This window comes from Streptomyces melanogenes (genome assembly GCF_014649795.1).
Classification (GTDB): Bacteria; Actinomycetota; Actinomycetes; order Streptomycetales; family Streptomycetaceae; genus Streptomyces; species Streptomyces noboritoensis.
Genome location: NZ_BMTS01000003.1, coordinates 57,672 through 170,525 on the forward strand (window position 1 = coordinate 57,672; position 112,854 = coordinate 170,525).

At 72.5% G+C, this 112,854-nt stretch carries 105 protein-coding genes, 1 tRNA gene, 1 pseudogene and 1 riboswitch (2 of these 108 running past the window's edge); of the genes and pseudogenes, 48 read left to right on the forward strand and 59 right to left on the reverse strand.

Going from position 1 to position 112,854, the window contains the following annotated elements; all coding sequences use genetic code 11:
- On the forward strand, positions 1–1,012 hold the 3' portion of the coding sequence (locus tag IE252_RS07290) for an MFS transporter (protein ID WP_229848084.1). 248 nt of this gene lie to the left of the window's left edge; only the last 1,012 of its 1,260 coding nucleotides appear in the window; the start codon falls outside the window, past its left edge; the stop codon is at positions 1,010–1,012.
- Between the two features lie 117 nt (positions 1,013–1,129).
- Positions 1,130–4,801, forward strand: coding sequence for a S8 family serine peptidase (locus IE252_RS07295; protein ID WP_190088493.1), 3,672 nt, complete (start codon positions 1,130–1,132; stop codon positions 4,799–4,801).
- A gap of 277 nt (positions 4,802–5,078) precedes the next feature.
- Here the strand turns inward: IE252_RS07295 and IE252_RS07300 are convergent, their stop codons facing one another.
- From IE252_RS07300 to IE252_RS07325, 6 genes are all read right to left on the reverse strand, one after another.
- Positions 5,079–6,431 carry a carboxyl transferase domain-containing protein gene (locus IE252_RS07300; RefSeq protein WP_190088494.1) on the reverse strand — a complete coding sequence of 451 codons (1,353 nt, stop codon included), beginning with the start codon at positions 6,429–6,431 and terminating at the stop codon, positions 5,079–5,081.
- Positions 6,424–7,848: an acyl-CoA synthetase gene (locus IE252_RS07305; protein WP_190088495.1), complete on the reverse strand. Its 1,425-nt coding sequence runs from the start codon at positions 7,846–7,848 to the stop codon at positions 6,424–6,426. Before IE252_RS07305 ends, IE252_RS07300 begins: the two co-directional genes overlap by 8 nt.
- Positions 7,849–7,917: 69 nt before the next feature.
- A complete protein-coding gene (locus IE252_RS07310; protein WP_190088496.1) occupies positions 7,918–8,541 on the reverse strand; it encodes a lysine transporter LysE in 624 nt (207 codons plus the stop codon).
- Positions 8,542–8,783: 242 nt separating this feature from the next.
- On the reverse strand, positions 8,784–10,340 hold the full coding sequence (locus IE252_RS07315) for a GAF domain-containing protein (protein WP_190088497.1): 1,557 nt from the start codon (positions 10,338–10,340) through the stop codon (positions 8,784–8,786).
- Between the two features lie 41 nt (positions 10,341–10,381).
- The gene (locus IE252_RS07320; protein ID WP_101388184.1) at positions 10,382–11,419 is read right to left on the reverse strand and encodes a rod shape-determining protein; all 1,038 of its coding nucleotides are present in this window, start codon (positions 11,417–11,419) and stop codon (positions 10,382–10,384) included.
- A gap of 277 nt (positions 11,420–11,696) precedes the next feature.
- On the reverse strand, positions 11,697–12,263 hold the full coding sequence (locus IE252_RS07325) for a hypothetical protein (RefSeq protein WP_190088498.1): 567 nt from the start codon (positions 12,261–12,263) through the stop codon (positions 11,697–11,699).
- A gap of 145 nt (positions 12,264–12,408) precedes the next feature.
- Between IE252_RS07325 and IE252_RS07330 the strand changes: the two genes are divergently transcribed.
- Positions 12,409–13,125, forward strand: a complete 717-nt coding sequence (locus tag IE252_RS07330; protein ID WP_190088499.1) for an SCO2400 family protein — start codon at positions 12,409–12,411, stop codon at positions 13,123–13,125.
- A gap of 182 nt (positions 13,126–13,307) precedes the next feature.
- Here IE252_RS07330 and IE252_RS07335 read toward each other — a convergent pair whose 3' ends face one another.
- Entirely contained in the window at positions 13,308–13,730 is a 423-nt protein-coding gene (locus IE252_RS07335; RefSeq protein WP_190088500.1) for a MarR family winged helix-turn-helix transcriptional regulator, read from the reverse strand.
- 116 nt (positions 13,731–13,846) lie between these two features.
- Between IE252_RS07335 and IE252_RS07340 the strand changes: the two genes are divergently transcribed.
- The 3 genes from IE252_RS07340 (at position 13,847) to IE252_RS07350 (ending at position 16,357) form a co-directional block, all read left to right on the forward strand.
- On the forward strand, positions 13,847–14,875 hold the full coding sequence (locus IE252_RS07340) for an NADP-dependent oxidoreductase (RefSeq protein WP_190088501.1): 1,029 nt from the start codon (positions 13,847–13,849) through the stop codon (positions 14,873–14,875).
- 138 nt (positions 14,876–15,013) lie between these two features.
- Positions 15,014–15,439, forward strand: coding sequence for an organic hydroperoxide resistance protein (locus IE252_RS07345; protein WP_190088502.1), 426 nt, complete (start codon positions 15,014–15,016; stop codon positions 15,437–15,439).
- Positions 15,440–15,556: 117 nt separating this feature from the next.
- Complete coding sequence (locus IE252_RS07350; RefSeq protein ID WP_190088503.1) at positions 15,557–16,357, forward strand: EI24 domain-containing protein; 801 nt, start codon at positions 15,557–15,559, stop codon at positions 16,355–16,357.
- Here the strand turns inward: IE252_RS07350 and IE252_RS07355 are convergent.
- Positions 16,332–17,258: a LysR family transcriptional regulator gene (locus tag IE252_RS07355; RefSeq protein ID WP_190088504.1), complete on the reverse strand. Its 927-nt coding sequence runs from the start codon at positions 17,256–17,258 to the stop codon at positions 16,332–16,334. The genes IE252_RS07350 and IE252_RS07355 overlap by 26 nt on opposite strands.
- Before the next feature lie 58 nt (positions 17,259–17,316).
- Here IE252_RS07355 and IE252_RS07360 point away from each other — a divergent pair, with 58 nt between their 5' ends.
- The gene (locus tag IE252_RS07360) at positions 17,317–18,132 is read left to right on the forward strand and encodes an NAD(P)-dependent oxidoreductase (RefSeq protein ID WP_190088505.1); all 816 of its coding nucleotides are present in this window, start codon (positions 17,317–17,319) and stop codon (positions 18,130–18,132) included.
- A gap of 313 nt (positions 18,133–18,445) precedes the next feature.
- Here the strand turns inward: IE252_RS07360 and IE252_RS07365 are convergent, their stop codons facing one another.
- Both IE252_RS07365 and IE252_RS07370 read right to left on the reverse strand, forming a co-directional pair.
- Positions 18,446–19,669, reverse strand: coding sequence for a pyroglutamyl-peptidase I (locus tag IE252_RS07365; RefSeq protein WP_190088962.1), 1,224 nt, complete (start codon positions 19,667–19,669; stop codon positions 18,446–18,448).
- Between the two features lie 168 nt (positions 19,670–19,837).
- Positions 19,838–20,764, reverse strand: a complete 927-nt coding sequence (locus IE252_RS07370) for an SGNH/GDSL hydrolase family protein (protein ID WP_190088506.1) — start codon at positions 20,762–20,764, stop codon at positions 19,838–19,840.
- Between the two features lie 315 nt (positions 20,765–21,079).
- Between IE252_RS07370 and IE252_RS07375 the strand changes: the two genes are divergently transcribed.
- Complete coding sequence (locus tag IE252_RS07375; protein WP_101388175.1) at positions 21,080–21,574, forward strand: DUF3145 domain-containing protein; 495 nt, start codon at positions 21,080–21,082, stop codon at positions 21,572–21,574.
- Between the two features lie 67 nt (positions 21,575–21,641).
- On the opposite strand, the gene fabF is transcribed toward IE252_RS07375, so the two are convergent.
- The 5 genes from fabF to IE252_RS07400 all read right to left on the reverse strand — a co-directional run bounded on the left by fabF (position 21,642) and on the right by IE252_RS07400 (position 26,545).
- Positions 21,642–22,904, reverse strand: a complete 1,263-nt coding sequence (gene fabF / locus IE252_RS07380; protein WP_190088507.1) for a beta-ketoacyl-ACP synthase II — start codon at positions 22,902–22,904, stop codon at positions 21,642–21,644.
- 100 nt (positions 22,905–23,004) lie between these two features.
- Positions 23,005–23,253, reverse strand: a complete 249-nt coding sequence (locus IE252_RS07385; protein ID WP_190088508.1) for an acyl carrier protein — start codon at positions 23,251–23,253, stop codon at positions 23,005–23,007.
- A gap of 55 nt (positions 23,254–23,308) precedes the next feature.
- Entirely contained in the window at positions 23,309–24,304 is a 996-nt protein-coding gene (locus tag IE252_RS07390) for a ketoacyl-ACP synthase III (protein ID WP_190088509.1), read from the reverse strand.
- A 13-nt stretch (positions 24,305–24,317) separates the two neighbouring features.
- The gene (locus IE252_RS07395; protein ID WP_190088963.1) at positions 24,318–25,259 is read right to left on the reverse strand and encodes an ACP S-malonyltransferase; all 942 of its coding nucleotides are present in this window, start codon (positions 25,257–25,259) and stop codon (positions 24,318–24,320) included.
- A gap of 89 nt (positions 25,260–25,348) precedes the next feature.
- Positions 25,349–26,545 carry a PucR family transcriptional regulator gene (locus IE252_RS07400; RefSeq protein ID WP_190088510.1) on the reverse strand — a complete coding sequence of 399 codons (1,197 nt, stop codon included), beginning with the start codon at positions 26,543–26,545 and terminating at the stop codon, positions 25,349–25,351.
- Between the two features lie 80 nt (positions 26,546–26,625).
- Between IE252_RS07400 and IE252_RS07405 the strand changes: the two genes are divergently transcribed.
- Positions 26,626–27,285, forward strand: a complete 660-nt coding sequence (locus IE252_RS07405; RefSeq protein WP_190088511.1) for a pirin family protein — start codon at positions 26,626–26,628, stop codon at positions 27,283–27,285.
- A gap of 190 nt (positions 27,286–27,475) precedes the next feature.
- Here IE252_RS07405 and IE252_RS07410 read toward each other — a convergent pair whose 3' ends face one another.
- Positions 27,476–28,294 (reverse strand): serine hydrolase domain-containing protein, encoded by an 819-nt coding sequence (locus tag IE252_RS07410; protein WP_190088512.1) that lies wholly within the window; start codon positions 28,292–28,294, stop codon positions 27,476–27,478.
- Positions 28,295–28,362: 68 nt separating this feature from the next.
- Here IE252_RS07410 and IE252_RS07415 point away from each other — a divergent pair, with 68 nt between their 5' ends.
- A complete protein-coding gene (locus IE252_RS07415; protein ID WP_190088513.1) occupies positions 28,363–28,824 on the forward strand; it encodes a MerR family transcriptional regulator in 462 nt (153 codons plus the stop codon).
- Here the strand turns inward: IE252_RS07415 and IE252_RS07420 are convergent.
- The 6 genes from IE252_RS07420 to IE252_RS07445 form a co-directional block, all read right to left on the reverse strand.
- A complete protein-coding gene (locus tag IE252_RS07420; RefSeq protein ID WP_229848085.1) occupies positions 28,730–30,001 on the reverse strand; it encodes an acyltransferase family protein in 1,272 nt (423 codons plus the stop codon). The genes IE252_RS07415 and IE252_RS07420 overlap by 95 nt on opposite strands.
- Positions 30,001–31,041, reverse strand: coding sequence for an alpha/beta hydrolase (locus tag IE252_RS07425; RefSeq protein ID WP_190088514.1), 1,041 nt, complete (start codon positions 31,039–31,041; stop codon positions 30,001–30,003). Before IE252_RS07425 ends, IE252_RS07420 begins: the two co-directional genes overlap by 1 nt.
- 248 nt (positions 31,042–31,289) lie before the next feature.
- Positions 31,290–31,964, reverse strand: coding sequence for a response regulator (locus IE252_RS07430; RefSeq protein WP_190088515.1), 675 nt, complete (start codon positions 31,962–31,964; stop codon positions 31,290–31,292).
- On the reverse strand, positions 31,961–33,238 hold the full coding sequence (locus IE252_RS07435) for a sensor histidine kinase (protein WP_190088516.1): 1,278 nt from the start codon (positions 33,236–33,238) through the stop codon (positions 31,961–31,963). Before IE252_RS07435 ends, IE252_RS07430 begins: the two co-directional genes overlap by 4 nt.
- Before the next feature lie 52 nt (positions 33,239–33,290).
- Positions 33,291–34,151 carry a DUF4429 domain-containing protein gene (locus IE252_RS07440; protein ID WP_190088517.1) on the reverse strand — a complete coding sequence of 287 codons (861 nt, stop codon included), beginning with the start codon at positions 34,149–34,151 and terminating at the stop codon, positions 33,291–33,293.
- Between the two features lie 96 nt (positions 34,152–34,247).
- Positions 34,248–35,459: an alpha/beta hydrolase gene (locus IE252_RS07445; RefSeq protein WP_190088518.1), complete on the reverse strand. Its 1,212-nt coding sequence runs from the start codon at positions 35,457–35,459 to the stop codon at positions 34,248–34,250.
- A 243-nt stretch (positions 35,460–35,702) separates the two neighbouring features.
- Between IE252_RS07445 and IE252_RS07450 the strand changes: the two genes are divergently transcribed.
- Positions 35,703–36,071 carry a peptidase inhibitor family I36 protein gene (locus IE252_RS07450; RefSeq protein ID WP_190088519.1) on the forward strand — a complete coding sequence of 123 codons (369 nt, stop codon included), beginning with the start codon at positions 35,703–35,705 and terminating at the stop codon, positions 36,069–36,071.
- Between the two features lie 32 nt (positions 36,072–36,103).
- On the opposite strand, the gene IE252_RS07455 is transcribed toward IE252_RS07450, so the two are convergent.
- Positions 36,104–36,874, reverse strand: a complete 771-nt coding sequence (locus IE252_RS07455) for a potassium channel family protein (RefSeq protein ID WP_190088520.1) — start codon at positions 36,872–36,874, stop codon at positions 36,104–36,106.
- Positions 36,875–37,000: 126 nt separating this feature from the next.
- Positions 37,001–39,748, reverse strand: coding sequence for a pyruvate dehydrogenase (acetyl-transferring), homodimeric type (gene aceE / locus IE252_RS07460; RefSeq protein WP_190088521.1), 2,748 nt, complete (start codon positions 39,746–39,748; stop codon positions 37,001–37,003).
- A 391-nt stretch (positions 39,749–40,139) separates the two neighbouring features.
- Between aceE and IE252_RS07465 the strand changes: the two genes are divergently transcribed.
- From IE252_RS07465 to IE252_RS07490, 6 genes are all read left to right on the forward strand, one after another.
- Positions 40,140–40,562 carry a DUF3052 domain-containing protein gene (locus IE252_RS07465; protein ID WP_190088522.1) on the forward strand — a complete coding sequence of 141 codons (423 nt, stop codon included), beginning with the start codon at positions 40,140–40,142 and terminating at the stop codon, positions 40,560–40,562.
- A gap of 120 nt (positions 40,563–40,682) precedes the next feature.
- Positions 40,683–41,141, forward strand: a complete 459-nt coding sequence (locus IE252_RS07470; protein ID WP_067158615.1) for a peroxiredoxin — start codon at positions 40,683–40,685, stop codon at positions 41,139–41,141.
- Between the two features lie 122 nt (positions 41,142–41,263).
- On the forward strand, positions 41,264–41,839 hold the full coding sequence (locus tag IE252_RS07475) for a TerD family protein (RefSeq protein ID WP_067158613.1): 576 nt from the start codon (positions 41,264–41,266) through the stop codon (positions 41,837–41,839).
- Between the two features lie 92 nt (positions 41,840–41,931).
- A complete protein-coding gene (locus IE252_RS07480) occupies positions 41,932–42,507 on the forward strand; it encodes a TerD family protein (RefSeq protein ID WP_101388161.1) in 576 nt (191 codons plus the stop codon).
- A gap of 89 nt (positions 42,508–42,596) precedes the next feature.
- Positions 42,597–43,742, forward strand: coding sequence for a DUF475 domain-containing protein (locus tag IE252_RS07485; RefSeq protein ID WP_190088523.1), 1,146 nt, complete (start codon positions 42,597–42,599; stop codon positions 43,740–43,742).
- Between the two features lie 133 nt (positions 43,743–43,875).
- A complete protein-coding gene (locus IE252_RS07490; RefSeq protein WP_101388159.1) occupies positions 43,876–44,610 on the forward strand; it encodes a TerD family protein in 735 nt (244 codons plus the stop codon).
- Between the two features lie 52 nt (positions 44,611–44,662).
- Here the strand turns inward: IE252_RS07490 and IE252_RS07495 are convergent, their stop codons facing one another.
- On the reverse strand, positions 44,663–45,547 hold the full coding sequence (locus tag IE252_RS07495; protein WP_190088524.1) for a TerD family protein: 885 nt from the start codon (positions 45,545–45,547) through the stop codon (positions 44,663–44,665).
- A gap of 240 nt (positions 45,548–45,787) precedes the next feature.
- On the opposite strand from IE252_RS07495, the gene IE252_RS07500 reads away from it, so the two are divergent.
- The 4 genes from IE252_RS07500 to IE252_RS07515 are packed head-to-tail and all read left to right on the forward strand — an operon-like array spanning position 45,788 to position 51,085.
- Entirely contained in the window at positions 45,788–46,951 is a 1,164-nt protein-coding gene (locus IE252_RS07500; RefSeq protein WP_190088525.1) for an HpcH/HpaI aldolase/citrate lyase family protein, read from the forward strand.
- The gene (locus IE252_RS07505) at positions 46,948–49,569 is read left to right on the forward strand and encodes a phosphoribosyltransferase (RefSeq protein ID WP_190088526.1); all 2,622 of its coding nucleotides are present in this window, start codon (positions 46,948–46,950) and stop codon (positions 49,567–49,569) included. Before IE252_RS07500 ends, IE252_RS07505 begins: the two co-directional genes overlap by 4 nt.
- Positions 49,566–50,402: an HAD family hydrolase gene (locus tag IE252_RS07510; protein ID WP_190088527.1), complete on the forward strand. Its 837-nt coding sequence runs from the start codon at positions 49,566–49,568 to the stop codon at positions 50,400–50,402. The genes IE252_RS07505 and IE252_RS07510 overlap by 4 nt, the downstream gene beginning before the upstream one ends.
- 20 nt (positions 50,403–50,422) lie before the next feature.
- Positions 50,423–51,085, forward strand: coding sequence for an O-methyltransferase (locus tag IE252_RS07515; protein ID WP_190088528.1), 663 nt, complete (start codon positions 50,423–50,425; stop codon positions 51,083–51,085).
- A gap of 51 nt (positions 51,086–51,136) precedes the next feature.
- Here the strand turns inward: IE252_RS07515 and IE252_RS07520 are convergent, their stop codons facing one another.
- The 3 genes from IE252_RS07520 to IE252_RS07530 all read right to left on the reverse strand — a co-directional run bounded on the left by IE252_RS07520 (position 51,137) and on the right by IE252_RS07530 (position 53,440).
- Positions 51,137–51,349, reverse strand: a complete 213-nt coding sequence (locus tag IE252_RS07520) for an FmdB family zinc ribbon protein (protein WP_190088529.1) — start codon at positions 51,347–51,349, stop codon at positions 51,137–51,139.
- A gap of 50 nt (positions 51,350–51,399) precedes the next feature.
- A complete protein-coding gene (locus tag IE252_RS07525) occupies positions 51,400–51,957 on the reverse strand; it encodes a DUF4383 domain-containing protein (protein ID WP_190088530.1) in 558 nt (185 codons plus the stop codon).
- A 79-nt stretch (positions 51,958–52,036) separates the two neighbouring features.
- Complete coding sequence (locus IE252_RS07530) at positions 52,037–53,440, reverse strand: hypothetical protein (protein WP_190088531.1); 1,404 nt, start codon at positions 53,438–53,440, stop codon at positions 52,037–52,039.
- A 171-nt stretch (positions 53,441–53,611) separates the two neighbouring features.
- Between IE252_RS07530 and IE252_RS07535 the strand changes: the two genes are divergently transcribed.
- Positions 53,612–53,683: transfer RNA gene (locus tag IE252_RS07535), tRNA-Val, on the forward strand.
- A 46-nt stretch (positions 53,684–53,729) separates the two neighbouring features.
- Here the strand turns inward: IE252_RS07535 and IE252_RS07540 are convergent.
- Positions 53,730–54,299: a histidine phosphatase family protein gene (locus IE252_RS07540; RefSeq protein WP_190088532.1), complete on the reverse strand. Its 570-nt coding sequence runs from the start codon at positions 54,297–54,299 to the stop codon at positions 53,730–53,732.
- 259 nt (positions 54,300–54,558) lie between these two features.
- On the opposite strand from IE252_RS07540, the gene IE252_RS07545 reads away from it, so the two are divergent.
- Complete coding sequence (locus tag IE252_RS07545) at positions 54,559–54,783, forward strand: CbtB domain-containing protein (protein WP_190088533.1); 225 nt, start codon at positions 54,559–54,561, stop codon at positions 54,781–54,783.
- 18 nt (positions 54,784–54,801) lie between these two features.
- Positions 54,802–55,569 carry a CbtA family protein gene (locus IE252_RS07550; RefSeq protein WP_190088534.1) on the forward strand — a complete coding sequence of 256 codons (768 nt, stop codon included), beginning with the start codon at positions 54,802–54,804 and terminating at the stop codon, positions 55,567–55,569.
- A gap of 112 nt (positions 55,570–55,681) precedes the next feature.
- Here IE252_RS07550 and IE252_RS07555 read toward each other — a convergent pair whose 3' ends face one another.
- Both IE252_RS07555 and IE252_RS07560 read right to left on the reverse strand, forming a co-directional pair.
- Positions 55,682–55,966 (reverse strand): hypothetical protein, encoded by a 285-nt coding sequence (locus IE252_RS07555; protein ID WP_190088535.1) that lies wholly within the window; start codon positions 55,964–55,966, stop codon positions 55,682–55,684.
- Between the two features lie 116 nt (positions 55,967–56,082).
- A complete protein-coding gene (locus IE252_RS07560; protein WP_190088536.1) occupies positions 56,083–56,508 on the reverse strand; it encodes an RNA-binding S4 domain-containing protein in 426 nt (141 codons plus the stop codon).
- Between the two features lie 50 nt (positions 56,509–56,558).
- On the opposite strand from IE252_RS07560, the gene IE252_RS07565 reads away from it, so the two are divergent.
- Positions 56,559–56,789, forward strand: a complete 231-nt coding sequence (locus IE252_RS07565; RefSeq protein WP_190088537.1) for a DUF2277 domain-containing protein — start codon at positions 56,559–56,561, stop codon at positions 56,787–56,789.
- A gap of 32 nt (positions 56,790–56,821) precedes the next feature.
- Here IE252_RS07565 and IE252_RS07570 read toward each other — a convergent pair whose 3' ends face one another.
- From IE252_RS07570 to IE252_RS07585, 4 genes are all read right to left on the reverse strand, one after another.
- Positions 56,822–57,460, reverse strand: coding sequence for a DedA family protein (locus IE252_RS07570; RefSeq protein ID WP_190088538.1), 639 nt, complete (start codon positions 57,458–57,460; stop codon positions 56,822–56,824).
- A 153-nt stretch (positions 57,461–57,613) separates the two neighbouring features.
- Positions 57,614–58,105 carry a DoxX family protein gene (locus tag IE252_RS07575; protein WP_190088539.1) on the reverse strand — a complete coding sequence of 164 codons (492 nt, stop codon included), beginning with the start codon at positions 58,103–58,105 and terminating at the stop codon, positions 57,614–57,616.
- 196 nt (positions 58,106–58,301) lie between these two features.
- Entirely contained in the window at positions 58,302–59,957 is a 1,656-nt protein-coding gene (locus IE252_RS07580; RefSeq protein WP_190088540.1) for an alkaline phosphatase D family protein, read from the reverse strand.
- A 72-nt stretch (positions 59,958–60,029) separates the two neighbouring features.
- On the reverse strand, positions 60,030–60,683 hold the full coding sequence (locus IE252_RS07585; RefSeq protein ID WP_190088541.1) for an HNH endonuclease family protein: 654 nt from the start codon (positions 60,681–60,683) through the stop codon (positions 60,030–60,032).
- Positions 60,684–60,915: 232 nt separating this feature from the next.
- Here IE252_RS07585 and IE252_RS07590 point away from each other — a divergent pair, with 232 nt between their 5' ends.
- Both IE252_RS07590 and IE252_RS07595 read left to right on the forward strand, forming a co-directional pair.
- Complete coding sequence (locus tag IE252_RS07590) at positions 60,916–61,659, forward strand: ABC transporter permease (RefSeq protein WP_190088542.1); 744 nt, start codon at positions 60,916–60,918, stop codon at positions 61,657–61,659.
- A gap of 316 nt (positions 61,660–61,975) precedes the next feature.
- Positions 61,976–62,557: a TMEM165/GDT1 family protein gene (locus tag IE252_RS07595; protein ID WP_101388141.1), complete on the forward strand. Its 582-nt coding sequence runs from the start codon at positions 61,976–61,978 to the stop codon at positions 62,555–62,557.
- Positions 62,558–62,638: 81 nt separating this feature from the next.
- Here IE252_RS07595 and IE252_RS07600 read toward each other — a convergent pair whose 3' ends face one another.
- Both IE252_RS07600 and IE252_RS43095 read right to left on the reverse strand, forming a co-directional pair.
- The gene (locus tag IE252_RS07600) at positions 62,639–63,304 is read right to left on the reverse strand and encodes an HAD-IA family hydrolase (RefSeq protein ID WP_190088543.1); all 666 of its coding nucleotides are present in this window, start codon (positions 63,302–63,304) and stop codon (positions 62,639–62,641) included.
- A gap of 142 nt (positions 63,305–63,446) precedes the next feature.
- A complete protein-coding gene (locus IE252_RS43095; RefSeq protein WP_229848087.1) occupies positions 63,447–63,968 on the reverse strand; it encodes a peptidoglycan-binding domain-containing protein in 522 nt (173 codons plus the stop codon).
- 604 nt (positions 63,969–64,572) lie between these two features.
- On the opposite strand from IE252_RS43095, the gene IE252_RS07610 reads away from it, so the two are divergent.
- On the forward strand, positions 64,573–66,627 hold the full coding sequence (locus IE252_RS07610) for an MDR family MFS transporter (RefSeq protein ID WP_190088545.1): 2,055 nt from the start codon (positions 64,573–64,575) through the stop codon (positions 66,625–66,627).
- A 66-nt stretch (positions 66,628–66,693) separates the two neighbouring features.
- Here IE252_RS07610 and IE252_RS07615 read toward each other — a convergent pair whose 3' ends face one another.
- Positions 66,694–67,197: a GNAT family N-acetyltransferase gene (locus tag IE252_RS07615; RefSeq protein WP_190088546.1), complete on the reverse strand. Its 504-nt coding sequence runs from the start codon at positions 67,195–67,197 to the stop codon at positions 66,694–66,696.
- 89 nt (positions 67,198–67,286) lie between these two features.
- Here IE252_RS07615 and IE252_RS07620 point away from each other — a divergent pair, with 89 nt between their 5' ends.
- The gene (locus tag IE252_RS07620) at positions 67,287–67,889 is read left to right on the forward strand and encodes a hypothetical protein (RefSeq protein WP_190088547.1); all 603 of its coding nucleotides are present in this window, start codon (positions 67,287–67,289) and stop codon (positions 67,887–67,889) included.
- Complete coding sequence (locus IE252_RS07625; protein WP_190088548.1) at positions 67,889–68,317, forward strand: hypothetical protein; 429 nt, start codon at positions 67,889–67,891, stop codon at positions 68,315–68,317. Before IE252_RS07620 ends, IE252_RS07625 begins: the two co-directional genes overlap by 1 nt.
- Positions 68,318–68,396: 79 nt before the next feature.
- Here IE252_RS07625 and IE252_RS07630 read toward each other — a convergent pair whose 3' ends face one another.
- From IE252_RS07630 to IE252_RS07640, 3 genes are all read right to left on the reverse strand, one after another.
- Complete coding sequence (locus IE252_RS07630) at positions 68,397–68,723, reverse strand: antibiotic biosynthesis monooxygenase family protein (RefSeq protein ID WP_190088549.1); 327 nt, start codon at positions 68,721–68,723, stop codon at positions 68,397–68,399.
- A gap of 21 nt (positions 68,724–68,744) precedes the next feature.
- A complete protein-coding gene (locus IE252_RS07635; protein WP_190088550.1) occupies positions 68,745–68,891 on the reverse strand; it encodes a hypothetical protein in 147 nt (48 codons plus the stop codon).
- Between the two features lie 318 nt (positions 68,892–69,209).
- Positions 69,210–69,584, reverse strand: a complete 375-nt coding sequence (locus IE252_RS07640; RefSeq protein WP_308434519.1) for a DUF2330 domain-containing protein — start codon at positions 69,582–69,584, stop codon at positions 69,210–69,212.
- Between the two features lie 370 nt (positions 69,585–69,954).
- On the opposite strand from IE252_RS07640, the gene IE252_RS07645 reads away from it, so the two are divergent.
- Positions 69,955–72,006, forward strand: coding sequence for a bifunctional glycosyltransferase 87/phosphatase PAP2 family protein (locus IE252_RS07645; RefSeq protein ID WP_229848089.1), 2,052 nt, complete (start codon positions 69,955–69,957; stop codon positions 72,004–72,006).
- Here IE252_RS07645 and IE252_RS07650 read toward each other — a convergent pair.
- Positions 71,910–72,611: a pyridoxamine 5'-phosphate oxidase family protein gene (locus tag IE252_RS07650; RefSeq protein ID WP_190088551.1), complete on the reverse strand. Its 702-nt coding sequence runs from the start codon at positions 72,609–72,611 to the stop codon at positions 71,910–71,912. The two genes, IE252_RS07645 and IE252_RS07650, sit on opposite strands and share 97 nt — an antisense overlap.
- A 158-nt stretch (positions 72,612–72,769) precedes the next feature.
- Here IE252_RS07650 and IE252_RS07655 point away from each other — a divergent pair, with 158 nt between their 5' ends.
- A complete protein-coding gene (locus tag IE252_RS07655; RefSeq protein ID WP_229848092.1) occupies positions 72,770–74,047 on the forward strand; it encodes a M48 family metalloprotease in 1,278 nt (425 codons plus the stop codon).
- Here the strand turns inward: IE252_RS07655 and IE252_RS07660 are convergent.
- Complete coding sequence (locus IE252_RS07660; protein WP_190088552.1) at positions 74,006–74,455, reverse strand: ATP-binding protein; 450 nt, start codon at positions 74,453–74,455, stop codon at positions 74,006–74,008. The genes IE252_RS07655 and IE252_RS07660 overlap by 42 nt on opposite strands.
- A 94-nt stretch (positions 74,456–74,549) precedes the next feature.
- Between IE252_RS07660 and IE252_RS07665 the strand changes: the two genes are divergently transcribed.
- Positions 74,550–75,398 (forward strand): helix-turn-helix domain-containing protein, encoded by an 849-nt coding sequence (locus IE252_RS07665; RefSeq protein ID WP_190088553.1) that lies wholly within the window; start codon positions 74,550–74,552, stop codon positions 75,396–75,398.
- The gene (locus IE252_RS07670; protein ID WP_190088554.1) at positions 75,358–75,546 is read left to right on the forward strand and encodes a DUF397 domain-containing protein; all 189 of its coding nucleotides are present in this window, start codon (positions 75,358–75,360) and stop codon (positions 75,544–75,546) included. Before IE252_RS07665 ends, IE252_RS07670 begins: the two co-directional genes overlap by 41 nt.
- Positions 75,547–75,558: 12 nt before the next feature.
- Here the strand turns inward: IE252_RS07670 and IE252_RS07675 are convergent, their stop codons facing one another.
- Positions 75,559–76,800 carry a cytochrome P450 gene (locus IE252_RS07675; RefSeq protein ID WP_190088555.1) on the reverse strand — a complete coding sequence of 414 codons (1,242 nt, stop codon included), beginning with the start codon at positions 76,798–76,800 and terminating at the stop codon, positions 75,559–75,561.
- A gap of 273 nt (positions 76,801–77,073) precedes the next feature.
- On the opposite strand from IE252_RS07675, the gene IE252_RS07680 reads away from it, so the two are divergent.
- Positions 77,074–78,243 carry a steroid 3-ketoacyl-CoA thiolase gene (locus IE252_RS07680; RefSeq protein ID WP_190088556.1) on the forward strand — a complete coding sequence of 390 codons (1,170 nt, stop codon included), beginning with the start codon at positions 77,074–77,076 and terminating at the stop codon, positions 78,241–78,243.
- 66 nt (positions 78,244–78,309) lie between these two features.
- Here the strand turns inward: IE252_RS07680 and IE252_RS07685 are convergent, their stop codons facing one another.
- The 8 genes from IE252_RS07685 to IE252_RS07720 form a co-directional block, all read right to left on the reverse strand.
- Positions 78,310–80,502, reverse strand: coding sequence for an FG-GAP-like repeat-containing protein (locus tag IE252_RS07685; protein WP_190088557.1), 2,193 nt, complete (start codon positions 80,500–80,502; stop codon positions 78,310–78,312).
- Positions 80,503–80,691: 189 nt separating this feature from the next.
- The gene (locus IE252_RS07690; RefSeq protein ID WP_190088558.1) at positions 80,692–81,117 is read right to left on the reverse strand and encodes an aggregation-promoting factor C-terminal-like domain-containing protein; all 426 of its coding nucleotides are present in this window, start codon (positions 81,115–81,117) and stop codon (positions 80,692–80,694) included.
- Positions 81,118–81,427: 310 nt separating this feature from the next.
- A complete protein-coding gene (locus tag IE252_RS07695; protein WP_190088559.1) occupies positions 81,428–82,282 on the reverse strand; it encodes an ECF transporter S component in 855 nt (284 codons plus the stop codon).
- Positions 82,279–84,087 carry an ABC transporter ATP-binding protein gene (locus IE252_RS07700; protein ID WP_190088560.1) on the reverse strand — a complete coding sequence of 603 codons (1,809 nt, stop codon included), beginning with the start codon at positions 84,085–84,087 and terminating at the stop codon, positions 82,279–82,281. The genes IE252_RS07695 and IE252_RS07700 overlap by 4 nt, the downstream gene beginning before the upstream one ends.
- Positions 84,084–85,442, reverse strand: a complete 1,359-nt coding sequence (locus tag IE252_RS07705; RefSeq protein WP_229848094.1) for an energy-coupling factor transporter transmembrane component T — start codon at positions 85,440–85,442, stop codon at positions 84,084–84,086. The genes IE252_RS07700 and IE252_RS07705 overlap by 4 nt, the downstream gene beginning before the upstream one ends.
- A 17-nt stretch (positions 85,443–85,459) precedes the next feature.
- Entirely contained in the window at positions 85,460–86,110 is a 651-nt protein-coding gene (locus tag IE252_RS07710; RefSeq protein WP_229848096.1) for an SCO2322 family protein, read from the reverse strand.
- Entirely contained in the window at positions 86,110–87,369 is a 1,260-nt protein-coding gene (locus IE252_RS07715) for an SCO2321 family membrane protein (RefSeq protein WP_190088561.1), read from the reverse strand. The genes IE252_RS07710 and IE252_RS07715 overlap by 1 nt, the downstream gene beginning before the upstream one ends.
- A 134-nt stretch (positions 87,370–87,503) precedes the next feature.
- Positions 87,504–87,574, reverse strand: a riboswitch (cobalamin riboswitch).
- Between the two features lie 146 nt (positions 87,575–87,720).
- Positions 87,721–88,800: a Strvi_7410 family MBL fold metallo-hydrolase gene (locus tag IE252_RS07720; protein WP_190088562.1), complete on the reverse strand. Its 1,080-nt coding sequence runs from the start codon at positions 88,798–88,800 to the stop codon at positions 87,721–87,723.
- Between the two features lie 182 nt (positions 88,801–88,982).
- Between IE252_RS07720 and IE252_RS07725 the strand changes: the two genes are divergently transcribed.
- The 6 genes from IE252_RS07725 to IE252_RS44125 all read left to right on the forward strand — a co-directional run bounded on the left by IE252_RS07725 (position 88,983) and on the right by IE252_RS44125 (position 97,285).
- A complete protein-coding gene (locus tag IE252_RS07725; RefSeq protein WP_190088563.1) occupies positions 88,983–90,470 on the forward strand; it encodes an aldehyde dehydrogenase in 1,488 nt (495 codons plus the stop codon).
- Positions 90,470–90,703, forward strand: a complete 234-nt coding sequence (locus IE252_RS07730; protein ID WP_190088967.1) for a ferredoxin — start codon at positions 90,470–90,472, stop codon at positions 90,701–90,703. The genes IE252_RS07725 and IE252_RS07730 overlap by 1 nt, the downstream gene beginning before the upstream one ends.
- Before the next feature lie 207 nt (positions 90,704–90,910).
- Positions 90,911–93,529: a class III lanthionine synthetase LanKC gene (gene lanKC / locus IE252_RS07735; RefSeq protein WP_190088564.1), complete on the forward strand. Its 2,619-nt coding sequence runs from the start codon at positions 90,911–90,913 to the stop codon at positions 93,527–93,529.
- 43 nt (positions 93,530–93,572) lie between these two features.
- Positions 93,573–93,710 carry a SapB/AmfS family lanthipeptide gene (locus IE252_RS07740; RefSeq protein ID WP_190088565.1) on the forward strand — a complete coding sequence of 46 codons (138 nt, stop codon included), beginning with the start codon at positions 93,573–93,575 and terminating at the stop codon, positions 93,708–93,710.
- A 66-nt stretch (positions 93,711–93,776) separates the two neighbouring features.
- Positions 93,777–95,504: an ABC transporter ATP-binding protein gene (locus IE252_RS07745; RefSeq protein WP_229848098.1), complete on the forward strand. Its 1,728-nt coding sequence runs from the start codon at positions 93,777–93,779 to the stop codon at positions 95,502–95,504.
- 11 nt (positions 95,505–95,515) lie between these two features.
- Positions 95,516–97,285: an ATP-binding cassette domain-containing protein gene (locus IE252_RS44125; protein WP_308434525.1), complete on the forward strand. Its 1,770-nt coding sequence runs from the start codon at positions 95,516–95,518 to the stop codon at positions 97,283–97,285.
- Here the strand turns inward: IE252_RS44125 and IE252_RS07755 are convergent.
- Positions 97,211–97,735, reverse strand: a pseudogene (locus tag IE252_RS07755) (response regulator transcription factor); the annotation flags it as partial. The gene IE252_RS44125 and the pseudogene IE252_RS07755 overlap by 75 nt on opposite strands.
- Positions 97,736–98,036: 301 nt before the next feature.
- Positions 98,037–98,654 carry a TetR family transcriptional regulator gene (locus tag IE252_RS07760; RefSeq protein WP_190088566.1) on the reverse strand — a complete coding sequence of 206 codons (618 nt, stop codon included), beginning with the start codon at positions 98,652–98,654 and terminating at the stop codon, positions 98,037–98,039.
- 284 nt (positions 98,655–98,938) lie between these two features.
- Between IE252_RS07760 and IE252_RS07765 the strand changes: the two genes are divergently transcribed.
- From IE252_RS07765 to IE252_RS07780, 4 genes are all read left to right on the forward strand, one after another.
- Complete coding sequence (locus IE252_RS07765) at positions 98,939–100,249, forward strand: glycosyltransferase family 4 protein (protein WP_190088567.1); 1,311 nt, start codon at positions 98,939–98,941, stop codon at positions 100,247–100,249.
- Between the two features lie 91 nt (positions 100,250–100,340).
- Entirely contained in the window at positions 100,341–101,084 is a 744-nt protein-coding gene (locus tag IE252_RS07770) for a class I SAM-dependent methyltransferase (protein ID WP_190088568.1), read from the forward strand.
- Positions 101,081–102,154, forward strand: a complete 1,074-nt coding sequence (locus tag IE252_RS07775) for a prenyltransferase (protein WP_190088569.1) — start codon at positions 101,081–101,083, stop codon at positions 102,152–102,154. Before IE252_RS07770 ends, IE252_RS07775 begins: the two co-directional genes overlap by 4 nt.
- A gap of 129 nt (positions 102,155–102,283) precedes the next feature.
- Positions 102,284–102,856 (forward strand): hypothetical protein, encoded by a 573-nt coding sequence (locus IE252_RS07780; RefSeq protein ID WP_190088570.1) that lies wholly within the window; start codon positions 102,284–102,286, stop codon positions 102,854–102,856.
- 9 nt (positions 102,857–102,865) lie between these two features.
- On the opposite strand, the gene IE252_RS07785 is transcribed toward IE252_RS07780, so the two are convergent.
- The 4 genes from IE252_RS07785 to IE252_RS07800 form a co-directional block, all read right to left on the reverse strand.
- Positions 102,866–103,876, reverse strand: coding sequence for an LLM class F420-dependent oxidoreductase (locus IE252_RS07785; RefSeq protein WP_190088571.1), 1,011 nt, complete (start codon positions 103,874–103,876; stop codon positions 102,866–102,868).
- Positions 103,877–104,040: 164 nt separating this feature from the next.
- Positions 104,041–104,880: a hypothetical protein gene (locus IE252_RS07790; RefSeq protein WP_190088572.1), complete on the reverse strand. Its 840-nt coding sequence runs from the start codon at positions 104,878–104,880 to the stop codon at positions 104,041–104,043.
- A gap of 186 nt (positions 104,881–105,066) precedes the next feature.
- The gene (locus tag IE252_RS07795) at positions 105,067–106,032 is read right to left on the reverse strand and encodes an N-acetylmuramoyl-L-alanine amidase (protein ID WP_190088573.1); all 966 of its coding nucleotides are present in this window, start codon (positions 106,030–106,032) and stop codon (positions 105,067–105,069) included.
- A gap of 74 nt (positions 106,033–106,106) precedes the next feature.
- Positions 106,107–106,754, reverse strand: coding sequence for a class I SAM-dependent methyltransferase (locus IE252_RS07800; RefSeq protein ID WP_190088574.1), 648 nt, complete (start codon positions 106,752–106,754; stop codon positions 106,107–106,109).
- 183 nt (positions 106,755–106,937) lie between these two features.
- Here IE252_RS07800 and IE252_RS07805 point away from each other — a divergent pair, with 183 nt between their 5' ends.
- Positions 106,938–109,094 carry an acyl-CoA dehydrogenase family protein gene (locus IE252_RS07805; protein WP_190088575.1) on the forward strand — a complete coding sequence of 719 codons (2,157 nt, stop codon included), beginning with the start codon at positions 106,938–106,940 and terminating at the stop codon, positions 109,092–109,094.
- Positions 109,095–109,226: 132 nt separating this feature from the next.
- On the opposite strand, the gene IE252_RS07810 is transcribed toward IE252_RS07805, so the two are convergent.
- Positions 109,227–110,384, reverse strand: a complete 1,158-nt coding sequence (locus IE252_RS07810; RefSeq protein WP_190088576.1) for an RNA-guided endonuclease InsQ/TnpB family protein — start codon at positions 110,382–110,384, stop codon at positions 109,227–109,229.
- Positions 110,385–110,457: 73 nt separating this feature from the next.
- On the opposite strand from IE252_RS07810, the gene IE252_RS07815 reads away from it, so the two are divergent.
- Both IE252_RS07815 and IE252_RS07820 read left to right on the forward strand, forming a co-directional pair.
- Entirely contained in the window at positions 110,458–111,669 is a 1,212-nt protein-coding gene (locus IE252_RS07815) for a thiolase C-terminal domain-containing protein (protein ID WP_373298519.1), read from the forward strand.
- 273 nt (positions 111,670–111,942) lie between these two features.
- Positions 111,943–112,854 carry the 5' portion of an ABC transporter ATP-binding protein gene (locus tag IE252_RS07820; protein ID WP_190088578.1) on the forward strand. 27 nt of this gene lie beyond the right edge of the window, so 912 of the gene's 939 nt are visible here — the first part of the coding sequence; the start codon lies at positions 111,943–111,945; its stop codon lies off the right edge, out of view.

Genomic DNA, 112,854 nt, shown 5'->3' on the forward strand with positions numbered 1-112,854 from the left:
GGACACCGTGGACCGGCGCACGCTCGGGCTGGCCAGTGCGTCCGGGTCCGCCGTGCTCTCGGCGGGGCTCGCCGCCGCCGCGATCGCCGGGTTCGCGCACGTGTGGTTCCTGTACGGGATCGTCGCGCTGCAGTCCGTGTGCGCGGCCCTCAACGGGCCTGCCCGGTCCTCCATGATCCCCCGGCTGCTGCCTCCCGAGCAGCTGCCCGCGGCCAACGCGCTCAACTCCATCACCATGACCTCGGGCACCCTGCTCGGCCCGATGCTGGGCGGGCTGATCGTCGGGTTCGCCGGGTACCAGTCGGCGTACCTCATCGACGCCGTCACCTTCGCCGCCTCCCTCTACGCGATGTGGCGGCTGCCGTCGATGCTGCCCGACCGGGACCGTACGGCCGCCAAGCGGGCCTCCGTCCTCGACGGGTTCCGCTTCCTCGCCACCCGGCCCAACCTCCGCATGACGTTCTTCTCCGACTTCTGTGCCATGATCCTGGCGCACCCCCGCGCCCTGTTCCCGGCCGTCGCCGCGCTCTGGTACGGCGGTGACGCCCGCACCACCGGGCTCCTGGTCGCCGCGCCCGCGCTGGGCGCGCTGCTCGGCGGGGTGTTCTCGGGGTGGCTGAGCCGCATCCACCGGCACGGGCTCGCGATCCTGCTGGCGGTGGGCGCGTGGGGCGCCGCGATCGCCGTGTTCGGGCTGACCCGCGACCTCTGGCTGGGGCTGCTCTTCCTCGCGCTCGCGGGATGCGCCGACACCGTGTCCATGGTGTTCCGCAACACCATGCTCCAGGTCGCCGCCCCGGACGAGATGCGCGGGCGGCTGCAGGGCGTCTTCATCGTCGTCGTGGCCGGCGGGCCCCGGCTGGGGGACTTCCTCGCGGGCACCACCGCCGACCTCGCCTCGCCCACGGTCGCCGTCACCGGCGGCGGCCTCGCGTGCGTGCTCGCCGTGACGCTGCTCGGCGTCACCCGCCGCCGGTTCGCGCGGTACGACTCCCGCGACCCCGAGGCGTAACAGCGGGCCCTGGCGGGTAGCTGCCAAGTCGCTTATCCGCCACGGCAGTTCAGTCCCGGGGTCCGGTAAACCGCCCGACACTCTTCGCAGCAACCCGGCGAAGAGAGGGCAGCGTTCATGACCAGAGCATCCCGGAGACGTGGGGCCCGGCTGGTCCCGATCGGGCTCGCACTCGTCCTGCTCCCGGTCGGCCCGGCCGTCGGATCGCCCCGGGGAGCCGCCGCCCCCGTACGGAACGCCGCGCACACCGTCACGCTCCTCACCGGCGACAAGGTCACCGTCACCGACCTCGGCGGCGGCCGGAAGGCCGTCACGGTGGAGCGGGCGCGCGGCGCCACCGGGGCCGTGCGCAGCCAGACCGTCGACGGCCGCGTCCGTGTCGTCCCGGACGAGGCCCGGCCGTACCTCGCCGACGGGACCCTCGACCCCCGCCTCTTCGACGTCAGCGGGCTCATCGAGCAGGGGCTGGGCGGCGGTTCGCTGCCGCTCCTCGTCACGTACGGGAAGGGGCGTTCCGTACGCGAAGCCCTTCCGCCCGGCGTGCAGCCCGTCCGTACGCTTCCCAGCATCGGCGGCGCGGCCGTCCGGGCCGCCGGGGACGGGGCCTTCTGGCGTGCGCTGACCGCCGCCCCCAAGGCGCGCGGCTTCTCCGGCGGCATCGCCAAGGTCTGGCTCGACGGGCGCGTGAAGGCCGCGATGGCCGAGTCCAACGCCCAGATCGGCACCCCGCAGGCGTGGGCCGCCGGGCTCACCGGCAAGGGCGTGAAGGTCGCCGTCCTGGACACCGGCGTCGACGCGGACCACCCCGATCTGACCGGGCGCGTCGGTGCGAGCAAGTCGTTCATCGAGGGCGAGGAGGTCGCCGACCGCAACGGCCACGGCACCCACGTCACCTCCACGGTCGGCGGCTCCGGCGCCGCGTCCGACGGGCAGGAGAAGGGCGTGGCGCCCGGCGCCGACCTCGCCGTCGGCAAGGTGCTCTCGGACGCGGGCACCGGCTCCGAGTCGCAGATCATCGCCGGGATGGAGTGGGCCGCCAAGGACGTCCGCGCGAAGGTCGTCTCGATGAGCCTCGGCTCGCAGGAGGCGAGCGACGGCACCGACCCGATGGCCCGGGCCGTCAACACGCTCTCGCACGACACCGGCGCGCTCTTCGTCATCGCGGCGGGCAACACCGGCGCGCCCTCCTCCATCGGCTCCCCGGGCGCCGCCGACGCCGCCCTGACCGTCGGCGCCGTCGACTCCGCCGACCAGGCCGCCTACTTCAGCAGCCAGGGCCCGCGCCTGGGCGACAACGCCCTCAAGCCCGACCTCGCCGCCCCCGGCGTCGACATCCTGGCCGCCCGCTCCCGGTACACGGCCGGATCGGGCCCGTACACGGCCATGAGCGGCACCTCGATGGCCACCCCGCACGTCGCGGGCGTCGCCGCGCTGCTCGCCGAGGAGCATCCCGACTGGAGTGGGCAGCGGCTGAAGGACGCGCTGATGTCCACGTCGAAGGTGCTGGACGCCGAGCCGTACGCGCTGGGCGCGGGCCGCGTCGACGTCCCGGCGGCGACCACCGCGTCCGTCACCGCGACCGGCAGCGCCGACCTGGGCTTCGTGCGCTGGCCGTACGGGGATGACAAGCCGGTGACGCGGACGCTGACCTACACCAACTCCTCCAATGCGGCCGTGCGGTTGGCGCTGTCCGTCGACGGGGGCGCGCCCGCCGGTGTGGTCTCCCTCGCCGACACCGAGCTCACCGTCCCCGCCCACGGCGCCGCGCACACCACCGTCACCGGCGACGGCACGCACGCGGCCGTGGGGCACACCGGTGGCCGCGTCACGGCGTCCGTCGGCGGGAAGCCGGTCGCGCACACCGCGTTCGGGATGGTGAAGGAGGAGGAGCGGTACGACCTCACCGTGCACGTCAAGGACCGCGACGGCGCCCCGAGCCCGGCGAACCTCTCCGTGCAGCAACTCGCCCAGGGCCAGGACCCGTTCGGGGCGGCGGTCGGTGACTCGGGCACGCTCACCCTGCGGCTGAAGCCGGGCACGTACACCGTCGACTCGTTCCTCGACGTACGCGGCGGCAAGGGCGCGGACTCCCTCGGTCTCGGGTACCTCTCCGATCCCGAGGTGGTGCTCGACCGGGACCGCGAGATCACCCTGGACGGGCGGCGGCTGCGCGAGCTGCGGGCCGACGTGGACCGGCGCACCGAGACGCGCCAGCTGCTGATGGAGTACGCCCGCAGCGCCAACGGCGCGACCGTCTCGGGCGCGGTGCAGGTGCCGGTCGCGTACGACAGCGTCTTCGCGGCGCCGACGCGGAAGGTGCGCACCGGCACCTTCGAGTACCGCACGGTGTGGCGGCTCGGCAAGCCGCTGCTCGACGTCGAGGCGGGCGGGCGGCGGCTCGGCGACGCGCTGGTGCAGGCGGGCTCGACGCCGTTCGACGGGCGGCGCCGGGTGGGGGTCGCGGACGCCGGGACGGGGACCGAGGCCGAGTACGCGGGCAGGGACGTGCGCGGCAAGGCCGTCCTCGTCCGCGCCGCCACCGGGGTCACCCCGCAGCAGCAGGCGGCGGCGGCCCAACGGGCGGGCGTGGCCGCGCTGTTCGTGACGGATGACGCGCCGGGCCGCCTCAGCGAGTGGTTCGGCACGGACGCGGGCGGGGACGCGCCGCTGGCGGTGGCGTCGGTGAACGCGGCGGACGCGGCGCGGCTGCGGGAGGTTTCCCGTCGGGGCGGTACGGCCGTGCTGGTGGGCACGCGCTACAGCCCGTACGTCTACGACCTCTCCGAAGGCCACCCCGGGGCCGTCCCGGACGGCGATCTCACGTACCGGCCGCGTGGGCGTGAACTGGCCACGGTGGACACGGCGTTCCACACGCCGGGCGGCCCGGCCACGGGCGGCGAGTTCCGCTACTCGATCACCGGCACCTTCCCGATCGGCTTCGGCTTCGCGGAGCGGATCGCGTATCCGGCGCGGCGCACCGACTACGTCAGCACCGGTCCCGGCCAGCGCTGGCACGAGTCGGTGACGCTGGGCGAGTCGGCCCTGGAGGAGCGCAGCGGCCTGGTGACGTATCGGGGCGGCACCCGGACCCCGCTCGACTGGTTCGGCCCCGTGTGGCACCCGTGGCTCGGCTCGGGCCTGGGCTGGGGGCAGCAACGCACGGGCAACGACCTGCAGTTCAACACGCCGGGGTGGGGGGACGGGGGCGCCGACCACACGGGGTTCGGCGACGTCTGGAGCCAGCCGTCGATGACGCAGGTCACGTCGGTGTACGTGGACGGGGTCCAGGTCGACCGGCGGGTCGGGTCGGGGGCGTACGCGTGGGGCGTGGACCCGGCCGTGCACACGTTCCGGGTGACCACGGACACGACGCTGGACCCGTCGGTGTGGCGGTTGTCCACCCGGGGGCACGCCGAGTGGACGTTCCGGTCCGCCGAGACGCCTGGCGACCGGGCGACGACGCTTCCGCTGTTGAACCTGGGCTTCGATGTGCCGACGGATCTGTCGGGGAATGTGTCGGGGCGGCGGGTTCCGGTGGGGCTTCGGGCGTCGTATGTGGCGGGGGCGTCTGTGGGGACGGGGCGGATTGGGGCTGGGGTGTTGGAGGTGTCGTACGACGACGGGGGTACGTGGGGGCGGGTTGGGTTGTCGGGGGTCGGTGCGGGGGTGTGGCGGGGGGAGTTGAGGGTGCCGGTGGGGGTGCGGTTCGTTTCGCTGCGGGGGGTGGCTCGGGATGATCGGGGTGGGGTGGTGCGGGAGGAGGTGGTGCGGGCGGCGGGGGTGCGTTGACCGGGAGTTTGTCCCCCACCCCGCCCCTTCCCGAAAGCCCTGGGCCGGGCGGCTTGGTTCTTCGTCTGCGGGTGGTGTGTGGCTGGTCGCGCAGTTCCCCGCGCCCCTACAGGGGCGCCCCGAAGGGGCGCATTTAAGGGGCGCGGGGAACTGCGCGACCAGTTGGGGACGGCCCGCAGACGAAAGGAATCCGGGGTGCAGGGGCGCAGCCCCGCCCGGGGGTCCGGGGGCGTAGCCCCCGGGAAACCAGCTTCACCCCCACCCACCCCCGGAGGGTTTAGGGAAGGGGTCGGGTGGGGGACGTCACCCCCCGGGCCAAGCCGAGGCTTACCAGGTCCTGGGGGCGTAGCCCCAGCTGGTCCGCCGTGGTCCGTACCGCCCCCACCCCCCGCTTCAAGATCGCCGCCGCCAACTCCGGCGCGATCACGGAGAAGTAGCTGGACGGCGTCACCCACGTACGGCCGGGAGAGGCGAGGGCGAGGGCCCCGCCCGAGCCGCCCTCGCCGATCACCAGCGTGGTGACCGGCACCCCCACCCCCGCCACGGCGGCGAAGCAGTCCGCGATCGCCGCGCCCTGGCCAGCCCGTTCCGCCGCCGCGTCGTTCGCCGCGCCCGGCGTGTCGACCAGGGTCAGGACGGGCACGCCGAGGCGGTCGGCGAGGCGGAGGAGGCGGGCGGCGGTGCGGTAGCCCGCCGGGCGGGTCGCGGTGCCGGCCTGGGCCGCGTACGCGACCGTACGCCCGCCCCGCTCCCCGAACCCGCACAGCATCCCGGGATCCACACCCCCGCACCGGTCCCCGCTGACCCCCAGGCGGAAGTCGAAGTACGCGTCCAGGTACGCCGCCGCCCGGGGGCGGGACGACGCGCGCGCCTGGGACACCGCCTCCCACCCCGTCCCCGGCAGCCCCGCCCCGCCGAGCGCACAAGGCACCTCCGCCGGGGCCGGGCCGTCCGGCGTCCCGCCGGAGAGCAGCCCCAGCCACCTCCCCAGCACCCCGCGCAGCTGCCCCACCGGCACCACCGCGTCCACCGCCCCGGCCGCCAGCTGCCCCTCCGCCGCGTACGCCGCCGGATCCGCGTCGGCGGGCCGTACCCGCGAACCCGCGAAGCCCACCTGCGCGCCCGGCAGCGCCAGGACCACGTCCGCGCCCGCGCCGAGCGTGGCCCAGCCGCCGCCCGTCGTCGGGTCGCGCAGGACCGCGATCTGGGGGAGCCCGGCGGAGCGCAGCAGGGTGGACTGGCGGGCCACCCGCTGGAGTTGGGTGAGCGCTACCATGCCCTCCTGCATCCGGCTGCCACCGGTCGCGATCAGCGAGACCAGCGGCAGCCGCCGCTCCCGCGCCGCCCGGTACGCCGCCTCGAGCCGGTCACCCGTACGCTCGCCCAACGACCCGCCCAGGAAGCCGAATTCGAAGGAGAGCACGACGCAGGCTCGGCCTGCCACGTCCGCCTCGCCGTAGATCACGGACTCCTGCTCGCCCGTGCGCTCCCGCGCCCGCGCCCGCGACGCCGCGTACCCCTCCCACCCCAGCGGGCCCTCCGCCGCCGTCTCCCGCTCCGGCGCGTGCAGCTCCGTGAAGGCGGACGTCGCCGCCTCGATCGCCGCCCTGGCGCTCAGGCGGTCAGCCATTCCCGTTCCCCAGCGCGCGCTTCATGATCTTGCCCATGTCGTTGCGCGGCAGCGCCTCCAGGAAGCGGACCGTACGCGGCCGTTTGTGCGGGGAGAGCTGGGCGGCCACGTGCCCGGCCAACTCCTCGGGCGTGGGCGGGGACTGGGGGTCGGCCGGGACCACCCACGCCACGATCCGCTCCCCGAGGTCGGCGTCCGGCTCCCCGGTGACGGCGGCCTCGCGCACCCCGGGGTGGTCGAGCAGCGCGTTCTCGATCTCGCCCGCCCCGATCTTGTACCCGCCGCTCTTGATCAGGTCCGTCGCCTTGCGGCCGACGATCCGTACGTATCCGTCGGCGTCCAGGCTCGCCATGTCGCCGGTGCGGAACCAGCCGTCCTCGGTGAACGCGGCGGCCGTGGCGTCCGGCCGGTTGAGATAGCCGCTGAACAGGTTCGGGCCGCGCACCTGGATCTCGCCGATGCCGTCCGACTCGTCCGCGAGCCGCAGCTCCACGCCCGGCAGCGGCACGCCGACCGTGCCGGGGCGCGGCTCGCCGTCCACCCGTACGCTCGTGTTCATCAGCGTCTCGGTCATCCCGTACCGCTCGATCACCGTACGGCCGGTCGCCGCCGCGATCCGCCGGTGGTCGTGGACCGGCAGCGCCGCCGACCCCGACACCAGGAGCCGCGCCCCGGTCAGCGCCTTCGCCAACTCCCGGTCGGTGTCGAGGGATTCGGCGATCCGGTGGTACATCGTCGGCACCCCGAACAGCATCGTCGCGCCCGCCGCCAGCTCGCGGGCCACGCCCTCCACCGAGAACCTGCCCAGGTGCCGGACCGAGCCGCCGCGCCGCAGCGGGCCGAGGACGCCGAGGATCAGGCCGTGGACGTGGAAGAGCGGCAGGGCGTGTACGAGGACGTCGTCGGGCGTCCACGCCCAGACCTCCGCGAGCGCGTCGAGCGTGCCGGAGACCGCCCGGCGGGGGAGTACGGCCCCCTTGGGCGGACCGGTGGTGCCGGAGGTGTAGACGATGAGGGCGGGCGACTCGCCGTCGCCGGGCTCGGCGGGCAGCGGCTCCGGTCCCGCCTTGGGGTCCACGTCGATCCTGGTCAGGGCCGCAAGCGCGGGCGGCAGGAGGTCGCCGGGGGCGGCCAGGACGGCCGTGGGCGCGCTGTCCGCCAGGATGTGCGCGAGCTCGCGCTCGCCCGTCTTGGGGTTCAGCGGTACGGCGGGCACCCCGGCCAGCAGCGCCGCCACCACCCCGACGGCCGTCTCCAGAGTCGGGGTCGCCCAGACGGCGACGCGGCCCGCCCCGGCGATCCGGCCCGCCAGGGCGCCCGCCGCCCCGGCGAGTCCGGCGTAACTGAGGGCGTGCTCGCCGAACCGAAGGGCTTCCTTCTCGTCGGCGGTCCGCAGCGCGGGAAAGAGAGGGGACACGGAAAGGGCTCCTCGCGGTCGACGGCACCGGCCCTGAAGGGCCACCGGAAACCCTACGCGGCACCGCGATCAAGGCAGCGGCAGCGCCACCTTGACGGCGTACAGCGCGACCAGCCCGTAACCGAGCCGGAACGTCCACATCCGGGCCGCCTCCGAGATCCGCGCCCCGGCGAACCCGCTCGCCGCGACGAGCAGTTGCTGCCACACGAAGGACACGGCGAACACGGCCGAGACGAACACGGCTCCGCTGGCGCCGCCGTGGAGGGTGCTGCCCTGGGCGGTGGTGAGGGCGGTGAAGTAGAGGGCGGTGGTGGGGTTGACGAGGGTGAGGGCGGCGAACCGGCCGAAGGTGCGGGCGGGGGACGTGGCCGCCGCCCGGCCGGGGGAACCGCCCGTCGGAGGCCTGCGCGCGCCCCACAGCCCCCGCGCCGCGATGCCCACCAGCACGGCGGCCGCCACCAGCCGCACCCACGCCTCCACCCCCGACAGCGTCGACGCCACCCACGGCCCCAGCGCGGTCGCCACCGCCGCGTACGCCAGATCGACCACGGCCACGGCCGCCGCGGCCGCAACGGCCCCGCGCCGGTCCCGCATCCCCTCCTGAACGAGCAACACCCCGACGGCCCCCACGGGCATGGCCACACCCAGCCCGGCAGCAGCACCGGCGACGGCGGTCGTCCACATCGCGCTCATAGGGGCTACTTTCCGGCCACGCCCACCGGGTACGCATCCGAATATCGCCCTGGGCCGCGCCCCTTTTCGGCCCGGGGTTTGTCTGCGGGCCGGTGGGTGGCTGGTCGCGCAGTTCCCCGCGCCCCTTAGATGCCGCTGCGCGGCAATCCCCTGGGCGGCCCGGAGGGGCGCATTCAGGGGCGCGGGGAACTGCGCGACCAGCCCACCACGGCCCGCAGCCGCCGACGCACATCCACCGCCCCCTACAGCGGCGCCTCCCAAATCACCGGCCCGCCCCCCTCCCCATCGTCCGTGACGGTCAGCCGCACACCCGGACGCCCGTCCGCCAGGACAACGGTCACATCCACGACGACCGAGACGGACGACACCCCGGCCCGCCGGTGCGCCGCGGCCAGCGCGCCACGCAGGGCCGACAGCAGCCGCCCGGCGACCGCGTCGCCCAGCACCGCATCCACCGCCCCGGAAAACCGCACCGACGGCCGAAACCCCAGCACCGCCCCCGCGCCGTCCGTCTCGCGCAGCACCCGCCCCCGTACGGTCGTCGGCGCGTCCGCGGGCGGCTGCTGGAGGGCGAAGATGGCGGTGCGGACCTCCTGGATCGTGGAGTCCAGCTCGTCCACGGCCCGGGTGAGCAGCTCGTCCGTGTCGTCGCCGGAGGCCTTCGCGGCGCGGCGGCGCGTCGACTCCAGCATCATCTCGGTCGCGAACAGCCGCTGGACGACCAGGTCGTGCAGATCGCGGGCGATCCGGTCGCGGTCCTCGTACACCGCGAGCCGCTCCCGGTTGTGCTGCGCGTCGGCGAGGACCAGCGCGAGCGCGGCCTGGGAGGCGAACTGCGCGGCCAGCAGCCGGTCCACCGCGGTGTACGGCTCGGCCCCGCGCCGCCGGGGGAGCGCGAGCGTACCGATGAGCTTGCCGCCGCTCTGCAGCGGCAGCATCATGCTCGGCCCGAACCGGGTCCGTACGTGCGTGGTCATCCGGGGGTCGGTCGCCGAGTCCTCGATGAACACCGGCTCGCCGCCGAGCAGTTGGACCAGGACGGGGGAGCCGGGCGCGATGGTCGTCCCCACGATGTCGTCCGGGTCGTCGGGCGCGGACGCGGCGACGATCTCCATGCCGCCCTCCGGGGTGGGCTGGAGCACCACCCCGGCCGCCGCGTCGGCGAGCAGCCGGGCCCGCTCGGCGACCGTCGTCAGCGCGTTCGCCGCCGTGTCGCCGGTCAGGAGCGAGGTGGTGACGGCTGCGGCGCCCTCGATCCACCGCTCGCGGCGCCGGGCGGTCTCGTAGAGGCGGGCGTTGCCGATGGCGATCCCCGCCTGCGAGGCGAGCACCCGCAGCAGCGCCAGGTCCTCCTCGGTGAACGGGCCGCCGCGCTTCTCGGTGAGGTAGAGGTTGCCGAACACCTCGGTGTGTACGCGGATGGGGACGCCCAGGAACGAGCGCATCGGCGGGTGGCCGGGCGGCACGCCGGAGGAGCGCGGATCGGCGGTGAGGTCGTCGAGCCGCAGCGGCCGCGGGTCCTGGATGAGCACGCCGAGCACCCCGGTGCGCCCGTCCGGGAGCGCGCCGATGCGCTCCCGTTCGGCGTCGGTGAGCCCGGCCGTGAACAGCTCGGTGAGCCGGCCGCGTTCGGGGTCGACGACGCCGAGCGCTCCGTACCGGGCGCCGGTCAGCTCGGCCGCGGTGTCCACGAGGTGCTGGAGGGTGGTGTGCAGTTCGAGCTCGGATCCGACGCCGAGGACGGCTTCGAGCAGGACGGGCAGGGGTGCCCCGTCCCCGGACCGGTCGTCCGCGCGCACCGCACCCCGCTCCCTTCCCGTCTTTCGTCCCGCCCCTCGCCTCACTCGGCCAGCGGGTCGAGGACCATCGGCTCGATCTTGCCGTCCAGCATCGCGCCGAGGCCCAGGATGGCGCAGACGTCCGGGCGTTCGGCGATGGCCACGGGCATGCCGGTCGCCTTGCGCAGCATCTGGTCCAGGCCCGGCAGCAGGGCGCTGCCGCCGACCATCATGATCCCCCGGTCCGCGAGGTCCGCGACGAGGTCGGGGGGACAGTCGCGCAGGACCTTGCCGATGCCGTCGAGGACGGCGGTCAGCGGGGTGTGGATCGCGTCGCGGACGGCCGCGGTGTCGACCTGCACCGAGCGGGCGAGGCCGGTGGCGACGTCCCGGCCGTGGATCTCGGTGGAGGCGGGGCCGTGCGGGGTCAGCCCGTTGCCGCTGAGGGCGAGTTGGAGGGGGCGCACGGACTGGCTCGGCAGCATCAGCTCGTGCTGGTGGCGCAGGTGCTGGATGACGGCGTGGTCGATGGCGTCGCCGCCGACCGGGATGCGCTCGGCGGTGACGATCGCGCCGAGCGAGAGCACCGCGATCTGGGTGGTGGCCGCGCCGCACACCATGATCATGGTGGCGGTCGGCTGCTCGACCGGGAGCCCGCAGCCGACGGCCGCCGCGATCAGGGTGTCGACCAGCTCGACGCGGCGGGCGCCGAGGCCCACCAGGGTCTCGACGGCGGCGCGCTGGGCGAGCGGGTCGGCCTCGTGCGGGGTGCAGGCGGCGGCCCGCAGCCCGGGCTTGCGCCGCAGCTGGCGCCGCAGCTTCTCGCCGACCAGGTGGCGCAGCATGCGCTGGGCCATCTCGATGTCGACGACGGTGCCGCCGGTGACGGGGCGGGCGACGCGGATGTAGTCGGGCGTACGGCCCGTCATCTTCTCGGCGAACGCGCCGACGGCGATCAGTGCGCCGGTACGGGTGTTGACGGCCGCGACGCTGGGCTCGTCCACGACGAGTCCCAGTCCCTTGACGAACACGCGCGTCCTCGCGGCCCCGAGGTCGACGGCTACATGGCAACGGCGCAACTGCTCCAGACTGACGGTCACGGCGATCCTCCCGAGTGGCGGCTCTTGATCGAATCGTCCGTTCCCGCCGTCCGGCGCGCGCGCTGGGCTGCGCCGGTCGGGCGTCGGCGCCCCTTTTTGGGCCCGGTGTTTGTCTGCGGGCCGTCCCCAACTGGTCGCGCAGTTCCCCGCGCCCCTTAGGGGGACGTGGTTGCTCAGCACCGGCCCCGCCGCAGTCGCGTGCTCGCTGAGCCGCAACCCCCTAGGGGCGCGGGGAACTGCGCGACCAGCCACCCACCGGCCCGCAGGCGAAATCCCGTCACCCCGACAACCGCTGCAGCAACCCCCACGAGAACTCCGCCACGCACTTCTCCCCGCCGGGAACCGTCAGCTCCAGTTGCCAGCGGGTGGGGGCGCTGCCTTCCATCGGGCGGGCCGGGGGGAACGCGCGGGCGGCCTCGTCGACCGTGCAGGACCACGGGCGAAGGTCCGCCGCCGTCTGCAGGGCGGGACCGGGCTCACCCGGCGCGCGGACCAGCCACTCGTTCCACACCGTCCCGTCCGGCCCCGCCAGCACCTCGAACCGCAGCGTCGGCCACAGCGGCACCGGCCACAGCCGGGCCTCGCACTCCAGGTCGCCGACCTTGCGCGGGGCCACCGCCTCCGGCTCGCCCAGCACCGACCGGTACCGCGCGGCGGCGCCCCGGGAGCGCGGCGAGCGGGTCATCGCCTGCCAGCGCCGGTTGGCCTCCCGCATCTCCGCTATCGACACCCCCAGCTCTCTGCGGGCGTCGTCGACCAGCTCCGGCTGGTGGTCGGCCATCCGCCGCAGCAGGACGAGTTGGAAGTCGAGCGGGCCGAAATGGTGGGGCTGCGCGTCCGTCATGACCCCATCCTGCCCGGCCCCACCGACAACGCACCGAACGCCCGACTTCGTGCCCCCGACGCGCCGTGGAAGATGGGGTTCCACACAAGATCCACACATTCCCGGCCCCAATTGTTGACCGCTCCCCGCATAGCCTCCGTTGGCCATGGATTACTGCCACGCCTGCCGACGGCACCTCAACGGCGCACTGGCCTGCGCCGGATGCGGCACCCCCGCGGAGGAGCTGCGGCAGCCCGAAACCATCGACCTCGGGGTGTACGAGGCCGCCGCATCCGGTGCGGACCCGGCCCCCGCGGGTCACCGCCGCGCGCGCCGCGAACCGCCCCGGGCGGCCCGCCCGCGCCGCCGCGCCCGCAAGCGGCGCGGCCGCCTCGTGCTGTTCGGCTCGGCGGGTGTGGTCCTCGCGGCCGGCGCGCTGGGCATCGCGCAGCTCGCCATCGAGCCGCCGCCCGACGACCGCGGCGCCGCCACCTCCGTACACGAGGAGGAGCAGATCTCGCAGGAGACGTCGGCGCCGGCGCCGGACGCGAGCGATGCGGGTGGGCCCAAGCGGCCTAGTGCGGTGCCGGCGGGGACGGGGCACGGCAAGAGTCACCCCCCTGCGGGCGGTACGCGCCCCGGTCCGGGCGGCACCGGCAGTGGCAGCGGGACCGGCGCCCCCGCCCCGGGCGGCTCGCACCCGGCCACCGGTCCGACCCACGCGCCCAGCGCCCCGGCGCCCACGCCTACGGGCCCGGACGGCTCCCCGCTCCCGTCGACCTCGCCCCAGCCGTCGACGTCGGACACCCCGGCACCACCGGCGCCAACTCCTTCGCCGACCCCCACTCAGACCTGCAACCGCTTCCTCTGGTGGTGCTTGTAGTTCGTCTGCGGGCCGTCCCCAACTGGTCGCGCCCACGCGGCGGAGCCGCAAATGTCACAGCCCCGCGCCCCTTAGATGCGCCCCTTCGGGACGCCCAGGGGGATGCCGCGCAGCGGCACTTTTAGGGGCGCGGGGAACTGCGCGACCAGCACCCCCACCCACCCGCAGACGAACCCCGGGCCTCACTGCCCCAGCATCCGCCGCAGCAAATCCCTCAGTACCGTCCGCTCCTCCGCCGACAGCTCCGCCAGCGGTTCGCGGGCGAAGTCCAGGGAGTCGCGGAGGGCGGCTGCCATCCGGCGGCCCTCCTCCGTCGGGGCGGCCAGTTTGACTCGGCGGTCGGCCGGGTCGGGGCGGCGCTCGACGAGGCCGCGGGCCTCCAGCCGGTCGATGATCCCCGTGACGTTCGACGGCTCGCACTTCAGCTTCCGCGCGATCTTCCGCATCGCCACCGGCTCCAGCGAGAGCAGCCCGAGGACGCGCGCCTGCGCGCCGGTGAGCGCGTGCTCGGCGGCGGCACGCTCGTACTCCTCGTGGTAGCGCGCGACCACCGAGCCGATGAGTTCGACGACTTCGACGGTGAGGGGATCCATACGCATGGCCATGGGTACCAGCGTACCGAGTTACTTGACAATCTCAAATATCCAGGAGCATGGTTGTTTCAGTACCTGAAGTAATCCGCCGGATCCGGCAGACCCGCACCGCAGGAGGACGCACCCTCATGTCCGCACCGTCCGCACTCCCCGCCACCAGCCGTGAATGGCACCTCGTCGCCCGCCCGCACGGCTGGCCCGTTCCGGCCGACTTCGCGCTGCGCGAGGTCCCGGTCGCCGCGCCCGCCGAGGGCCGGATCCTGGTCCGCAACCTCTTCATGTCCGTCGACCCGTACATGCGCGGTCGCATGAACGACGTGAAGTCGTACATCCCGCCGTTCCAGCTCGACAAGCCGATGGACGGCGGCGCGGTGGGCGAGGTCGTGGCCTCGAACGACGAGCGCTTCGCCGTCGGCGACCACGTGCTGCACGGGCTCGGCTGGCGCGAGTACGCCGACCTGGACGCCAAGCACGCCACCAAGGTCGACGCCTCGCTGGCCCCGCTCTCCACGTACCTCGGCGTGCTCGGCATGACGGGCCTGACCGCGTACGCGGGCCTGTTCGACGTCGCCTCCTTCAAGGAGGGCGACGCGGTCTTCGTCTCCGGCGCGGCCGGCGCGGTCGGCAGCCAGGTCGGCCAGATGGCCCGCCTCAAGGGCGCCTCGCGGGTGATCGGCTCGGCCGGTTCCGACGAGAAGGTGAAGTGGCTGGTGGAGGAGCTCGGCTTCGACGCCGCCTTCAACTACAAGAACGGCCCGGTCCGCGACCAGCTGCGCGCGGCCGCCCCGGACGGCATCGACGTCTACTTCGACAACGTCGGTGGCGACCACCTCGAAGCGGCGATCTCCTCGCTCAACGTGCACGGCCGCGCCACCATCTGCGGCATGATCGCGGGCTACAACGACACCGAGCCGACCCCGGGCCCGCGCAACATGGCCATGATCATCGGCAAGCGGCTGCGGCTCCAGGGCATCCTCGTCGGCGACCACGCGGCGCTCCAGCCGCAGTTCGTCCAGGAGGTGGCCGGCTGGATCGCCTCCGGCGAGCTGAAGTACGGCGAGACGGTCGTCGAGGGCATCGACAACGGCGTGGAGGCGTTCCTCGGCATGCTCCGGGGCGAGAACACCGGAAAGATGGTCGTCTCGCTGGGCGAGTGACCCCGCCCGAGTGACCTCTGCCACGCCGGTGGAACCGTGAAGACCTTATCGGATGACTTCCGCCATCCGATAAGGTCTTTCCACATCCCGGCTGTCGTGGGCGCGAGCGGCTGGGGACGAGCAGGAGGAGCACCCAGCATGTCCATCCAGCAGTCCGACGTTCTGTACACCGCCGTCGCCACCGCCGAGAACGGCCGGGACGGCCGGGTCGCCACCGACGACGGCTCGCTCGACGTGGTCGTGAACCCGCCGAAGGCGATGGGCGGCAGCGGCGCGGGCACCAACCCGGAGCAGCTGTTCGCGGCCGGTTACAGCGCCTGCTTCCAGGGCGCCCTCGGTGTGGTCGCGCGCCAGGAGAACGCCGACATATCCGGCTCCACGGTCACCGCCGAGGTCGGCATCGGCAAGAACGACGACGGCTTCGGGATCATCGTCAAGATCTCCGCGACCATCCCGAACGTGGACGCGGCCACCGCGCGCGAGCTCGTCGAGAAGGCGCACCAGGTGTGCCCGTACTCGAAGGCCACGCGCGGCAACATCACGGTCGACCTCGCGGTCGCCTGACGCCTCGGTTCGTACGGAGGGCCGCACCCCGGCACGCGGGGGTGCGGCCCTCCGCCGTGTTCCGGAGCGGGGAACTCCCGTACGAGAGGGGCGGTTACCGGCCGATAGAGTTCGGCCATGCGTGATCTCGGGGCGGGCTTCGGTTATCTGGTCAAAGGGCAGCGATGGGTCACCGGGCACGGCCGGTCCCTGGGGGTCGGACTGCTGCCCGGACTGGTCACCCTGGTCCTGTACGCGGCGGCGCTGACCGGGCTCGCCTACGGGGCGGACGACTTCGTCGGCTGGGCGACCCCGTTCGCCGATGGCTGGTCCTCGCCGTGGCTGAGCCTGTTCCGGGGGTTCCTCACCGCGCTGGTCTTCGCGTTCGGCCTGTTCCTCGCGGTGATCACCTTCACCGCGGTGACGCTCCTGGTCGGCCAGCCCTTCTACGAGAAGCTGTCCGAGGACGTCGACCGCGCGGAGAGCGGCGGCGACGCACCGGAGTCCGGCCTGCCGCTCTGGCGCGAGCTGTGGATCTCCGCGCGCGACTCCGTACGCGTCCTGACGCGCGTCGTCCTGTACGGCATCCTCCTCTTCGCCCTCGGCTTCCTGCCCGTGGTCGGGCAGACGGTGGTGCCCGCGATCGGCTTCTGCGTCTCCGGCTTCTTCCTCACCGAGGAGCTGACGGCGGTGGCGCTCCAGCGCCGGGGAGTGGAGCTGGCGGAGCGCCTCGCCCTGCTGCGCACCCGCCGGCTGCTGGTCCTCGGCTTCGGCGTCCCGCTGACGCTGGCGTTCCTGGTGCCGTTCGTGGCGGTGTTCCTGATGCCGGGTGCGGTGGCGGGGGCGACACTGATGGTGCGGGACCTGCGCGAGGAGACGCCCGCGTCACCGGAGCCGGAGCCGGAGCCGGAATCTACGGGCGGTCTGACGACCGCGTGATCTGCCGCGCCGCCGACCGCAGTTCGGCCAGGAAGGCGGCCACGGCCGGGGAGTCGGCGCGGCCGTGCGGGGTCGCCGCGTAGACCGCCCGTGTCGGTACGTCGTCGGGGTGCACGGGGACGAGCACGATGTCCGCGCGCACCGAGTCGGCGGCCAGGGCGGGCAGCAGCGTCACGCCGAGCCCGGCCGCGACGAAGCCCTGCTTGGCGATCCAGTCCCGTACGACGAGGGTCGTGCGCGGCCGGAACCCGCCTTCCAGGACGGGTCGCATCAGCGTGTCCTCGGGCCGGGTGCTGCCCGCGACCCACTCCTCGTCGGCGAGCTCGGCCAGCCGCACCCGCTCGCGGCCCGCCAGCGGGTGGTCCTGCGGCATCGCCACGAACATCGGCTCGTCGAGCAGGTGCCGCAGCGCGCAGCCGTCGAGGGCGCGCCCGGCGGTGGCGCTGACCACGGCGATGTCCAGCTCCCCGGCGGCGAGCAGCCCGAGGTGCTTCACGGAGGGCCCTTCGGTACGGGCGAGGGTCACCCCGGGGTGGCGGCGGCGGAACGCTGCGAGGGCGCGGGGGAGCAGCGCGGCGTCGGCCGTCGAGAACGCCCCGATCCGCAGCAGCCCGCCGTCGAGCGTGCGCAGCGCGGAGAGCTCGGCGCGGGCGGCGGCGAGCCGGTCCCGTACGGCCTCGGCGTGCGGCACCAGCACCCGTCCGGCCTCGGTGAGCCGCACCCCCCGGGCCAGCCGGTCGAAGAGCACGCTCCCCAACTCGTCCTCCAGCGTCTGGACCTGCCGCGAGACGGCGGACTGGGTGTAGCCGAGGGCCTGGGCGGCGGCGGTGAAGGAGCCGTCGGAGGCGACGCGAAGGAAGACGTCGTAGAGGCTGTGGGTGGTGGCATGCGGAGAGCTCATGGCTCCCATGCTAGACATTCGCTTGTGGCATGGGTGGGCTGGTTCGTACGGTCGTCCCATGAGCAGCGAGAAGACGAAGAACGAGAAGACGAAGACGGTCGCGTTTCTGGGGCTGGGCAACATGGGGGCGCCGATGGCGCGTCGGCTGCTCGCGGCGGGGTACGGGCTGACGGTCTGGAACCGTACGGCGGGCAAGGCGTCGGCGCTGGTCGCCGAGGGGGCCGTGGCCGCCGCGACCCCCGCCGACGCGGTCCGCGACGCCGACGTGGTCATCACGATGCTGGCGGACCCGGCGGCGGCGCTCGCCGTGGCGGACGCGATGCTTCCGGCGCTGCGGGCGGGGACGACGTGGATCGACACGTCGACGGTCGGCCCGGACACGGTCCGGGAGCTGGCCTCCCGCCTCCCCGACGGGGTCGCGCTCATCGACGCGCCGGTGATGGGGAGCGTGGACCGGGCGGCGACGGGCGAACTCCTGATCCTCGCGGGCGGCGACACGGAGCCGGTGGCCGAACTGCTCGCCGAGCTGGGGTCGGTGACCCGGTGCGGGGAGGTGGGTACGGGGGCTTCGCTGAAGCTGGTGCTGATCAGTGCGGTGATCGGTGGGGTGGCGCTGGTGGCGGAGTCCCTGCGTCTGGCTGCCGCGCTGGGCCTGCCGGACTCGCTGGTGCGGACTTCTCTTGCGGCGAGTCCGATGGGGGGTCTGGTGGGGCGGGCGTTCGCGACGGAGGCGTACTTCCCTGTGGAGCTGGCGGAGAAGGATGTGGCGTTGGCGGTGGGGGTGGGTGGGCTGCCGGTGTTGGAGGCGGTACGGGGGGTGTTGGCGAGCCGAACGGACCTGACGGGCTCCGACCTGTCGTCCCTCCGGGATTAACCCCCACCCCACCCCTTCCCGAAAGCCCTCGGGCGGGCGGCCGGGGTGATGGGTCGGGGTGGGCTGCTGGGGGCTACGCCCCCAGACCCCGCTACGGGGCTGCGCCCCGGGCCCGTGTCCGTCTGCGGACCGTGGCCGGTTGCTCGCGCAGTTCCCCGCGCCCCTAAATGCGCCCCTTCGGGGCGCTCCTGTAGGGGCGCGGGGAACTGCGCGACCAGCCATCCACGGTCCGCAGACGAACGACGCGGGGTGCAGGGGCCGCAGGCCCCGCAAGGTGTCGGACTACCTCAGCCCCCACCCACCCCCAGAGGGTTTAGGGAAGGGGTGGGGTGGGGGACGCTGCCGCCGTCGTCACTATCGCCCGCACCTGCCCCACAATCTCCCCCCGGTTCCGCACGAACTCCGGATCCGTGATCGATCCCGTCGACGGATCCGCGTTGTCCGGCCCGAACTGGAGCACCGGCGTGTGGACATGCCCCCCAGGAATGGCCAGACCCAACCGGTCCCGCAGCAGCGTCGCCCGGTACGCGATCTCGTTGGAGAGGTAGTCACCCCCGCCTCCCGCCCGCGCCACAGACCCGGCGGACGGCCCCGCCTCCCGCACCACCGGCCCCGCCCCACCCACCGGAATCTCCGTCACCGACGTGTGGTCGTACACCGGGAACGGCCCCGTCCGAGCCGCCACGATCGCCCCGTACGGCAGCGTCGTCGACGTCCACTGCGGCTGGCTCGACGGGTCGGACACCGGCACCGTCTCCGTCCGCGACACGTTCTCGTTGTCCGGGAACCCGCCCCGCCACGCCCCGTTGAACCGCTCGATGTCGATCCGCCCGACCCGCCCCTGGCTCACCGTGGTGAACAGGTCGACCTTCGGCAGCACCGGCCGCAGCGTGCGCTCGACCGTGCCCGCCGCGAAGTCGGCCCAGCGGACGGGGAACACCGCCGTCTCGATCCGGGCGGGCCCGGCGGCCGTCGAGATCCACGTGCCGTCGAGCGCCAGCGCCGTCGCCCCCGAAGGGTTGCTGATCCGGATGTCCCGGTCGAGCGTGAAGGGGTCGAAGCCGGTGAGCAGGATGCGTTTGTAGCCGGAACCCGAGCCGTACGCAAGGGAGTCCTGGCCGCGTGACGCCCGCTCCAACCCGTCCAGCAGCGCCGCCCGCCGCCCCGCCGAGAGGCCGAATCCCGGCTCCCAGCCCCGCAGTTCCCGCGTCATCCCCAGCCGCGCCCAGTACAGCGGCCGGTCGTCGTCCCGGCTCAGGTCGCCGCCCGCCGGGCCGCGGCCCTGCGCCCGGTCCACCGCCCGCCGCCACAGCGCCCCGCCCTCGCGGGCGACCAGCCGCTCGGCCTGCCGGTAGGACCGTACGCCGCGCAGCTCGCGCGCGAACTCCGGGGCCACGCCGTCGAACCCGGAGCGCCGCAGTATCTCCTGCGGTACGGCCAGGTCCAGGCGCCGCTCCTCCACGGTCGGCGGCGCCCCCGTCGCGGCCGGGGCCTGCGCCTGCGCCGGGACCGGCGCGAGCACGGCGCCCACCGTCATCGAAGCCACCAGCAGGGCCAGCCGCGCCACCCGTACACGTACCACCGCGCATCCTTCCGTCGAGGCCTGGGCGGCCAGTATCGAGAAGGAACTCCCGTGTGAACAGGGGGACGAGAGGCCACGGGAGGGGGAGGGGAGGGATTCGGCCGTCGGCTCGCGCTCCCGCGGCTACCTCGGCGGGCTTGCCGCCGTCACGTTGCGGTACGCGATCTCCGCCAGCCTGCCCTGCCCGTCCTTGCTGGGGTGGAACCAGTCCCAGTGGCTCAGCTGGTCGTCGGTGAAGCGGTAGTCGAAGACCGCGCCCCCGTCGTAACGGCAGTAACGGTCCTTCGCGCACACGTCTTTGAGCGCCTTGTTGTACGCCACCACCCGCGCGTACACCGCGTCACGCCGCTCGACCGCCGCCGCCCCCAGGTCGTCCGCGTCACTCAACATGGACTGACAGATGCCCAACTTCCAGATCTGCTTGCCCAGGGCGTTCCCCCGCCCCTCCGACCAGAGGCGCTTGAGATCCGGCACGCTCGACACGTACACCTGCGTCTTGGGCAGGGTGGCGCGCAGCTGGCGCAGGGACGTCTCGAAGCCTGCCCGGAAGGAGGCCACCGACGTCATGCCGTCGACCGAGTCCCGGCAGGCGTCGTTGCCGCCGACCATCACCGTGACCAGCTCGGGGCGGTGGGCCGCCGCCCGGGTCAGCTGGCCGGGGATGTCGGACATCCGGGCGCCGGTCTTGGCGTAGTTCCAGCTGCGGGCGGCCGCCTGGCCGGCGCCCAGCAGCCGGGTGGCCAGCGAGCGCACACCGTGGTCGCTGCCGGTCGCCCAGGACGCCTCGGGGCAGTCGGAGAGGACCATGCAGGCGTCGAAGCCCCGCGTGATGGAGTCGCCCACGGCCGCGATCGACGCGGGGCGGGGGTTCCAGTGGGAGGTGGGCGTCGGCGACGGCTTGGGGGCCGCTCCGGCGCGGTGCCCGGCGGATGGTTCAGAGCTGGTGCACCCCGCCGTGACGGCGAGGGTCACCGCCGTGAGAGCGGCGGCGGCAGCGGTGCGGCCCCGTGCGGAGCGGCTTCGGCGCGTCGGCAACGTCCCCTGGTCCATCCCCTGGTCCCCTCCCTCGGGTGCCCCTGGCGTCCTGGCGAGTGAAAGCTTCGTGTTTCCCGGGCCCAGGACCGACCGTACGACACCTTTCTGTCTGCTCCGCGCGGTAGCTTTGGCCCGTCCAGCCAGAGGAACCACGCCAGACGGCTCCGGTAAATTACATCACGTCACATACTGTCCCCATTCAGGAGATTAACTCCCGATGCTGTTTACTGTTGAACCCCGGGGCAGAATGTCAGGTGCTGTCCTGACCGAGACCGGTAGGGGCGCGAGGCCGCTGGGGAAGGCGAACCTCGAACCGCACTGGAGGTCCCGGTGACGACACGTGGAGTTCTGTACATCCACTCCGCCCCCCGCGCGCTGTGCCCGCACGTCGAGTGGGCCGTGGCCGGGGTGCTCGGTGTGCGCGTCCAGCTCGACTGGATCCGCCAGCCCGCCTCGCCCGGCACCTGGAGAGCGGAGTTCTCCTGGCAGGGCGAGCCCGGCACCGCCTCGAAACTCGCGTCCGCCCTGCGCGGATGGCAGATGCTGCGGTTCGAGGTCACGGCAGAGCCGTGCGCCAAGGCCGAGGGCGAGCGCTACAGCGCCACGCCCGACCTGGGGATCTTCCACGCGGTCACCGGCATCCACGGCGACATCCTGATCCCCGAGGACCGGCTGCGGGCCGCGCTCGCCCGCTCGGTGCGCGGCGAGACCGACCTGGAGGCCGAGATCGCCCGCCTGCTCGGCAAGCCCTGGGACGACGAGCTGGAGCCGTTCCGGTACGCGGGCGAGGGAGCCCCGGTCCGCTGGCTGCACCAGGTCGTCTGACCTACGACGCGTAACGAGGAGGGCCCCCACCGCTCGGTGGGGGCCCTCCTCGTTACGTACGTACGCCTCAGACGGAGCGGAACGCCAGCACGACGTTGTGCCCGCCGAAGCCGAACGAGTTGTTGATCGCGGCGATCGACCCGGACGGCAGCGCGCGCGGCTCGCCGCGCACGATGTCGGCCTCGACCTCGTCGTCGAGGTCGTCGACGTTGATGGTCGGGGGCGCGACCCGGTGGTACAGCGCCAGGACCGTCGCGACGGTCTCGATGCCGCCGGCGCCGCCGAGCAGGTGCCCGGTCATGGACTTGGTCGCGGAGACCGCGATGTGGTCCATGTCGTCGCCGAGGACCTTGCGCAGCGCCTTGATCTCGGCGACGTCGCCCTGCGGGGTGGACGTCGCGTGCGCGTTGAGGTGGACGACCTCGGAGGCCTTCAGGTCCGTGGAGTCCAGCAGGTTCTGCAGGGCCGCCGCGACACCCCGGCCGGTCGGCTCGGGCTGCGCGATGTGGTGGCTGTCGGCCGACAGACCCTGGCCCAGCACCTCGCAGTAGACCCGGGCGCCGCGCGCGGCGGCGTGCTCGGCCGACTCCAGGACGACGACACCGGCGCCCTCGCCGAGGACGAAGCCGTCCCGGGCCTTGTCGTACGGACGCGAGGCCTGCTGGGGGTGGTCGTTGTTCTTGGACATCGCCATCATGTTGGCGAACGCCGCGACCGGCAGCGGGTGGATGGCCGCCTCGGTGCCGCCGGCGACCACGACGTCGGCGCGGCCGGTGCGGATCATCTCCACGGCGTAGCCGATCGCCTCGGCGCCCGACGCACAGGCGGAGACGGGGGTGTGGACGCCCGCGCGGGCGTTCACCTCGAGACCGACGTTGGCCGAGGGGGAGTTCGGCATCAGCATCGGGACGGTGTGCGGGGAGACGCGGCGTACGCCCTTCTCCTTCAGCACGTCGTACTGGTCGAGCAGGGTGGTCACACCGCCGATGCCGGAGGCGATGACCGTGCCGAGCCGCTCGGGGGCGATCGGCTGGTCCTCGCCGGCGGGGGCGGTGTAGCCCGCGTCGGCCCAGGCCTCCTTGGCCGCGATCAGCGCGAACTGCGCCGAGCGGTCCAGCTTGCGGGCGAGCGGGCGGGGCAGTACCTCGCCCGGGTCGACGGCGGCGGTGGCGGCGATGCGGACCGGGAGGTCGGCGAAGCGCTCGCCCTCCAGGGGCCGGACGCCGGAACGGCCCGCCAGCAGACCTTCCCAGGTCGAGGCGGAGTCGCCACCCAGCGGTGTGGTTGCGCCGATACCGGTGACGACCACGGTGCGATTGGTCGAGCTCACAGGAAATTTCTCCACGGTGTAAGGGGGGATCAGCGGCGCCACCGCCGGGTGGCGGCAGTCACGCGGAACTGAGTCCGGGACTGATTCCGGGGGTACCGGATCAGGCCTGGTGCTTCAGGATGTAGTCCGCGGCGTCGCCGACGGTCTTCAGGTTCTTGACGTCGTCGTCCGGGATCTTGCACTCGAAGCGCTCTTCGGCGGCGACGACGACCTCGACCATGGACAGCGAGTCGACGTCCAGGTCGTCCGTGAAGGACTTGTCCAGCTGGACGTCCTCGACGGGGATACCGGCGATCTCGTTGACGATCTCGGCGAGACCCTCGAGGATCTCCTGCTCAGTGGCGGCCATGTGGCGCTCCTTCGGTTTTTTACGGGTTTATGGGCATCCGGAAGATCCGGTGTGCCTAGGGGAGGGTAACGACCGTCGCGGCGTAGACGAGACCCGCCCCGAAGCCGATGACGAGCGCGGTGTCGCCGCTCTTCGCCTGTCCGGTCGCCAGGAGCCGCTCCATCGCGAGCGGGATCGAGGCGGCCGAGGTGTTGCCGGTGGTCTCCACGTCACGGGCGACCGTGACGTGCTCCGGCAGCTTGAGGGTCTTCACCATCGAGTCGATGATCCGCATGTTGGCCTGGTGCGGAATGAAGACGTCCAGGTCGTCCGCGGTGATTCCGGCCGCGTCCAGCGCCTGCTGGGCGACCTTCGCCATCTCGAACACGGCCCAGCGGAACACCGCCTGGCCCTCCTGCGTGATCGCGGGGAACTTGCCGGAGCTGTCGTACTCGGTCCACGGCACGGTCTGCTTGATGGTCTCGGACTTGTCGCCCTCGGAGCCCCAGACGGTACGGGCGATGCCCGGCTCGTCCGCGGGGCCGACCACGACCGCGCCCGCGCCGTCACCGAACAGGAAGGCCGTCGCGCGGTCCTCCAGGTCGGTCAGGTCGCTGAGCCGCTCGACGCCGATGACCAGCACGTACTCGGCCGAACCCTCGACGATCATGCCCTTGGCGAGGGTCAGGCCGTAGCCGAAGCCCGCGCAGCCCGCGGAGATGTCGAACGCGGCCGGCTTGACGGCGCCGATCTTGTCCGCGATCTCGGTGGCGACGGCCGGGGTCTGCTTGAAGTGCGAGACCGTGGAGACGATCACACCGCCGATCTGCTCGGGGGTGAGACCGGCGTCCGCGATGGCCTTGCCCGCGGCCTCCACCGACATCGCCGTCACGGTCTCCTCGTCGGAGGCCCAGTGCCGGGTGGAGATGCCGGAGCGGGAGCGGATCCACTCGTCGGACGAGTCGATCTTCTCCAGGATGACCTCGTTGGGCACCACCCGGGTCGGGCGGTAGCCGCCGACGCCCATGATCCGGGCGAACGGCGCGCCCTTGCTGGGCTTGATCTTCGACATGCGCTGCGGCTCCTTATTCGGCGCCCGCCGCGTCAGCGGCAGGTGTCCCGGTCTCGGCGATGAGCGCGCGGGCCGCTTCGAGGTCGTCCGGGGACTTCAGGGCGACGGTCTTCACACCGGGCAGCGCGCGCTTGGCCAGGCCGGTCAGGGTGCCGCCGGGGCACACCTCGATCAGCGCGGTGGCGCCCAGCTGCTGGAACGTCTCCATGCAGAGGTCCCAGCGGACCGGGTTCGAAACCTGGTTGACCAGGCGGGCCACGATCTCGGCGCCGGTGGCGACGGTCTTGCCGTCGGCGTTCGAGACGTACGTGAGCCTCGGGTCGGCGATGTCCAGCGAGCGCGACGCCTCGTCGAGTGCCGCGACCGCGGGGGCCATGTGGTGCGTGTGGAACGCGCCGGCCACCTTCAGCGCCACGACCTTGCGCACACCCTCGGGCTTGTCCGCCGTCAGGGCGGCCAGCTGCTCCAGGGTGCCCGCGGCCACGACCTGGCCCGCGCCGTTCACATTGGCCGGGGTGATGCCGAGCTTCTCCAGGTGCGGGAAGACGACCTCGGGGTCGCCGCCGAGCAGCGCCGCCATACCGGTCTCGGTGACGGAGGCGGCATCGGCCATGGCCAGGCCCCGCTTGCGGACGAAGCCGAGCGCGGCCTCCTGCGTGAGCACCCCGGCGTACGCGGTGGCGGTGATCTCGCCGACGCTGTGGCCGGCCACCGCGCCGGGGGTGATGTCACCCAGTGCCGCGGCGGAGAGCAGCCCCGCGGCGACCAGCAGGGGCTGGGCCACGGAGGTGTCGCGGATCGCGTCGGCGTCCGCCTGCGTGCCGTAGTGGACAAGGTCGAGCCCGATGGCGTCGGACCACACGGCGAGCTGGTCGGCGGCGCCGGGGAGGTCGAGCCAGGGAGTCAGGAAGCCGGGCGTCTGAGCGCCTTGGCCGGGAGCGACGAGTACGAGCACTCTCACACTCTCTCTTGTGGACGGCCCTGCTCGCCCGTGGGGACAGGGACGAAGAACCGTCGGGGGAATTGTGGGTGTCCGACAAAAGTCTAGGACTGCGGATCTCCGTCGGCCAGACGCCCCAGGATCAGGGCGATCCGGAGCGTGAAGGCGGAACGTACATCGGAGGGCGACCAACCGGTGACGTCCGTCACACGTCGTAGCCGGTAGCGCACGGTGTTGGGGTGCACAAAGAGCATCCGGGCCGCGCCCTCCAGGCTGCTCGCCTGCTCCAGATAGACGCTCAGCGTCTCCAGGAGCGCCGAGCCCGCCTCCTCCAGCGGTCTGTAGATCTCCTCCACCAGCTGGTCGCGCGCGGCCGGATCGGAGGCGATCGCGCGCTCCGGCAGGAGATCGTCCGCCAGAACGGGCCGGGGGGCGTCCTGCCAGGCCGAGCACGCCTTGAGTCCGGCGGCGGCGGCCTGTGCGGAGCGGGTGGCGGCAAGCAGGTCGGGGACGACCGGGCCGGCCACCACGGGACCGGCCGCGTACGGCCCGATCAGGGCCTTGGCGACCTGGAGCGGGTTGTCGCTGCCGCCCGCGATGACGACCAGGCGGTCGCCGAGGACGCCGGTCAGGACCTGGAGCTTGGCGTGCCGGGCGGCCCGCCGGATCGCCTCGACGGTGAGTTCGCTGTCGCCGTCGGGGGCGGTGCCCAGCACTACGCACACGTGCTCGGGAGAATTCCAGCCGAGCGCGGCGGCCCGCGACACGGCGCCCTCGTCGGCCTCCCCGGAGAGCACGGCGTTGACGACCAGCGACTCGAGGCGTGCGTCCCAGGCACCGCGTGCCTCGGCGGCCTGGGCGTACACCTGGGCGGTGGCGAAGGCGATCTCGCGGGCGTAGACCAGCAGCGCCTCGCGCAGGATCGACTCGTCGCCGGGCGCCGCGACCTCCTCGATCGCGGTCTCCATGACCTCGATGGTGGTGCGCACCATCTCCACGGTCTGGCGCAGGGTGATGGCCCTGGTCAGCTCGCGGGGCGCGGTCCCGAAGACGTCGGTGGAGATGGCCTGCGGGGTGTCCGGGTGCCGGAACCACTCGGTGAAGGCCGCGATGCCGGCCTGGGCGACCAGACCGATCCAGGACCGGTTCTCCGGCGGCATCGCCCGGTACCACGGCAGCGTCTCGTCCATGCGGGCGATGGCGTTCGCGGCGAGCCGGCCGGAGGACTGCTCAAGGCGCTTGAGGGTCGCGGCGTGCGGATGGGCGGCGTTCGGCGGCTGCGGCGATTCGGGTTCGGGCACGGGGACAAGACTGCCTTATCAGGACGGGTGCGTGCCCTGCCGGGGGTTCGGGGCGCCCGGCAGGCCCTACCGTGGACCCCGTGATTTCCGTGAGGCGAGCCCGCGAGCGCTACCGGGGCGGTGACGCGGCGGCGGGCATCGAGTCCCTGCACGCGCTGTCCTTCGGCGGTTTCTACGACCCGGACAACCTGCGCTTCGGCCCGGTCCTGGCCTGCAATGAGGAGCGGCTCGCGCCGGGCGCGGGCTTCGACGAGCACCCGCACAGCCACACCGAGATCGTCACCTGGGTGGTGGAGGGCGAGCTCACCCACCGCGACTCGACGGGCCGCGCCACGGTCGTACGGGCGGGGGACGTCCAGCACCTCAGTTCGGCCGGAGGCGTCCGCCACGAGGAGCGCAACGACGGCACGGTCCCGCTGGTCTTCGTCCAGATGTGGCTGGCCCCCCGGCAGCCCGGCGGCACCCCGTCGTACGAGATCGTCCGCGGCATAGCCGACTCCACGCCGTACGCGGTGCTGGCGGCGGGGGCGATGCTGTACGTCCGCCGTCTGGCACCGGGCGAGCGCACGGCGGTGCCCGACGCCCCCGGCGTCTACGTCCACGTGGTACGCGGCGAGGTCACCCTGTCCTCCCAACACCTCTTCCCGGGCGACTCGGCAAGACTGACGTCGGAGACGGGCGTGGATGTGGTGGCGACGACCCGGGCGGAAGTGCTGTTCTGGGAACTGAACGAAACGTAGGCGGGGGCCCGGGGTTTGTCTGCGGGTGTGTGGTGGGTTGCTCGCGCAGTTCCCCGCGCCCCTAAATGCGCCCCTTCGGGGCGCTCCTGTTAGGGGCGCGGGGAACTGCGCGACCAGTCGGGGACGGCCCGCAGCCGACGAACCAGGCCGCCCGCCAGAGGGCTTTCGGGAAGGGGCGGGGTGGGGGGAACTAACCCAGTTCGGCCAGCACCGCATCCGTAAACGCGGGCCACGCCCCCACCGCCCACGCCCCGAACGCCCGATCCGTCAGAGCGACACACGCCACCGACGCCTCAGGGTCCACCCACAGAAACGTCCCGGACTGCCCGAAGTGCCCGAACGTACGCGGCGAGGACGAAGCCCCGGTCCAGTGCGGGGACTTGGAGGCGCGGATCTCGAACCCCAGCCCCCAGTCGTTGGGGCTCTGATGCCCGTACCCCGGCAGAACCCCCTTCGTCCCCGGATACTGCACCGTCATAGCCTCGGCAACCGTCATCGGATGCAGCAGCTGCGGCGCCTGCACCTCCGCCGCGAACCGCACCAGATCGTCGACGGTCGAGACGCCGTCCTTCGCGGGCGAGCCGTCGAGCGACGTCGACGCCATCCCCAGCGGTTCGAGGACGCCCTCGCGCAGATAGTCCGCGAACGGGATCCCGGTCCGCTTCGCGATGTGGTCGCCCAGCACCTCGAACCCCGCGTTGGAGTAGAGCCGCCGCTCCCCGGGCGCCCCCATCACCCGGTGCTCGTCGAAGGCGAGCCCCGAGGTGTGCGCGAGCAGATGCCGTACGGTCGAGCCCTCCGGCCCCGCGGGCTCGTCCAGCTCGACGGCGCCCTCCTCGTACGCGACGAGCGCGGCGTACGCGGTGAGCGGCTTGGTGACGGAGGCGAGCGGGAAGCGCTGCCCGGTCGGGCCGTGCGCCCCGGCGACGGTGCCGTCCGCACGGACGACGGCGGCAGCCGCGTGCGGCACGGGCCAGTTCTCGGTCAGCGCCAGGCTCTTCATGCGCACGAGCCTAAACGGTCCGCCGGGAATTACCGCTTGCTTGGAGTGCACTCCAACGTTCTAGCGTGGGGGCCATGACGGTGATCGAGAGCATCCCTGTGAAGTCGACGGTCGTGGACCTGTGCAAGACCCGCCCGCTGCACCCGCGCCCCGACGGCCAGGACCGCTACACGATCAGCGAGGTCTCGGCCCTCAGCGGCCTCACCGCGCACACCCTGCGCTGGTACGAGCGGATCGGTCTGATGCCGCACGTGGACCGCTCGCACACCGGGCAGCGGCGGTTCACCAACAAGGACCTCGACTGGCTGGCCTTCGTCAGCAAGCTGCGGCTGACCGGGATGCCGGTCGCGGACATGGTCCGGTACGCCGAGCTGGTCCGCGAGGGCGAGCACACCTTCGACGCCCGGCAGGAACTCCTGGAGCAGACCCGGCGCGACGTGATCACGCGCATGGCAGAACTCCAGGACACGCTCGCCGTCCTCGACCACAAGATCGACTTCTACGCGGACGCGAGGCGGGCGTCGGAGAGGGCCTGACCCGGGGCCGCGCCCCAGACCCCCTGTCTGTCTGCGGACCGTGCTGGGTTGCTCGCGCAGTTCCCCGCGCCCCTGAATGCGCCCCTCCGGGGCGCCCAGGGGATTGCCGCGCAGCGGCATCTTCAGGGGCGCGGGGAACTGCGCGACCAGCCACAGACCAGCCTGCAGACAAACGGGATCCGGCCCGCAGCCGCGACGGCACCGCCGCCGCCAGCATCGCCGTCTGGTGCCAGCACAGGATCGTCATCGCGGACAGGTTGACCACCACGACCGGCGCCCACAGCGCGGGCCTGCGCAGCAGCTTGGCGATCCGCTCCCGCAGCAGCACGGCCGCGCCCGACTGGGCCGCCGCCAGCGCGAGGACGAGCAGGGACGGCGGGTGCGAGTTGGTGCGGGCCTCGCCGGGCACGCCGACCATCGACGCCGGGTAGTGGAAGACGACCAGCAGGACGGCGAAGAGCGCCGCGCCACCGACGGCCAGCAGCCACCCGCCGCGCCTGCCGATCCGCTTCTCGCCCCAGCTGACGCCCAGTTGGTACGCGAACAGCCAGCCCGGCAGGACGTTCAGGACCGACAGCCAGGAGGGCATCGCGTCGGTGTACGGCCCGTAGCGCAGGAAGTCGACGACGGCGACCGCGCCGAGCAGCGGCGCCGCCGCCCACCCGCCGAGCCTGCGCGCCGCACGCACGCAGTACGGCGTGAGCGCGGTGACCACCGCGTACACCCCCACGAACCACAGCGGCTGGATCACCAGGGTCGAGGCGGTACGCAGGGTGGTGCCGGGCACCCCGGCCGCGTACAGGACCGGGAGCAGCGTGGCCCACACCGCCGTCACCCCCAGCACCGGCTGTCCGAGCCGGGCGAGGCGCCCCTTCAGCCAGGCCCCGGCCGGGCCCCGGTGGCGCCGGTAGGAGAGGACCGAGGCGTACCCGCCGACCAGGAAGAAGATCCCCAGCATCTGGAGGATCCAGCTGACCGGGGCGAGGCCGCCGAAGGCGGTGAGCGGGCTGGCGTTGTGCAGCGCGCCGCCGCCGTCGCGGGTGAGACCGCCGAGCAGCCAGTGCCCGGTGGGCACGGCGAGCAGCGCGAGGGCCCGCAGCCCGTCGAGCGCCCGGTCGCGGTGGGCGGGCGTCCGGGCCTCGACGGCGGCCGAGAGGCGGGCGAGCGGCCCGGACATCACACCTCACCCGTCGCGATGGCGGCGAACTGCCGCAGGGAGGCGGTGCCGGGAGCGAAGTACCCGGTGTGCCCCCGCGCGTCGGAGGCGTCCACGCGCCGCGCCCCGAAGTCCGGACCGGCGGGGTCCTCCCCGTGCCCCATCCCGAGGAACCGCACGTTCGGTACGTACGAGATCCAGTCCGACGGGTCCTTGGCGGCCCACACCCGCGCGCCGGTGCCCAGGTCGGCGGCGGTGTCGGCGTGCATGCCGGGGGAGCCGAGCACGACGATGTCGGAGGCGACGACGCGTGGGGCGGCGAGGCCGCACACGACCGAGCCGTAGCTGTGGCAGAACAGCGCCGGGTCCGGGAGCCCGACGGCCGCCAGGCCCTCGGTGAACCGGGCGAGCCGGGTCGCACCCGCCTTCGCCAGGTCCTCGGTGACCGCGTCGACGCCGAGGCCGACGGGGGTGGTGTACCCGGTCCAGGCGACGACGGCGGTACGCCCCCCGGTGGCGGCCCGCAGGGAGGAAGCCATCCCGGCGGGGGTGCCGTAAGGATCGCTGTCGCGGTCGAAGTTACCGGCGTCGATGTCCGACCCCGGTACGACGACGGACACATGCTCGGCGCCCTCCAACTCCCCGTACACCTCGGCCACCTGCCCGCGCCCGCGCGGGTCGAAGGCGAGGATGCGGTGCCCGGACCCGGCGAGCCGGTCGTAGCGGGGATCGTGCGCGGCGGCGAGGGCGAGCCGATTGCCCTGGTACCGGAGACCGACCGGGGCCCCGTCCAGATTCCCCACGATCAACGGATGCCGCCGCACGAGCTCCTGGCACTGCGACTGGCTCAACCCGGCGAAGAACAGCGCCACTTCGCGCGGCGAGGCGGTGGCCGGGTCGGGCAACGGCCGCCCGAGCACGGTGTCGGCCACCCACTCCCCGGCCCCCGGCGGCGGCCCCACCACAGCCTGCTGACTCCCGGCCGAGGCCCACCCGGCGGTCCCCGCGACGGCGGTAACGGCCAACGCGGCGGCGACGAGGGTCCTCCTGAAGCGACGCATGCTGCGGTCCTGCCTTTCCTCGCGGGTGTGTGGCGTTGCGAGGAGGAAGGTAGGAAGGGGGTGGGTATCGGGGCGTCACACCGGGGTGCCAAGTGGGGGTGGTACTGGGGTAGGGGGTGGTGCAAATTCAGCCCCTCCGGCGTTTGAGGAGCGGGGTCCGGGGCGGAGCCCCGAAAGCGGGGTGCAGGGGCCGCAGGCCCCGCAACGGGGTCCGGGAGCACCCCTCCTCGCCGCCGCCCGCCCAAGGGCTACGCCCCGGGCGACACCAGCCCCGACTCGTACGCGAAGATCACCGCCTGCGCCCGGTCCCGCAACCCCAGCTTCGCCAGAACCCGCCCGATATGCGTCTTCACGGTCTGCTCCGCCAGGACGAGCCGCCCCGCGATCTCCTGGTTGGACAACCCCCGGGCGATCAGCTCCAGGACCTCCGTCTCCCGCGGCGTGAGCCCGCGCAGCCGCAGCGCCGGATCCTTGCGCACAGCCGGCCGCTGCCGGGCGAAGTCCGCGATCAGCCGCCGCGTCACCGAGGGCGCGAGCAGTGCCTCCCCCGCCGCCACCACCCGTACCGCCGCGATCAGATCCGCCGGCGGCGCGTCCTTCAGCAGGAACCCGGACGCCCCGGCCCGCAGCGCCTCGTACACGTAGTCGTCCACGTCGAACGTCGTCAGCATCAGGACCTTCGGCCGGTGGACGACCCCGGGCGGCGGGTCGAGGAGCTCGCGTGCCGCCGCGAGCCCGTCCATCTCCGGCATCCGGACATCCATGAGCACCACGTCGGGATGCGTACGCCGGGAGACGTCGATGCCCTGCCTGCCGTCGGGCGCCTCGCCCACCACGTCGATGTCCGCCTGCGCGGAGAGCAGCGCGGCGAACCCCGCCCGCACCATGGCCTGGTCGTCGACGATGATCACGCGAATGGTCAACGGGTGTCCTCTGAACGGTCGGAGCCGGTGGAGCTGTCGGAGAGGGGCGTACGCAGGGGCAGCCGGGCCGCGACCCGGAAGCCGCCGTCCGGCAGCGGCCCGGTGTCCAGCGTCCCGCCGGTCAACCGTACGCGTTCGCGCATCCCGACCAGCCCGTGCCCCGTCCCGCTGGTCTCCAGGGCCGAACGGGGCTCGGCGGCGGGCCCGTTGACGACCACCACCAGCAGGTGCGTGCCGTCCGAGCGGACCGAGACGCGCGTCGTCGCGCCCGGCGCGTGCCGGACGACGTTCGCCAGCGCCTCCTGCACGATCCGGTACGCCGAGAGGTCCACGGCGGGCGGCAGCGGCGGCAGGTCCGCCGACAGCGCCAGCTCGGCGGGCACCCCGGCCCGTACCGTCGCCTCGACCAGCTGCTGCACCCGGTCGACGCCCGGCTGCGGCGCCCGCTCGCCCTCGCTCCCGTCGCTGCGCAGCACCGCCAGCAGCCGCCGCATCTCGCTCAGCGACTCCCGCGCGCTCGCCGCGATCGTGGAGAACTCCTCCCGCGCCTCGGCGGGCAGGCCCTGGATGCGGTACGGCGCGGAGTCGGCCTGCACGGTGATCACGGACATGTGGTGGGCGACCACGTCGTGCAGCTCGCGGGCGATCCGGGCGCGCTCCTCAAGGAGGGTCCGCTGGGCGTGCTCGGCCTCGCTGATCGCCTCCTGCTCGGCGAGCAGGCGCTCCGCCTCGCCCCGGCCGCGCAGCGCGCCGGTGAGCAGCAGGGTCGCCCCGCTGAGCACGGACATCAGGACGTGGATGGTGGTCGCGGACGTCGCGTACGCCGGTTTCATCGCGGCGAGCGCCACCCCGGCCGCGCCGGTCGCCAGCCAGACCGCGACGAGGGTGCGGGGCGCGGCGCGCAGCCCCAGGCACGCCATCAGCAGCACATAGCCGACGATCACCATCGGCGTCCACGGCCAGGGCCGCCCCTCCATGCCCTGGGTGCCCGAGAGCACCACCGCGCCCACCACGTCGGCGGCGAACACGATCCACCAGGCCCGCAGCGGCCGGGCCACGGCGAGCAGCAGCGGCGCGGTCTGCGCCACGGCGAGCGCCCCCGCCCAGCCGCCGGGCGCCTTGTAGTCGTGCAGCAGCACGGTGACGGTGATCGGCAGCAGCGCCACGACGAAGCAGGCGACGACGGCGTACGGGAGTCGGCGTTGCCATCTCTTGGGCGCGCGGCCGAACAGCGGCTCGGCGGGCCCGCCGAGGGAGCGGAGGCTGGTACTCATGGCGTGATCAGCCTAAGGGGGTGCGGGGGCGGGGCCCCCGCAGCCACACCTCTTACAGCTCCGCCAGGAGTTCCGCCTTCTTCGCGCTGAATTCCGCGTCCGTCACCAGCCCCGCCCGATGGAGTTCACCCAGGTGCCGGATCCTTTCGGCGATGTCCGCCGGGTCGCGCCGCCCGGCGGACGCCAGGGCCGCCGGGACCGGTGCGCCGGAGCTGCCCCGGATCGCCTGGAGGACGGCCGCCGCGAACGGCAGCGACTCGTGGACCGGCCCGTACCCGAGGCCGAAGACGACCGCGGCCGGGTCCTGGTCGGCCGGCGGCGCGACCGCGTCGGCGTCCCGGCGCAGCAGCCGCAGATAGCCGTCGAAGACCTCCGGCGAGCGCCACTCGACCCCGCACAGCGACGCCAGCGGGAACGTCTGGTCGCCCGCCTTCCACTTCGCCGAGGAGGCACCCGTCCAGAACCAGCGGAACGACACCTGGCGGCCGTCGAAGGAGGCCTTCCCGTCGTACGCCTTGAAGCTCTGCGGCAGCTCCGGCGCCGCCACCACGTACCGCTCCGAAGGCTCCGCCGCGTCCGGGCCGAGCAGCGCGCACAGCTCGTCCGCGTAGTACTCGGCGAGCGTCTCGCGCTCGGCGGGCAGCACCAGGCGGTACGGGTCGCACCCGTCCTTGAGCTGTCCCGCCGCTGCCTCCATCAGCGGGTCGGCGCCCGGTCTCGGCACCGCGTGCAGCACCACCGTGCCGCGCTTGCCCGGGGTCAGCGTCACCGACTCCAACGCCTCGTGGGGGATGCGCCGTTCGCGCAGCGCCGTGAACAGCTTCGGCGTGCGGATCCCCCGTTCGAAGCGGATGAGTACGGAGTCGGGCTCGAACTCCCAGGTGGCATGAATTCCGGCCAGCACATCACCCATGCGCCTCATCGTAGGCGGCGCACGCCCGCGCGTCCCCCCTCGGCGCCGGCCGCAATGTCACACGTACGTCCGCGGCGGCGCCGATTTCTACGCGCGTCAGGCCGCGTCCGCGCCGGAAATACCGCGCTGGCAGGCCGAATTGCCTTTGAGACAGCTGACGGAATCGTACGAACCGACGCCTATCGCGGCGAAGTTGGCGAGACTCTGTGTGCCTGGCTCGAAATAGCCCGCGTGGCCGACCGCGCCGGCCGCCGAGAGCACCCGCGCGCCGAACCCGGAGGAGACCGGGTCCGCGCCGTGGCCCAGGCCCGCGACGTCCAGGTGCGGCACGTCCTCGATCCAGTCGTCGCGGTCCCGCATCGCCCACACCCGGGCCGAGGTGCCCAGGTGGGAGGCGCTCTGGGTGCGCATGCCGGGGCTGCCCGCGACCGCTATGTCGACCACCCGCGGCGGCAGCCGGTGCGCGGCGACGCCGCACAGCACCGAGCCGTAGCTGTGGCAGAAGAGGGAGACCGGCGCGTTCCCCGGCAGGGCGCGGACCAGCTTGTCGAGCCGGACCGCGCCGTCCTCGGCCAGCCGGCCGATCGCGGAGTCGATGCCGAGCCCGGCCGGGGTGGTGTAGTCGGCCCAGGCGATCACCGCGGTGCGGGTGCGCGGACCCGCCGCGCGCTCCGCCGCGTACAGCGACTGCGCCATGCCCACCGGGGCGGAGTACTTGCGCGAGGTCTTCTCGAACGTCATGACGTTCGTGTCGACGCCCGGGACGACCATCGAGATGCGCTCGGCGTGTTCCAGGTCACCGAAGACCTCGGCGACGCGGCCGCTGTCCGACGGGTCGAAGGCGAGGATCTGCCGGTCGCCGTCGAGCAGCGACTCGTACCGGTGCATCCGGCGGCCCGCGCCCTGGCGGCCGTCGGGGGTGAGCCGGGCGTCGTGCATCCGGGCGCGCTCGGTGTCGCGCGCCTCGACGAGGGCCAGCCGGTTCGCCTCGTAGCGCAGCGGGATCGGTGCGCCGTTGAGGTTGCCGACGACCAGCGGGTAGCGCCGGGCCAGATCGGTGCGCTCGGTGGCCGTCAGAGAGGCGAAGAAGCGGGCCATCCGGCGAGCGGAGGTGTCCGGCGCCGGGAGCTTCTCGCCGTCGAGGGTGCCCTTCGCCCAGGCGGCGAGGGCGACGGCGCGCGGCTCGGTCGACACCTGGTGGCCGCGGACCGCGGTCCAGCCCGAGGTTCCGAGCATCACGAACACGACGGCGAGCGCGAGCAGCGCGCGCCAGACGTTGAGTGTGGGGGAGGAGTCGAAGGAAGTCACTGCGGTACAGAGTAAGAGGCCCGGAAGGTCCACTGGGGTGACAGTGACTCAGATCACGTTTGAACGGATCATGGAGGGTGAAGAGGTTTCACCCAGCGCATGTGGAGGCGCACGCTCCGCGACGCGCGGGGGTCCGGCGGGTCTTTCACCTATCCGGGTGAAGCGGGGCGAGACGGAAACCGGGGGCGGCGGGGACGCGTTCAACGGGACAAGATCAGCCGACGACACGGGGGGTCACCCGCCATGCGCACACAGACGACGGCCGCGGCCGTCCTCGCCGCCACCGCCTTCCTGCTGCCCGCTCCGGCCCGCGCGGCCGCCCCGCCGCGCCTCGGCACCTGCGCGCCCGGCGAGCTGTGCCTCTGGAAGAAGCCGGACTTCAAGGGCGCCCGGCAGGTGTACGACCTGCGGAGCATCGAGATCGAGAGCTGTACGGCGTTACCGCCCGGCACGGACGCCGGGTCCCTGGCCAACCGGACGGGCCGGCCGGTGACGGCGTACCAGTCCGAGGAGTGCGCGGAGACGGCCGAGTTCGACACGTATCCGGGCGGCGGGTCCTGGACGCCCCAAAGCCCTTACCGGGTGCGGGCGTTCAAGGTCTGGGAGAGCTGAGGCGGCGGATGAGCCCCCCGTCCCCGTTCCCGTCACGCCAGGGGCGCGCCCCGGGTGCCCTGCTCGCAGGCGCACTTCGATGCGCCCGCCAGCGCCGCCACCTGCCCCCGCAGCGACCGGACCTCCTGGGTGAGCGCCTCCAGGAGCGCGGTCTGGCGCCGCTCCTCCTCGCCGTCGCGCTCGAAGCGGGAGATGAACCAGGCCGCGATGTTCGCCGTGACCACACCGAGCAGGGCGATGCCGGAGAGCATCAGGCCCACCGCGATGAGCCGCCCGAGCCCGGTGGTCGGCGCGTGGTCGCCGTAGCCGACGGTGGTCATCGTGGTGAACGACCACCACACCGCGTCGCCCAGCGTCTTGATGTTCCCGGCCGGAGCGCCCCGCTCCACCTCCAGGACGGCCAGCGAGCCGAACATCAGCAGCCCGACCACCGCCCCGCCGACGTAGACGGTCAGCTGTATCTGCGGGGCCATCCGCGCCCGCCGCCCCACCAGGGCGAGCGTGGAGACGACCCGGAGCAGCCGCAGCGGCTGGATCAGCGGCAGCACCACCGCGAGCAGGTCCAGCCAGTGCGTACGGACGAAGGCCAGCCGCTGCCCGGACAGGGCGAGCCGCACGAGATAGTCACAGGCGAACGCGCCCCACACCACCCACTCCACACCGACACACACGTCCTGCACCCCGGTCCCCGCCCCGGGGTGGACGACGGGCACGGTGTACGCGAGGGCGAACGCGACAGCCAGCGCGAGCAGCGGCCACTGGGTGCGCCGCTCCCACCGCGTCTGCGCGGGTAGTTGCTTCATACGGGCATAGTAAAAGCGGGCTGGCCGCGCCCTCGCGCCCCAAAGGGGCGCGAGGAACTGCGCGACCAGCCCAATACAACCTGCGGTCGAACGACTGCGCCGCTCGACCGTGCACGCCGCGAGGCGCTACGCGTCGCCCCCGGCAGCACCCGGGTCCGCCGCAGTGACATCCAACAGCTGGTACCGGTCAACCGCCTGCTTCAGCACGGACCGGTCCACCTTCCCGTCCCGCGCGAGCTCCGTCAGCACCGCGAGGACGATCGACTGGGCGTCGATGTGGAAGAAGCGCCGCGCCGCGCCCCGGGTGTCGGCGAAGCCGAACCCGTCGGCGCCCAGCGAGGTGTAGCGGCCGGGCACCCAGCGCGAGATCTGGTCCGGCACGGCCCGCATCCAGTCCGAGACCGCGATGAACGGTCCCTCGGCGTTGGCCAGCTTGCGCGTGACGTACGGGACGCGCTGCTCCTCCTCCGGGTGGAGCAGATTGTGCTCCTCCGCCTCGACGGCGTCGCGCCGCAGCTCGTTCCAGGAGGTCGCGGACCAGACGTCGGCCCGTACGTTCCACTCCTCGGCGAGGATCCGCTGCGCCTCGATCGCCCACGGGACGGCCACGCCGGACGCCATGATCTGCGCCGGGATGGTGCCCGCGGTGCCCTGGGCGTAGCGGTGGATGCCCTTGAGGATGCCCTCGACGTCGACGTCCGCCGGCTCGGCCGGGTGCTGGATCGGCTCGTTGTAGACGGTCAGGTAGTAGAAGACGTCCTCGCCGGGCTTGCCGTCGGCGGTCTCGCCGTACATCCGGCGCAGACCGTCCTGGACGATGTGCGCGATCTCGTACCCGAACGCCGGGTCGTAGGCGACACAGCCCGGGTTGGTCGAGGCGAGCAGGTGCGAGTGGCCGTCGGCGTGCTGGAGGCCCTCACCGGTCAGCGTCGTGCGCCCGGCGGTCGCGCCCAGGACGAAACCGCGCGAGAGCTGGTCGGCCATCTGCCAGAACTGGTCGCCGGTGCGCTGGAAACCGAACATCGAGTAGAAGACGTAGACCGGGATCAGCGGCTCGCCGTGCGTCGCGTACGCCGAGCCCGCGGCGATCAGCGAGGCCGTGCAGCCCGCCTCGGAGATGCCGTCGTGCAGCATCTGACCGGTCGGAGACTCCTTGTAGGCGAGCAGCAGATCGCGGTCGACCGCCTCGTACTGCTGGCCCAGCGGGTTGTAGATCTTCGCGCTCGGGAAGAAGGCGTCCATGCCGAACGTGCGGTACTCGTCCGGCGCGATCAGCACGAACCGCTTGCCGATCTCCTTGTCCCGCATGAGGTCCTTCAGGATGCGGACGAACGCCATGGTGGTGGCGATCGACTGCTGGCCCGAGCCCTTCTTCGCGGCCGCGTACGTCTTGTCCTCCGGCAGGGCCAGCGGCTTCGCGCGCACGACGCGGGTCGGCACGTAGCCGCCCAGCGACTTGCGGCGGTCGTGCATGTACTGGATCTCTTCGGAGTTGCGGCCCGGGTGGTAGTACGGCGGGGCGCCGGCCTCCAGCTGGGCGTCCGTGATCGGGATGTGCAGCCGGTCGCGGAAGCGCTTGAGGTCCTCGACCGTCAGCTTCTTCATCTGGTGGGTCGCGTTGCGGCCCTCGAAGTTCGGGCCGAGCGTCCAGCCCTTGACGGTCTGCGCGAGGATCACGGTCGGCTGGCCCTTGTGCGCCTTGGCCGCCGCGTACGCCGCGTACACCTTCTTGTGGTCGTGACCGCCGCGGCCCAGGTGCTGGATCTGCTGGTCGGTCATGTTCTCGACCATGGCGCGCAGCCGGTGGTCGCCGCCGAAGAAGTGGTCGCGGATGTAGCCGCCGGTCTCCGTCGCGTACGTCTGGAACTGGCCGTCCGGCGTGGTGTTCAGCTTGTTGACCAGGATGCCGTCGCGGTCCTGGGCCAGCAGCGGGTCCCAGGAGCGGTCCCAGACCAGCTTGATGACGTTCCAGCCGGCGCCGCGGAACTGCGACTCCAGCTCCTGGATGACCTTGCCGTTGCCGCGCACCGGGCCGTCGAGGCGCTGGAGGTTGCAGTTGACGACGAAGGTCAGGTTGTCGAGGTTCTCGCGCGCGGCGATGGAGAGCTGGCCCAGCGACTCCGGCTCGTCCATCTCGCCGTCGCCCAGGTACGCCCACACGTGCGAGTCGGAGGTGTCGGCGATGCCGCGCGCCTCCATGTAGCGGTTCATCCGGGCCTGGTAGATCGCGCCGAGCGGGCCCAGGCCCATCGAGACGGTCGGGAACTCCCAGAAGTCCGGCATCAGCCGCGGGTGCGGGTACGAGGACAGCCCGTACGGCGCCTTGGACTTCTCCTGGCGGAACGCGTCGAGCTGCTGCTCCGAGAGGCGGTCCAGGAGGTAGGCGCGGGCGTAGATGCCGGGGGAGGCGTGCCCCTGGAAGAAGATCTGGTCGCCCCCCTTGCCGTCGTCCTTGCCCCGGAAGAAGTGGTTGAAGCCCACGTCGTAGAGGGAGGCGGAGGAGGCGAAGGTGGCGATGTGGCCGCCGACCCCGATGCCCGGGCGCTGGGCGCGGGAGACCATCACCGCGGCGTTCCAGCGGGTCGCGTTGAGGACCTTGCGCTCGATTTCCTCGTTGCCGGGGAAGAACGGTTCGTCCTTGGTGGCGATCGTGTTGACGTAATCCGTGCTGCGCATCTCGGGCACGGCCACGCGCTTCTCGCGGGCGCGCTCGATGAGGCGGAGCATCAGATAGCGGGCGCGCTCACGGCCCCGCTCGTCCACCGCCGCGTCCAGGGAGGCGAGCCACTCCTCGGTCTCCTCCGGATCGAAGTCCGGGACCTGGCTGGGAAGGCCGCCAATGATGATCGGGTTGCGATCGGATCCGGAAGCCACGCTGTTCCTTCGCTGTCGGGGGCGGGCGGGGTTGGTGCGCCGCATCCCATCGTGGACCGCGAGGACGCAAACGTCATCTCTACCGAGGGGTAACGAGGTGTGCGGCCGCCCAAATCGCAACCTTACGCCCAAGCCGTGCGTGTGTTCCCCAAAGGGCGCGTCACCCCGATTGGCGTACGCACGGAGCAGAAGCGTGCAAACTATCTGCAAGGGTGTGGGATGAATCACCACCGGGCCCGGGTTCGCCCCTGACTGGGGGCACAGTGCACCCCAAAGGGCGGGTTCGGGGGCCTGGTACTTGCGCGATTCGTCCCGCCCGTGTGGACTACGCCCAAGCCTCGCGCGTGCGTGGGGCCGCATTACTTACCGAATCAAGATCAGGAGGCAAGCCGTGAGCGCGACCGCGGACCACGCGGAGGAGCGGACCAACCCGGCCGTCAGGCTGGGGTTCGAGCCCGGACAGGTGGTCCAGGAGATCGGTTACGACGAAGACGTCGACCAGGATCTCCGCGAGGGCATCGAGTCCCTGATTGGCCAGGACATCGTCGACGAGGACTATGACGACGTCGCCGACGTCGTCGTGCTCTGGTTCCGCGACGAGGACGGCGACCTTACGGACGCCCTGGTCGACGCCATCGGTCTGCTGGAGGACGGCGGCACCATCTGGCTGCTGACCCCCAAGACCGGCCGGGACGGATACATCGAGCCCAGCGACATCAGCGACGCCGCGCAGACTGCCGGCCTCTCCATGGCCAAGAGCATCAGCGTGGGCAAGGACTGGTCGGGCACCCGACTCAAGTCCGGCAAGCGCTGACCCCTCCACGCCCCAGGGCCCCCACCGGCACCGCCGGTGGGGGCCCTGTGCGTAGGGTGGGGGCACCGTGACGGTCCACCGCGGCCGTCGGACCGGACCCACAGAAGGGAAGGCGTTTCCATGGCGATCGAGGTCGGCACCAAGGCCCCGGACTTCGAGCTGAAGGACAACCACGGCCGGACCGTGAAGCTCTCGGACTTCCGCGGCGAGAAGAACGTGGTGCTCCTCTTCTACCCGTTCGCCTTCACCGGCGTCTGCACGGGCGAGCTGTGCGCGCTGCGCGACAACCTGCCGCAGTTCACCGACCGCGACACCCAGCTGCTCGCCGTCTCCAACGACTCGATCCACACGCTGCGCGTCTTCGCCGAGCAGGAGGGCCTGGAGTACCCGCTGCTCTCGGACTTCTGGCCGCACGGCGAGGTCAGCCGCGCGTACGGGGTCTTCGACGAGGAGAAGGGCTGCGCGGTGCGCGGCACCTTCGTCATCGACAAGGACGGCGTGGTCCGCTGGACCGTCGAGAACGGCCTGCCGGACGCCCGGGACCTCAATGACTACGTCAAGGCGCTCGACACCCTGTGAACCTTCGGCCGAATCGCCTGTTTGAGGCGGGAACCGGTCACTAGGATCCAGACGTTGATCCGATGCCAACGCACGACGGGGACGCTGAACTGAGCCGGCCCCTCACACCAATGGGAGGACTCGTGGGAGTCAGCCTCAGCAAGGGCGGCAACGTCTCGCTGACCAAGGCCGCCCCCAACCTGACCGCGGTCATCGTCGGTCTGGGCTGGGACGCTCGTACCACCACCGGGGGTGACTTCGACCTGGACGCCAGCGCACTGCTGACCAACGACCAGGGCAAGGTCGCCAACGACTCGAACTTCGTCTTCTTCAACAACCTCAAGAGCCCCGACGGCTCCGTCGAGCACCAGGGTGACAACCTCACCGGTGAGGGCGAGGGCGACGACGAGGTCATCAAGGTGAACCTGGCCGGTGTCCCGGCCGACGTTCACAAGATCGTGTTCCCGGTCTCGATCTACGAGGCCGAGAGCCGCCAGCAGTCGTTCGGCCAGGTCCGCAACGCGTACATCCGCGTGGTGAACCAGGCCGACAACACCGAGCTCGCCCGGTACGACCTGAGCGAGGACGCCTCGACGGAGACCGCCATGGTCTTCGGCGAGCTGTACCGCAACGGGGCGGAGTGGAAGTTCCGCGCCATCGGCCAGGGGTACGCGTCGGGTCTGCGCGGCATCGCGCAGGACTTCGGCGTCAACGTCTGAGCCGTCGCTCTCTCCCGTCCGGCGCCGCACTCCCCGTGCGGCGCCGGACGCGCTCAACCCTTCGTCCGTCACTCAGGGGAGGACTCACGATCATGGGCGTCACGCTCGCCAAGGGGGGCAATGTCTCCCTGTCCAAGGCCGCACCGAACCTCACCCAGGTGCTGGTCGGCCTCGGCTGGGACGCGCGTTCCACCACCGGGGCCGACTTCGACCTCGACGCCAGCGCACTGCTGTGCGCCAACGGCCGGGTGCTCGGCGACGAGTACTTCGTCTTCTACAACAACCTGACGAGCCCCGAAGGCTCGGTCGAGCACACCGGGGACAACCTGACGGGTGAGGGCGAGGGCGACGACGAGTCGCTGATCGTCGACCTGACGAAGGTGCCGGCCGGCTGCGACAAGATCATCTTCCCGGTCTCCATCCATGAGGCGGACGCCCGCGGCCAGGCGTTCGGCCAGGTCAGCAATGCCTTCATCCGGGTGGTCAACCAGGCCGACGGCAAGGAGCTCGCGCGCTACGACCTGAGCGAGGACGCCTCCACCGAGACCGCGATGATCTTCGGCGAGCTCTACCGCTACGGCGGCGAGTGGAAGTTCCGTGCAGTGGGTCAGGGGTACGCGTCCGGACTGCGGGGGATCGCTCTAGACTTCGGGGTCAACGTTTCGTAAAGCCGTGCCCAAGTAGGGTGCGGCGCGGGGGGAGACCCTCCCCCAGACGTCCGTCTGGGGGGACCCCGCCTAGCTAGATGGGGAAGTCAGTGATTCTGAAAACCTTCGGCTGGTCATTCGTGATCACTGCGGTCGGTCTGGCCCTGGCAGTGCTCTACGACGGCTGGACCGCCTTCGGGATCGTGGCGATCCTGTCCATCCTCGAAATCTCGCTGTCGTTCGACAACGCGGTGGTCAACGCCGGAATCCTGAAGAAGATGAACGCCTTCTGGCAGAAGATCTTCCTCACGATCGGTGTGCTCATCGCCGTCTTCGGCATGCGGCTGGTCTTCCCCGTCGTCATCGTCGCCATCAGCGCCAAGATCGGCCCCATCGAGGCCGTCAACCTCGCGCTGAACGAGAAGGAGCACTACAAGGAACTGGTGACCGACGCGCACGCGTCGATCGCCGCCTTCGGTGGCATGTTCCTGCTCATGATCTTCCTGGACTTCATCTTCGAGGACCGGGACATCCAGTGGCTGCGCTGGATCGAGCGGCCGCTGGCCAAGCTCGGCAAGGTCGACATGCTCTCGGTCGCCATCGCCCTCGGCGTCCTGCTCGTCTCCTCGATGACCTTCGCGACCCACGCCCACCTGCACGGCGGGGCGCACGCCGACAAGGGTGAGACGGTCCTCATCTCCGGCATCGCCGGTCTGATCACGTACATGATCGTGGGCGGCCTCTCCGGCTACTTCGAGGACAAGCTGGAGGAAGAGGAGGAAGCCGAGCTGGAGGCCGAGGAAGCGGCCAAGAAGAGCGGCAAGGGCGGCGCCTCGGCGGTCCTGCTGGCCGGCAAGGCCGCGTTCTTCATGTTCCTCTACCTCGAGGTCCTGGACGCCTCGTTCTCCTTCGACGGCGTCATCGGCGCCTTCGCCATCACCAACGACATCGTCCTGATGGCGCTCGGCCTCGGCATCGGCGCCATGTACGTGCGGTCCCTCACGGTCTACCTGGTCCGCCAGGGCACCCTCGACGACTACGTCTACCTGGAGCACGGCGCGCACTACGCGATCGGCGCCCTCGCCGTGATCCTCCTGGTCACCATCCAGTACGAGATCAACGAGGTCATCACCGGCCTCGTCGGCGTCGTCCTGATCGCCTGGTCCTTCTGGTCCTCGGTGCGCCGCAACAAGCGGATCGCCGCGGAGGGCGGCGGGGATTTCAGTGAGAAGGCGGAAGTCTCCACGGGGGTCTGAATCCGTGGTGTGACCCGTCGACGATTGCGGAACGCTCTGAGCGGGGCGGCCGGGAGGTTCGCGCCTTCCGGCCGCCCCGCCGTTCTTCTGATGCGGGGCCGTTCACTGTGGTTCGTATAGGGGTGGGGAACAGATGGCCTTCTGGGACAGCCTGCTGCGCGGCAGGCCCTCGGCGCAGTTCGACACGGGCAGCGCCGCGAGCAACGCCATCGAGCTGACCAAACGGCACCCGGTGGTCTCGCTCGGCAAGCAGGGCGCCAACTCCGGGTCCCTGCGCGTCAACCTGTCGTGGCGGATGCGCACCTCCGACTTCGGCGGCCGGTCGGGGTCCAGCGTGCTGCGGCACCCGTTCAAGATGTTCAAGCCGGACGTGGTCCAGGCGCACACCCAGGGCGTGGTCAACGTCGACCTCGACCTCGGCTGCCTCTACGAGCTGAACGACGGCTCCAAGGGCGTGGTGCAGCCGCTCGGCGGCTTCTTCGGCGCCACCAACGCGGCGCCGTACGTCCAGCTCAGCGGCGACGACCGGTTCGGCTCGCCGTCCGGCGAGACGATCTACGTCAACCTCGACCACCGCGAGTCCATCAAGCGGCTGCTGGTCTTCGTCTACATCTACGACCAGACGCCCGCCTTCGACCGTACGCACGCCAAGGTCACGCTCTACCCGAGCAACGGCCCGCGCATAGAGATCGACCTGGACGAGCACGCCCCGCAGGCCCGCTCCTGCGCGGTCGTCACCATCGAGAACGTCAAGGGGGACATGGTCGTGCGGCGCGAGGTGAAGTTCGTGTACGGCTTCCAGGCCGAGCTGGACCGGCTCTACGGATGGGGGCTCCAGTGGGGGCGCGGCTACAAGACGAAGGCCTGAGAGTGCGCCCGTGAGCGCGCCCGGCGGGCCACCGCCCGCCCGGCCCCGCCCGTCACTGCCGGATGAACTGCGGCCCCATCGGCGGCAGCGTGAACTCCGGCTCTCCCGCGTGCGCCGCCACCGGCTGCGGATAGCCGTAGCCGGACTGGGCGGAGGCGGGCTGCGGATAGCCGTACGAGGGCTGGTGCACGGGCGGGTGCTGCGGCGGCGCGGGGTGCGGATAGCCGTAGGAGGGCGGCGAGGCGGCCGGCAGCGGCGGCACATAGGGCTGGGTCTGCGGCTGCGGCCGGGCCGGGGGAGCGGCGTGCGGCTGCGGCACGGACGCGGAGTGGCCGTGGGTCGACGCTTGGGCGCCGGACGAGCCGGTGTCCGCGCCCTCCTCGGCCCCGTCGCCGTCCTCGTCCACGGAGATCCCGTACTCCGTCGCCAGGCCCACCAGACCGGTCGGATAGCCCTGCCCCACGGCGCGGAACTTCCACGCGTCGCCGCGCCGGTAGAGCTCGCCGCAGATGATCGCGGTCTCCTCGCCGGTCTCCGCCTTCACATCGAAGACGGCCAGCGGCTCGGCGACGACCGGCCCCGCGTCGTACAGCAGGACCCGCAGGTCACGGACGGATCCGAAGGTCGCGCCGTCCGAGGAGGCGGTGACCAGGACGCGGTCGACGGACGCGTCGAGCGCGGCCAGATCCGCCTCGATGGTGTCGGTCAGCCCGTCCCCGACCCGCTTCTTGGGCAGCCGCCGCACCAGGCCCGAGGGGTGGCGCGGCTGGTTGTAGAAGACGAAGTCCTCGTCGGAGCGCACCCGGCCGTCGGCGGCGAGCAGCAGCGCCGAGGCGTCCACGTCCGGGACGTCGGCGCCCGGCGTCCAGCGGAGCACGGCCCTCACGGCCATGGCGTCCAGCGGGACGTTGGATCCCTTCAGCATCGCGTGCGTCATGGTCGCAATCCTGCCTTCCCGCCGCCCGCCCGGACAACGCGGGGGCCCGAGCGCGGCCTTGTCCCGCAGATGAGCGGTACGTACGTTACGTACCGCGTCCGCCCGCGACACGGGAAGGGCGCGGGCGGGTTACCTGGATTTCACACCTGCGGGGAACTCGCGACATGTGTTCTTACGTACTATTACCGGCCACCCACCCTCACTCAGTCCGGGCCATCGTTGCAGTACAGGGGAATCCATATGCGTCACTTCGGGCACGTTCCGCCTGCTGCTCGTAAGGACCTGTTCCACCGGGAGCCCGCCGAGTTCAGCGCGGACTCTCCCGCGCGCGTGCTGTCCGCCGCCCTGGGGGCCACGCTCTACAGTCCCGCGACCCGCCCCACGCTCGCCGACGACGTCCTCAAGCAGGCCCGCCGTGGTGTCGTGTCCATGGTGCTCTGCCTGGAGGATTCGATCGACGACGCCGAGGTGGCGGGGGCGGAGGCCAATCTGGTCCGCCAGTTCGCCGACCTCGACGCGCGCGGCGGACAGACCCCGCTGCTGTTCATCCGGGTCCGCGAGCCCGCCCAGATCCCCGATCTGGTGCAGCGGCTCGGCTCCTCGGTGCGGATGCTGTCCGGATTCGTACTTCCGAAGTTCACCGAGGAGCGTGGCGTGCCGTTCCTGGAGGCGCTCGGCGCGGCCGAGGCGGCCAGCGGGCGGCGGCTCTTCGCCATGCCGGTGCTCGAATCGCCCGAGCTGCTGCATCTGGAGACCCGCTGCGACACGCTGACCGGCATCGCCAGGACCGTCGACAAGTACCGCGAGCGGGTGCTGGCGCTGCGGCTGGGGGTGACCGACTTCTGCTCGGCGTACGGGCTGCGGCGCTCGCCGGACATGACGGCGTACGACGTGCAGATCGTGGCCGGGGTGATCGCGGACGTGGTCAACGTGCTCGGCCGCGCCGACGGCACGGGCTTCACGATCACCGGGCCGGTGTGGGAGTACTTCCGGCTCCAGGAGCGCATGTTCAAGCCCCAGCTGCGCCGCAGCCCCTTCCTTGAGGGGCGCGCGGAGGAGCTGCGCGACGCGCTGATCGAGCACGACATCGACGGCCTGCTGCGCGAGATCGAGCTCGACCGCGCCAACGGGCTGCTCGGCAAGACCTGCATCCACCCCTCGCACGTGGTGCCGGTGCACGCGCTGTCGGTGGTCAGCCACGAGGAGTACAGCGACGCCCAGGACATCCTGCGGCCGGAGCGGGGCGGCGGCGGAGTGCTGCGCTCCGCGTATACGAACAAGATGAACGAGGTGAAGCCGCACCGCGCGTGGGCCGAGCGGACTCTGCTGCGCGCCGAGGTCTTCGGCGTCGCCAACGAGGACACCGGCTTCGTGGAGCTGCTGACCGCCGGCCTGGCCGGATGATCGAGATCGAGACGGAGAGCGTCGACAACGTGGGTGTCTGGTCGGGAACGTGGGTCGCGGAGCGGCTCGGGGTCGAACTCCAGGGTGACGAGCGGTTGCCCGAGCTGCTGGGCCTCGCCCTGCGCCGCAACCCCAAGCGGGCGCATCTGCTCGTCTCCAACGTGCTGGGCAAGCACGTGCCGCAGCGGCCCTCGCGGGTGTACGGGGCGGGGTTCGCGCTGGGTGAGGAGGTACGGGAGCTGCTCGGCCCCGAGGCGGCCGGGGCGGTCGTCCTGGGCTACGCGGAGACGGCGACGGGCCTGGGCCACGCGGTGGCGGACGGTCTGGGCGTCGCGCCCTACCTCCACTCCACGCGCCGCCCCGTCGACGGGGTCGCGCGGGCGGGCGGCTTCGAGGAGTCCCACTCCCACGCCACCTCCCACCTGCTGCTGCCGGAGGATCCGGGGCTGTTGGCGGGGGACGGGGTGCTGGTCCTCGTCGACGACGAGTTCTCGACGGGCAACACGGTCCTGAACACGATCCGCGCCCTGCACGCGCGCTACCCCCGTCCCCGCTACGTGATAGTCGCCCTGGTCGACATGCGCTCCCCGGAGGACCGCACCCGCCTGACCACGTTCGCGGCGGAGATCGGGGCGGAGGTGTCCCTGGTGACCCTGGCGGCAGGAACGGTTCTGCTCCCGGAGGGAGTGCTGGAAAAGGGCCAGGCCCTGGTGGCCGAGCACGAGAATTCCCCCACCCCGCCCCTTCCCGAAAGCCCTGACCGGGCGGCTGCGGCGCCTGCGGCTGATGCTGCGCGTGTGGCTGCTCCTGCTGCTGTCGCTACAGGTGGCCCTGCGGCCGCCGCTCATGCTGCCGCCGCTGTGGGCAATCGTGCCGCTAGGGGCGGCACGGGTGGGCACAGCGGCACCCCGGCGCCGGGCGCCGTTCCTTCGACCCCAGCCCCGACCCGCGTCGACCTCCGCTGGCCGGACGGCGTGCCCGACGGGGGGCGCCACGGGTTCACCCCGGCTCACCGGGTGGTCTTGGAGGCCGCGCTTCCGCAGATGGCTGCCGCCATCAAGGGCGCCCTGGGCCGCACCCCCGGCCGTACCCTCCTCCTCGGGTTCGAGGAGCTGATGTACGCGCCCCTGCGGCTCGCCCTCGCCCTGGAAGAGACGGGGGCGGACGTCCGTTTCTCCACCACCACCCGGTCCCCCGTCCTCGCCGTGGACGACCCCGGCTACGCCATCCGGACCCGCCTCGTCTTCCCCGCCCACGACAACCCCTCCGACGGCCCCGGCGAGCGCTACGCGTACAACGTGGCCGGCGCCGGGTACGACACCGTCGTGGCCGTCGTCGACTCCGCCGCCGACACCCCCGCACTGCACGCCCCCGACGGCCTGCTGGCCAGGCTCGCCGCGCACATCCCGCACGTCGTGCTGGCCGTCGTCCCCTCGTACGTACCCGAAGGTGCCCCCATGTCCGAGCCCCTGCCCGAACCCCTCCGCGGGCCCGCATTCTCCTCGTACGCGCCCGACGAGGTCGGCTGGCTGCTGAAGGACCTGTCCGGGGTCGAGCTGGAGGCGCCGACCGAGGAGCGCGAGGAGGCGATCCAGAGCGGCGGCGCCCACTACGCGGAGTCGCTGCCGGTCGAGTACCAGCCGTCCCCCCAGTACCAGGAGCTCTTCCGCGCCGCCCTGGACGCCTCGGCCGACCGGATCGCGCGGGCCGTCGGCACGGTCACCGAGACCGTCCTCGCCGAGCGGTCGCCGAGGCCCGTCCTCGTCTCGCTGGCCCGCGCCGGCACCCCCGTGGGCGTCCTGATGCGCCGCTGGGCCCAGCGGCGGCACGGGCTCGCCCTGCCGCACTACGCCGTCTCCATCGTGCGCGGCCGCGGCATCGACCCCAACGCGCTGCGCTGGCTCGCCGCCCACCACGACCCCGCCGACGTCGTCTTCGTCGACGGCTGGACCGGCAAGGGCGCCATCACCCGCGAACTGGCCGCCGCGATCCGCGAGTTCCCCGACTTCGACCGGTTCGACCCGGAGATCGCCGTCCTCGCCGACCCCGGCTCCTGCGTCCGTACGTACGGCACCCGCGAGGACTTCCTCATCCCCTCCGCGTGCCTCAACTCGACCGTGTCGGGGCTGATATCGCGGACCGTGCTGCGCAAGGACCTGATCGGGCCCGGCGACTTCCACGGCGCCAAGTTCTACCGCGAACTGGCCGACTCCGACGTCTCGGTGGACTTCCTGGACGCCGTCGCCGCCCGCTTCGACGACGTCGCCGCCGACGTCGAGCGCGAGGCCAAGGCGCTCCAGGGCACCGACCGCACCCCCACCTGGGAGGGCTGGGCCGCCGTCGAGCGGATCAGCGAGGAGTACGGCATCCACGACGTCAACCTCGTCAAGCCCGGCGTCGGCGAGACCACCCGCGTCCTGCTGCGCCGCGTCCCCTGGAAGATCCTGGCCCACCGGGGCGCCGGGGCCGACCTCGACCACGTACGCCTCCTTGCGGAGCAGCGCGGGGTACCGGTGGAATGGGTCGACGACCTGCCGTACAGCTGTGTCGGACTGATCCACCCCCAGTACACGCGCGGGGCGACCGGCGCCGACGGCAAGGCGGTGGCCTCCCGATGAGCACCCTGATAGCCAGCGATCTGGACCGTACGCTCATCTACTCGGCGGCGGCCCTCGACCTGACCATGCCGGACCCCCGGGCCCCCCGGCTGCTCTGCGTCGAGATCCACGAGCACAAGCCGCTCTCGTACATGACCGAGAACGCCGCCACCCTGCTCGCCGCGCTCAAGGCGGACCCGGACACGGTCTTCGTGCCCACCACCACCCGCACCCGCAAGCAGTACCAGCGCATCCAACTGCCCGGCCTGCCCGCCAAGTTCGCGATCTGCGCCAACGGCGGGCAGCTGCTCGTCGACGGGGTCGCCGACCGCGACTGGCGGCGCCTGGTGGACGCCCGCATCGCCGCCGAGTGCGCCCCGCTCGACGAGGTACGCGCCCACATCGCGGCCGCCGCCGACCCGGCCTGGCTGCGCAAGGAGCGGGTCGCCGAGGACCTGTTCGCGTACCTCGTGGTCGAGCGCGCGCTGCTGCCCGGGGACTGGGTCAAGGAGCTGACGGCCTGGGCCGAGGAGCGCGGCTGGACCGTCTCGCTCCAGGGCCGCAAGATCTACGCGGTGCCCAAGCCGCTCACCAAGAGCGCGGCCGTGCACGAGGTGGCCCGCCGCACCGGCGCCGAACTCACCCTGGCCGCCGGGGACTCGCTCCTCGACGCGGACCTGCTGCTCGCCGCCGACGAGGGCTGGCGCCCGGGCCACGGCGAGCTCGCGGAGTCCGGCTGGACCGCGCCGCACGTCGACGTCCTCGACGAGCGGGGCGTGCTGGCGGGCGAGGAGATCGTGCGCCGGTTCGCCACCCGCGCCACGGCCTCCCGGAATGCGCCCGCCACGACCTGACCGGTCGCATACTCGCCCGTATGACCAAGGGAAACACCACGAAGATCACCGACGAGCTGTACGCGTACATGCTGGCGCACAACCCGCCCCTGGACGCGGTGCAGCGCGAGCTGGTGGAGACGACGTACGCCCGGCTGCCCGACCACGCGGGCATGCAGTCGGCCGAGGAGCAGGCCCCGCTGCTCGCCTTCCTCGTCCGGCTTGCGGGCGCCCGGCACGTGGTGGAGGTCGGCACCTTCACCGGCTTCTCGGCGCTCGCCATGGCACAGGCGCTGCCCGACGACGGACGGCTGATCGCGTGCGACATCTCCGAGGAGTGGACGGCGTACGGGCGCGAGGCCTGGACGAAGGCGGGCGTGGCGCACAAAGTGGACCTGCGGATCGCTCCGGCGCTCGACACCCTGCGGGCGATGCCGACCGAGCCGCACATCGACTTCGCCTACCTCGACGCGGACAAGGACAACTACATCGCGTACTGGGAGGAACTGGTCCCCAGGATGCGCCAGAACGGCCTCATCGCGGTGGACAACGTGCTCTTCCACGGCGAGGTCGTGGACCCGGCGGCGACCGGTCCCGCCGCCGGGATCCAACGTTTCAACGAGCATGTGAGGCGGGACGAGCGGATGGACAGCGTGATGCTGATCGTGGCAGACGGCCTCACTTTGTCGCGTAAGCGACGCTAGGGGGCGCGAAGAACTGCGCGACCAGCCACATTCGGCCCGCAGTCAAAGCACTTAGCCGCAGCAGCCCCCACCACAACACCCACCGCCGGACGGCGACGGCGCAGGCCCACCCTTGGCCATCCCGCCCACAGCCACGGTGGACAGCAACTTCACCGTGTCCCCATGCCCGGCAGGGCACACCGCGGGTGCGGCCGACTCAGCCATGGGCCGACTGACTTCAAACGTGTCGCCGCACGAGCGGCACCGGTAGTCATAGCGAGGCATGCCCCCAGGCTAACCGCCCGGCGGCGGCGGGGTGCGGCTTACCGCAGGGCCTACCGCAGCGGCCGTTCCCGCACGCCCGGCTCCGCCTGCGCCTCCGCCTCGCGCCGCGCCTTCCAGTACGGGTTGTCATGTGGCAGGTGGCTGCTGACCCGCCCGTACATCCCGAAGACCATCAGCGCCAGACCCACCAGGAAGCTGAAGATCACGTTCTGCATCTTGAAGGCGAGGAAGTTCTGCGAGCCGCGGTCCAGCAGGGCCAGGTTCACGAACCCGCTGATCAGGAAGAGCACGCCGAGCGACATGTTCAGCCAGGACGCGAAGTTGCCGCCCCTGACCATGCCGTACAGGAGCAGCGCGCCGACGACGATCGAGATCACGCTGAGCGTGCCGTTGGTGCTCAGCCCGGCGACCTCCTTGCCCCCGGTGTCGAAGAACCCGATGTTGTGGGTGAGGCCCAGGATGCCGAAGACGAGCAGGAACAGCCCCATGATCCCGGCGCCGAAGCGGTACACCTGGCTCAGCCGGTGGTCGACGGGCAGGTGCTCGTCGAGGGACACATGGGGGGTGCGCAGGGGGTGGCGCAGGGGATGAAGCGGCTGGGTGGCCATGGGCGGCCTCCTCGTGTCGTCCGTACCTCCCAGGATCCGCCCGTCGCGCGGCCGCGACAACTCGTCCCGGTGACGGCCGTCAGGCCCCGTGCCCCCGCTCCTCGCGGATCTGGGCCACCACGCGCGCGGCGCTCTGGCGGACCGCCTCGGTCTCGGTGAGGAAGTGCCAGTAGTCGGGGTGGCGGCCCTCCAGCGTGGCGGTCGCGCGCTCCAGGCGCGCCACGGCGTCGTCGAGGGGGCGGGCGTGGCGCGGGTCCGGGGTGCTGCGGCCGGACATCGCCAGGCGCTGCGCGTCCCGGATCGCGAACCGGGTCCGCTGGATCTCCTGCTGCGGGTCCTTCGCCACGGCGTTGAGCCGCTGGAGCCGGTCCCCGGCGGCCGAGACCGCCTCGTCGGTGGTGTTGAGCAGCGCCCTGACCGTGCTCAGCCGGGAGGTCGCGTCGGCCCAGCGCTGCTCGTCGCGCGCGGCGGCCGCCTCCTTCAGCTTCTCCTCGGCCTGCCGGACGTTCACCAGCGCCTGCTCGGGGACCTGCTGGAGGTCCTGCCAGCAGGCGGCCGCGAACCGGCGCCGCAGCTCGCTCAGGACCGGGTCGACGGTCCCGGCCCGGGTGGTCAGCGCCTGTGCGCGGGTGCGCAGCGAGACCAGGCGGCGGTCGATCTCGGCGGCCCGCTCGGGCAGCCGCTCGGCCTCGGCGCGCACGCCCTCGGCCTCCCGCAGCACCCGGTCGGCCCGCTCCAGGGTCTCCGGCACGCCGTGCCGGCCCGCGCCCTGGTTGAGCCGGGTCAGCTCGGGGCCGAGGGCGGCGAGGCGGGCGGCGAGATCGTCCGCTCTCAGTCCGGACGCCCGCACCGCGTCGAGAGCGGTGCTCGCGGCCAGGAGCGCCTGTCGCGCCCGCTCCACGGCCGGCGCGAGCCGCGCCAGCTGGGTCTCGGCGGTGGACAGCAGCGGCCCCAGGCTCTGCTCGAACCGGTCGAGCTCGCCCTTGACCCGGACGAGGTCGTCCTTGGCCTTCGTCAGCTCGCCCCGGGCCCGGGAGGCCACCGAGGCGTCCAGGTCGTCGCGGTCCAGGTCGTGCGCGTCGACCGCGGTGATGTAGTCGTTGCTGACCTCGTCGATCCGCCGGCCGAGCGCCGCGAAGTCGTCCACGGCCTTGCGGGCGCGCGGCGAGCTGTCCACGGCGGTGATCGTCTCGATGGAGATCCGCAGGTCCCGCTGGGCGGTGTCCAGCTCGTAGAAGGCGGCGGCCGCCGCGTCCTTGGCGGCCTGCGCGTCGGCCCGCACGCTCTCGCCGCGCCCGCCGAACCAGCGCCGAGTCCCGCCTCCGGCGAACGCGCCGGGCAGCAGCGCGGCCCCGAGCACCAGCGGCAGCGCGACGAGCGCGAGCGCGTCCGTCAGGGCCCGCCGGCCCCCGGCCGCCCGCACTCCGACACCGGGGACGATGGCACCCGCTCTGCTGTACGGCCGCGCGTGTGTCGCCGTCACATCCCTCTCCCGTGCCGTGTCCGCCTGCCGGTTCATTCTCCCACCAGGTAGTGACGAACACACCGGCCGATTAGTTCGCACCGCCCCGCCGACCCGCCTGCCCCGGCGAACGGGTTTGCAGCCCTGCCCGGGGGGCCATGTACGCTGTTCCCTCATCCACGGATGTGCCACGGGCGTGTAGCTCAGGGGTAGAGCGCTGCTCTTACAAAGCAGATGTCGGCGGTTCGAAACCGTCCATGCCCACGCGTGGTGAAGGCCCCCCGCCGGTCACGGCGGGGGGCCTTCGTCTTTACCGCGCCCCCTCCGCCGGGCGCCCGCACCGCAGGTTCCAGCGGCCCGCGCGGCCCGAGAGCTCCGTCAGGGTCAGCGGGGCCACGTCCAGGCGCCAGAAGGACGCGGGCGGCAGGGCCAGGGCGTGGGTCACGGAGGCGCGGACCACCGCCGGGGAGGCGACCGCGAGGATCCGGCCGCCCGCCGCGGGCAGCGTGTCCAGCCACGCGCCCACGCGCGCGACGAGCGCGAGCAGGCTCTCCCCGCCGTGCGGCGCCGCCCCCGGATCGGTGAGCCACGCCCGTACCCCCGAGGGATCCGCCGTGCTCAGTTCGTCAAGGCGCCGCCCCCGCCACCGGCCCAGATCCCAGTCGGCCAGGGCCGGTTCGTCGCACGTGGGCAGGCCGTCCGCCAACTCGTAGAGCGAGGAGGGCGGTTTCAGTCGGCGGGCCGGTACCGCGAGCGCCGCCGCCGCGTCTTTGACCCTGCGGACCGCGCCCTCGTCCGGGGCGGCCGCGTCGTCTCCGACTCTCGCCTCGCGCGCGTAGCGGTCGGCCGGGGGTGAGATCAACATCACGCGTACGGTCATGGGTCAAGCAGAGCACGGCCGTTCGCGCACTTGGCGCGGGGGTTGTGCACCCGCGCGCCGTAGCGGCGCGGTCCCGCACGCGGTACGGTCTCGTCGACATAAAGACGGTGTGAAGGAAGCCCGGTGAGATTCCGGCACGGTCGCGCCACTGTGAACCCGGCGAGCGCCCTCAACAGGGAGCGAAGACGGGGAAGTCAGACCCACCACCGTCGACAAAGGCACCAATGACCGGGACGCGTGTTCCCCAGGAGGTTCTGCCGTGGCTCTCTCCGCCGCCCCTGCGCCCAGCGCAGATGCAACGTCGGCCATCACCCCCATATCGCTCAAGGCGATCGCTCCCTGGGCGCTCTTCTTCGGCATCCTCATGCTCGTCCTGCTGTACTTCGTCGGCTCCGAGCAGGGTGCCACCAGCGTCTTCTCCGGTGAGGACGTCCACGAGTGGCTGCACGACGGACGCCACCTGCTCGGCTTCCCCTGCCACTGAGACCAGGGGTACCGACTCGTGAACTCCCTGTCCGTCAGAGCCCTGTTGGTGCGGGGCATGCTCGCCGGCCTCGCCGCGGGCCTCCTGGCGCTCGTCGTGGCGTACGTCCTGGGCGAGCCCCGGGTGGACGCGGCCATCGACTTCGAGGACGCGCACGCGCACGAACACGGCGAAGAGGTGTTCAGCCGCACCCTGCAGTCCACCGGCGGCCTCGCCACCGGTGTGCTCGTGTTCGGCGTGGCCATCGGCGGCATCGCGGCGCTCGCGTTCTGCGTCGCGCTCGGCCGGATCGGCCGGTTCGGGCCGCGCGCCACCGCGGCGCTCGTCTCGCTCGGCGCGCTCCTGACCGTCTACGTCGTCCCGTTCCTGAAGTACCCGGCGAACCCGCCGTCCATCGGTGACCCCGACACGATCGGCAAACGCACCGCCCTGTACTTCCTGATGATCGCGCTGAGCGTGCTGCTCGCCGTCGCCGCGGTGATCCTCGGCAAGCGGCTCGCGCCCCGCCTCGGCAACTGGAACGCGACCGTCGTCGCCTCGGCCGCCTTCCTGGTCGCGGTCGGGCTCGCGTACGCGTTCCTGCCCGCCGTCAACGAGGTGCCGAAGGACTTCCCGGCGACGCTGCTGTGGAGGTTCCGCCTGGCCGCCCTCGCCATCCAGGTCACGCTGTGGGCCGGCTTCGGGCTGGTCTTCGGCTACCTCGCCGAACGGCTGCTGGTGCCCAAGGCCGCCGCGGCCGAGCCCCGTGGCACGGGCGTCGACAGCAAGGCCGCGGCCGCCCACTGACGGGCGCGCCGCACGCACGAGGGCCCCGGACCGCTTCGGTCCGGGGCCCTCGCGCGCGTGGGTCGTGCTCAGTGCGTGGTGCGGTGTGCTGTTCGCGGTGGCGCTCGATCGGTCAGGGGCGGCGCAGGGAGAACAGACGGCTCTGCCGTTCCCTGCGGTAGCGCCGCTCCCACCGGTCCATCCGGTCCCGGCGGGCGCGGTAGGCCCGGTAGTCCGTGTCCTGGCCGCCACGGCTGGACCCGCCGGCTCCGGACGAGCCGCCGGACGGTGCCGTGGAGCGGCCACGGCGTGGGGCGCTGAAGAGTACGGCCACCACGGCGACGCAGAACACTATGCCGCCGAGACTGAAGCCGAAGCCGTACAGGACCAGCGCCAGAACGATCAGTAACAGGATCATGGCGTGTTCCTCTAGGGACGGTTCCGGGGGCTCCCCTGGCCCCCGGTCCTCCAAGCTACTCCGGTACGGCGGGAGTTGGCCTCCGAGTTACCTACCGGCCAACGCCTCGTGCGCCCCTACAGCCCGCGCAGCCGTTCCATCTCCCGGCGGTCCCGCTTGGTCGGCCGGCCCAGGCCCCGGTCGCGCACCCCGGCCGCGAGCACGTCCGAGCGAGCGGGCGGCGGCGGGCTGTTGTCGACATAGGTCTCGGCGGCGATCGCCGCGCCCACCCGCTTGCGGATGACCTTCGCGACGACGACGATCCGCTCCCGCCCCTCGAGCCGCAGCCGCACCTCGTCGCCCACCTTCACGGTGTGCGCGGGCTTGACCCGCTCGCCGTTGAGCTGGACGTGCCCGGCGCGGCACGCCGTCGCCGCCATGGAACGCGTCTTGGTGAGCCGTACGGACCAGATCCAGCTGTCGATCCGTACGGGCTCCGAGGGCCCCGCCGGTGCGGTCGGCCCCTTGGGCCCCTGTGCCTTCACCTCGTCTGCTGCCGCCATGCCCCGACTCTACCGAGGCCGTTGTCAGTGGTACCCGTCACACTTGAGGCATGTGCAGAAGCATCAAGACGCTCAGGCCGCCGGCCCTCCCCGAGGAGGCCACCGACGAGGAGATCCGCGCGGCGGCGCTCCAGTACGTGCGCAAGGTGTCCGGCTTCCGGGCGCCCGCCGCGCACAACAGGGAGGTCTTCGACCGGGCGGTGGACGAGATAGCGCGGGCCACGGCCGAGCTGCTCGAAGGCCTGGAGATACGGGGAGTGCCGGTCAGGACCCCGGCGTAACCGCACCCGCGCGGGGGGCGCGGTCGCGTGCGTCAGGCGGCCGGGCCGGCCACCGCGGCCTGGGGGCGGCGCATGACGTAGGCGGCGAGGGAGCCCGCCGCGAACAGGGCGAGGACGGAGATGCCCGTGCCGAGCCAGGTCGCGCCGAGCCAGCGCCCGCCGAAGTAGCCCAGGCCCACGCTGTAGCCCGCCCAGGCCACCCCGGCGAGGGCGGACCACGGCAGGAACTCCTTGGGGGTGCGGTGTGCCGCGCCCGCGCCGAGCGAGACGACGGACCGGCCCGCCGGGGCGAACCGGGCGATGACGACGAGCGCGCCGCCGCCCCGGCTCAGCGCGGCGCCGAGACGTTCCTGTGCGCGGGTCAGCCGCCGGGAGCGGGCGATGGCCTTGTCGAGCCGCGCCCCGCCGCGCCAGGCGAGGCGGTACGCGACGAGGTCGCCGAGCACCGAGGCCGCGGCGGCGCAGGCGGCGAGGAGGAGCAGGTCGGGCACGTCGCGTATGGCGTGCGGGGCGCCCGCCGCGGTGGTCGAACCGGCCGCCGCGGAGGTCGCGGCGGTGATCACCAGGACCCCGCTGGGCAGGACGGGGAGGAACACGTCCAGGAGAACGGAGACAGTCACCACGGCGTAAATCCATGGGCTGCCGGTCAGCGACCCCACACTCTCCAGCACTACGACCCCCGAACGGAATGCGCCCCGCTGTCGCTGGTCTGCGGCCGGGTCGCTGTACAGCCGTACAGCGTACGCCTGGGGCGCGTGGGGTTTCCGTTCGGGGGTGGGGTGTCACCGGCGAGCCGGTGAACGGTCGTTCGGTGTGGCGGGGCGTCAGCGCGCCGTGCCCGCCGGGGTGCTCGGGGTCGCGGCGGCGCCGGCCTCCGGCAGGGCGGCCGTGGCGCGGCCGCCGAGCAGCTGGTCGAGGGCGAGGGCGCCGGGACCGGTGAAGACGAGCAGCAGGAAGACCCAGCTGAACATCGCGGCGTTCTCGCCGCCGTTCTGGAGCGGGAGCAGCGCGCCGGACTGGTGGACGTCGAAGTAGGCGTACGCCATGGAGCCCGAGGAGAGGAAGGCGGCGGAGCGGGTGAAGAGTCCGGCCATGATCAGCAGGCCGCCGACGAGCTGGATGGCGGCGGCGTACCAGTTGGGCCAGGCGCCGGTCTCGAGGGTGCCGCCGGTCCCGGCCGCGCCGCCGAACCAGCCGAAGAGCGAGGCGGCGCCGTGGCAGGCGAAGAGGAAGCCGGTGACGATCCGGAACAGCGCCAGGACGTAGGGCTTGGCGCGCTCGGTGTTCAGAGCGGAGGGGAACGTGGGGGAAGCCATGGGGACGGGCTCCTTCGGTGGGGGACGGGGCCGGTGGAGCCTCCACGTTAGGTAGACCTGAGTAGTACTTGCAAGTTCAAGTTTAAGTAGATGGCTTAATTCCGGTTGGATTCAGATCAGGGTTGGCTGGAATTCATCTTTACGGGGGTCATACATGGACGTATCGCAAACGCGGCGGGACGCAGGGTCACCAGGGTTACGGAGTCAGGTCCTCGTCCAGGACCGTGACCAGCCGGGCGGCCCCGCCGCGTCCCGCCCGCGCCTGGTCGAGCCGGAGCCGGGCCGTGCGCCCGGTCAGCGTCAGCGTCATCAGCTGGTTCCCGAACCAGGGGCCGCCCGTCCGGCGCCAGCGCACCGGCGGCGCGCCGAGGCGGCCGTGCCGGGCCAGTATCCGCCCGAGCCGCCGCCCCCACCGGCTCCACCCGAAGCGGAACGCGGCCCGGAGCGTCGCGGGCACCGAGTTGTGGACCGGTGAGCAGGTCAGCTGGAGCACGCGCGCGTCCGGGCCGCCGGTGGGCCAGACCGGCTCCGCGAGGTAGGCGTGGTGCACATCGCCGGAGAGCACGCAGACCGTGGCGGGCGCCTGCGGTCCGGAGCCCGCGCGGGCGATCAGCTCCGCGAGCCCGGAGAAGGAGGAGGGGAAGGCCGCCCAGTGCTCCAGATCCGCTCGGCGGCGCAGCTTCTCGCCGAACCGCGCCCAGCGCGGGCCGCGTTCGCCCCGGCACAGCGCCGCGTTCCAGCCCTCCGCGTCATGGACGAGCGGCGGCAGCAGCCACGGCAGCGAGGTCCCGACCAGCAGGTGGTCGTACGAGCCGGACCCGTCGAGCACCTGCTCCCGCACCCAGTCGGCCTCCGCCTCGTCGAGCATCGCGCGCTTCTGCTCGTCCAGGACCCGGGCCGCCCGGCTGTCCACCATCAGCAGCCGTACGCGCCCGAGGTCGCGGCGGTAACTCCAACGCACGGCGGCCGGATCGGTGCCCGCCTGGGCCGCGAACCGGCGCAGCGCGTCCGTCCCGTCGGGGCTGCTCCGCACCGCCGCGTACAACGGATCGGTGGCGAGGTCGGTGGGCGGGAGGTTGCCGAGGTGCTGGTAGACCCAGTACGACATCAGCCCGCCGACCAGCCGCTCCGACCACCACGCGGTGGCGCGCATCTCGGCCAGCCAGGCGGCGCTGGTGTTCCAGTCGTCGATCACGTCGTGGTCGTCGAAGACCATGCAGCTCGGCACGGTCGAGAGCAGCCAGCGCACCTCGGGGTCGCCCCACGACTCGTCGTAGAGCCGGGTGTACTCGTCGTAGTCCCCGACCTGCGCCCCCGGAGGGTCGGCCAGATCGCGCCGGGCGGCGAGCCAGCGGCGGGTCGCCCGCGAGACGGAGTCGGCGTACACCTGGTCGCCGAGGAGCAGCAGCACGTCCGGCCGCTCGGCGTCCGGGTCGGCGGCCAGCTGTGCGGCGAGGGCCGTGGCGAGCGTGTCCAGGGCGTCCGGCCCGGCGGGGTCTCGCTCGCCCTTGGGCGGGGCGGCCCACCGGCAGGACCCGAAGGCGACCCGCAGCGGGGCCACGCCGGGCGTGCGGATCACCGACGGGGGGAAGGGGGAGCGCTCGGGCGGCCAGACCCGCCGCCCGTCGAGCAGCACGTCGTACGGGGTGGCGGCGCCCGGGGTGAGACCGGTGACCGGGACAAGGGCGTAGTGGTGCCCGGCGATCTGGAACGTACGGGCGGAGCCGCCGGCGCCGTCCGGGCAGCGCACCTCGGCCGTGCAGGGCCGGTCCGCCTCCACCCAGACCGTGGCCGACGTGCCGGACCCGCCGTCGACGTACCGCAGCAGTGGTCCCAGGCGCAGTCCGGCCATCTCGTCCCCTCCGTCGCTCCGTACGGTACGGAAGGACGGAGGGGCGAGATAGTCAGCTGTCAGCAGCCGTTGTCAGCAACCGTTGAGGACCGACTGCAGCGCGGACTTCTCGGCGGAGTCCACGGTCAGGTTGTAGTAGTGCTTCACGTCCACCCACATCCGGGCGTACGTGCAGCGGTACGCGGTGCGCGAGGGCAGCCATTCGGCCGGGTCCTTGTCGCCCTTGGCCTGGTTGACGTTGTCGGTGACCGCGATCAGCTGGGGCCGGGTCAGGTCGTTGGCGAAGCCCTGGCGCTGCGCGGTCGTCCAGGAGCTGGCGCCCGAGCGCCAGGCCTCGGCGAGCGGGACGACGTGGTCGATGTCGAGGTCGGCGGCGGCCGTCCAGGTGGCGCCGTCGTACTCGGAGTACCAACTGCCGCTGGTCGCCGCACAGCTGGAGTCCGTGACGACGTTGGTGCCGTCGCGCTTGAGGACGACCTCGCGGGTGTTGCAGGTGCCGGACTGGGTGATCCAGTGCGGGAACTTGGAGCGGCTGTAGCCGTCGGAGGAGCCCTCCGGGGTGGCGTTCATAGCGGCGAGGTAGCTGCGGGCGGTGGCGGCGCTGACCGGGGTGGGGGGTGCGGCCTGGGCGCCGGGGGCGGTGAGCAGGCTCGCGGTGGCGAGGAGGGCGGCGGAGGCGGTGAGCGCGGAGAGCCTGGCTATTCGACGCGCGTAGACACCTGACATGCGAACTCCCTTGGTGTGGGGGGACTTGGCCGGGCGCGCGGGTGCGCGGCCCGGTCATCGTGGCGGCGCCAGGTTTCCTGGGGGTGGGCGCCAGGTAACAGAGTGGCGACATGGGCACGTCACATCAAGGGGTGCGGCGCTCTTGACACCCTTGTCCCGCAAGGTAACTGACGCCCCGTATGCCACGGTTGCACCACCCGGTACGGGGCGAGTCCCGGCGTACGGTGGGCGCGTGCTGCTGCCCGTCAATGTCACGCTCGGGGTCGTTCTCGCCGTACTGCTCCTGGTCGCCGCCGGTGTCGCGGCGGTGGCGCGGCTCGGCCGGGCGAAGGAGATCCTGGTCGCCGGGGTGCGCGCGGCCGTTCAGCTCGCGGTGGTGGCGAGCGCCATCCACTGGGTGGTCGGCTCGGTGCCGCTGCTGCTCTGCTTCCTGCTGCTGATGTACGCGGTGGCGGTGCGCACGGCCGGGCGGCGGATGACGCCCAACGGCACCTGGTGGTGGGCCGCGCTGCCGATCGCGGCGGGGGTGGCCCCGGTGGTGGGGCTGTTGCTGCTGACCGGGCTCGTCCCGGTCAAGGGCATCGCGCTCATCCCCGTCACCGGCATCCTCATCGGCGGCGCGCTCACCGCGACCGTGCTCGGCGGGCGGCGCGCGCTGGACGAGCTGACCGTGCGGCGCGGCGAGGTGGAGGCGGGGATGGCGCTCGGGCTGCTCGACCGGGACGCGCGCCTGGAGGTGGCCCGGCCGGCCGCGTCCGACGCGCTGCTGCCCGGCCTCGACCAGACCAGGACCGTGGGGCTCGTCACGCTGCCCGGGGCGTTCGTGGGGATGCTGCTCGGCGGGGCGTCACCGGTGCAGGCGGGGGCGGTGCAGCTGTTCGTGCTTGTCGCGCTGATGGCGGTGCAGGCGGTGGCGGTGTCGGTGGTGCTGGAGCTGGTGGGGCGGGGGCGGGTGCACCGGGATGCGGCGGGGTGACCTCGGCCCCGCTCCCTGGGCGGGGGACTTTGGTCCCTGACGGGTGCGGGGCGGTGTCCCGTATTCTGTACGGAGCAGAAGGGGAGTAGCTCTTCGCCGGAACGTCGACATACTGCTGGACTCTCCCTCGGGAGGGACCCCAGCCGGCGCCCGGAGGCAGGCCCGCGAGGGCCTCGCCAGCGAGACCTTCGGCCGCAGTGAACCATGACCGCTTTCCGCTTCATGGCGCAGCTGCTGTGCCGAAGCGACCCCGGATTCCTTTCGTGACACGCTCTCGGTACGGCCGCGCCGCGCCCGACCGATCGAGGACTCTTCCGTGCTCAGTTTCACCATCCTGGCGATCACCTTCGGCGTGGTCTTCCTCGCCGAGCTCCCCGACAAGACCGCGCTCGCGGGTCTGATGCTCGGCACCCGCTACAAGGCGTCGTACGTGTTCGTCGGCGTCGCGGCGGCGTTCCTGCTGCACGTCGCGCTCGCCATCGCGGCGGGCAGCGTGCTCACGCTGCTGCCGCACCGGCTGCTCCAGGCGATCGTGGGCGTCCTCTTCCTCGCGGGCGCGGCGATGCTGCTGTTCAAGAAGGACGAGGAGGAGGACGGCGTGAAGGCCCCGGCCGACCAGTCCTTCTGGAAGGTGTCCGGGGCGGGGTTCATGCTGATCCTGGTCGCCGAGTTCGGGGACCTGACGCAGATCATGACCGCGAACCTGGCCGCGCGGTACGACAGCCCGCTGTCGGTGGGTGTCGGGGCGGTGCTGGCGCTGTGGGCGGTGGCGGGGCTGGGGATCCTGGGCGGGCGGACGCTGATGAAGTACGTGCCGCTGCGGCTCATCACGAAGGTGGCGGCGGCGCTCATGGCCGCGCTTGCCGGGTTCAGCCTGTTCGAGGCCATTGCCGGCTGACGACGGCGGTTGGGGGCGCGGTGTTCGTCTGCGGGCCGTGTGTGGCTGGTCGCGCAGTTCCCCGCGCCCCTGAGAACGCCCCTACGGGGCGATTCGCAACGTCAGCGTGCCGTCCCGCTCCGCCGTCACCGTTACGTGTGTCAGGTCCGGTACGTGCGTCGTCGGGTTGTGTGCCGCCGCTCGCGGGCCCACGCCTATGACGCGCATTCCCGCTGCCAGGCCCGCCTGGATGCCCGCTTCGGAGTCCTCGAAGACTATGCAGTCCGCCGGGGCGAAGCCCAGTTCGGCGGCGCCCTTGAGGAAGCCCTCGGGGTCCGGCTTGCTCGCGCCGACGTGCTCGGCCGTGACGCGTACGGGCGGCATCGGCAGGGCGGCCGCGCCCATCCGGGCCAGAGCCAGCGGCTCGTTCGCCGAGGTCACCAGGGCGTGCGGGAGCGCGGCGAGGGAGGCCATGAAGGCGGGGGCGCCGGGGACGGGGACGACGCCGTCGGTGTCGGCCGTCTCCTCGGCGAGCATCACGCGGTTGTCCGCGAGGTTCTGCTCCATCGGGCGGTCCGGCAGCAGGACGGCCATGGTGGCGTAGCCCTGGCGGCCGTGGACGACCTTCAGCGCTTCCTCGGGGTCGAGCCCGTGCTCCACCGCCCAGCGGCGCCAGCACCGCTCGACCACGGCGTCGGAGTTCACGATCGTGCCGTCCATGTCCAGCAGGAGGGCGCGGGCGGTCAGGGTCGTGGGCGTGGCCGTCATCGGCGGACTCCTGGGTGCGGGAGCAGAGACAAGTGGCTCCGCCCGCCGGTCAGGGAGTACGGGCGGAACCACTTTGTTCCATCACGATACAAAATGAAGGTCGAATGGTCCAACCGGCCTGGTCGCGGGGCCCTCGACTCCCCTAGGACGTCTGCGCCTCCAGGGCGCTGCGGGTCTCCGGGCCGTAGACGCCCGGGGGGTCGCTTTCCAGGCCCGTGTACGACTGGTACGTACGCACCGCGTTCTCCGTCTTGGAGCCGAAGTGGCCGTCGATCCGTCCGTTGTAGATCGTCAACTGGGTCAGCCGGTCCTGGAGTTCGGTGACCTCGGGGCCGTCGTCGCCCTTGCGCAGCACGGGGGCCGTGGCGGGCGGCGCGGGCGGGGCGGTCGTGGTGTCGACTGTGCCGGTGACCTGCGACGGGGTGGGGGTGGGCGTCGCGGGGCGGCGGGACGGGCTGGTGGAGGCCTTGGGCGTACGGCTCGGGGAGGGTGAGCTCTTGCGGGGTGAGGGGCTGGTGTGGGGGGTGGTGCGGGGCTCCGCGGTGGTGGGGGAGGGGGAGCTGGACGTGGTGGCGGGGTCCGGGGCGGTGCTGACCGTTGTGGCCGGGCCGGTGGCGTCGGTGCCGGAGTCTCCGCCGAAGAGGCTGCCGCTTGCGAAAGCCACGATGGTCGCGGTAGCGGCGAGGGCGAGAGTGGCGAGGAGGAGGGGGCGGCGTCGACGGCGGTCGGTCGTCTGCGGGTCGTGGGTGGCTGGGCGCGCAGTTCCCCGCGCCCCTTGAGGGGTGGTCCGGAATGCCGCAGTCGCCCCAAGCTCGTCAGCGGGGAGCCCTGTCGTCCCCAGCCCGGGCCGCATGGGCGACCCCAGACCCTGACCGGCATGCGGCGGCACCGGTCGCAGCGGCATCGTCATCGCCGGGTCGGCCCCCTCGCCGCCCTCCCGGCTCCCCAGGTCCTCCAACGTCACATACGGCCTGATCCGCAGCGGGTCGAAGTCCTCCGACGCGGCCACCTCGGCCGAGCGGTCCGCTCGTAGCGCGCAGGTGCAGGCCGGTCTGCCGGTGGGCTCGCGTTCCATACCGCATTCAGGACATACGTGTCCCGTCATCGTGGGTCCCCTCCCCTTGAACTGCCTGCGATTATGCAGGTCCCGTGGAGGCGCACCGAGGGGGCCCGGGCGGGCCCGGCAGGCCATATCCGGACATTGCGATCAGGATGGAGAGTGGCGGGGCGGAGACAGCGGGGGCGGCTGAGACAGAGAGGGGCGGCCCATGGCCCAGGAAACGGCCTCCACCGCGCTCTCCCCGGGCGCCGGGCCCGGCGTCGGGCAGGAGCGGCGGACCGTACTCGTCGCCATCGGTGCGCTGCTGCTCGGCATGCTGCTGGCCGCGCTCGACCAGACCATCGTCTCGACGGCGCTGCCGACCATCGTCAGCGACCTCGGCGGGATGGAGCACCTGTCCTGGGTCGTCACCGCGTACATGCTCGCGTCCACCGCCGCGACCCCGCTGTGGGGCAAACTCGGCGACCAGTACGGCAGGAAGAAGCTGTTCCAGGCCGCCATCGTCATCTTCCTCGTCGGCTCGGCGCTGTGCGGCGTCTCCCAGAACATGGGGCAGCTGATCGCCTTCCGCGCGGTCCAAGGCCTTGGCGGCGGCGGGCTGATGGTGCTGTCGATGGCGATCGTCGGCGATCTCGTCTCGCCGCGCGAACGCGGGCGCTACCAGGGCCTGTTCGGGGCCGTGTTCGGCGCGACCAGCGTGCTCGGCCCGCTGCTCGGCGGGCTCTTCACCGAACACCTCAGCTGGCGCTGGGTGTTCTACATCAACCTCCCGATCGGCGTGGTCGCGCTGCTCGTGATCGCCGCCGTGCTGCACATCCCGGTGCACGGCACCCGCCACACCATCGACTACCTCGGCACCTTCCTGATCGCGTCCGTCGCCACCTGCCTGGTCTTGGTCGCCTCGCTCGGCGGGACCACCTGGGCCTGGGGCTCGGCGCAGATCGTCGGGCTCGCGGTGCTGGGCGCGGTGCTGCTCGGCGCGTTCGTGGCGGTCGAGCGGAGAGCTGCGGAACCTGTCCTTCCGCTGAAGCTGTTCCGTATCCGCACGTTCTCCCTCGTCGCCGTCATCAGCTTCGTCATCGGCTTCGCGATGTTCGGGGCGATGACCTATCTGCCGACGTTCCTGCAGGTCGTGCAGGGCGTCACCCCGACGATGTCCGGCGTGCACATGCTGCCGATGGTGCTCGGGCTGCTGATCACGTCGACGGCGTCCGGCCAGATCGTCTCGCGCACCGGCCGCTGGAAGGTGTTCCCGATCGCGGGCACGGCCGTCGTCACCGTCGGGCTGCTCCTGCTGCACGAGCTCAGCGAGACGAGCTCCACCTGGGAAATGAGCGTGTACTTCTTCGTGTTCGGCGCGGGGCTCGGCCTGGTGATGCAGGTGTTGGTCCTGGTCGTCCAGAACGCGGTGGGGTACGCCGACCTGGGCGTGGCCACCTCCGGGGCGACCTTCTTCCGCTCGATCGGCGCCTCCTTCGGCGTGGCGATCTTCGGCACCATCTTCACCAACCGCCTCAACGGCAAACTCGCCGACGCGCTGGCGGGCCGCGACCTCCCGGCGGGCACCGGGCCCTCCCAGCTGGCCGCGGACCCGCGCACGATCGCCGAGCTGCCGCCGACGCTGCGGCCCCCGGTCCTGCACGCCTACTCGCAGTCGATCACCGACGTCTTCCTCTACGCGGTGCCGGTGACCCTGCTCGCCTTCGTGATCGCCTGGTTCCTGCGCGAGGACAAGCTGCGCGGCGCGGTCACCGCGCCCGACGTCAGCCAGACCGTGGCCTCCAATCCGGTCGAGCGGTCGTCGTACGACGAGTGCGCGCGGGCGCTGTCGGTGCTCGGCACCCGGGAGGGCCGCCGGGCGGTCTACGAGAAGATCACCACCCGGGCGGGCCTGGACCTGCTGCCCGCCTCCAGCTGGCTGCTGCTGCGCATCCACCACTACGGCTCGGCGGAACCGGCCTTCGTGGCCGAGCGCACCCGCGTACCGCTGCGGCTGGTCACGGAGGGCGCCCGGCAGCTGGAGGAGCGCGGCCTCGCCGTGCGCGAGGGGATCGCCCTGGTCGCGACCGAGGCGGGCCGGGCGACGGCGGTCCGGCTCGCCCGGGCCCGCGAGGAGTCCCTGTCCGAGCTGCTCGGCGACTGGTGGGGCCCGGACCGCCCGACCGACCTGGTCAAGCTGGTGGAGGAGCTGACGGCCGAGATGTCCGGCTCGGACGAGGAGCGCCCGAGGGGACCGGAGCTGCGCCGCGACCACGCGAGATGAGCGTTTCTCGGGCTCCTCACAACTCCTTGGCTGCGCCGCGACCACGCGAGGTGAGTCCCTTGCTTCTCACAACTCCTTCGCGAACCACCGTTCCGCGTACGGCCGTTGGGCGTACGCCTCGATCTCCCGATAGCCGTTGCGCGCGTACAGCGCACGCGCCTCGACCAGGTCGTGCCGGGTGTCCAGGGCGACGCGGCGGGCGCCGAGGCGGCGCGCCGCCGTCTCCAGGGTGGTGAGGAGGGCCGCGCCGCCGCCGGTGCCGCGCAGGTCGGGGCGTACATAGACCCTGGTCAGCTCGGCGGTGGCCGGGGCCGTGCCGTCGATGACCGGGGCGGTCTCGCAGAGCAGGATGCCGCCGCAGGCGCCGGCCACGCCGTCGTGGCGGCCGACCACGAAGTCGCCCAGCGGCGGGCGCAGCCGGTCGGCGCCGTCGTCCGTGAGGCCCTCCTCGATCTCCTCGGCGGTGGCCGGGCGGCCGTACCAGCGGCTCGCCACCTCGTCGTAGTACTCGCGGCGGAGCAGCGCCGCGTCGGGGGAGTCGTAGGGCTCGCGGTTCATGATCCAACTCATGGGCGCCTGCCTACCCGAGACCGGTGCCGTTTGGCCACCGAATTCCTGGCAACCCGGCGGGTACGGACCAACTCACCGGGAAGGCAGACATGTCCACGATCGTGATTGTCGTCCTGATCGCGGCGCTCGCCCTGGCCGCCCTCGCCGTCGCCGTCCGGTTCGCCCTGCGCGGCTCGGCGACCGGCGGGCGCGGGCTGCGGCGGCGCTTCGGCCCCGAGTACGAACGGGCGGTCGTCCTGCACGACGGGGACCGCCGGGCCGCCGAGCGGGAGCTCGCCGAGCGGCTGAAGCGGCACGGCTCGCTCACCGAACGCCCGCTGCCGCCGGAGGCCCGCGAGCACTACCTCGTGCGCTGGGCGGGCATCCAGGAACAGTTCGTCGACTCCCCGCGCCGGGCCGCCGAGGCGGCCGACAAGCTGGTCGCCCGGCTGGCCGAGGAGCGCGGTTTCCCGGCGGCGAAGGCGTACGAGGACCAGCTCGCGGCGCTCTCCGTGCACCACGCGGGCCAACTCGACGGCTACCGCAGGGTGCACCGCGCGGCGCGGGGCACGGGCGACACGGAGGAGATCCGGGAGGCGGTCATAGAGGCCCGCTCCCTGTTCGAGGAACTCCTCACGGCGGGCCCGCGCCACGCCCAGCCGACCCGTCGCCCGGCGCTGCCGCGGCGGCATGCGAAGGGGAGTGTGGTGTGATGCGGCGCGACGAGGACGGGGCGGGGACGGGCTCGGCGGAGGGCAAGGTGGCTCCGGCGGTACGGGGTTCCGATCCGGCGCTGACCGATGCGGCGGTGGAGGCTCCTGCTGCTACGGCCAGTTCGGCGGCAAGCGCCACCGACCAGCCCGTGCCACCCCCGCCCGCCGACCTGGCCCCCGTCCCCCTGCTCCCCACGGAGGAGCGCGACAAGTGGGCGCTGCGGCTGCACCGCGCGGTGAGCGGCTTCATCGACGAGCCCCGGCAGTCCGTGGAGGAGGCCGACGCGGTACTGGCCGAGACGGCCGCACGCGTCGCGGAACTGGTCAAGGAACGCCGCCAGTCCGTCCCGGCGAAGGGCGACACCGAGGAACTCCGCGTGGCGCTGCGCGACTACCGGGAGCTGACGGAGCGGATGTTGGAGCTTTAGGGGGAGCACCGGGATGTACGGCCCGTACACATGCACCAAGACGTACGGGCCGTACACGCGGTCTTCCGGCGGTGCCGGTTCAGCCCTTCGGCGCCGCCTGCTGCACGACCTCGAACGACCACAGCGTGGAACCGGTCGCGGCGGGCTTGGGGCGCTCGCCCTCCGCCGCGCCGCCCCCGCCGTGCGCGCCGCGCATCGACGTGGCCATCCACTTCTCGAAGTCCTCCTCGCTGCGCCAGCGGGTGTACACGAGGTATTCGTCGGTGCCCTCGACCGGGCGCAGCAGCTCGAACCACTCGAACCCGTCGGAGTTCTCCACCGACCCGGCCCGGGCGGCGAACCGCTGCTCCAGCACCTCGCGCTGCTCGCTCGGGACCTTCAGGACATTGATCTTCACGATGCTCATGCCCCGACCCTACGACCCCGCTCACCCCAACGGCGGCGGCACCACAACCGGCGCGGGCGGGACGACCACGCGCTTCAGTTCGTGGTCGCCCGTGATCGTGGACGGTTGCCAGAAGGACTGGCTCAGGGCCGTGAGGTACGGGGTGGTGCCCTCGGCGGCGTACGACACGCCTGCGAACCTCGCCAGTCCGGCGTCCTCCAGCGCCACCCGCCTGCGGCGGGCCTTTTCCCCACCCCGCCCCTTCCCGAAAGCCCTCTGGCGGGCGGCCGGGGCGTTCGGCTGCGGGCGGCATGTGGCTGGTCGCGCAGTTCCCCGCGCCCCTGAAATGCGCCCCTGCGGGGCGCCTCTGTAGGGGCGCGGGGAACTGCGCGAGCAACCCACCATGGTCCGCAGAAGAACGGGGTCGGGGGCGGAGCCCCGAGGGAGTGCAGGGGCTGAGCACCGCCCGGGGGCCGGGGGCTCAGCCCCCGGGAAACCCACCTCCACTCACCCCCACCCCCGGAGGGTTTGGGGAAGGGGCGGGGTGGGGGCAAAACCGCCGACCGGCGGCGCCGCCGCGCTCGGGGCGGCCGCGCCGTCGCCCACCGTGTGGTGGTCGCGGGTGAAGGGCCAGTCCCCGTCCCTCGGCCAGAAGTGATCGCGGTCCTTGTGCACCGGCGCCGTCGCCCTCTCCAGGTCGGAGAAGAGCGCGCGGTCGCCCAGCGTGACCGTCGCCCGGTGCGGCACCGGCATGATCCACGCCGCCTTCGGCGCGTTCCCGTCGACCGTGAGGCTCATCACGATCTGCTCGTCGCGGCCGTCCCACCGCACCGCCGACACCTCCTGACGGACGGACAGCCGGGTACCCGTGCCGTGGACCATCGCGCCCATCCGCAGGCGTACGCGGGGGATGCGATTGAGACGAGTTGGAGCGTCAGCAATGCCCTCATGACCAGCCCTATTCGCTGCCCGATACCGACGCCGCCGCCTCTGCCGCGCCCCTCCACGTACCGCCCACCTACCACCACCGTCGCGATCCACGACGACATTCCGGCACGCCCGGTTCCGCCGCCTCCCCGTGGCCGGTCAAGGCGGTTTCGGTCAAAACCCCGGTGACAGTCAGGCGAAGTGGGGGTTGTCTGAGTCTCTTCAGTGGGGTGGTGTGGGGGTCTGAGCAGTCGCCCCGCACGGCGGGGCCGGTACGACGGGCGAACAACGGGCTTTTAGAGAACGGTGGGAGGCTTGGCGGGGCGTGGCTAATGCGGAGCACGGCGGACGCGGCAGCACGGTGGACTCGGGGTCGGCGGACACCCGGACGGGCGCGGCCCGGGCGGTGCTGTGGCTGGTCGCCGCCGTCCTCGCGATACGGCAGATGGCCCACGTCCTGCGCCTTCCACCAGGCGAACGGCTCACCGACCTGGAGACCTGGACCGGCGACAACGGCGTGCTGCACGTCAGGGGATCGCTGTACGACCAGGACCACTTCACCGGCACCCCCTTCGCCGGGCTCGTCCTCAAACCGCTGACCCACTCCGCCGAGCAGGCGCTCGGCGTGGCCTGGACGTTCTCCACGCTGCTGTTCGTCGCGGTGCTCGGCGTCGTCGCCGCCCGCGCGCTCCCGGGGCCCATCTCGCGCCGCAGTTCGCTGGTGGCCGCGCCCGTCGCCATCAGCCTCCTGATGGTCTCGCTGCCGGTCCGCAATGCGCTCACCACCGGCCAGACCAGCATCATCCCGGTCCTGCTGGTGCTGCTCGGCTGCTTCGCCGTACGGGGAGAGCGCGCCTGCGGGGTGCTCATCGGCGTCGGCGCGGCCCTCCAGCCCACCGTGCTGCTGTTCGTCCCGCTGCTCTGGCTCACCGGACGCAGACGCGCGGCCGTCTCCACCACCGTCACCTTCGCCGCCGCGACCGCCCTGACCTGGGCGCTCATGCCGCACGACTCGTGGACGTACTGGGTGCACCACGTGGCGGGCGCCGGGCTCGGCGCGCGCCCCGACGGCCTCGCCAACCAGTCCCTGCACGGCGCCCTGCTCCGGATCGGCCTCGAAGGGCCGCTGGAGATCGGGCTGTTCCTGGTGCTCGCCGTCGCCGTGATCGTCCTCGGCCTGCGCCGCGCCGTCCGCTACGCGCGCGACGGCCAGCTCCTCCTCGCCGTCGCCCTCACCGGCTGCGTCGCCGTCACCGTCTCGCCGACGGCCTGGCAGCACCAGCTGCTGTGGGTGCTGCTCGCGATGGTCGGCCGGGTCGGCACCAAGGCCCGCGACCGGCTGGTGTGGCCCGCCCTCGTCGTCCTGGTGATGACGCTGCCCGGTGCGGTGCTGCTGCCGAACATGCCGGTCCTCTACCCGTTACGTGACAACGTTCCCCTGCTGACCGCGCTGCTCGCGGCCTGCCTGGTCCCGTTCCTGCCGCGCACCTCCGAGCACTTCCGAAGGCCGGTCCCCACCACGTACGCGGAGCCCGCCCCGGCCCGCTGGGCCCGCGTCCCGCTGCTGCCGTTCTGGCGCCGGGTGCTCAGCCGCCCGAACCTGCTCCTGGAACTGCTCGTCATCCGCGTCGGCTACTCCGCGTACTCCCACATCCGCCTCGAAGCCACCGCCGGACGGGAGACGGCCGAGGCGCACGGCCGGACGATCGCGTCCATCGAGCGCGCGCTCCACATCGACATCGAGCGCTGGGCCAACCACTCGATCCAGCACGCCAAGTGGCTGGAGTCGTTCTTCACCTTCTACTACGAGTCGTTCCACTTCGTGGTGCCGCTCACCGTCCTGGGCGTGCTGTACGTGCGCCGCCCCGCCGACTACCGCTGGGCGCGCGCGGCCCTGGGCTTCGCCACGCTGCTCGGCCTGGTCGGCTTCTGGTTCTTCCCGCTGGCCCCGCCGCGCCTGATGCCGGGCATGGACTTCATCGACACCGTCCACGGCCCGCAGGACCTGGCCAACCCGGACTACGGGGCGATGACGCAGGTCACCAACCAGTACGCGGCGATGCCGAGCCTGCACTTCGGCTGGTCGCTGTGGTGCGGCATCGTGATCGCGGTGGTGGCGCCCAAGCTGTGGATGAAGGCGCTCGGCATGCTCCACCCGCTCTTCACGGTCTGCGCGATCATCGCCACCGCCAACCACTGGGTGCTCGACGCGGTCGGCGGCGCCACCGTCGTCGGCGCGGGCTTCGCCCTGGTGTACGTGCTCGCGGGCCCGCGCGGCGTTCAGCTCCCGGAGCTGCCCGCGCCCAGAGCGGCGACATGGGGCGGCAAGGCGATGCCGGCGGGCAGAACGGGGTCGGGCTCCGGCGCGTCGAAGTAGCTGCGCAACGGCACCACCCCGGCCCACAGCCCGAGCTCACCGTCCGGCCCGTCCCCGTCCTCGGGCGGGCCGGACGCGGTCTTCACGGACGCCTCGGTGAGCGGCAGCGCCAGCAGCGAGGTGGCGGCGAGCTCCTTGCGGCTCGGCTGCCGCGCGTACTCCCACTGCCCCGGCGCGCACTGCTCGGTCACCACCCGCAGCCCGTGCAGCAGCTCGTCCCCGTCCGTGACGGCTCTGGGCACCCCGTAGACCATGGCGCTCCGGTAGTTCACCCCGTGCTCGAAGACCGACCGCGCGAGCACGAGCCCGTCGATGTGCGTCACGGTGACGCAGACGGTCTGCGCGGGCGCCCGCACGAGGCTGCGGCTGGCGACGGATCCGTGGACGTAGAGGGTACGGGCGTCGAAGTCCACGCCGTACACGGTCGGCACGACCATGGTCGCCCCGTCGACGACGACCCCGAGATGACAGACGAACCCGCCCCGGAGTATCGCGTCGAGGTCGGCCACATCGGTACTGCCCTGCTCACGCAGCCGCCGGTGCCGGGTCCGCTCGGTGACGGCCAGCTGGTCCTGATGCTGCTGATTCTGTTTCTGGGTGCTCATACCCCCACCGATCCGGTTGCGATCACGTTCATGAACAACTGTTTCAGTCGTCATGCGGGCAATCAAGAGGTGAGCGTTACCCTGCCTCGTCGGCGCGGTCGCGTCCGGCGCGGACGGCGGGCCCTGGGGAGGGGCCGCCAGGGGAGGGGAACGGAATCGTGGAGAGCGAAAGACCGGCGGCGAAGGCGTGCCCGGACTGCGGCCAGAGCGTGCCGGTCGACCCGAGGTTCGTGACGTGGTGCGCCGCGTGCGGCTGGAACGTCGACCCGGGCGCGCCGGAAGCGCCCGAGGGGCGGCTGGAGGCGGTGCGGCGGCGACTGGCGCGGCGGCACGGCGAGCAGCTGTTCGCGGAGGGAGCCGACGGCCTCGCCCGCAAGGACGCGTCGAGCGTCCTCGCCCGCGCGCTGGCGCTCCTCGTGCACGCCGTCACACTCGGCCTCGCCGTCGCGGGGACAGCGGTTCTCGTGAGCGGCATCGGCACGTTCAGCGGCTGGGCGCTCGGCCTGCTGCTCCTGGGCACCGCCGTCGTCCTCCGGCCCCGCTTCGGCTCCCTGTCCACCACCGTGGAGGAGCCGGTGCTGCACCGGGCCGACGCGCCGCAGCTGTTCGGCCTGATCGACGAGGTCGCGGCCGTCGTCGGGACGCGCGGGGTGGACGCGGTGGTGATCGAGGCCGACGCCAACGCCTCGGTGAGCACGTACGGGATCCGGCAGCGCCGGGTGCTCCGGCTCGGGCTCGGCCTCTGGGAGGTGCTGACCCCCCGACAGCGCGTCGCCCTCCTCGGCCACGAGCTGGGCCACTACGCCAACGGCGACACCCGGCACGGCGCGATCGTCCACAACGCGCTGCGCTCGCTCTCCCTCTGGGTCTACTTCCTTTCGCCCACGCCGAACCCGACCATGACCGAACGGTTCGCCAACTACCTCATGGCCGTGCCCAGATGGGCGGTGTACGGCGTGCTCGTCCTGCTGGACCAGCTCACCCTCCGCGCGGCCCAGCGCGCCGAGTACCTGGCGGACGAGGCCGCCGCCCGCGCCGCCTCGACGGACGCGGCCGTCGAGCTGATGGACAAGCTCCTGGTCGTGGGCTCGGTCTCCCTCGAACTGCGTCGCGAGTCGGTGGCCGCGCAGACCAAGAGCCGCGGGGCCGGTTCGCGCGACGAGGCCGAGCGGGGCCTGTGGGACCGGCTCGCCGAGCGCATCGGAGCCGTACCGGAGCGGGAGTACGAGCGACTGCGCCGGGTCGCCGCCCTGCGCGGCCACGCCGTCGACTCCACCCACCCGCCGACCCATCTGCGCCGCAGGCGCCTGGCCGAGGCGGCCGCGCACCCGGCCTCCGTCCGTCCGACCGAGGACGCCACCGCCGCGATCGACGCCGAGCTCGCGGGCTCCCGCTCACGCGTGGCGCGCCGGGTGATCCGCGACTACGCGGGCTGATTCCTCGACTGCGGCCCCGTGCTCGGTGGCGCACTCGAACCACACCGTCTTCCCGCCCCTGGCCGGTCCGGGGGAGACGCCCCACTTGTCGACCACCGCGTCCAGGAGGACGAGCCCGCGCCCGGACTCGTCCTCCTCCGACGCGTTGAGGGGCAGGGGAAGTTGGGGGAATCTGTCCGACACCTCGATGCGGACACCGTGCGGTCGGCGGTGGATGCTCAACTCGCAGTAGCGGTCCGGTACGTGCCGCACCACGTTGGCGAGCAGCTCCGTCACGGCGAGTTCGGCCGCGTCCACGAGCTCGGACATGGCCCAGAAGTCGAGGTGGGTGCGGACGATACTGCGGACATGGCGGGCGGAGTGCGCGCCGACGGTGAAGCGCATGCCGTACGGGGAATTGTCGTTCATGGTACGAGCGTGGCGCGCGATGGCTACTCTCGGCTACGGCACGAATGCAACCCGCTTAGGAGTAAGTGGAGTTGAGCACGAGGGGGTACCCGCCGTGGTCCACGTCAACGTCCTCGATCCGAGCGCCTCGCCGCTCGACTATTACGGCTACGAGCTGCGCCGCTACCGCGAGGCGGGCGGGCTCACCCAGAAGCAACTGGGCGCGATCATCTCGTACACGGGTTCGCTGATCGGTCAGATCGAGACGGCCCGCAAGTTGCCGACGGCGGACTTCAGCGAACGCGCGGACATCGCGCTGGGCACGGGCGGACTGCTGTCCCGGCTCCTGCCGCTGGTGCTGCGAAGTCAACTTCCGGCTTGGTTTCAGCAGGTGGCCGAGCTTGAGGCGCGGGCGATTGAGATCTATACGTTCCACACGCACCTGATCCACGGGCTCCTGCAGACCGCGCCGTACGCGCGCGCTGTTCTCGGCACGCTGGACCAAAGCAACTTGGACGACCGTACGGCGGTCCGGCTGGCCCGGCAGCGCATCCTGGAGAAGGGAAGCGCGCCGGTCCTCTGGGCGATCATCGGTGAAGCCGCGTTGTACCAGGAGATCGGCGGGGCCGAGGTGATGCGCGGGCAACTGGACCGGCTGTTGTCGTGCGAGAGCAACCCGAAGGTGAACATCCAGATCCTGCCGTACGGGGTCGGGGCGCATGCCGGATTGCAAGGCTCGTTCGACCTCTTCCGCTTCACCGGGGATCCGGCCATCGTCTACACCGAGGGCTACGGAGCTGGTCATCCAACTGCCAACCCGGACACGGTCAATGACTGTTCACTCCGTTACGATCACCTCCAAGCCGCCGCCCTGTCCATCCAGGACTCGGCGAAGCTGATCCGGCGCGCGATGGAGGAACGGTATGGGGAGCAACCTGGATCTGACCCGCGTCCAGTGGCGTAAGTCCAGCTACAGCGGCGATCAGGGCGGCTCCTGCGTCGAGATCGCCGCCCTCCCCTCCACCGTCGCCGTCCGCGATTCCAAGAACCCGCACGGTCCCGCCATCCGCTTCGACCCCGCCGCCTTCGGCGACTTCGTACGGAACCTGTAGAGCTCCCGAGCCTTACGGGCTCACCTGGAGCTCCTTGATCCCGTTCAGCCACGCCGAGCGCAGGCGGCGCGGGTCGCCCGCCAGGGTCAGGTTCGGCAGGGCGTCCGCTATCGCGTTGAAGATCAGGTTGATTTCCAGGACCGCCAGCGACTTGCCGAGGCAGAAGTGCGGGCCTCCGCCGCCGAAGCCGAGGTGCGGGTTCGGGTCGCGGAGGATGTCGAACTTCTCGGGGTCGTCGAAGAGTTCGGGGTCGTTGTTGGCCGACGAATAGAACAGGCCGACGCGGTCGCCTGCCTTGATCTTCTGGCCGCCGAGTTCCGTGTCCTGTGTCGCCGTACGCTGGAAGGACACCACCGGCGTCGCCCAGCGCACGATCTCCTCGGCCGTCGTCTCGGGGCGCTCGCGTTTGTAGAGTTCCCACTGGTCGGGGTGGGTGAGGAACGCGTGCATGCCGTGACTGATCGCGTTGCGGGTCGTCTCGTTGCCCGCCACCGCGAGCAGGATGACGAAGAAGCCGAACTCGTCGGACGACAGGTTGCCTTCGCCCTCCGCCGCGACCAGCTGCGACACGATGTCCTTCGCCGGGCACTCCTTGCGCGCCGCCGCGAGGTTCATCGCGTACGAGACGATCTCCATCGCCGCCTCGGCGCCGATCTCCTCGGTGATGGCGTACTCGGGATCGTCGTACGCGGCCATCTTGTTGGACCAGTCGAAGATCTTCGCGCGGTCCTGCTGCGGCACGCCGATGAGCTCCGCGATCGCCTGGAGCGGCAGCTCGACGGCGATGTTGGTGACGAAGTCGAAGGAGTCGCGGCCCTGGGAGGCCGCGAGCGCGGTGTCCACGATCCGTGACGCCCGGTCACGCAGGGCGTCTTCGAGCGAGCGGACCGCGCGCGGGGTGAAGCCGCGCTGGACGATCTGGCGGACCCGGGTGTGCTCCGGCGGGTCCATGTTGAGCATGATCAGCCGCTGGACCTCGATCTGGTCGCGGGTGATGTTCTCGTTGAAGCGGATGACGGCGGTGTTGGTGGTGGAGGAGAACAGCTCCGGGTGCGTGGAGACGTATTTGACGTCCGCGTGCCGGGTCACCACCCAGTAGCCGTCGTCGCCGAAGCCGGCGATGCCGTGCGGCTGGGGGCACCAGAAGACCGGGGCGGTCTGCCGCGCCTCGGCGAACTCCGGGTACGGGACGCGGTCCTGGAGCAGGTCGGGGTCGGTGAAGTCGAACCCCTCGGGCAGGTGGGGGCAGCGCATCGGCAACTCCATCTCGACGGTACTTGTCTGAGCTTGCGTCTGAGCTTGTCTGACGACCCATCAGAATTTGACTGAAAGGTAGTAACGGGTTCTACAAGTGGCAAGGGGCCGGGGGTGCTCGGTTGTGGGCGCGGGGGTGCGGCGGGTGCGTGCACAACCCTTGCGTACCGGGGGTAAGTCTCACCAGACTGCATACGGAACTAGAACGCGTACTAGTTCGGTCGCGGCGGCTCCGGGAGGCCCCGGCGACTGTGCCAAGGAGAGGACGAGCTCATGGCCGCGGAACCCGTCATCGTCGAAGCCGTACGCACACCGATCGGCAAGCGCGGGGGCGCGCTCGCCAATCTGCACCCCGCCTATCTGCTCGGCGAGACCTACCGCGAGCTGCTCGGGCGGACCGGGATCCACGCGGACTGCGTGGAGCAGATCGTCGGCGGCACGGTCACGCACGCCGGCGAGCAGTCCATGAATCCGGCGCGCACCGCGTGGCTGGCGATGGGCCTGCCGTACGAGACGGCGGCGACCACCGTGGACTGCCAGTGCGGATCGTCCCAGCAGGCCAGCCACATGGTCGCGAACATGGTGGCGGCGGGGGTGGTGGACATCGGCATCAGCTGCGGGGTGGAGGCGATGTCGCGGGTGCCGCTGGGGTCGGGGTCCAAGCACGGGCCCGGGAAGCCGTTCCCGGACGAGTGGAGCGTGGACCTGCCCAACCAGTTCGAGGCGGCCGAGCGGATCGCGCGGCACCGGGGGCTGACGCGGGAGCGGGTCGACTCGCTGGGGCTGCTCTCGCAGGAGCGGGCGGGGGTGGCGTGGGCGGAGGAGCGGTTCAAGCGGGAGACGTTCGCGGTGCAGGTGCCCACGACCGAGGAGGAGCAGGCGGCCGGGCAGGGCATGTGGCGGCTCGTCGACCGGGACGAGGGCCTGCGGGACACGTCGATGGAGGCGCTGGCCGGGCTGAAGCCGGTCATGCCGACCGCCGTGCACACGGCCGGGAACTCCTCCCAGATCTCCGACGGCGCGGCCGCGATCATGTGGGCGTCCAAGCGGATGGCCCGCGCGCTGAAGCTGCGGCCCCGGGCGCGGATCGTGGCGCAGGCGCTGGTGGGGGCGGACCCGCACTTCCACCTCGACGGGCCGATCGACGCGACGCGGGCGGTGCTCGGCAAGGCGGGCATGTCGCTGCGGGACATCGACCTGGTCGAGATCAACGAGGCGTTCGCGTCGGTGGTGCTGAGCTGGGCGCAGGTCTTCGAGCAGGACCTGGACAAGGTGAACGTGAACGGGGGTGCGATCGCCCTCGGCCATCCGGTCGGCGCGACGGGCGCGCGCCTTATTGCTACGGCGCTGCATGAGCTGGAGCGGCGGGATCGGGAGTTCGCGTTGGTGACTATGTGTGCGGGGGGTGCGTTGGCTACGGCGACGATCCTGCAGCGGTTGTAGCGGGCCCCGCCCGGGGTGACGTCCTGAGCCACGTGGTCGTGGCTCAGGACGCCTGTTCGTACCGGGTCAGTTCATGGTGGTGGTGCCGCTGCCCCAGCAGAGGCTTTCCCAGGCCTTGGCGGGGTTTCGAAGGTTGCCGGTTCCGTTGGGGTCGGCGGTGAAAATAGAGACGCTTTGGTGGGCGTTGCCCGCGCAGGTGGCCCCAGCGGTTCCGTGGTCGTAGAAGAGGGCGATGTCGGTTTTGTGGTCGCCGTTGTAGTCGCCGGTGGTGAGGTATTTGGTGCCGGTGCCCCAGTTGGTGGCGTCCCAGCGGGAGACGACGCCGCCGAAAGCGCCGTCGCCATTGGAGTTGGCGCTCAGGGTGAACAGGCGTACATGCCCGGCCGTGTAGTCGTAGAGCAAGGCGAGGTCGCTCTTCCCGTCGCCGTTGAAGTCACCGGAGTTCATGGTCGTCGTACCGGCTCCCCAGCAGAGGCTTTCCCAGACCTTGGTGGGGTTATGGAGGTTGCCGGTTCCGTTGGGGTCGGCGGTGAAAATAGAGACGCTTTGGTGGGCGTTGCCCGCGCAGGTGGCCCCAGCGGTTCCGTGGTCGTAGAAGAGGGCGATGTCGGTTTTGTGGTCGCCGTTGTAGTCGCCGGTGGTGAGGTATTTGGTGCCGGTGCCCCAGTTGGTGGCGTCCCAGCGGGAGACCGCGCCGCCGAACGTGGCGTTGCCCTTGGAGTCGGCGGTGAGGGTGAAGAGGCGTACGTGGCCGGCGGTGTAGTCGTAGAGGAGGGCGAGGTCGGTCTTCCCGTCGCCGTTGAAGTCACCGGAGTTCAGGTATTTGGTGCCGCTTCCCCAGCAGTCGCTTTCCCAGACCGTACGGGGGATCGGCAGCGTACCGGATCCGTCGGGGTTGGCCAGCCACACGCGGATCGCCACAGCCACGGGGTCGCCGCCCCGGCAGGTCGGGCTGGTCTTCCCGTACTCGTAGAACGCGGCTATATCGCTCTGACCGTCACCGTTGTAGTCGCCGGAGGTGACGAACTTCGGGCTTGCGGTCTCGCAGAGGCTGTCCCATTGGGGGACGATTCCGCCGAGGCCGCCGGAGCGGTCGGCCTTGCCCGCCAAGCCGAACATCGCTGTGTGCTTGGTGCCGCTTCTGCCGCAACTGGATGAACCGGTCGTGCCGTAGTCGTAGAGCAGCGAGACGTCGCTGACCCCGTCGCCGTTGTAGTCGTGTGCCGCGGTCTCCTGGGGAGCGGGGACGGCCTTCTCGGCAACGGTGTCGACGAAATCGATGCCGTTCGCGTAGTAGCCGTCGACGGCGGCGCCGACCTGATCCGGCGTCAGGGCACCCGATTCGTTGTAGTAGACCCAGTTGACCTTCTGTTCCCAGGTGCGGGACGCACCTGTGGGCAGCTGCTCGGCGAACCACTCGTTGAAGTTGAGGGTCATGGGCTCGCGCGGAGAGAACCTGGATTTCGTGGCGTCCATCGAGGAGTACCGACGGCCGTCCACGTAGAAGACGACCGTGTCGTTCGCGACCGTCATCTGGAGCGTGTGCCAGCCCTGCAGCGAGGTCGCGGCGTTGGCGTTCTTGAGGGGGAACTTGTCATTGGTGTCGGGGTTGCGCCAGGCAGTGGTGAACAGCGAATGGCCGGTGGTGCCCCAGCCACCCTTGGGCAGGTACTCGAAGTCGAGCTCGCTGTAGTTCTGGTTCTCACCCTTCATCCGGTCCGAAGGGGAGATGGCGTAGAAGGTCTGGACGGGGTGCTCGCCCTCGGCGGTGCCGGCGGTGGGCTGGTCGTTGAAGTGGACGCGTGCGGCGTAGGTGCCGGTGAAGAACTTGGACCGGGTGGTGTTGATCTGGGCCACGCTGGTACCGGCGAAGGTGCCGTCAGTAGTGGCCCGCAACCGCATCGCTCGGCCGCCCTGCGCGGAGGAGTCGGCAGGAAAGGTCACAGCGCTTGCGTCCCACTTCGGCGCCCACTTCGGATCCACGTCCGGGCCGGGGCCGCCGACTTCGTCGCGCACCGTCCAGCCGTGGTCGGTGAGCTTCTGGTCCTTCGAGTCGCTGTAGTGGAAGGCGTCGAACAGAACGCCGCTCGACGCCGGTGCGGCGGCGGCCGGACCGTCCGCGCCCGCCGAGCCGGGCGGCGCCGCCGACGCGGTGGCGCCGGTGGGGCAGAGTGCGGTCGCGGCGCAGGCCAGCAAGGCTGTGGCCAGGAACGCGAGACCTCTGCGGCCCGTGCGCCGATGGTGATCGGATTGATTCATTGGGTCACCATAAGCAACCCTGCGAATCACCCTAAACGGTGGGGTAACGGACGGGCGGGGCCGCGACCGCTGCCGTAGGCGCGGTGCGCGGGAGCCGTCCGTCGGGACCGTGCCCGGGGGAGGAAACGGGAGAAGCTCCCCGGTAGGTGTTCTACCGGGGAGCTTCGCTTGTACTCGCTCAGCTGGGGCTCAGTACCAGCTGTTCTGCTGCCAGAAGTTCCAGGCGCCGCACGGGCTGCCGTAGCGCGAGTTCATGTAGTCCAGGCCCCAGGCGATCTGGGTGGCCGGGTTGGTCTGCCAGTCGGAGCCCTTGGTGGCCATCTTGGAGCCGGGCAGCGCCTGGACCAGGCCGTACGCACCGCTGGACGGGTTGGAGGCGTGCACGTTCCAGCCGGACTCGTGGTTGACGATGTTGCTGAAGCACTGGAACTGGGCGGCGCTCGGGATCATCTTCTTCGCCACGTCCTGGGCGCCCATGGGGGCGGCCTGGGCGGGAACGGCGGCCACCGCGATACCGGCGGCGGCGAGCAGCGTGGCGGCACCGGCGGCGATCGTGTTCTTGCGGGCGGCGAGACGGGCGGCGAACGACACAGAGAGACCTAACGTCGGGAACATGGGCCGTCGCGGAGCAGGCGGCAGCTCCGGAGAGCCGCATGAGCTCCCGGGAGGAGCGGGGTTTCGTCCTGCGTGGGCCTCCGCGGCCCGGTGATCGGGCCAGGCGGTGCCCGGCGACTGGACCAGTTTTAGCGACCTCGAAGAGCCGTCGCAAACACCCTCGGTACTAGTGGTCCTCGCATCCGGGGTCCCCCGGCCCTGGTCGGGGGTGGGGGTGAAACGGCTGGTCGGAGGGGCTGTTTGTGGCTTTATATAGGCCGCATAAGTCCACTATTCCGGGTCGTATGTGACGTGGGTCCTGTGGGGGGCCTCACCCGCCGGAGCCCTCGAATGTGACCTGGGCCTCGAAGGAAGCGCGCCGGGTGGCTCTGCGTAGTGCCTTCAGTACGGTCGAGCCGAGCGCGAACGTCAGGACCGTCGTCAGCACCGCCCGGCCCAGGTCCCAGCCGAGCGAGGTGGTCGCGCAGTACGCGGCGAAGCGGACCAGGTTCTCGCCCAGCGGGTCGCCCGGGTGGAAGGAGATCCCGGACGACATGCCGCCGATGTACGTCCAGCCCTGAAGGTTCATGACCGTGCCGTACGCGAAGGACGCGGCGAAGCCGTACAGCGCGAGCAGTGCCAGCTCGCCCCGGCCCCGCAGGCGGTGCGGGCCCGGGAGCAGCCCGGCGCCCATCGTGAACCAGCCCATCGACAGCATCTGGAACGGCATCCAGGGGCCGACACCGCCCGTGAGCAGGGCGGACGCGAACATCGTGACCGCGCCGAGCACGAACCCGAAGCCCGGGCCGAGGACGCGGCCGCTCAGCACCATCAGGAAGAACATCGGCTCAAGACCGGCCGTGCCCGCGCCCAGCGGGCGCAGGGCGGCGCCGACCGCCGCGAGGACGCCGAGCATGGCGACGGCCTTGGCGTCCATGCCGCCGTCCTCGTCCGCGATGGTCGCGACGACCACGCCGACGAGGAGGGGCAGCAGCGCGGCGAAGAGCCAGGGGGCGTCCTGGGAGTGGGCGAGCCCGGAGTCCGCGTCGGCGAGCAGCGGCCAGCCGAAGGCGGCGATGCCGATGAGGGTGATCAGGGCGAGGGCGACGATGCCCCGGGGGCCGAGGCGGACGGCCCTGGCCTGGGGGGCGTGCGTCTGTGGTTGTGCCTGTGCCTGTGCCGTCATGCCAGGGCCTCGCGTACCTGCGTGACCGTGAGCCACGGGTCCGGGGCCAGGATCTTGGAGACCTGGGGGGCGAAGGAGGGCGAGGAGACGACCACGTCGGCCGTCGGGCCGTCCGCGACGACCTCGCCGTCGGCCAGGATCACCACCCGGTGCGCGATCTCGGCCGCCAGCTCCACGTCGTGCGTGGCCAGGACGATCGCGTGGCCCTCGGCGGCGAGGTCGCGCAGCACGTCCGCGAGGCGCGCCTTCGCGGCGTAGTCCAGGCCTCGGGTCGGCTCGTCCAGGAGGAGCAGCGGGGGGCGGCCGGTCAGCACGATCGCCAGCGCGAGGGCGAGGCGCTGGCCCTCGGAGAGGTCGCGGGGGTGGGTGTCGTCGGGGACGCCGGGGAGGAGGGCGGTGACGAGGTCGCGGCAGGTGCCGGGGGGTGCCTCGGCGTCCGCGTCGGCCGCCGCGCACTCGGCGGCGACCGTGTCCGCGTACAGCAGGTCACGGGGCTCCTGCGGTACGAGTCCTACCTCGCGGATCAGTTCGCGCGGGGGTGTGCGGTGGGGGGTGCGGCCGTTGACGGTCACCGTGCCGGTGGTGGGCTCGATCATGCCGACGAGGGCGTTGAGGAGGGTGGACTTGCCGGCGCCGTTCCGGCCCATGAGGGCGGTGGTTTCGCCGGGGGTGAGGGTGAGGGTGACGGCTCTGAGGGCGTCGATGCGGGCTCGGCGTACGCCGAGGGCTTTGACGGTGGCGGTCGCGATCGCCTTGGCGGCGCGCGGCGGGGTTGCGTTCGTGCCTCGGCGGAGGCGGAGCGCTGCGCGGAGGCGGCTGATGCCTTCGGCTGCGGGCCGTTCCGGGTGCACCCGGCCTTCGGCCGGGTTGTCGTACCCACCCGCTCCACCCGTTTCGGTGGGTTCGCCGGTGCGGGTCTTCTTGTGGGACGTCTTCGCCGTCGGCGGCTGCGGGTCGTGCTGTGCCTGGGAGGTGCTGAGCGGAGCCCTTGTTGCCAAGCGGGCTCGGAGGTCCGTTGCTCGGCGGCGGGCGTCTCGTACCGACAGTGGGAGGGGGTTCCAGCCCGCCAGGCGGCCCAGGGTCACCACCGGGGGGTGTACCGGGGAGATCGCCATGATTTCTGCTGGGGTGCCCAGGATCGGAGCGGCTGCCGGGGACGGGAGCAGGAGGGCTCGGTCCGCGTACTGGATTACTCGTTCCAGGCGGTGTTCCGCCATCAGGACCGTCGTGCCGAGGTCGTGGACCAGGCGTTGCAGTACGGACAGGACCTCCTCCGCCGCCGCCGGGTCCAGCGCCGACGTCGGCTCGTCCAGGACCAGGACCTTGGGGTGCGGGGTCAGGACCGAGCCGATCGCGACGCGCTGCTGCTGGCCGCCGGAGAGCGTGGCGATGGGGCGGTCGCGGAGGTCCGCGAGGCCGAGGAGGTCGAGGGTCTCCTCGACGCGGCGGCGCATCACGTGCGGGGCGAGGCCGAGGGACTCCATGCCGTACGCCAGCTCGTCCTCGACCGTGTCGGTGACGAAGTGGGCGAGCGGGTCCTGGCCCACCGTGCCGACCAGGTCGGCGAGTTCGCGCGGCTTGTGGGTACGGGTGTCGCGGCCGTCGACCGTCACCCGGCCGCGCAAGGTGCCGCCGGTGAAGTGGGGGACGAGGCCCGAGACCGTACCGAGGAGGGTCGACTTGCCGACTCCGGAGGGGCCGATGAGCAGGACCAACTCGCCCTCGGGGATGGTGAGTTGGACCTGCTGGATGGTGGGGGCTTCGTGGCCCTCGTACGTTACCGACACCTCTTCGAAGTGGATCATTTTGACTCCTGGGGTGTCTGGGGTGCGGGAGTTACGAAGGCTGGGAGCAGGCCCAGGAGCGTGGCCAGGGCGGGCCAGAGGGGGAGCTCGGGGGCGGTGAGCGGGACGACGCCCGGGTGCAGGGCGTCCGGTGCGTACGTACCCGCCCAGATCATCGCTGCCGCCACAGCCGCGCCGGAACCGGCCACCAGCCAGGCGCGGGCGCCCCAGCGGTCGGGGCGGTAGCGGGTGCGGACCGAGCGGCGGCCGCCCAGGCGCAGGCCCGCGAGGGCGGCGGCGAGGCCGGTGAGCAGGACGGGCAGGCCGTAGCGGGCGCCTTCGGCGGCGAGGAGTCCGTACGTACCGGCGCAGACGCCGAGGAGTCCGCCGAGGGTGAGGACGGTGGTGGTGTGGCGGACGGCGGGCGGTACGTGTGCGGTGCGGCCGTAGCCGCGGGCGTCCATGGAGGCGGCGACGGCGACCGAGCGTTCCAGGGCGCCCTCCAGGACCGGCAGGCCGATCTGGAGGATCGCCTTGATGCCGCCGGTGGGGCGGCCGCGCAGCCGGCGGACGGTCCTCAGCCGGGCGACGTCGGCGACCATGTTCGGCGCGAACGTCATCGCTACGACGACGGCCACGCCCGCCTCGTACAGGGCGCCCGGGAGGGACTTGAGGAGGCGGGCCGGGTTGGCGAGGGCGTTCGCGGCGCCGACGCAGATGAGGAGGGTGGCGAGCCGGGCGCCGTCGTAGAGCGCGAAGAGCATGCCCTCGGCGGTGACGCGGCCGCCGATGCGGATGCCCTTCGCCCAGTCGGGGAGGGGGGCCTCGGGGAGCGTGAGGAGGGTGTGCGTGCCGGGGATCGGCGAGCCGAGGGCCACGTTGAAGACGAGGCGGATGGCGACGACGGCGAGGCCGAGCTTCACGAAGGCGGTGTACGAGCGGGCCCACGGCGCGTCCGTCCTGCGGGCCGCGACGACGTAGCCGGCGACGGCGACGAGCAGGGCGAGGAGGAGGGGGTTGGTGGTGCGCGACGCGGCCGTGGCCAGCCCTATGGCCCACAGCCACCAGGCGCCGGGGTGCAGGGCGTTGGAGCGGGTGGTGTAGGGGGTGCGGCGTCTTTCGGCCCGGGGCCGTCGGGGGTGCGGCTGGCCTGCGGCCGGGCCGGTTTTCCCACCCGCGCCGCGGGCCTTCTTGTGGGGCGTGCTCGCCGTCGGCGGCTGCGGGTCGTGGGTGGGGACGCCGCTCGCGGCGGGCTCCCCGACGGGCGTGCTCGCCGTTGGCGGCTGCGCGAAGTGGGTGGGGGTGCCGCCCGTAGCGGGGGGCGCGGCGGGCGTGTTCGCCGTCCCCTGCTGCGGGGGCTCGTCGTTCGTGGGCATCTGGTGGTCCCGGCCGGTCAGTCGCGGCGGCGGCGGGATTGCCAGATTGCTGCTGCTGCCAGGGTCAGGACTGCCGCGATGCCTGCCAGCAGGCCCAGGGACGGGCCCGAGTCGGAGGTGTCCTTCGGGGCGGCCGTGGGCTGAGCGTCCGGCTTCGTCGACACCTGTTCGCCGCAACCCGTGTGCGGGTAGCCCGCGATCGCGCACAGCAGGGCCGCGCTGTTGTAGCGGAGCGGCTTGGCCACCGCCGCCAGGGCGTCCGCCGTCGTCGCGTCCTCGGGGACCTGCGCGCACGCCGTACGCGGTGCCGGGGGCGTCTCGCCGGACGGGGCGTCCTGCGGGGTGCCGAAGTCGAGGGCGAGGGCGACCCGCTTGCGGCCCGGCTTCGCCGGTGTCGACGCGCAGACCTGCGCGAACGTCGGCGCCGAGCGCGGGGTCGCCGCGTCCTTGGAGTCCGCGCTGACCGCGAAGCGGAAGCCCTGGACGTCGCCGTCCGAGGGGTGCGCGCTCGCCGGGCCCTGCGTGGCGTACGTCCAGGTCGTGCCCTGGCGGTCCCAGAACGACCAGTAGCGGTAGCCCGCCGCCTCGGCGGGCCCCGCCACCGCCCCCGCGCCGAGCGTCAGCGCGAGGGCGAGGCCGGTCACGGCCGTGAGGCGGTGCCCCGGCATCACTTCTGCGCGTTCTTCTTGCGCGCGCTGACCAGGAAGCCGACGCCCACGCTCGCCACGAAGAACACGCCGACGATCCACCACACCGACTTGCTGGAGGAGCCGTCCTTCTTCTCGTCGGCCTTGGCCTGCTTGGTCTGGTCGGCCGCCTGCGTTCCCGCCGGGGTCGGGCCCGTCGCGTTCAGCTGGGACACCAGGTCCGCGCCGCCGAACTTCCTCGGGTCGGCGCCGGTGGCGTTCGCGGCGAGGACGAGCTGGGCGTACGCCGCCGGGCCGTTCTCCTTGGCCCAGCCGGACGCGTTCTTCTCCAGCCATTGCAGGGACGCCTTGGCCTGGGCCTCCTGGCCGTCGGTGGCGAGGGCGACGACGGCGTCGGCGGTGTTGCCGTAGTCGGGCTGGTTCTCGGCGCCCGGCATCATCGAGTTGAGGTGGCCCGACGGGGCCATGGTGCGGGCCAGGTACGCGGCGCCGTTGTGCGCGGCCTGCTCAGGCGTGGTCGCCTTCTCGCAGGTGGTGCCCTTGGCGTCGGAGTGCCCGGCGGTGGCGGCGAGGCCCTTGCCGTACGAGGCGGTCACCGCGGCGGCGCTGGCGTCGGAGTTCGCGTACAGCTTCGAGGTCTTCAGGTCCGGCTGGTACGCGAACGCGCCCGAGCCGGGGGTGCTGTCGCACGGCATCGCGAACGTGAGCAGCGCGTCCAGCGGCGACTTGCCGCCCTTGCCGTCCTTGACGGCGGACTTGGCGTCGGCGGGCTTCTCACCGGCGGCGGCGAGCGCGCCGATCACGATGGACGTGGAGTTGGCGTCGCTCTTGCCGCCGGGGTTGTAGGCCCAGCCGCCGTCGGCGTTCTGCACGGTCTTCAGCCAGGAGACGCCCTTCTTCACGGCGTCGGCGTGGTCGCCGAGGGCGACGAGGGCCTGGATCGCGGCGGCGGTGGCGTTGGTGTCGAGCATCGTCTTGGCGTCGCACGGCTTGGCGGCGTCGGGACGGTACGAGGGGAAGGCGCCGGTGTCGCACTGCTGGCCGGTCAGCCACGTCACCGCCTGCGCGGCGGGCTTCACGCCGACCGTGCTCTGGGCGAGCAGGGCGAGCGACTGCCGCCAGACGCCGTCGTACGCGGGGTCCTTCGTCCCGTACAGCCCCTGCGGGAGGGTCTTGGCGGGGGAGGACGGCGCCGTGCCGTCGGCGAAGGCGGCCGGGGCGGCACCGCCGAGGACGACGGTGGCGACGGCGAGCGCTGCGGCGCAGCGGCGTACGGTCATGGCGGGCGGTGCCTCTCCTGCGGGGGCCGGGCGGCTCGGCGGGCGCGGGGGCACGCCGGCTCGTGGCTCCGTGTACCTCGACGGGCCGGTCATCGGCTTGTCTGCCGGTGACCGCTGAGCCGGTCATGTCCGAGGGGTGCTCCGGCTTGTCGCGGGCGGGCGACTTACGGTTGCGGGTCAGCGCCGGATTCGCACCGGCTTCCCCCCGTACGGGCATGGACGACGGGTTCACTGTAGCTTCCGCCTGCGGCGGGGCGTGATCCCCCACCCCACCCCTTCCCGTAATCCCTGGCCGGGCGGCTGTCGTCCGCAGACGAAGGTCCGGGGGCGCCACCTCCACCCCCGGAGGGTCTAGGGAAGGGGCGGGGTGGGGGATTCCACCGCTCGGTATGACAGCGGTGGGCCCGGTACCCCCTCCGCCCGACCCAGCTTCACCAGCCGCCGTACATGCGCCTCCGCCTCCGACACCGCGATGTTGCGCGAGCCGTAGGGGATGTCGGCCCAGGGGCGGTTCCACTCCATTCGAACCGCCAGCTGCCAGGGCGTGAGGGGCTCCGCCGCCAGTAGGGAGAGCAGGTCCGCCAGGCGGGACTCGTGGTGGGCCAGGAGTTCGCGGACGCGACCGGCCGCGTCCGTGAACGCGTGCTGGTGCGCGGGGAGCACCTCCGCCACCCCCAGGCGGCCCACCCGCTCGAGGGACGACACGTAGTCGCCCAGGGGGTCCGTGACCGTCGCGTCGTCGGGATCCTCGTACAGCCCGATGTGCGGAGTGATCCCGGGCAGGAGGTGGTCGCCCGAGAACAGCCGGCCGTGGCCCGGGCGGTCCGACGGATGCCGCTCCTCCAGGTGGAGGCAGACATGGCCCGGTGTATGGCCCGGTGTCCAGATCGCCCGCAGTCGGCGGCCCGGCAGCGGCAGCAGGTCGCCGGGGACGATCTCCCGGTCGGGGAGCGCGGCCCGCATGCCGGGCAGCGACCGGCCGGACCCCCGCGCCCGGGCCGCCCGCAGCGGCGCGAGGTGGTCCTCCGGCGCCCCCACCGCCGTCAGCTTCTCCGTCAGATAGGCCAGCCAGGCCCCCGGCTCCGCCTCCCGTGTGCGCCGTACGACCGCCGTGTCCGCCGCGTGCATCGCCAGCCACGCGCCGGACGCCTCCCGCACCCGGCCGGAGAGCCCGTGGTGGTCGGGGTGGTGGTGGGTGAGCACCACCCCGTGGACGTCCGCCACATCGGTGCCGAGCAGCCGCAGGCCGTCCGTCAGCGTGTCCCAGGACGCCGGGTCGTCCCACCCCGTGTCGACCAGGACCGGGCCCCGGTCGGTGTCGACCACGTACACCAGCGTGTGGCCGAGGGGGTTGTCCGGGATGGGGACCTCGATCGAGTGGACGCCCCCGCCGTGGTCGCCCACCCGCGTCCCCCGTGTCGCCTGCGTCATGGATCAGCCTCGTCTCTGGCCACCCGCGTGGAACCACCCGCTGGAACCGCCACAGTAGAACGTGTTTCAGTCAGCACTCAAGGGGTCTCCCGGCCCGTGGACTCCTGATAGGGGAACTGGTATCAGTTCTGGCAGATCTGAAATGCCGTCAGAAAGTGGACCCGAGCCGGAGGCGCCACGCCATGACCGATGCCGCGAAAGACTCCGTCAGCGATCTCATCGAGCACACCCAGCTCTACATCGGCGGGGAGCTCACCGACCCCCGCGGGACCGACGTCATCGACGTCGTCTCGCCCCACACCGAACAGGTCATCGGCCGTGTGCCGCACGCCTCCCGGGACGACGTCGACCGCGCCGTCGCCACCGCCCGCCGCGCCTTCGACGAGGGGCCCTGGCCACGGATGGCGCTCGCCGAGCGCATCGAGGTCGTCTCCCGCATCAAGGACGCGATCGCCCTGCGCCACGAGGAGATCGCCCGCTCCATCAGCTCCCAGAACGGCTCCCCGTACTCCTGGAGCGTCCTCGCGCAGGCCCTCGGCGCGATGATGGTCTGGGACGCGGCGATCACCGTCGCGCGCGACTTCCCGTACGAGGAGCGGCGCGCCGGGGTCCTCGGGCCGATCCTGGTGCGGCGCGAGCCGGTCGGGGTCGTGGCGGCCGTCGTCCCGTGGAACGTGCCGCAGTTCGTGGCCGCCGCCAAGCTCGCGCCCGCGCTGCTCGCCGGGTGCCCGGTGGTGCTCAAGCCGTCCCCGGAGACGCCCCTCGACGCGTACATACTCGGCGACATCGCCCGCGAGGCCGGACTGCCGGAGGGCGTGCTCTCGATCCTGCCCGCCGACCGCGAGGTCAGCGAGTACCTGGTCGGGCACCCGGACGTGGACAAGGTGTCGTTCACCGGTTCGGTGGCGGCCGGGCGGCGCGTGATGGAGGTCGCCGCGCGCAACCTCACCCGGGTCACCCTGGAGCTGGGCGGCAAGTCCGCCGCCGTCGTACTGCCCGACGCCGACCTGGAGTCGACCGTCGCCGGGGTCGTCCCGGCCGCGTGGATGAACAACGGGCAGGCGTGCGTCGCCCAGACCCGGATCCTGGCGCCCGCCAGCCGTTACGACGAGTTCGCGGAGGCGTTCGCGGCCGCCGCCGGGCAGCTGGTCGTCGGCGACCCGCTCGACCCGGCGACCCAGGTCGGCCCACTGGTCGCCAAACGGCAGCGGCAGCGCTCGCTCGACTACATCCGGATCGGCCAGGAGGAGGGCGCCAAGATCCTGGCGGGCGGCGGCCGTCCGGCCGGGCGGGACCGGGGCTGGTACGTCGAGCCGACGCTCTTCGGCGCCGTCGACAACTCCATGCGGATCGCCCGCGAGGAGATCTTCGGGCCGGTGATCTGCCTCCTGCCGTACGCGGACGAGGCCGAGGCGCTGCGGATCGCGAACGACTCCGAGTACGGGCTCAGCGGCAGCGTGTGGACCGGCGACGTCGAGCACGGCGTCGACTTCGCCCGGCGGGTGCGCACGGGCACGTTCAACGTGAACACGTTCAGCCTGGACATGTTCGGGCCGTTCGGCGGCTACAAGAACTCCGGTCTGGGGCGGGAGTTCGGGCCCGAGGGACTGAGCGAGTACCTGGAGCACAAGATGATCCATCTGCCCGCGGGGTACGGGGGCGAGGCGTGATGGGGGACCGCTGGCACGTGGAGGTCGACCGGAGTGTGTGTATCGGGTCGGGGATGTGCGTGAACACGGCGCCGGAGGGGTTTGGGCTGGACACGGCTCGGCAGTCCCGGCCGCGGGCCGCCGACATCGACGCCAACGAGTTGGTCCTCGCGGCGGCCGAGGGGTGCCCGGTGGAGGCCATCAGCATCACCCTGCTCGAATCCGGCGAGCCGGTGTTTCCTCCCGAGGAGTGAGTCGTCGGTCGGCTGCGGGCCGTGGGTGGCTGGTCGCGCAGTTCCCCGCGCCCCTAAAAGCCCGCAGCCGAAACGCATGCCGCCTGTTCGAACCCCTGCGAACGCAGGTTTACGCATGCGTACCGCACAGTGACCCCATGACACATGCGACTGTCCGGCCCCCGGCCGGCGTGGCACCTTCGTTGCCACGCCACCGAGGGGGAAACGATGGACAAGCGGTACGAGGTCTTCTGCCTGGCCGACAGGCATTTCTACGAGACTCCGGACCGTTTGTCCTCGTCCAGGACCGGTGAGAAGGTTCCGCTCTTCGAGGCGGCCCAGCGCCCGGTCCCCGAGGGGTGGCGCACCTTCCTCTCCGGGGACTGGCTCCACTTCAACCCGGTCGACGAGGCCGGCGAGCCGCGCCCGGGCAGCCTCCTCCAGGGCTGGAAGATCCACGTCTCGGCGTGTCTGGACAACGCCGAGAAGATGGCGGCGCAGGTGTGGGAGTACTGCGTCCCCAGAGCGATCCCGTTCAAGTTCGTGCCGGGCAGTCAGCCGCTGCACCTGCGCAACTCCAAGTACGCCGGGCGCGGTTCGAGCGGGAAGTTCGCCACGATCTACCCGTCCGGCGTGGAACAGCTGGAGCGCGTACTGAACGAGCTCGGCGAGCTCCTGGAGGGCGAGCAGGGCCCGTACATCCTCACCGATCTGCGCTGGAACTCCGGGCCCCTGTACGTGCGTTACGGGGGCTTCGTCGAGCGGCACTGCGTCGGCGAGGGCGGGGCGCTGGTCCCCGCGATCGAGAACGCCCGGGGCGAGCTGGTCCCCGACCGCCGCGACCCCGCCTTCCAGGTGCCCGAGTGGGTGGCGCTGCCGCCGTTCCTGCGGCCCCAGCTGGAGGCGCGCAACGCGACGACCGTCGCCGACCTGCCGTACCGCATCGAGCGGGCCCTGCACTTCTCCAACGGCGGCGGGGTGTACGCCGGGACCGATACCCGCGACGGCAGCAAGGTCGTCCTCAAGGAGGCCCGGCCGCACGCCGGTCTGGCCGGCGACGGCAGCGACGCGGTCGCCCGGCTGGAGCGGGAGAAGACGGCCATGGAGCGGCTCTCGGGGCTGGGCGTGGCGCCCGAGGTGCGCGACTGGTTCGAGCTGGGCGACCACCGCTTCCTGGTCATGGACTTCCTGGAGGGGCGCACGCTGAACGCGTTCTTCGCCGAGCGCCACCCGCTGCTCGCCGTCGACCCCGACCCGGACGCGGTGGCCTCGTACACCGCCTGGGCGCTCTCGGTGCACCGGGCGGTGGAGCAGGCGGTGGAGGCGGTGCACTCGCGCGGTCTGGTCTGCAACGACCTGCACATGTTCAACGTGATGGTGGCCCCGGACGGCGGCCGTGAGGTCTCCGTGAAGCTGCTCGACTTCGAGGGCGCGGTGCCGGTCGAGGAGCACCGGGGGCAGACGATGGCGCACCCCGGGTTCATGGCCCCGCGCGACCGCACCGGCTTCGAGGTCGACCGTTACGCGCTGGCCTGTCTGCGGCTGGCGCTGTTCGTGCCGATGACGACGCTCCTCGTGGTGGACCAGGACAAGGCGGCGCATCTGGCGGCGGTCGCGGCGAGCCAGTTCCCCGCCGTGCCGGAAGGTTTCTTCGAGGAGGCGGTGCGGGTCATCCGGGGGACGGACGAGCCCTTGGCGCGGCCCTATCTGCCCGTGCGGCCCGCCGAGTGGCCCGCCGGGCGCGAGTCGATGGTCCGCGCGATCCTCGCCTCCGCCACGCCCGAGCGCGAGGACCGGCTCTTCCCCGGTGACATCTCCCAGTTCGCGGACGGCGGCGGCCTCGGGGTCGCGTACGGCGCGGCCGGGGTGCTCTACGCCCTGGACGCCACCGGCGCCGACCGCTACCGGGACGGCGAGGAGTGGCTGCTGCGCCGCACCGAACAGCCGCCCGCCGGCTGTCCGCTGGGCTTCTACGACGGGCTGAGCGGCGTCGCGTACGTCCTGGACCGGCTCGGCCACACCGAGCGCGCCCTCGACCTGGTCGACCGGGTGCTGGAGGAGAAGTGGCAGCGGCTCGCGCCCGGGCTGCACGGCGGCCTCGCCGGACTCGGGCTCGCCCTCGACTCGCTCGGCCGCACCACCGGCGAGGCCGATCTGCGCGACCGGGCGCTGGAAGCGGCCTGGATCATCGCCGGGCAGCCGGAGCCGGACGCGAGCGCGGGGCGCCCGCGCGCCGGGCTGCTGCACGGCGCCAGCGGCCCCGCCCTGCTCTTCCTGCGGCTGTACGAGCACACCGGCGAGCCCGCGCTCCTCGACCACGCCGCCGAGTTCCTCCGCCGCGACCTCGCGCGCTGCGTCACCGACCGCTCCGGCGCCCTCCAGGTCGACGAGGGCGCGCGGATCATGCCCTACCTCGGCGCGGGCGGCGTCGGCATCGCGATGGTGCTCGACGACTATCTGGCGCACCGGCACGACGAGCAGTTCGCCGAGGCCAGGGCCGCGATCCTGCCCACCGCGCGGCTGCGGTACTACGCCCAGCCGGGCCTGTTCAACGGCCGCGCGGGCATGGTGCTGCACCTCGCCCGCACCCGCGCCGCGCGCCCCGACCTGGACGCGCAGAGCGCGGCGCTCGCCTGGTACGCCGTGCCGTACGAGGGCCAACTGGCCTTTCCCGGCGACCAGATGATGCGGCTCTCCATGGACCTCGCGACCGGCACGGCGGGCGTTCTGCTCGCCCTGGGCTCCGTGCCCGGTGCCGCGTCCCCCCGAAGGCGCCCGGTCGGGCTGCCCTTCCTGCCGCCGCTTCCGGCGGCCCCCAAGACGGCCCCGCGAGGGGCCGGACGGTGAACCCGTCCCCACGGAAAGTTCCACAAGACAGAAGGAGATGGCGATGACACTTCTCGACCTGCAGAAGATGGACGTTCCCGAGACCACGGGTGGCGGCGGCGGTGGCGGCGGCGACCAGAGCAGCCTGAGCCTGCTCGCGTGTGACAAGCACAGCTCGAACAGCTTCCTGCTCTGCCTCTGAGCACCCGCACCACCCTGATCAATCCCTGTTGCACCTGATCAACATTGATCGAAACTGATCAACTGTGTGACGCGGCCCCGGGCGGATCTGCTCTCCGCCCGGGGCGTGCGCGCCCCGGAGGGCCCCTTGGCGCAGCGCCCCTTTCTCCGCGAGACCGTTCGGTACGGCGCGGCACCCGCCGCCCTCGTCCTGCTGCTGACCACGGCCCTCGCCGGGGCGGGCCTGGCCCTGCCGTGGGCGCTCGGCCGCACCCTCGACCTGCTGCTCGGCGACGACCGGGCGGCCGCGGGCCCCTGGCTCGCCCTGTGCGCGGCGCTCACCGGCGCGACCATCCTGCTCGGCGCCCTCGACGGCCTGGTCACCGCCGTCGCCAATGCCCGTACCACCGCGTGGATACGCGACCGGGTCCTGCGCCACGTCCTCGCCACCGGGCCGCGCGCGGCCCTGCCCGAGGGCGACCTGGTGGCCCGGCTGGTCGGCAACGCGGCCCAGGCCGGACCCGTGCCCGCCACCCTCGCCGCCACGCTCGCCGCAGTGATCACCCCGGTCGGCGGCCTGGTGGCGCTCGCGCTCACCGACGGGTGGTCGGCCCTCGCGCTGCTCGCCGGGATGCCCGTACTCGCCGTGCTGCTCAAGGTGTTCGTGCGCGCCTCCGGCGACGCGGGCGCCGCCTATCTGCGCGCCCAGGGCGAGATCGCCGGGCGGCTCACCGAAGCGGTGGAAGGCGCCCGCACCATCGCGGCCGCCAACGCCGCCGAACGCGACGCGGCCCGCATCCTCGCCCCGCTGCCCGAACTCTCCCGCCAGGGCTACCGCATGTGGCGTGTCACCGGCCGCTCCACCGCCCAGGCCGCCGCCCTGCTGCCGCTGCTCCAGCTCACCGTGCTCGCGGTCGCCGGGCTGCGGCTCGCGGACGGCGCGCTGAGCGTCGGCGGCATGCTCGCGGCCTGGCGGTACGCGGTCCTCGCCACCGGCACCGGAGCCCTGGTCGGCCAGCTCAACGCCCTGGTGCGCGGCCGCGCCGCCACCGACCGGCTGGCCGAGGCGCTCGCTCCGCCCGCCATGACGTACGGAACACGCCAACTTCCGGACGGATCAGGGGCGTTGGAGTTCCGGAGCGTGTCCACCGGGCCCCTGCGCCAGGTCGACCTGTACGTGCCCGGCGGGGCGGTCGCCGCCGTGGTCGGGCGCTCCGGCAGCGGCAAGACAGCGCTGGCGGCGGTCGCGGGCCGGCTCGCGGACCCCGACCGGGGCACGGTCCTGGTCGACGGCGTCCCGCTGCCCGAGCTCTCCCGGGACGCGCTGCGCAGCGAGGTCGGCCACGCCTTCGCCCGCCCCGCGCTCCTCGGCGCCACCGTCGGCGGCACGATCGCGTTCGGCGTCGGCGAACCGGGCCCCGACGAGGTCCGGGCGGCCGCGCGCGCGGCCTGCGCCGACGAGTTCGTGCGCAGACTGCCGCTCGGCTACGACACGCCCTGCGCCGAGGCCCCCATGTCCGGCGGTGAGGCCCAACGCCTGGGCCTGGCACGGGCGTTCGCGCACTGCGGACGCCTCCTGATCCTCGACGACGCCACCTCCAGCCTGGACTCCGCGACCGAGCTGAAGGTCTCCCGCGCCCTGCTCGACGAGCTCACCCCCGGCACCCGGCTCATCGTCGCCCACCGGGTGACCACCGCCGCCCGCGCCGACCTCGTGGTGTGGCTGGACGGCGGCGGGGTGCGCGCCCTCGCCCCGCACGCCGAGCTGTGGCGGCTGCCCGAGTACCGCGCGGTGTTCGCGCAGGAGGCCGCGTGAAGGGGCGCCTGATGCGGCTCGTGCGCCCCCGGTGGCGGGCGCTGCTCCGGCTCGCCGCCTGGTCGGCGCTGGAGGCGGGGGAGACGTTCCTGCTCGGCTACGCGCTGGCGCGGGCACTCGACCGGGGCTTCCTCGCGGGGCACACCGACGTCGGCCTCGGCTGGCTGGCGCTGGCGGCGCTCGGCGTGCTGGCCGGGTCGTTCGGCACCGGCCGGGTGCACCTGGCGGTGGCCGCGCTCGTCGAACCCGTCCGCGACGACCTCGTACGCCGGGTGGTGCGCCGGGCGCTGCGGGCGCCGGACGGGGCGGCGGTCTCCCGGCTCACCCACCAGGTGGAGATCGCCCGCGACACGCTCGCCGGTCTGGTGATGGTGTCGCGGACCTTCGTCGTCACGGCGATCGGCGCGCTGATCGGGCTCTTCTCGCTGGCGCCGGTGCTGCTGCCGGTGGTGGCGCTGCCGCTGGCCGCCGGACTCGCCCTGTTCGTCGCCACCCTGCGCCCGCTGGCCCGGCGCCAGGAGGTGTTCCTGGCCGCCGACGAGGCGCTGGCCGCCGAACTCGGGCTCGCGGTCGGCGGGTTGCGGGACATCACGGCGGCCGGGGCGCAGGATCGGGTGGGCGGGGACGTGCGGGAGCGGATCGACGCCGAGTTCCACGCCTCGCGCGCGCTGGCCCGCTGGGGGGTGCTGCGCACCCTCGCGGCCGGGATCGGCGGCCGCCTCACCGTGGTGCTGCTGCTCGCGGCGGCCCCCTGGCTGCTGGACCACGGCGTCACGCCCGGCGCGTTCGTGGGCGCCCTCGCCTATCTCACCCAGTCCCTGATCCCGGCCCTCCAGTCCCTGATGCAGGGCCTCGGCACCTCGGGGGCGCGGCTGTTCGTGGTGCTGCGGCGGCTGACGGCGGACGGGGGAGTGCCAGGGGAAGTCGCGGCGGACCCCTCCGGCGCCCCCGGCCCCGACGAGGCCGTGCGGCTGCGGGACGTCACCTTCGCGTACGGGCCGGGCGCCGCGCCCGTCGTCGACCACCTGGACCTGACCGTGCCGCACGGCGGGCACCTCGCGGTCGTCGGCCCCAGCGGAATCGGCAAGTCCACCCTGGCCGAGCTCATGGCGGGGGTGCGGGTCCCGGACAGGGGCGAGGTGTTGCGCGGATGCGCGCGGGTCCTGGTGCCCCAGCAGGCGTACGTCTTCACCGACACCGTCCGTACCAACCTCACCTATCTGTGCCCGGACGACCCGCCCGGCGACGAGGACCTGCTCGACTGCTGCACGGCCGTGGGCGCCCGCGAACTCGTCGACCGGCTCGGCGGCCTCGACGCCGCGCTGTCGCCGTCGGAACTCTCCGCAGGAGAGCGGCAGTTGATCGCCCTGGCCCGGGCGTACGCGGCCCCCGCGCCCCTGGTCCTGCTCGACGAGGCGACCTGCCACCTCGACCCGGCGGCCGAGGCACGGGCCGAGCGGGCGTTCGCCAAGCGGCCCGGGACGGCCCTGGTGGTGGTGGCGCACCGGACCGGCTCGGCGGGCCGGGCCCGGCAGGTCCTGGTCCTCGGCGGCGACGGGGTGGAACGCGGTACGCACGAGGAACTCCTCCAACAGTCCGCGTTCTACCGGGAGTTGACCGGATTACACCCATCCCTCGCCCTGGGAGATGCGGATGGCGTCCACGCGGTTGCGGGCGCCGGTCTTACGGGTGATCGCCGCCATGTAGTTCCGCACGGTCCCGTTGGACAGATGGAGGCTGTGCGCGATGTCCGCGATCGAGGCGCCCTCGGCGGCGAGTGAGAGCACGCTCAGCTCCCGTCTCGTCAGCGGCATCTCGGCCGCCCGCAGGAACCCGCAGCCCAGCGAGTCGTCGACGAACCGACGACCGCCCGCCACCTGTCTTATCGCCACCACCAGCCGCTCCGGGGTGGCGTCCTTGTCGACGTAGCCGAGGGCGTGCGCCTCCACGGCCTGGCGCAGCGGCCCGGGCCGGTTGGCACTGGCCAGCACGACGAGCCGGGTGCCCCGCGACCCGTTGTGCCGGCTCTGTAACTCCCCCAGCGGCGCTATCCCGTACGAGTCGGAACAGTCCAGGTCCACGGCGCACACATCCGGCCGCAGGACCCGCGCGCGAGCGGGCGCACTGCACCACGGTGCGTGATGCACCTCCAGACCGGGTTCACGGGCCAGGCGGTCGGCAAGTGCCGACCGCATCAGACAGGCATCGTGCACGAGAAGTACCCGGATCACGTTTCAGCCCCCTCCAGCTCCCCGCCTACCGGTTGCCTTCCTTTTGCACGCGAAACCTTTCTATCTGCGCGCCGGGGGAGGGGAACCCGGATTATCGGCCACGGGGTGGCACGGGGGCGCGCGCGGCGCACAGCCCGGCGCGGATCGGGAGCGCCCAGCGTGTCCGCGCGCCGGGCGTGGAACAGGGGCGGGCGCGGCCGGTCCGACGGCCGTCCGGAGGCCATGCGGCCTGTCCGATTCCGGTGCTGTCCTACGAGGTGTCCGCGATGTCTTCTTCCGGTGCCGTCGGCCCGGCGGGCCCTCAGTCGGACGCCGGGGCCGTGAGGTCGATCAGTCGGCACACCGTCTCGATGTCGATCTTCACCTGGGCGATCGAGGCCCGCCCCGACAGCCAGGTGATCAGCGCCGAGTGCCAGGTGTGCTCGATCACCCGGACCGCCGAGAGCTGCTGCGGGGTGGGGTGGTCCAGGCCCATCGCGTCCAGGATGATCGCGGTGGTCTGCCGGGAGACCGTGTCCACCTCGGGGCTGACCGAGCGGTCGGCGAAGGTGAGGGCGCGCACCATCGCGTCGGCGAGGTGCGGCTCGCGCTGGAGCGCGCGGAACGCCCGCATCAGCGTCTCGGCGACCCGCTCGGCGGCCGAGTCGCCGGACGGCGGGTGCTTGCGGAGCGTGGAGTGCAGGTGCTGGAGCTGGTCCTGCATGGTGGCGACCAGCAGATGGATCTTGGACGGGAAGTAGCGGTAGAGCGTGCCGAGCGCGACCCCCGCGGCCTCGGCCACCTCGCGCATCTGGACCGCGTCGAAGCCGCCCCGGCTGGCCAGCTGGGCGCTGGCGTGCAGGATGCGGCGGCGGCGCGCCTCCTGGCGCTCGGTCAGGGCGGGCGACGCAGGAATGGCTGCTTTGGCTTCCGCTGTCATCTGTCCCGTTCCGTCGTCCGGTCGTGCGATTCCGTACTGTTCCCCGTGCGGGCCCCGTGCGGGCCCGGTGCCCCTGGCGGCCCGTTTCCGGGGGCACAGCATGGCAGGGGGCCCGGTGGTGGCGCGAATCACCTGTTCCGGCCCTCACACGCGCGCTACCTGCCGGTAGATTCGAAGCTTCTTGAGGCTCCTCGGAGTGATCAAGAAGGATCAAGTCTGGAACTTGTTCTAGATTAGCGCGAGCGGTTACGCTCCGGCGAAACGCAGCGATGAAGGGGCCGCGAGTGACCGCAGAGGCCATAGAGGCAAGCCCCCGCGCAGGGGAGCCGGCCCGTGCGGGCGACCGCCCGCTGCGGATCGCCCTCCTGACGTACAAGGGCAATCCGTTCTGCGGCGGCCAGGGCGTCTACGTACGCCACCTCTCCCGCGAACTCGCCCGCCTGGGGCACAGCGTGGAGGTCATCGGCGCCCAGCCGTACCCCGTCCTGGACGAGGGCGTGCCGCTCACCGAGCTCGCCAGCCTGGACCTGTACCGCTCGCCCGACCCGTTCCGCACGCCCAAGAAGGACGAGTACCGGGACTGGGTCGACGCGCTCGAGGTCGCCACCATGTGGACCGGCGGCTTCCCCGAGCCGCTGACCTTCTCGCTGCGGGCCCGGCGCCACCTCGCCGCCCGCAAGGGCGAGTTCGACGTCATCCACGACAACCAGACGCTCGGCTACGGCCTGCTCGCCGACCTCGGCGCGCCCCTCGTCACCACGATCCACCACCCCATCACCGTCGACCGGCAGCTGGAGCTGGACGCCGCCGAGGACTGGAAGCGGCGCTCCTCGGTACGCCGCTGGTACGGGTTCACGCGGATGCAGAAGCGGGTCGCCCGCAGGCTGCCGTCCGTGCTCACCGTCTCCGGCTCCTCGCAGCGCGAGATCGTCGAGCACCTCGGGGTGCGCGAGGACCGCATCTCCGTGGTGCACATCGGCGCCGACACCGACCTGTGGTCCCCGGACCCGGCGGTGGCCGAGGTGCCCGGCCGGATCGTCACCACCTCCAGCGCGGACGTCCCGCTCAAGGGGCTCGTCTTCCTCGTCGAGGCGCTCGCCAAGGTGCGCGCCGAACACCCCGAGGCGCACCTCGTGGTGGTCGGCAAGCGGGCCGAGGACGGGCCGGTCGCGCAGGCCATCGAGAAGTACGGGCTCGGCGACGCGGTCCGGTTCGTCAAGGGCATCAGCGACGCCGAGCTGGTCGACCTCGTACGGTCCGCGCAGGTCAGCTGTGTTCCTTCGCTGTACGAGGGGTTCTCGCTCCCGGCCGCCGAGGCGATGGCGACGGGGACGCCGCTGGTCGCCACGACCGGCGGAGCCATCCCCGAGGTCGCCGGGCCCGACGGGGAGACCTGCCTCGCGGTGCCGCCGGGCGAGCCGGGCGCGCTCGCCGCGGCCCTGAACCGCCTCCTGGCCGACCCGGAACTGCGCGCGCGGCTCGGCGCGGCCGGGCGGGAACGGGTCCTCGACCGGTTCACCTGGGCCCGCGCGGCCGAGGGCACCGCCGAGCTGTACCGCTCCGCGATCGCCCACCACAAGGCACCCACCAGGTGACCCGGCACCGCGCCGGCACCCGCCGCTCCGCGGCCCCGACCCCCGGCCGCTCCGCGGCCGCAGCTGTTCTCCATCCGAAAGGGCAGGCCCCGTGCTGACCGTCGACTTCTCCCGCTTCCCGCTCGCCCCGGGCGACCGCGTGCTCGACCTGGGCTGCGGCGCGGGGCGGCACGCCTTCGAGTGCTACCGGCGCGGTGCGCAGGTCGTGGCGCTCGACCAGAACGGCGAGGAGATCCGCGAGGTCGCCAAGTGGTTCGCCGCGATGAAGGAGGCCGGTGAGGCGCCCGAGGGGGCGACCGCCACCGCGATGGAGGGCGACGCGCTCAACCTGCCCTTCCCCGACGAGTCCTTCGACGTCGTGATCATCTCCGAGGTCATGGAGCACATCCCGGACGACAAGGGCGTGCTCGCCGAGATGGTCCGGGTCCTCAAGCCGGGCGGCCGGATAGCGGTCACCGTGCCCCGCTACGGGCCGGAGAAGGTCTGCTGGACGCTCTCCGACGCGTACCACGAGGTCGAGGGCGGCCACATCCGCATCTACAAGGCGGACGAGCTGCTCGGCAAGATGAAGGAGGCGGGCCTCAAGCCGTACGGCACGCACCACGCGCACGCGCTGCACTCGCCGTACTGGTGGCTCAAGTGCGCCTTCGGCGTCGACAACGACAAGGCGCTGCCGGTGCGGGCGTACCACAAGCTGCTCGTCTGGGACATCATGAAGAAGCCCCTGGTCACGCGGCTCGCGGAGCAGGCGCTCAACCCGATCGTCGGCAAGAGCTTCGTGGCGTACGCGACCAAGCCGCACCTCGCGCGCTACGACAAGGTCGCCGCCAAGTGACCTCACCGGAGCGCACCGAGCACCTCGTCCTGCCGGGGGTGCTCACCGCCGGGCAGGCCGCCGCCACGGTGGCCGGCATCCTCGCCGTGCAGCGCGAGGACGGCGCCATACCGTGGTTCCGCGGGCACCACCTGGACCCGTGGGACCACACCGAGGCCGCCATGGCGCTGGACGCGGCGGGCGAGCACGACGCCGCCGCGCGCGCCTACGAGTGGCTGGCACGGCACCAGAACGACGACGGGTCCTGGTACGCGGCGTACCACGACGGCGACTTCGCGCGGATCACCGACCGGGGCCGGGAGACCAACTTCGTCGCGTACGTGGCGGTGGGCGTCTGGCACCACTACCTCGCTACCGGCGACGACACCTTCCTGGACCGGATGTGGCCGGTGGTGTACGCGGCCGTCGAGTTCGTGCTGCGGCTCCAGCAGCCGGGCGGGCAGATCGGCTGGAAGCGCGAGGAGGACGGCTCGCCCGTCACCGACGCGCTGCTCACCGGCAGCTCTTCGATCCACCAGGCACTGCGGTGCGCCCTGGCGATCGCCGAGCAGCGCGAGGAGCCGCAGCCGGACTGGGAGCTGGCGACGGGCGCGCTCGCGCACGCCGTGGCCCACCACCCCGAGCGCTTCCTGGACAAGTCCCGCTACTCCATGGACTGGTACTACCCCGTCCTCGGCGGCGCGGTGACCGGCGCCCAGGCGAAGGCGCGCATCGAGGCGCGCTGGGAGGACTTCGTGGTGCCCGGGCTCGGGGTGCGGTGCGTGCTGCCGAACCCGTGGGTGACGGGCGGCGAGAGCTGCGAACTCGCGCTCGCGCTGTGGGTGATGGGCGAGTCGGACCGCGCCCTGGAGATCCTCCAGTCCATCCAGCACCTGCGGGCCGGGGACGGCCTGTACTGGACGGGTTACGTCTTCGAGGGCAACCGGGCGGTGTGGCCGGAGGAGCTCACGACGTGGACGGCGGGTTCGCTGCTGCTCGCGGTGGCGGCGCTGGGCGGCGACGAGGCGACGACGGCGGTGTTCGGCGGGGAGCGCCTGCCGCGGGGGCTCTCGCCGGAGTGTTGCGGCTAGCCCGTCTTGGGGGGATGCCGCGCAGCGGCATTCAAGGGCCGGGCACCCGGATGGGCTCGCCCGAGTGGCGGTACCGGTCGGGGCGGGTGAGGCTGCCGGGGAGGACGACACATCTCCCCGGAGGTCACCGTGCCCAGTACGCTCAACTTCCGCCGCATACTCGTGGCGGTCGTCCTGTCCACCGCAGTCCTGGTGTCGACGACCGCCTGCGGAGGCGAGACCAAGAGCGCCCGCAACAGCCTGACGGCGGCGGAGGCCCCCGCCTCCCCGTCCCCCACCAGTTCCTTCGAGAAGCAGAAGCTCGCCAAGACGCGGTTCGTCGCCAACGCGGGACTCGCGGCGGGCGCCGCCTACCAGTGGATCGTGAAGCCGTTCAAGGCGGGCAAGTTCAAGAAGGGCACCAAGGGCCGGACGTTCGCCCTGGTCAAGGCCGGTCTGGCCGGAGCCTTCACATACAACCGGCTGAAGGCGGCCGTGAACAACGCCAAGGGCGACCCGCTCCTCTCCAAGGCCGTCGCCCCCCTCAGCTCCGGCATCGACTCGCTCAAGAACCTCGGCGGCAAGCTCCGCAAGGGCGACGCCACCGACGCGGATGTCGGGATGTTCGAGAACGTCATCAACGGGGTCAAGGACGCCGGCAAGAGCGCGGGCGCCGAGGTCAAGGACCAGGTGCCGTCCGCCTCGCAGCTCAGCGGCGGCTGAGCGGGCGCCCTAGCCGTTCAGTTCGGCCAGCACCCGTAGCGTCGTCAGGTCCGGTGACGTGACCAGCAGGTCCGTCACCGGACCCTTGCGCCAGGACTCCAGCCGCTCCGCGATCCGTTCGCGCGGCCCGACCAGCGAGATCTCGTCGGCGAAGGCGTCGGGGACGGCCCGGACCGCCTCCTCGCGGCGGCTCTCCCCGAACAGCGCCTGGATCCGGCGGGCGTCGGCCTCGTACCCCATCCGCGCCATCAGATCCGCGTGGAAGTTGCGGGCCGCGTGCCCCATCCCGCCGATGTAGAAGCCGAGCATCGCTTTCACCGGCAGCAGCCCCTCGGCCACGTCGGCGCAGACGTGCGCCCGGACCATGGGGGCGACGGTGAAGCCCTCGGGCGCCCTCGCCAGCGACGCCTCGTACACGTCGAGCCGCGTCGGCGACCAGTACAGCGGCAGCCAGCCGTCGGCGATCCGGGTCGTCTGCGCGATGTTCTTGGGGCCCTCGGCGCCCAGCAGCACCGGCAGGTCCGCCCGCAGCGGATGCGTGATCGGCTTGAGCGGCCTGCCGAGGCCGGTGCCGTCCGCGCCCCGGTACGGGTGCGGGTGGAAGCGGCCGTCCAGCTCCACGGGCGCCCCGCGCCGCAGCACCTGCCGGATGACCTCCACGTACTCCCGCGTCGCCGTCAGCGGACTGGACGGGAACGGCCGCCCGTACCACCCCTCCACCACCTGCGGCCCCGAAAGCCCCAGGCCCAGCATCATGCGGCCACCGGAGAGGTGGTCGAGGGTCAGCGCGTGCATGGCGGTGGCGGTGGGGGTGCGGGCGGCCATCTGCGCGACGGCGGTGCCCAGTTTGATACGGGAGGTGTGCGCGGCGATCCAGGTCAGCGGGGTGAACACGTCCGACCCCCAGGCCTCGGCGGTCCACACGGAGTCGTACCCGAGCCGCTCGGCTTCTTGGGCGAGTTCGAGGTGGGCGGGGTTGGGGCCGCGTCCCCAGTACCCGAGTGCGAGTCCAAGGCGCATGACGAGAGCCCCCAACCAGAATGATCTGACGGACCGTCAGGGGAGCGTACGGCAAAGGCCCCCCGCCCGGAAGGGGCGAGGGGCCGTGATGCATCTGCCACTAGGGGCGCGAGGCTGTGACATGTGCGGCTCCGCCGCGCGGGCGCGACCAGCCGGGCAGCGAACTAACCGCGCTGGATACCCGTCGTGTCCTGAAGAACACCACGACGCCCGTCCTGCGTCTGCGCGACCAGCGCCGCACCACGCTGCTCCACCGCCAGGTACCACGTACCGGGCGCGAGTTCCGCGATCGGCGTGGGGGAGCCGTCCTCCGGGTACAGCGGACGGGCCACCGGAACGGCGAACCAGAACGGGGCGAAGTCCCCGGCCGGAGCACCGGCACCGGCCGCCGGGGCCGGGGCCGGCTGGGCCGCGGCGCCGGGCGCCGGGGTCTGGCCGCCCTGGCTCGGGTCGGCGCCCGCGGCACCGTACGGCTGGGGCTGCGGCTGGGCGCCGCCCGGGTAGCCGTAGCCACCGGCGGGCTGCGCACCGTAGGGCTGGGCGCCGTACGGGGCCACGGCCGGACGCGGGGCGCCCATCAGCGGGGCCTTGAGCGCGGCCACCATCGGACCGGCCACCGCGCCGGCGGCGAGCACCAGCGTGGAGATCAGGCCGAGGATCATGCCGGCGCCGGCGCTGTCCATGTCGATGATGGTCCAGAACGCGGTCCACGCGGAGAAGATCGTGAAGGCGGTACCGAACTGGGCCAGGTCCATCCCGGCGATCTTCTTCGGCTGCGGCAGCGAACGGGCCACGACGATGAGGACCGCTCCGATGATGCCGGCCAGGAACATGCTCATCAGCAGGCCCAGCGCGTCCCACGCGTTCGGAACGTTGGCGTGGGAGCAGATGGAGCCGACGCATGCGTTGTCGACCGAGTAGAGATCGAGGAACGAGGCGATGAACAGCACCACCGCTGCTCCGATCACCACGCCGTCGCCTCGCGTGAGGGAGCGGATGTTCACGTAATAGTCCTTTTTGGGTCGTCTCGTCTGGGCGGTCATCGCTGCCGCCGGTGTACGTGCACACGGCGCGAAGCACGGGGGCGGTTCCCCGCCCGGAGGAGAATCTATCGTCTGACCGGGTGGGAAGTCCCCTCGGTGCTCAGACCGTGACCGACCCGCAGCCGACCGTTCGGGTCGGCGACCCCTTCACTTCTGCAGGAAGCTGCTGATCCCGTCCGTGATCCCCTGCGCCGCCTTCTGGCGCCAGTCCGCGCTCGTCAGCAGGGCCGCGTCGCCGGAATCCCGCATGTTCCCGCACTCGATGAACACCTTCGGCACGGTCGACAGGTTGAGCCCGCCGAGGTCCTTGCGGACGTCCAACCCGGTGCCGTCGCCGACGTAGTTGGAGGGCGGCATGCCCGTGGCGTGCACGAACTTCCCCGCGATCCTCACACCCAGCTCACGCGAGGGGCCCACGATCGGGGCGGTGTTCGCCTTCCCGGCGTTCACCAGGGCGGGCAGGATCACATGGAAGCCGTGCTGTCCCTCGGCCGCGCCGTCGGCGTGCACCGAGACGACCGCGTCCGCCTTCGCCTTGTTGCCGATCGCCGCCCGCTCGTCCACGCACGGGCCGAACGGCCGGTCGTTGTCCTGGGTGTACGTGACGGTCGCGCCCAGCTTCTCCAGCAGGGGCCGGATGCGGTGCGAGACGTCCAGGGTGAACGCGGCCTCGGTGTACCCGCCTTGCGTGTCGGTGCCGGTGGTGTCGCACTCCTTCTTGTTCGTCCCGATGTCGACCTGGTGGTTGATGTCGGCGGCGTGCTTGAAGTTGCTGGGGTTGTGCCCCGGGTCGATCACCACGACCCGTCCGGCGAGCGGCCCGGTCGGCCGGGCCGACTGGGTGGAGGGCGAGGCGGCGGGCGAGGTGTCCGGTGACGGGGTCGCCGTCACGGTCACGGTCGGCTGCCGGCCGTTCACCGAGGGCGCCACGGACGGCCCGCTCGGCAGCGGCAGCACCCTCGGCGGCTTGTCGTCCTGGCCACCGGACCCGTCCATGGCCTGCCACACCAGCCATCCGGCCAGGGCGGTCGGGACCAGCGCGGCGGTGGCGATGACGAGGTTGCCGCGCAGCCGGCGCCGGGCGGGGGTGGGGGACTCGCTGTCGTACGGCACGCTGCGATGCTAGCCGGGGCGGTCGGCCGTGGCGCGGCTCGTGCGGCCGAAGGGGTGCACCGGGGCGTGCGCCGTCACACTCCGGCGCGCGTGCGGCGCAGTACGCGCAGCGAATCCGTGGCCGAGACCTCGGTGAACGCGCCGGATGACAGCGCGCGCAGATAGACGCGGTACGGGGCCTGGCCGGTGAATTCGTCGACCGGGTCCGGGAAGACGTCGTGGATCACCAGGAGGCCGCCCTCGGCGAGGTGCGGGGCCCAGCCCTCGTAGTCCCCGTTGGCGTGCTCGTCGGTGTGGCCGCCGTCGATGAAGACGAACCCGACCTCGCCGCCCCAGGCCCGCGCCACCTGCGGCGAGCGGCCGACGACCGCGATCACGTGGTCCTCCAGGCCCGCCTTGTGCAGGGTGCGGCGGAAGGTCGGCAGGGTGTCCATCAGGCCGACCTCCGGGTCGACCACGGTCGGGTCGTGGTACTCCCAGCCGGGCTGCTGCTCCTCGCTGCCCCGGTGGTGGTCGACGGTTATGGCGACGGTCCCGGCGGCGCGGGCCGCGTCGGCGAGCAGCAGCGTGGAGCGGCCGCAGTAGGTGCCGACCTCCAGGAGCGGCAGCCCGAGCGCGCCCGCCTCCACGGCGGCGTCGTAGAGCGCGAGCCCTTCGCGTACGGGCATGAACCCCTTGGCGGCCTCGAAGGCGGCGAGGATCTCCGGCTTGGGTGTCGCCATGGCAGGGCTCCTGTGGTCGTGCGCGCGGAACGCGTGGAGGGTGGCGCCACATCGTAATCCCCGGTGAATCCCGGCCCCGGCGGTCCGGCCCCGATCTGACCTTGGATCTGACCTTCCGTCAGATTGGAACGTGTTCTAGTCTGTCGCCGTTCCAGTGGCGGCCGCGGCGGCGGGGGAGTGCGCATGGGCATCGGAATCACCCGGGAGCAGCGGGAACTGGCCGAGGCGGTACGCGGCTGGCTGGCGCGGGCCGTGCCCGTCGAGGAGGTGCGCAAACTGCTGGACGCGCCCGCCGGGGACGCCCGCCCGCCGTACTGGGACGCGCTGGCCGAGCAGGGCCTGCTCGGGATCCACCTGGGCGAGCGGCACGGCGGCGGGAGCCTGGTGGAGCTCGCGGTGGTCCTGGAGGAGGCGGGGCGGGGCGCGCTGCCGGGCCCGTACCTGCCGAGCGTGCTCGCGGCGGGGCTCCTTGAGCGGGCGGGCCACCTGGCAACGGTGGACGCGATCGCGACCGGGGCCCGGACCGCCGCCGTGGCGCTCGGCCCCGGGAGCCTCACCGCCGTACGGGACCCGGCGGGCTGGACGCTCGACGGGGTCGCGCCGCCCGTGCTCGCCGGGGCGCAGGCCGACCTGCTGGTGCTGGCCGCCCGGGCGGGCGAGGAGACGCTGTGGCTGGTGGTGGACGCGGCGGACCTGGACGTACGGGCGCACGACGGCGCCGACCCCACCCGTCCCACCGCCGAGGTCGCCGCCCACGGCCTCACCGTCGCGGACGACCGGGTCCTCGCCGTGGACCCCGAGCTCGTACGGGACCTCGCGGCCGTGCTCTTCGCCGCCGAGGCGTGCGGGACCGCGGCCTGGGCGCTGGAGACGGCGGTCGCGCACGCCAAGGTGCGCGAGCAGTTCGGGCGGCCGATCGGGCGGTTCCAGGCGGTCAAGCACCTCTGCGCGGACATGCTGGTCCGGGTCGAGCAGGCGCGGGCGCTGGTGTGGGACGTGGCGCGGGCGGCGGACTCGGAGGGGGCCGAGGTGCGCGGCCTGGTCGCGGCGCTGGCGGCGGGCACGGCGCTGGACGCCGCGTTCACCTGCGCCCAGGACTGCATCCAGATCCTCGGCGGCATCGGCTTCACCTGGGAGCACGACGCCCATCTGCACCTGCGCCGCGCCCTGGCGGCCCGCCAGCTCCTGGGCGCCGGGGACGCCCACCGGCAGCGGGCCGTCCGGCTCGCCGGGGCCGGGGCGCGCCGGGAGCTGCGTCTGGAGCTGCCCGGGGAGGCGGAGGAGTTCCGGGGCAGGGCGAGGGAGGCAGCGGAATCCGTACGAGGGCTGGACCCGGCGGCGGCTCGACGGGCCCTGGCCCCCACCGGCTACGCCGCCCCGCACCTGCCACCTCCTTACGGCCTGGGCGCCGGCCCGGTCCAACAACTGGTCATCCAGGAGGAGTTGAAGTCGGCCGGGGTGAAGGTCGCCGAGCTGGGGATCGGGACCTGGGTGGTGCCGTCGCTGCTCGCGTATGGGACGCGCGAGCAGCAGGAGCGCTTCCTGCTGCCGACCCTGCGCGGGGACCTGCTGTGGTGCCAGCTGTTCTCGGAGCCGGAGGCGGGCTCCGACCTGGCGAGCCTGCGGACCCGGGCCGAGCGCACCGACGACGGCTGGCGCATCACCGGCCAGAAGGTGTGGACGAGCGCGGCCCAGTGGGCGGACCACGGGATCCTGCTCGCCAGGACCGACCCCGGGGCCCCCAAGCACGAGGGGCTGACGTACTTCCTGGTCGACATGAAGAACACACCCGGCATCGACGTACGCCCGCTCCGCGAGATCACCGGGGACGCGCTCTTCAACGAGGTCTACTTCGACGGGGCGCCGCTGCCGCCCGACGCGGTCGTCGGCGAGGTGGGCGGCGGCTGGCGGGTCGCCCGCAACACCCTGGGCAACGAACGCGTCCACATGGCCGACCAGTTGACCTTCGACACCGGTCTGGAGTCGCTGCTGGTCCGCGCGGACGGCCTGGACGGCTCGTACCGCGCCCGGATCGGCGCCCTCGCGGCCGAGGCGCACGCGCTGGCCTGCATCGGGCTGCGCACCACGATGCTCCAGGTGTCGGGCCTGGAGCCCGGCGCCGGGGCCAGCGTGCGCAAGCTCGTCCAGACCGCCCACCAGCAGAAGGTGGCCGACCTCGCCCTGGAACTCCTCGGCCCGGCGGGCGCGGCGGCCGAGGGCCCGGCGCGGCGGGCCGTCCACGGCTATCTGATGTCCCGCTGTCTGACGATCGCGGGCGGCACCACGCAGGTCCAGCTCAATGTCGTGGCCGAGCGGATCCTCGGCCTGCCGCGAGACTGAAGGGGTACGGATGTCAACTTCTCGGCCCTGAAGGACCGAGCTTGTAGGCCCAGTCAGCCAAGCCGTGTCGCGCTCCCGACTGCCCCCTACGGCAGGGCGGTCACGGGTCGCATCTACCACCAGCAGGAGGTGTTAAGTCCCTTGTGGTACGGGTCCGTTGGCGAGAACCCACGCCGAGCGTGCGCGGTTGCGCACGTTGACCCCGGCGACGTGGTCGGCGGGCCCAGCGAGGCCGCACCGACGGCAGGGGAAAAGGTCCCGGCTGGGCCGGTTGTTCCGCGCGGTATGCCCGCACCTGGGGCACATCTGCGAGGTGTAGGCCGCATCCACCGCGAGCACCGGTACGCCGTGGCGCTGGGCCTTGTACCGGATGTGTTCTTCGAGCTGGTGGAACGGCCAGGAGGAGAGCGTGGCCCGCTGGTCGCGGGAAGGCCGTACCCGGTCACGGATGCCCCTCAGTTCTTCGAGAGCGATCCCGCGTCCGGTGCGTTGTGCGACGGCCACGATCTCCTTGCTGATCTCGTGGTTGACGTGCGCGGCGTGCCGCGCCTCGTTCTTCGCGCGGCGCTTGGCCCGGCGCGTCGCGGAGCGTGTGCGCCTGGCCTGCAGCTCGGCTCGCTTTGCCGCGTGCCGGCGCCGGTAACGCGACAGGCGTCGTCCCTGGTAGTTGGAGCCGTCGGAGGCGGTGGCCAGGTTGACGATGCCCCGGTCCACCCCGATCCAGTCCACCGGCTCCGACAACGGCTCCTCGGGGACTTCGCACACCGCGGTCAGGAACCACATGCCGTCGCGGTGAACCAGGTCGGTTTCGCCCTTGCGGCACTCCCGGATCGTCTTGAGCTGGCCGGGGTGTCCGACGAACCGCACGCCCCGCAGCCGCCCCGCCACTGTCCAGAGCGACACGGTCGCCGCGTCGTGCTGCCACGACAGGATGCGGTCGTCGTACGGCTGCGCGGCATCCGCGCGGAACACGATCGGCTTGGACTCCGCCTGTACCCGGCGCTTCGCCCCGACCGGTCCGAGGTTCCCGGCGCCGATGTGCGCACGGAGCGTGGCATAGGCGTCCACGACCTTCTTCACCGTGCGCACGGCCGGTTGCGCACCGAGCCCGAAGTCCGCTTTCAGGTCGGCGTAGACGAGCTTCTGCAAGTTGTTCCGGGACTTAGTACCCGTCTCGTACGCCACCGCCGAAGCACGGTCTGCCGCTCGGTTGCAGGCGTGCAGGGTCGCCGCCAGAGCCGCCGCCGCCTCGGGCGACGGCAGCAGCTTTACCTGCACCACAACCTTCACCCATCCACCGTAACGGGAGCTACTGACAATGAAAGAACATTCATGCGTCCCCGCACGTCAGAGCAATCCTGGGATGCGACTCCTCGCAAGGAATGCGGTGAAGAGCTTCGTGGCCGGTGTCGGCATGACGAAGTTCGAGAAGCCCGAGTCGCGGGAGTGGCAGTACTGGGACATGGCCCGGGAGGCCGGCACGGCGGCGCTGGCGGACGCCGGGATCGCGTACGGGCAGGTGGAGCAGGTCCTGGCGGGCTACTGCTTCCAGCCGTCGACGGCGGGCCAGCGGGCGGCGTACGAACTGGGCCTGACCGGCGTCCCCGTCCACAACGTCAACAACAACTGCGCGACCGGCGCGAGCGCGCTGATGCTGGCGCGGCAGCTGGTGGAGGGCGGGGTGAGCGAGTGCGTACTGGCGCTGGGGTTCGAGAAGATGAAGCGGGGCGCGCTGGGCGGCGGCGGCACGGGTGACGACTTCTCGACGTCCCCGGTGGCCCGCCACTACTCCGTCATGGCCGCCGCCCACGGCTTCGAGATGACCCCGCCCACCGCGCAGATCTTCGGCAACGCGGCGCGTGAGCACATGGAGCTGTACGGGACGACGGCGGCGCAGCTGGCGGCGGTGGGCGCGAAGAACCACCGCCACTCGGTGCACAACCCGCATGCCCAGTTCCAGGTGGAGTACGGGGTGGCCGAGGTGCTCGCCTCGAAGGAGATCCACCGCCCCCTGACCAAGCTCCAGTGCTCCCCGACCTCCGACGGCTCGGCGGCGGCCGTCGTCGTCTCCGAGCGCTTCGCCGCCGCACACGGCCTGGAGGAGCGGGCGGTGGAGATCGTCGCCCAGGCGATGACGACGGACACGGCGGAGTCCTTCGCGTCCGGCCGCTGCATCGACGTGGTGGGCGTCGGCATGACGCGGGCGGCGGCCCGTCTGGTCTTCGAACGCGCGGGCCTAGGCATCGACGACGTCGACGTGATCGAGCTCCACGACTGCTTCTCCATCAACGAGCTCCTGACGTACGAGGCGCTGGGGATGTGCGGCGAGGGCGAGTCCGGAAAGCTGGTGGAGTCCGGGGCGACGACGTACGGGGGGCGGTGGGTGGTGAACCCGTCCGGGGGCCTGATCTCCAAGGGGCATCCGCTCGGGGCGACGGGGTTGGCGCAGGTGTGTGAGCTGGTGGGGCAGTTGCGGGGGGAGGGGGGCCGGCGGCAGGTGGAGGGGGCGGGGGTCGGGCTTGCGCACAACATCGGGTTGGGCGGGGCGGCAGTGCTGACGCTCCTACGGAGGTAGGCCCCCACCCCGCCCCTTCCCTAAAGCCCTGGGCGGGCGGCCGGGTGCTTTGTCTGCGGACCGTGCTGGGTTGCTCGCGCAGTTCCCCGCGCCCCTAAAAGCCTGTGGCTGAGCTGTGTTCTCCGGCTGCGGCGGACTACCTAGGGGCGCGGGGAACTGCGCGACCAGCCACCCACCGGCCCGCAGACAAGCGACCCCCGGGACATTTGTCCCACCCAACCCCGTACAAGAACATCTGCCGCCCGCCCGGGGCGGATCCGTAGCGTCGAGGGCATGACGCAGACAGCCCCCAGCGCCGTGCGCTTCCACGGCGTGGTCAAGACCTTCGGCACCGTACGCGCACTCGACCGTATCGACCTCGACATCCGCCGGGGCGAGACCGTCGCGCTCCTCGGTCGCAACGGCGCCGGGAAGTCGACCACGATCGGCCTCCTGCTCGGGCTCGACGAGCCGGACGCGGGTGAGGTGCGGCTCTTCGGGCAGGCGCCCGAGCGCGCGGTGCGGGCCGGGCTCGCGGGGGCGATGCTCCAGGAGGGCCAGCCGATCCCCCGCGTCACCGTACGGGAGCTCGTCGCGTTCGTCGGCTCGACCTACCCCCGCCCCATGCCGGCCGCCGAGGCCCTCGCGCTCGCCGGGCTCACCGAGTTCGCGGACCGCCGGGTCGACCGGCTCTCCGGCGGGCAGGCCCAGCGCGTCCGGTTCGCGGTGGCGATCGCCGGGGCGCCCGCGCTGCTGGTCCTGGACGAGCCGACCGCCGCGCTCGACGTGGAGGCCCGCCGCGCGTTCTGGGACGCGATGCGCGCGTACGCCGCCCGGGGCAACACCGTGCTGTTCTCCACCCACTACATGGAAGAGGCGGACGACAACGCCGACCGGATCGTGGTCGTCGACCAGGGCCGCGTCGTCGCCGACGGCCCCGGCGAGCGGATCAAGCGCGCGGCGGGCGGCAGCCTGGTCTCCTTCGACCTGGCGGGCGGCCCCAGCGCGGGCCTGGCGGCACTGCCGGGCGTGGTCGCGGTCGAGGTGCGCGGCGACCGCGCCCGGCTGCGTACGGACGACCCGGACGCCACGGTCGTGGAGCTCGCCCGGCTCGGCGCGGTCCGGGGCCTGGAAGTCGCCCCGGCCAGCCTGGAGGACGCGTTCCTCTCCCTCACCTCCACCGTGACGCCCACGTCCACGGCCACG

Bases quoted from the DNA above. Each gene is read 5' to 3' on its own strand.
- IE252_RS07295 (WP_190088493.1), top strand. From the start codon at position 1,130: ATGACCAGAGCATCCCGGAGACGTGGGGCCCGGCTGGTCCCGATCGGG.
- IE252_RS07300 (WP_190088494.1), bottom strand. From the start codon at position 6,431: ATGGCTGACCGCCTGAGCGCCAGGGCGGCGATCGAGGCGGCGACGTCC.
- IE252_RS07310 (WP_190088496.1), bottom strand. From the start codon at position 8,541: ATGAGCGCGATGTGGACGACCGCCGTCGCCGGTGCTGCTGCCGGGCTG.
- IE252_RS07325 (WP_190088498.1), bottom strand. From the start codon at position 12,263: ATGACGGACGCGCAGCCCCACCATTTCGGCCCGCTCGACTTCCAACTC.
- IE252_RS07330 (WP_190088499.1), top strand. From the start codon at position 12,409: ATGGATTACTGCCACGCCTGCCGACGGCACCTCAACGGCGCACTGGCC.
- IE252_RS07335 (WP_190088500.1), bottom strand. From the start codon at position 13,730: ATGGCCATGCGTATGGATCCCCTCACCGTCGAAGTCGTCGAACTCATC.
- IE252_RS07340 (WP_190088501.1), top strand. From the start codon at position 13,847: ATGTCCGCACCGTCCGCACTCCCCGCCACCAGCCGTGAATGGCACCTC.
- IE252_RS07345 (WP_190088502.1), top strand. From the start codon at position 15,014: ATGTCCATCCAGCAGTCCGACGTTCTGTACACCGCCGTCGCCACCGCC.
- IE252_RS07350 (WP_190088503.1), top strand. From the start codon at position 15,557: ATGCGTGATCTCGGGGCGGGCTTCGGTTATCTGGTCAAAGGGCAGCGA.
- IE252_RS07355 (WP_190088504.1), bottom strand. From the start codon at position 17,258: ATGAGCTCTCCGCATGCCACCACCCACAGCCTCTACGACGTCTTCCTT.
- IE252_RS07360 (WP_190088505.1), top strand. From the start codon at position 17,317: ATGAGCAGCGAGAAGACGAAGAACGAGAAGACGAAGACGGTCGCGTTT.
- IE252_RS07365 (WP_190088962.1), bottom strand. From the start codon at position 19,669: ATGACGGTGGGCGCCGTGCTCGCGCCGGTCCCGGCGCAGGCGCAGGCC.
- IE252_RS07370 (WP_190088506.1), bottom strand. From the start codon at position 20,764: ATGGACCAGGGGACGTTGCCGACGCGCCGAAGCCGCTCCGCACGGGGC.
- IE252_RS07385 (WP_190088508.1), bottom strand. From the start codon at position 23,253: ATGGCCGCCACTGAGCAGGAGATCCTCGAGGGTCTCGCCGAGATCGTC.
- IE252_RS07390 (WP_190088509.1), bottom strand. From the start codon at position 24,304: ATGTCGAAGATCAAGCCCAGCAAGGGCGCGCCGTTCGCCCGGATCATG.
- IE252_RS07415 (WP_190088513.1), top strand. From the start codon at position 28,363: ATGACGGTGATCGAGAGCATCCCTGTGAAGTCGACGGTCGTGGACCTG.
- IE252_RS07420 (WP_229848085.1), bottom strand. From the start codon at position 30,001: ATGTCCGGGCCGCTCGCCCGCCTCTCGGCCGCCGTCGAGGCCCGGACG.
- IE252_RS07425 (WP_190088514.1), bottom strand. From the start codon at position 31,041: ATGCGTCGCTTCAGGAGGACCCTCGTCGCCGCCGCGTTGGCCGTTACC.
- IE252_RS07435 (WP_190088516.1), bottom strand. From the start codon at position 33,238: ATGAGTACCAGCCTCCGCTCCCTCGGCGGGCCCGCCGAGCCGCTGTTC.
- IE252_RS07440 (WP_190088517.1), bottom strand. From the start codon at position 34,151: ATGGGTGATGTGCTGGCCGGAATTCATGCCACCTGGGAGTTCGAGCCC.
- IE252_RS07450 (WP_190088519.1), top strand. From the start codon at position 35,703: ATGCGCACACAGACGACGGCCGCGGCCGTCCTCGCCGCCACCGCCTTC.
- IE252_RS07455 (WP_190088520.1), bottom strand. From the start codon at position 36,874: ATGAAGCAACTACCCGCGCAGACGCGGTGGGAGCGGCGCACCCAGTGG.
- IE252_RS07470 (WP_067158615.1), top strand. From the start codon at position 40,683: ATGGCGATCGAGGTCGGCACCAAGGCCCCGGACTTCGAGCTGAAGGAC.
- IE252_RS07480 (WP_101388161.1), top strand. From the start codon at position 41,932: ATGGGCGTCACGCTCGCCAAGGGGGGCAATGTCTCCCTGTCCAAGGCC.
- IE252_RS07490 (WP_101388159.1), top strand. From the start codon at position 43,876: ATGGCCTTCTGGGACAGCCTGCTGCGCGGCAGGCCCTCGGCGCAGTTC.
- IE252_RS07495 (WP_190088524.1), bottom strand. From the start codon at position 45,547: ATGACGCACGCGATGCTGAAGGGATCCAACGTCCCGCTGGACGCCATG.
- IE252_RS07500 (WP_190088525.1), top strand. From the start codon at position 45,788: ATGCGTCACTTCGGGCACGTTCCGCCTGCTGCTCGTAAGGACCTGTTC.
- IE252_RS07505 (WP_190088526.1), top strand. From the start codon at position 46,948: ATGATCGAGATCGAGACGGAGAGCGTCGACAACGTGGGTGTCTGGTCG.
- IE252_RS07510 (WP_190088527.1), top strand. From the start codon at position 49,566: ATGAGCACCCTGATAGCCAGCGATCTGGACCGTACGCTCATCTACTCG.
- IE252_RS07515 (WP_190088528.1), top strand. From the start codon at position 50,423: ATGACCAAGGGAAACACCACGAAGATCACCGACGAGCTGTACGCGTAC.
- IE252_RS07520 (WP_190088529.1), bottom strand. From the start codon at position 51,349: ATGCCTCGCTATGACTACCGGTGCCGCTCGTGCGGCGACACGTTTGAA.
- IE252_RS07525 (WP_190088530.1), bottom strand. From the start codon at position 51,957: ATGGCCACCCAGCCGCTTCATCCCCTGCGCCACCCCCTGCGCACCCCC.
- IE252_RS07540 (WP_190088532.1), bottom strand. From the start codon at position 54,299: ATGACCGTACGCGTGATGTTGATCTCACCCCCGGCCGACCGCTACGCG.
- IE252_RS07555 (WP_190088535.1), bottom strand. From the start codon at position 55,966: ATGATCCTGTTACTGATCGTTCTGGCGCTGGTCCTGTACGGCTTCGGC.
- IE252_RS07560 (WP_190088536.1), bottom strand. From the start codon at position 56,508: ATGGCGGCAGCAGACGAGGTGAAGGCACAGGGGCCCAAGGGGCCGACC.
- IE252_RS07565 (WP_190088537.1), top strand. From the start codon at position 56,559: ATGTGCAGAAGCATCAAGACGCTCAGGCCGCCGGCCCTCCCCGAGGAG.
- IE252_RS07575 (WP_190088539.1), bottom strand. From the start codon at position 58,105: ATGGCTTCCCCCACGTTCCCCTCCGCTCTGAACACCGAGCGCGCCAAG.
- IE252_RS07580 (WP_190088540.1), bottom strand. From the start codon at position 59,957: ATGGCCGGACTGCGCCTGGGACCACTGCTGCGGTACGTCGACGGCGGG.
- IE252_RS07585 (WP_190088541.1), bottom strand. From the start codon at position 60,683: ATGTCAGGTGTCTACGCGCGTCGAATAGCCAGGCTCTCCGCGCTCACC.
- IE252_RS07600 (WP_190088543.1), bottom strand. From the start codon at position 63,304: ATGACGGCCACGCCCACGACCCTGACCGCCCGCGCCCTCCTGCTGGAC.
- IE252_RS07610 (WP_190088545.1), top strand. From the start codon at position 64,573: ATGGCCCAGGAAACGGCCTCCACCGCGCTCTCCCCGGGCGCCGGGCCC.
- IE252_RS07615 (WP_190088546.1), bottom strand. From the start codon at position 67,197: ATGAGTTGGATCATGAACCGCGAGCCCTACGACTCCCCCGACGCGGCG.
- IE252_RS07620 (WP_190088547.1), top strand. From the start codon at position 67,287: ATGTCCACGATCGTGATTGTCGTCCTGATCGCGGCGCTCGCCCTGGCC.
- IE252_RS07625 (WP_190088548.1), top strand. From the start codon at position 67,889: ATGCGGCGCGACGAGGACGGGGCGGGGACGGGCTCGGCGGAGGGCAAG.
- IE252_RS07630 (WP_190088549.1), bottom strand. From the start codon at position 68,723: ATGAGCATCGTGAAGATCAATGTCCTGAAGGTCCCGAGCGAGCAGCGC.
- IE252_RS07640 (WP_308434519.1), bottom strand. From the start codon at position 69,584: ATGGTCCACGGCACGGGTACCCGGCTGTCCGTCCGTCAGGAGGTGTCG.
- IE252_RS07650 (WP_190088551.1), bottom strand. From the start codon at position 72,611: ATGAGCACCCAGAAACAGAATCAGCAGCATCAGGACCAGCTGGCCGTC.
- IE252_RS07660 (WP_190088552.1), bottom strand. From the start codon at position 74,455: ATGAACGACAATTCCCCGTACGGCATGCGCTTCACCGTCGGCGCGCAC.
- IE252_RS07670 (WP_190088554.1), top strand. From the start codon at position 75,358: ATGGGGAGCAACCTGGATCTGACCCGCGTCCAGTGGCGTAAGTCCAGC.
- IE252_RS07675 (WP_190088555.1), bottom strand. From the start codon at position 76,800: ATGCGCTGCCCCCACCTGCCCGAGGGGTTCGACTTCACCGACCCCGAC.
- IE252_RS07680 (WP_190088556.1), top strand. From the start codon at position 77,074: ATGGCCGCGGAACCCGTCATCGTCGAAGCCGTACGCACACCGATCGGC.
- IE252_RS07685 (WP_190088557.1), bottom strand. From the start codon at position 80,502: ATGAATCAATCCGATCACCATCGGCGCACGGGCCGCAGAGGTCTCGCG.
- IE252_RS07690 (WP_190088558.1), bottom strand. From the start codon at position 81,117: ATGTTCCCGACGTTAGGTCTCTCTGTGTCGTTCGCCGCCCGTCTCGCC.
- IE252_RS07695 (WP_190088559.1), bottom strand. From the start codon at position 82,282: ATGACGGCACAGGCACAGGCACAACCACAGACGCACGCCCCCCAGGCC.
- IE252_RS07700 (WP_190088560.1), bottom strand. From the start codon at position 84,087: ATGATCCACTTCGAAGAGGTGTCGGTAACGTACGAGGGCCACGAAGCC.
- IE252_RS07705 (WP_229848094.1), bottom strand. From the start codon at position 85,442: ATGCCCACGAACGACGAGCCCCCGCAGCAGGGGACGGCGAACACGCCC.
- IE252_RS07710 (WP_229848096.1), bottom strand. From the start codon at position 86,110: ATGCCGGGGCACCGCCTCACGGCCGTGACCGGCCTCGCCCTCGCGCTG.
- IE252_RS07715 (WP_190088561.1), bottom strand. From the start codon at position 87,369: ATGACCGTACGCCGCTGCGCCGCAGCGCTCGCCGTCGCCACCGTCGTC.
- IE252_RS07720 (WP_190088562.1), bottom strand. From the start codon at position 88,800: ATGACGCAGGCGACACGGGGGACGCGGGTGGGCGACCACGGCGGGGGC.
- IE252_RS07725 (WP_190088563.1), top strand. From the start codon at position 88,983: ATGACCGATGCCGCGAAAGACTCCGTCAGCGATCTCATCGAGCACACC.
- IE252_RS07730 (WP_190088967.1), top strand. From the start codon at position 90,470: ATGGGGGACCGCTGGCACGTGGAGGTCGACCGGAGTGTGTGTATCGGG.
- lanKC (WP_190088564.1), top strand. From the start codon at position 90,911: ATGGACAAGCGGTACGAGGTCTTCTGCCTGGCCGACAGGCATTTCTAC.
- IE252_RS07740 (WP_190088565.1), top strand. From the start codon at position 93,573: ATGACACTTCTCGACCTGCAGAAGATGGACGTTCCCGAGACCACGGGT.
- IE252_RS44125 (WP_308434525.1), top strand. From the start codon at position 95,516: ATGCGGCTCGTGCGCCCCCGGTGGCGGGCGCTGCTCCGGCTCGCCGCC.
- IE252_RS07760 (WP_190088566.1), bottom strand. From the start codon at position 98,654: ATGACAGCGGAAGCCAAAGCAGCCATTCCTGCGTCGCCCGCCCTGACC.
- IE252_RS07785 (WP_190088571.1), bottom strand. From the start codon at position 103,876: ATGCGCCTTGGACTCGCACTCGGGTACTGGGGACGCGGCCCCAACCCC.
- IE252_RS07800 (WP_190088574.1), bottom strand. From the start codon at position 106,754: ATGGCGACACCCAAGCCGGAGATCCTCGCCGCCTTCGAGGCCGCCAAG.
- IE252_RS07805 (WP_190088575.1), top strand. From the start codon at position 106,938: ATGGGCATCGGAATCACCCGGGAGCAGCGGGAACTGGCCGAGGCGGTA.
- IE252_RS07815 (WP_373298519.1), top strand. From the start codon at position 110,458: ATGCGACTCCTCGCAAGGAATGCGGTGAAGAGCTTCGTGGCCGGTGTC.